General features: G+C 73.4%; 112 protein-coding genes and 1 tRNA gene (2 of these 113 cut by a window edge). 54 read left to right on the top strand and 59 right to left on the bottom strand.

All coding sequences use genetic code 11. From position 1 onward, the window contains the following. The 3 genes from ABT014_RS19070 to ABT014_RS19060 all read left to right on the top strand — a co-directional run. Positions 1 to 1319, top strand: partial view of a threonine/serine exporter family protein gene (locus ABT014_RS19070; protein ID WP_502895021.1) — the 3' portion only. 463 nt of this gene lie to the left of the window's left edge; only the last 1319 of its 1782 coding nucleotides appear in the window; its start codon lies beyond the left edge, outside the window; it ends in the stop codon at positions 1317 to 1319. 54 nt (positions 1320 to 1373) lie between these two features. Continuing rightward, on the top strand, positions 1374 to 2474 hold the full coding sequence (locus ABT014_RS19065; protein ID WP_350640132.1) for a hypothetical protein: 1101 nt from the start codon (positions 1374 to 1376) through the stop codon (positions 2472 to 2474). 179 nt (positions 2475 to 2653) lie between these two features. Then, positions 2654 to 3898: a C40 family peptidase gene (locus ABT014_RS19060; RefSeq protein WP_350640131.1), complete on the top strand. Its 1245-nt coding sequence runs from the start codon at positions 2654 to 2656 to the stop codon at positions 3896 to 3898. 36 nt (positions 3899 to 3934) lie between these two features. On the opposite strand, the gene ABT014_RS19055 is transcribed toward ABT014_RS19060, so the two are convergent. Continuing rightward, on the bottom strand, positions 3935 to 4660 hold the full coding sequence (locus tag ABT014_RS19055; protein ID WP_350640130.1) for a DUF6193 family natural product biosynthesis protein: 726 nt from the start codon (positions 4658 to 4660) through the stop codon (positions 3935 to 3937). 72 nt (positions 4661 to 4732) lie between these two features. Between ABT014_RS19055 and ABT014_RS19050 the strand changes: the two genes are divergently transcribed. Further along, positions 4733 to 6013: a GNAT family N-acetyltransferase gene (locus tag ABT014_RS19050; protein WP_350640129.1), complete on the top strand. Its 1281-nt coding sequence runs from the start codon at positions 4733 to 4735 to the stop codon at positions 6011 to 6013. 37 nt (positions 6014 to 6050) lie between these two features. Here the strand turns inward: ABT014_RS19050 and ABT014_RS19045 are convergent, their stop codons facing one another. The 3 genes from ABT014_RS19045 to ABT014_RS19035 are packed head-to-tail and all read right to left on the bottom strand — an operon-like array spanning position 6051 to position 7780. Beyond that, positions 6051 to 6866: a TetR/AcrR family transcriptional regulator gene (locus ABT014_RS19045; protein ID WP_350640128.1), complete on the bottom strand. Its 816-nt coding sequence runs from the start codon at positions 6864 to 6866 to the stop codon at positions 6051 to 6053. Positions 6867 to 6886: 20 nt separating this feature from the next. Beyond that, on the bottom strand, positions 6887 to 7363 hold the full coding sequence (locus ABT014_RS19040; RefSeq protein WP_350640127.1) for a thiol-disulfide oxidoreductase DCC family protein: 477 nt from the start codon (positions 7361 to 7363) through the stop codon (positions 6887 to 6889). A gap of 12 nt (positions 7364 to 7375) precedes the next feature. Beyond that, positions 7376 to 7780 (bottom strand): hypothetical protein, encoded by a 405-nt coding sequence (locus tag ABT014_RS19035; RefSeq protein WP_350640126.1) that lies wholly within the window; start codon positions 7778 to 7780, stop codon positions 7376 to 7378. Between the two features lie 99 nt (positions 7781 to 7879). On the opposite strand from ABT014_RS19035, the gene ABT014_RS19030 reads away from it, so the two are divergent. Beyond that, complete coding sequence (locus ABT014_RS19030) at positions 7880 to 8413, top strand: GNAT family N-acetyltransferase (RefSeq protein WP_350640125.1); 534 nt, start codon at positions 7880 to 7882, stop codon at positions 8411 to 8413. On the opposite strand, the gene ABT014_RS19025 is transcribed toward ABT014_RS19030, so the two are convergent. Together ABT014_RS19025 and ABT014_RS19020 are read right to left on the bottom strand one after the other, a co-directional pair. Then, entirely contained in the window at positions 8394 to 8873 is a 480-nt protein-coding gene (locus ABT014_RS19025) for a macro domain-containing protein (RefSeq protein WP_350640124.1), read from the bottom strand. The genes ABT014_RS19030 and ABT014_RS19025 overlap by 20 nt on opposite strands. A 10-nt stretch (positions 8874 to 8883) precedes the next feature. After that, positions 8884 to 10146: an MFS transporter gene (locus tag ABT014_RS19020; RefSeq protein WP_350640123.1), complete on the bottom strand. Its 1263-nt coding sequence runs from the start codon at positions 10144 to 10146 to the stop codon at positions 8884 to 8886. Between the two features lie 107 nt (positions 10147 to 10253). Here ABT014_RS19020 and ABT014_RS19015 point away from each other — a divergent pair, with 107 nt between their 5' ends. Next, entirely contained in the window at positions 10254 to 11219 is a 966-nt protein-coding gene (locus ABT014_RS19015; RefSeq protein WP_350640122.1) for a LysR family transcriptional regulator, read from the top strand. 39 nt (positions 11220 to 11258) lie between these two features. On the opposite strand, the gene dmpI is transcribed toward ABT014_RS19015, so the two are convergent. The 4 genes from dmpI to ABT014_RS18995 all read right to left on the bottom strand — a co-directional run bounded on the left by dmpI (position 11259) and on the right by ABT014_RS18995 (position 13956). After that, complete coding sequence (gene dmpI / locus ABT014_RS19010) at positions 11259 to 11441, bottom strand: 4-oxalocrotonate tautomerase DmpI (RefSeq protein WP_350640121.1); 183 nt, start codon at positions 11439 to 11441, stop codon at positions 11259 to 11261. Between the two features lie 89 nt (positions 11442 to 11530). Then, positions 11531 to 12436, bottom strand: coding sequence for a LysR family transcriptional regulator (locus ABT014_RS19005; protein WP_350640120.1), 906 nt, complete (start codon positions 12434 to 12436; stop codon positions 11531 to 11533). A 179-nt stretch (positions 12437 to 12615) separates the two neighbouring features. Next, positions 12616 to 13221: a YceI family protein gene (locus ABT014_RS19000; RefSeq protein ID WP_350640119.1), complete on the bottom strand. Its 606-nt coding sequence runs from the start codon at positions 13219 to 13221 to the stop codon at positions 12616 to 12618. Between the two features lie 198 nt (positions 13222 to 13419). Continuing rightward, positions 13420 to 13956, bottom strand: a complete 537-nt coding sequence (locus tag ABT014_RS18995; RefSeq protein ID WP_350640118.1) for a DinB family protein — start codon at positions 13954 to 13956, stop codon at positions 13420 to 13422. 387 nt (positions 13957 to 14343) lie between these two features. Here ABT014_RS18995 and ABT014_RS18990 point away from each other — a divergent pair, with 387 nt between their 5' ends. Both ABT014_RS18990 and ABT014_RS18985 read left to right on the top strand, forming a co-directional pair. Then, the gene (locus ABT014_RS18990) at positions 14344 to 17472 is read left to right on the top strand and encodes a DEAD/DEAH box helicase (protein ID WP_350640117.1); all 3129 of its coding nucleotides are present in this window, start codon (positions 14344 to 14346) and stop codon (positions 17470 to 17472) included. Between the two features lie 4 nt (positions 17473 to 17476). After that, complete coding sequence (locus ABT014_RS18985; RefSeq protein ID WP_350640116.1) at positions 17477 to 17773, top strand: hypothetical protein; 297 nt, start codon at positions 17477 to 17479, stop codon at positions 17771 to 17773. On the opposite strand, the gene ABT014_RS18980 is transcribed toward ABT014_RS18985, so the two are convergent. Beyond that, a complete protein-coding gene (locus ABT014_RS18980) occupies positions 17760 to 18209 on the bottom strand; it encodes a hypothetical protein (protein ID WP_350640115.1) in 450 nt (149 codons plus the stop codon). The genes ABT014_RS18985 and ABT014_RS18980 overlap by 14 nt on opposite strands. Next, complete coding sequence (locus ABT014_RS18975; protein WP_350640114.1) at positions 18206 to 18685, bottom strand: hypothetical protein; 480 nt, start codon at positions 18683 to 18685, stop codon at positions 18206 to 18208. Before ABT014_RS18975 ends, ABT014_RS18980 begins: the two co-directional genes overlap by 4 nt. Positions 18686 to 18724: 39 nt before the next feature. Between ABT014_RS18975 and ABT014_RS18970 the strand changes: the two genes are divergently transcribed. After that, positions 18725 to 19735 (top strand): helix-turn-helix transcriptional regulator, encoded by a 1011-nt coding sequence (locus ABT014_RS18970; protein ID WP_350640113.1) that lies wholly within the window; start codon positions 18725 to 18727, stop codon positions 19733 to 19735. A 53-nt stretch (positions 19736 to 19788) separates the two neighbouring features. On the opposite strand, the gene ABT014_RS18965 is transcribed toward ABT014_RS18970, so the two are convergent. Then, the gene (locus ABT014_RS18965; RefSeq protein WP_350640112.1) at positions 19789 to 20418 is read right to left on the bottom strand and encodes a winged helix-turn-helix transcriptional regulator; all 630 of its coding nucleotides are present in this window, start codon (positions 20416 to 20418) and stop codon (positions 19789 to 19791) included. 80 nt (positions 20419 to 20498) lie between these two features. Here ABT014_RS18965 and ABT014_RS18960 point away from each other — a divergent pair, with 80 nt between their 5' ends. The 3 genes from ABT014_RS18960 to ABT014_RS18950 are packed head-to-tail and all read left to right on the top strand — an operon-like array spanning position 20499 to position 23158. Then, positions 20499 to 21251, top strand: a complete 753-nt coding sequence (locus tag ABT014_RS18960; protein WP_350640111.1) for an MBL fold metallo-hydrolase — start codon at positions 20499 to 20501, stop codon at positions 21249 to 21251. A 23-nt stretch (positions 21252 to 21274) separates the two neighbouring features. Further along, on the top strand, positions 21275 to 21919 hold the full coding sequence (locus tag ABT014_RS18955) for an NAD(P)-dependent oxidoreductase (RefSeq protein WP_350640110.1): 645 nt from the start codon (positions 21275 to 21277) through the stop codon (positions 21917 to 21919). A gap of 3 nt (positions 21920 to 21922) precedes the next feature. Next, positions 21923 to 23158 (top strand): multidrug effflux MFS transporter, encoded by a 1236-nt coding sequence (locus ABT014_RS18950; RefSeq protein ID WP_350640109.1) that lies wholly within the window; start codon positions 21923 to 21925, stop codon positions 23156 to 23158. A gap of 238 nt (positions 23159 to 23396) precedes the next feature. Here ABT014_RS18950 and ABT014_RS18945 read toward each other — a convergent pair whose 3' ends face one another. Together ABT014_RS18945 and ABT014_RS18940 are read right to left on the bottom strand one after the other, a co-directional pair. After that, positions 23397 to 24122: a hypothetical protein gene (locus tag ABT014_RS18945; RefSeq protein ID WP_350640108.1), complete on the bottom strand. Its 726-nt coding sequence runs from the start codon at positions 24120 to 24122 to the stop codon at positions 23397 to 23399. Positions 24123 to 24130: 8 nt separating this feature from the next. Continuing rightward, entirely contained in the window at positions 24131 to 24556 is a 426-nt protein-coding gene (locus ABT014_RS18940) for a hypothetical protein (RefSeq protein WP_350640107.1), read from the bottom strand. Positions 24557 to 24672: 116 nt separating this feature from the next. On the opposite strand from ABT014_RS18940, the gene ABT014_RS18935 reads away from it, so the two are divergent. The 4 genes from ABT014_RS18935 (at position 24673) to ABT014_RS18920 (ending at position 27034) form a co-directional block, all read left to right on the top strand. Continuing rightward, the gene (locus tag ABT014_RS18935) at positions 24673 to 25170 is read left to right on the top strand and encodes a DUF4265 domain-containing protein (RefSeq protein WP_350640106.1); all 498 of its coding nucleotides are present in this window, start codon (positions 24673 to 24675) and stop codon (positions 25168 to 25170) included. Positions 25171 to 25479: 309 nt separating this feature from the next. Beyond that, a complete protein-coding gene (locus tag ABT014_RS18930) occupies positions 25480 to 25866 on the top strand; it encodes a helix-turn-helix domain-containing protein (protein ID WP_350640105.1) in 387 nt (128 codons plus the stop codon). 86 nt (positions 25867 to 25952) lie between these two features. After that, the gene (locus ABT014_RS18925) at positions 25953 to 26492 is read left to right on the top strand and encodes a hypothetical protein (protein ID WP_350640104.1); all 540 of its coding nucleotides are present in this window, start codon (positions 25953 to 25955) and stop codon (positions 26490 to 26492) included. A 212-nt stretch (positions 26493 to 26704) separates the two neighbouring features. Beyond that, positions 26705 to 27034, top strand: a complete 330-nt coding sequence (locus ABT014_RS18920; protein ID WP_502895028.1) for a DUF2516 family protein — start codon at positions 26705 to 26707, stop codon at positions 27032 to 27034. Between the two features lie 95 nt (positions 27035 to 27129). On the opposite strand, the gene ABT014_RS18915 is transcribed toward ABT014_RS18920, so the two are convergent. Beyond that, positions 27130 to 28449, bottom strand: coding sequence for a SpoIIE family protein phosphatase (locus tag ABT014_RS18915; RefSeq protein ID WP_502895020.1), 1320 nt, complete (start codon positions 28447 to 28449; stop codon positions 27130 to 27132). Positions 28450 to 28964: 515 nt separating this feature from the next. On the opposite strand from ABT014_RS18915, the gene ABT014_RS18910 reads away from it, so the two are divergent. Beyond that, positions 28965 to 29540 (top strand): O-acetyl-ADP-ribose deacetylase, encoded by a 576-nt coding sequence (locus ABT014_RS18910; protein WP_350640102.1) that lies wholly within the window; start codon positions 28965 to 28967, stop codon positions 29538 to 29540. A gap of 254 nt (positions 29541 to 29794) precedes the next feature. On the opposite strand, the gene ABT014_RS18905 is transcribed toward ABT014_RS18910, so the two are convergent. Continuing rightward, entirely contained in the window at positions 29795 to 30622 is an 828-nt protein-coding gene (locus ABT014_RS18905) for a class I SAM-dependent methyltransferase (RefSeq protein ID WP_350640101.1), read from the bottom strand. A 496-nt stretch (positions 30623 to 31118) separates the two neighbouring features. Between ABT014_RS18905 and mshA the strand changes: the two genes are divergently transcribed. Continuing rightward, positions 31119 to 32456, top strand: coding sequence for a D-inositol-3-phosphate glycosyltransferase (mshA, locus tag ABT014_RS18900; protein ID WP_350640146.1), 1338 nt, complete (start codon positions 31119 to 31121; stop codon positions 32454 to 32456). Between the two features lie 102 nt (positions 32457 to 32558). After that, complete coding sequence (locus ABT014_RS18895) at positions 32559 to 33104, top strand: type III secretion system chaperone family protein (protein WP_350640100.1); 546 nt, start codon at positions 32559 to 32561, stop codon at positions 33102 to 33104. 10 nt (positions 33105 to 33114) lie between these two features. Here the strand turns inward: ABT014_RS18895 and ABT014_RS18890 are convergent, their stop codons facing one another. Beyond that, entirely contained in the window at positions 33115 to 34401 is a 1287-nt protein-coding gene (locus ABT014_RS18890; RefSeq protein ID WP_350640099.1) for an MDR family MFS transporter, read from the bottom strand. Between the two features lie 146 nt (positions 34402 to 34547). Here ABT014_RS18890 and ABT014_RS18885 point away from each other — a divergent pair, with 146 nt between their 5' ends. Further along, complete coding sequence (locus tag ABT014_RS18885; protein WP_350640098.1) at positions 34548 to 35306, top strand: phosphoglyceromutase; 759 nt, start codon at positions 34548 to 34550, stop codon at positions 35304 to 35306. Positions 35307 to 35418: 112 nt separating this feature from the next. Here ABT014_RS18885 and ABT014_RS18880 read toward each other — a convergent pair whose 3' ends face one another. Together ABT014_RS18880 and phoU are read right to left on the bottom strand one after the other, a co-directional pair. Then, a complete protein-coding gene (locus tag ABT014_RS18880) occupies positions 35419 to 35598 on the bottom strand; it encodes a hypothetical protein (protein WP_350640097.1) in 180 nt (59 codons plus the stop codon). Positions 35599 to 35802: 204 nt separating this feature from the next. Beyond that, positions 35803 to 36486: a phosphate signaling complex protein PhoU gene (gene phoU, locus ABT014_RS18875; RefSeq protein WP_350640096.1), complete on the bottom strand. Its 684-nt coding sequence runs from the start codon at positions 36484 to 36486 to the stop codon at positions 35803 to 35805. Positions 36487 to 36800: 314 nt separating this feature from the next. Here phoU and ABT014_RS18870 point away from each other — a divergent pair, with 314 nt between their 5' ends. Together ABT014_RS18870 and phoP are read left to right on the top strand one after the other, a co-directional pair. Next, a complete protein-coding gene (locus ABT014_RS18870) occupies positions 36801 to 38087 on the top strand; it encodes a sensor histidine kinase (protein ID WP_350640095.1) in 1287 nt (428 codons plus the stop codon). Continuing rightward, positions 38084 to 38779 carry a two-component system response regulator PhoP gene (gene phoP, locus ABT014_RS18865; protein WP_350640094.1) on the top strand — a complete coding sequence of 232 codons (696 nt, stop codon included), beginning with the start codon at positions 38084 to 38086 and terminating at the stop codon, positions 38777 to 38779. Before ABT014_RS18870 ends, phoP begins: the two co-directional genes overlap by 4 nt. Before the next feature lie 70 nt (positions 38780 to 38849). Here phoP and ABT014_RS18860 read toward each other — a convergent pair whose 3' ends face one another. After that, positions 38850 to 39542, bottom strand: a complete 693-nt coding sequence (locus ABT014_RS18860) for a DUF461 domain-containing protein (protein WP_350640093.1) — start codon at positions 39540 to 39542, stop codon at positions 38850 to 38852. Between the two features lie 447 nt (positions 39543 to 39989). On the opposite strand from ABT014_RS18860, the gene ABT014_RS18855 reads away from it, so the two are divergent. The 7 genes from ABT014_RS18855 to ABT014_RS18825 all read left to right on the top strand — a co-directional run bounded on the left by ABT014_RS18855 (position 39990) and on the right by ABT014_RS18825 (position 46943). Beyond that, complete coding sequence (locus ABT014_RS18855) at positions 39990 to 40472, top strand: CarD family transcriptional regulator (protein WP_014136563.1); 483 nt, start codon at positions 39990 to 39992, stop codon at positions 40470 to 40472. Between the two features lie 247 nt (positions 40473 to 40719). Further along, entirely contained in the window at positions 40720 to 41442 is a 723-nt protein-coding gene (gene ispD / locus ABT014_RS18850) for a 2-C-methyl-D-erythritol 4-phosphate cytidylyltransferase (protein ID WP_502895019.1), read from the top strand. Then, positions 41432 to 41968, top strand: a complete 537-nt coding sequence (gene ispF, locus ABT014_RS18845; RefSeq protein WP_350640092.1) for a 2-C-methyl-D-erythritol 2,4-cyclodiphosphate synthase — start codon at positions 41432 to 41434, stop codon at positions 41966 to 41968. Before ispD ends, ispF begins: the two co-directional genes overlap by 11 nt. 97 nt (positions 41969 to 42065) lie before the next feature. Then, a complete protein-coding gene (locus ABT014_RS18840) occupies positions 42066 to 42458 on the top strand; it encodes a PPOX class F420-dependent oxidoreductase (RefSeq protein WP_350640091.1) in 393 nt (130 codons plus the stop codon). A gap of 216 nt (positions 42459 to 42674) precedes the next feature. After that, a complete protein-coding gene (gene cysS, locus ABT014_RS18835) occupies positions 42675 to 44069 on the top strand; it encodes a cysteine--tRNA ligase (RefSeq protein ID WP_350640090.1) in 1395 nt (464 codons plus the stop codon). Between the two features lie 85 nt (positions 44070 to 44154). Next, positions 44155 to 45165: a 23S rRNA (guanosine(2251)-2'-O)-methyltransferase RlmB gene (rlmB, locus tag ABT014_RS18830; RefSeq protein WP_350640089.1), complete on the top strand. Its 1011-nt coding sequence runs from the start codon at positions 44155 to 44157 to the stop codon at positions 45163 to 45165. Between the two features lie 218 nt (positions 45166 to 45383). After that, positions 45384 to 46943 (top strand): DoxX family membrane protein, encoded by a 1560-nt coding sequence (locus ABT014_RS18825; RefSeq protein WP_350640088.1) that lies wholly within the window; start codon positions 45384 to 45386, stop codon positions 46941 to 46943. 167 nt (positions 46944 to 47110) lie between these two features. Here the strand turns inward: ABT014_RS18825 and ABT014_RS18820 are convergent, their stop codons facing one another. The 3 genes from ABT014_RS18820 to ABT014_RS18810 form a co-directional block, all read right to left on the bottom strand. Continuing rightward, entirely contained in the window at positions 47111 to 47947 is an 837-nt protein-coding gene (locus tag ABT014_RS18820; protein ID WP_350640087.1) for a nucleotidyltransferase family protein, read from the bottom strand. 65 nt (positions 47948 to 48012) lie between these two features. Next, positions 48013 to 48450 carry a hypothetical protein gene (locus tag ABT014_RS18815; protein WP_350640086.1) on the bottom strand — a complete coding sequence of 146 codons (438 nt, stop codon included), beginning with the start codon at positions 48448 to 48450 and terminating at the stop codon, positions 48013 to 48015. 268 nt (positions 48451 to 48718) lie between these two features. Beyond that, a complete protein-coding gene (locus ABT014_RS18810; RefSeq protein WP_350640085.1) occupies positions 48719 to 49810 on the bottom strand; it encodes an ABC transporter ATP-binding protein in 1092 nt (363 codons plus the stop codon). Positions 49811 to 50113: 303 nt separating this feature from the next. On the opposite strand from ABT014_RS18810, the gene ABT014_RS18805 reads away from it, so the two are divergent. Continuing rightward, a tRNA-Thr gene (locus tag ABT014_RS18805) sits at positions 50114 to 50187 on the top strand. A gap of 49 nt (positions 50188 to 50236) precedes the next feature. Here ABT014_RS18805 and ABT014_RS18800 read toward each other — a convergent pair. Then, complete coding sequence (locus ABT014_RS18800; RefSeq protein ID WP_502895018.1) at positions 50237 to 50842, bottom strand: tyrosine-type recombinase/integrase; 606 nt, start codon at positions 50840 to 50842, stop codon at positions 50237 to 50239. Between ABT014_RS18800 and ABT014_RS18795 the strand changes: the two genes are divergently transcribed. After that, a complete protein-coding gene (locus ABT014_RS18795; protein ID WP_350640083.1) occupies positions 50747 to 50980 on the top strand; it encodes a hypothetical protein in 234 nt (77 codons plus the stop codon). The genes ABT014_RS18800 and ABT014_RS18795 overlap by 96 nt on opposite strands. A gap of 509 nt (positions 50981 to 51489) precedes the next feature. Here ABT014_RS18795 and ABT014_RS18790 read toward each other — a convergent pair. The 5 genes from ABT014_RS18790 to ABT014_RS18770 form a co-directional block, all read right to left on the bottom strand. Continuing rightward, positions 51490 to 52101: a class IV adenylate cyclase gene (locus ABT014_RS18790; protein WP_350640082.1), complete on the bottom strand. Its 612-nt coding sequence runs from the start codon at positions 52099 to 52101 to the stop codon at positions 51490 to 51492. A gap of 14 nt (positions 52102 to 52115) precedes the next feature. Next, complete coding sequence (locus ABT014_RS18785) at positions 52116 to 52775, bottom strand: class I SAM-dependent methyltransferase (protein WP_350640081.1); 660 nt, start codon at positions 52773 to 52775, stop codon at positions 52116 to 52118. After that, entirely contained in the window at positions 52693 to 53334 is a 642-nt protein-coding gene (locus ABT014_RS18780; RefSeq protein ID WP_350640080.1) for a P-loop nucleotide/nucleoside kinase family protein, read from the bottom strand. The genes ABT014_RS18785 and ABT014_RS18780 overlap by 83 nt, the downstream gene beginning before the upstream one ends. Then, a complete protein-coding gene (locus ABT014_RS18775) occupies positions 53327 to 54229 on the bottom strand; it encodes a radical SAM protein (protein WP_350640079.1) in 903 nt (300 codons plus the stop codon). The genes ABT014_RS18780 and ABT014_RS18775 overlap by 8 nt, the downstream gene beginning before the upstream one ends. A gap of 108 nt (positions 54230 to 54337) precedes the next feature. After that, a complete protein-coding gene (locus tag ABT014_RS18770; protein ID WP_350640078.1) occupies positions 54338 to 55030 on the bottom strand; it encodes an HAD family hydrolase in 693 nt (230 codons plus the stop codon). Positions 55031 to 55126: 96 nt separating this feature from the next. Between ABT014_RS18770 and ABT014_RS18765 the strand changes: the two genes are divergently transcribed. Together ABT014_RS18765 and ABT014_RS18760 are read left to right on the top strand one after the other, a co-directional pair. Next, on the top strand, positions 55127 to 55897 hold the full coding sequence (locus tag ABT014_RS18765) for a DUF5919 domain-containing protein (RefSeq protein WP_350640077.1): 771 nt from the start codon (positions 55127 to 55129) through the stop codon (positions 55895 to 55897). After that, complete coding sequence (locus tag ABT014_RS18760) at positions 55884 to 56351, top strand: NUDIX hydrolase (RefSeq protein WP_350640076.1); 468 nt, start codon at positions 55884 to 55886, stop codon at positions 56349 to 56351. The genes ABT014_RS18765 and ABT014_RS18760 overlap by 14 nt, the downstream gene beginning before the upstream one ends. Here the strand turns inward: ABT014_RS18760 and ABT014_RS18755 are convergent. After that, positions 56339 to 56902, bottom strand: coding sequence for an HD domain-containing protein (locus ABT014_RS18755; RefSeq protein ID WP_350640075.1), 564 nt, complete (start codon positions 56900 to 56902; stop codon positions 56339 to 56341). The genes ABT014_RS18760 and ABT014_RS18755 overlap by 13 nt on opposite strands. Positions 56903 to 57246: 344 nt before the next feature. Here ABT014_RS18755 and ABT014_RS18750 point away from each other — a divergent pair, with 344 nt between their 5' ends. Both ABT014_RS18750 and ABT014_RS18745 read left to right on the top strand, forming a co-directional pair. Then, on the top strand, positions 57247 to 57444 hold the full coding sequence (locus ABT014_RS18750; protein WP_350640074.1) for a hypothetical protein: 198 nt from the start codon (positions 57247 to 57249) through the stop codon (positions 57442 to 57444). A 23-nt stretch (positions 57445 to 57467) separates the two neighbouring features. Next, entirely contained in the window at positions 57468 to 58412 is a 945-nt protein-coding gene (locus ABT014_RS18745; protein WP_350640073.1) for an NADAR family protein, read from the top strand. Between the two features lie 22 nt (positions 58413 to 58434). Here the strand turns inward: ABT014_RS18745 and ABT014_RS18740 are convergent, their stop codons facing one another. Beyond that, entirely contained in the window at positions 58435 to 60156 is a 1722-nt protein-coding gene (locus ABT014_RS18740; protein WP_350640072.1) for a PLP-dependent aminotransferase family protein, read from the bottom strand. 187 nt (positions 60157 to 60343) lie between these two features. Here ABT014_RS18740 and ABT014_RS18735 point away from each other — a divergent pair, with 187 nt between their 5' ends. Further along, the gene (locus ABT014_RS18735; RefSeq protein ID WP_350640071.1) at positions 60344 to 60835 is read left to right on the top strand and encodes an Lrp/AsnC family transcriptional regulator; all 492 of its coding nucleotides are present in this window, start codon (positions 60344 to 60346) and stop codon (positions 60833 to 60835) included. 69 nt (positions 60836 to 60904) lie between these two features. On the opposite strand, the gene ABT014_RS18730 is transcribed toward ABT014_RS18735, so the two are convergent. The 3 genes from ABT014_RS18730 to ABT014_RS18720 form a co-directional block, all read right to left on the bottom strand. Next, a complete protein-coding gene (locus tag ABT014_RS18730; protein WP_350640070.1) occupies positions 60905 to 61558 on the bottom strand; it encodes a hypothetical protein in 654 nt (217 codons plus the stop codon). Position 61559: 1 nt separating this feature from the next. Then, the gene (locus ABT014_RS18725; protein WP_350640069.1) at positions 61560 to 62006 is read right to left on the bottom strand and encodes a hypothetical protein; all 447 of its coding nucleotides are present in this window, start codon (positions 62004 to 62006) and stop codon (positions 61560 to 61562) included. Between the two features lie 126 nt (positions 62007 to 62132). Further along, positions 62133 to 62927 carry a LysR substrate-binding domain-containing protein gene (locus tag ABT014_RS18720; RefSeq protein ID WP_350640068.1) on the bottom strand — a complete coding sequence of 265 codons (795 nt, stop codon included), beginning with the start codon at positions 62925 to 62927 and terminating at the stop codon, positions 62133 to 62135. A 58-nt stretch (positions 62928 to 62985) separates the two neighbouring features. Here ABT014_RS18720 and ABT014_RS18715 point away from each other — a divergent pair, with 58 nt between their 5' ends. From ABT014_RS18715 to ABT014_RS18705, 3 genes are all read left to right on the top strand, one after another. Continuing rightward, entirely contained in the window at positions 62986 to 63390 is a 405-nt protein-coding gene (locus tag ABT014_RS18715) for a DUF5997 family protein (protein ID WP_350640067.1), read from the top strand. A gap of 176 nt (positions 63391 to 63566) precedes the next feature. After that, the gene (locus tag ABT014_RS18710) at positions 63567 to 63800 is read left to right on the top strand and encodes a hypothetical protein (RefSeq protein WP_350640066.1); all 234 of its coding nucleotides are present in this window, start codon (positions 63567 to 63569) and stop codon (positions 63798 to 63800) included. Positions 63801 to 63914: 114 nt separating this feature from the next. After that, positions 63915 to 64469 carry a methylated-DNA--[protein]-cysteine S-methyltransferase gene (locus tag ABT014_RS18705; RefSeq protein ID WP_350640065.1) on the top strand — a complete coding sequence of 185 codons (555 nt, stop codon included), beginning with the start codon at positions 63915 to 63917 and terminating at the stop codon, positions 64467 to 64469. A 71-nt stretch (positions 64470 to 64540) separates the two neighbouring features. On the opposite strand, the gene ABT014_RS18700 is transcribed toward ABT014_RS18705, so the two are convergent. Beyond that, positions 64541 to 65638, bottom strand: coding sequence for an ATP-grasp domain-containing protein (locus tag ABT014_RS18700; protein WP_350640064.1), 1098 nt, complete (start codon positions 65636 to 65638; stop codon positions 64541 to 64543). 1012 nt (positions 65639 to 66650) lie between these two features. Here ABT014_RS18700 and ABT014_RS18695 point away from each other — a divergent pair. Beyond that, positions 66651 to 67703: a family 2 encapsulin nanocompartment cargo protein polyprenyl transferase gene (locus tag ABT014_RS18695; RefSeq protein ID WP_350640063.1), complete on the top strand. Its 1053-nt coding sequence runs from the start codon at positions 66651 to 66653 to the stop codon at positions 67701 to 67703. A 59-nt stretch (positions 67704 to 67762) separates the two neighbouring features. Here the strand turns inward: ABT014_RS18695 and ABT014_RS18690 are convergent, their stop codons facing one another. Further along, on the bottom strand, positions 67763 to 68770 hold the full coding sequence (locus tag ABT014_RS18690) for an NAD-dependent epimerase/dehydratase family protein (protein ID WP_350640062.1): 1008 nt from the start codon (positions 68768 to 68770) through the stop codon (positions 67763 to 67765). 299 nt (positions 68771 to 69069) lie between these two features. Here ABT014_RS18690 and ABT014_RS18685 point away from each other — a divergent pair, with 299 nt between their 5' ends. From ABT014_RS18685 to ABT014_RS18670, 4 genes are all read left to right on the top strand, one after another. Further along, positions 69070 to 70404 (top strand): DUF1254 domain-containing protein, encoded by a 1335-nt coding sequence (locus ABT014_RS18685; protein ID WP_350640061.1) that lies wholly within the window; start codon positions 69070 to 69072, stop codon positions 70402 to 70404. 90 nt (positions 70405 to 70494) lie between these two features. Further along, positions 70495 to 71166, top strand: a complete 672-nt coding sequence (locus ABT014_RS18680) for a GAP family protein (protein WP_350640060.1) — start codon at positions 70495 to 70497, stop codon at positions 71164 to 71166. Between the two features lie 162 nt (positions 71167 to 71328). Continuing rightward, entirely contained in the window at positions 71329 to 71871 is a 543-nt protein-coding gene (locus tag ABT014_RS18675) for a SigE family RNA polymerase sigma factor (protein WP_350640059.1), read from the top strand. Positions 71872 to 72001: 130 nt separating this feature from the next. Next, entirely contained in the window at positions 72002 to 73348 is a 1347-nt protein-coding gene (locus ABT014_RS18670; protein ID WP_350640058.1) for a hypothetical protein, read from the top strand. Positions 73349 to 73536: 188 nt separating this feature from the next. Here ABT014_RS18670 and ABT014_RS18665 read toward each other — a convergent pair whose 3' ends face one another. Then, positions 73537 to 75357 (bottom strand): BACON domain-containing protein, encoded by a 1821-nt coding sequence (locus ABT014_RS18665; protein WP_350640057.1) that lies wholly within the window; start codon positions 75355 to 75357, stop codon positions 73537 to 73539. A 205-nt stretch (positions 75358 to 75562) separates the two neighbouring features. Between ABT014_RS18665 and radA the strand changes: the two genes are divergently transcribed. Both radA and disA read left to right on the top strand, forming a co-directional pair. Then, positions 75563 to 77134, top strand: coding sequence for a DNA repair protein RadA (gene radA / locus ABT014_RS18660; protein WP_350640056.1), 1572 nt, complete (start codon positions 75563 to 75565; stop codon positions 77132 to 77134). A gap of 183 nt (positions 77135 to 77317) precedes the next feature. Next, positions 77318 to 78427, top strand: coding sequence for a DNA integrity scanning diadenylate cyclase DisA (gene disA / locus ABT014_RS18655; protein WP_350640055.1), 1110 nt, complete (start codon positions 77318 to 77320; stop codon positions 78425 to 78427). Positions 78428 to 78531: 104 nt separating this feature from the next. On the opposite strand, the gene ABT014_RS18650 is transcribed toward disA, so the two are convergent. Then, positions 78532 to 79149, bottom strand: coding sequence for a helix-turn-helix domain-containing protein (locus ABT014_RS18650; protein WP_350640054.1), 618 nt, complete (start codon positions 79147 to 79149; stop codon positions 78532 to 78534). A gap of 118 nt (positions 79150 to 79267) precedes the next feature. Between ABT014_RS18650 and ABT014_RS18645 the strand changes: the two genes are divergently transcribed. Beyond that, positions 79268 to 80575: an MFS transporter gene (locus tag ABT014_RS18645; protein ID WP_350640053.1), complete on the top strand. Its 1308-nt coding sequence runs from the start codon at positions 79268 to 79270 to the stop codon at positions 80573 to 80575. Positions 80576 to 80661: 86 nt separating this feature from the next. Here the strand turns inward: ABT014_RS18645 and ABT014_RS18640 are convergent, their stop codons facing one another. Beyond that, complete coding sequence (locus tag ABT014_RS18640; RefSeq protein ID WP_502895027.1) at positions 80662 to 81618, bottom strand: helix-turn-helix transcriptional regulator; 957 nt, start codon at positions 81616 to 81618, stop codon at positions 80662 to 80664. A 198-nt stretch (positions 81619 to 81816) separates the two neighbouring features. Between ABT014_RS18640 and ABT014_RS18635 the strand changes: the two genes are divergently transcribed. Further along, positions 81817 to 82725 (top strand): NADP-dependent oxidoreductase, encoded by a 909-nt coding sequence (locus tag ABT014_RS18635; protein WP_350640051.1) that lies wholly within the window; start codon positions 81817 to 81819, stop codon positions 82723 to 82725. Between the two features lie 90 nt (positions 82726 to 82815). On the opposite strand, the gene ABT014_RS18630 is transcribed toward ABT014_RS18635, so the two are convergent. Further along, positions 82816 to 83703 carry a hypothetical protein gene (locus ABT014_RS18630; protein ID WP_350640050.1) on the bottom strand — a complete coding sequence of 296 codons (888 nt, stop codon included), beginning with the start codon at positions 83701 to 83703 and terminating at the stop codon, positions 82816 to 82818. Between the two features lie 225 nt (positions 83704 to 83928). On the opposite strand from ABT014_RS18630, the gene ABT014_RS18625 reads away from it, so the two are divergent. Together ABT014_RS18625 and ABT014_RS18620 are read left to right on the top strand one after the other, a co-directional pair. Further along, entirely contained in the window at positions 83929 to 84678 is a 750-nt protein-coding gene (locus tag ABT014_RS18625) for a rhomboid family intramembrane serine protease (RefSeq protein ID WP_350640049.1), read from the top strand. Between the two features lie 85 nt (positions 84679 to 84763). Next, the gene (locus ABT014_RS18620) at positions 84764 to 85660 is read left to right on the top strand and encodes an HhH-GPD family protein (protein ID WP_350640048.1); all 897 of its coding nucleotides are present in this window, start codon (positions 84764 to 84766) and stop codon (positions 85658 to 85660) included. 190 nt (positions 85661 to 85850) lie between these two features. Here ABT014_RS18620 and ABT014_RS18615 read toward each other — a convergent pair whose 3' ends face one another. Next, positions 85851 to 87428: an MDR family MFS transporter gene (locus ABT014_RS18615; RefSeq protein WP_350640047.1), complete on the bottom strand. Its 1578-nt coding sequence runs from the start codon at positions 87426 to 87428 to the stop codon at positions 85851 to 85853. Between the two features lie 218 nt (positions 87429 to 87646). Here ABT014_RS18615 and ABT014_RS18610 point away from each other — a divergent pair, with 218 nt between their 5' ends. Continuing rightward, complete coding sequence (locus ABT014_RS18610; protein WP_350640046.1) at positions 87647 to 88267, top strand: TetR/AcrR family transcriptional regulator; 621 nt, start codon at positions 87647 to 87649, stop codon at positions 88265 to 88267. Between the two features lie 137 nt (positions 88268 to 88404). On the opposite strand, the gene ABT014_RS18605 is transcribed toward ABT014_RS18610, so the two are convergent. Next, on the bottom strand, positions 88405 to 89355 hold the full coding sequence (locus ABT014_RS18605; protein WP_350640045.1) for a M23 family metallopeptidase: 951 nt from the start codon (positions 89353 to 89355) through the stop codon (positions 88405 to 88407). Positions 89356 to 89795: 440 nt separating this feature from the next. Here ABT014_RS18605 and ABT014_RS18600 point away from each other — a divergent pair, with 440 nt between their 5' ends. After that, positions 89796 to 90938, top strand: a complete 1143-nt coding sequence (locus tag ABT014_RS18600) for a threonine aldolase family protein (protein ID WP_350640044.1) — start codon at positions 89796 to 89798, stop codon at positions 90936 to 90938. Positions 90939 to 91016: 78 nt separating this feature from the next. On the opposite strand, the gene ABT014_RS18595 is transcribed toward ABT014_RS18600, so the two are convergent. After that, positions 91017 to 93371 (bottom strand): immune inhibitor A domain-containing protein, encoded by a 2355-nt coding sequence (locus ABT014_RS18595; RefSeq protein ID WP_350640043.1) that lies wholly within the window; start codon positions 93369 to 93371, stop codon positions 91017 to 91019. A gap of 348 nt (positions 93372 to 93719) precedes the next feature. Beyond that, a complete protein-coding gene (locus ABT014_RS18590) occupies positions 93720 to 96233 on the bottom strand; it encodes an ATP-dependent Clp protease ATP-binding subunit (RefSeq protein ID WP_350640042.1) in 2514 nt (837 codons plus the stop codon). A 570-nt stretch (positions 96234 to 96803) separates the two neighbouring features. Here ABT014_RS18590 and ABT014_RS18585 point away from each other — a divergent pair. Beyond that, a complete protein-coding gene (locus ABT014_RS18585) occupies positions 96804 to 97268 on the top strand; it encodes a hypothetical protein (RefSeq protein WP_350640041.1) in 465 nt (154 codons plus the stop codon). Positions 97269 to 97291: 23 nt separating this feature from the next. Here the strand turns inward: ABT014_RS18585 and ABT014_RS18580 are convergent, their stop codons facing one another. The 14 genes from ABT014_RS18580 to ABT014_RS18515 form a co-directional block, all read right to left on the bottom strand. After that, positions 97292 to 97642 carry a histone-like nucleoid-structuring protein Lsr2 gene (locus ABT014_RS18580; RefSeq protein WP_350640040.1) on the bottom strand — a complete coding sequence of 117 codons (351 nt, stop codon included), beginning with the start codon at positions 97640 to 97642 and terminating at the stop codon, positions 97292 to 97294. Positions 97643 to 97775: 133 nt separating this feature from the next. Further along, the gene (locus tag ABT014_RS18575; protein WP_350640039.1) at positions 97776 to 98306 is read right to left on the bottom strand and encodes an amino-acid N-acetyltransferase; all 531 of its coding nucleotides are present in this window, start codon (positions 98304 to 98306) and stop codon (positions 97776 to 97778) included. A gap of 9 nt (positions 98307 to 98315) precedes the next feature. Beyond that, positions 98316 to 98816, bottom strand: coding sequence for a BlaI/MecI/CopY family transcriptional regulator (locus ABT014_RS18570; RefSeq protein WP_350640038.1), 501 nt, complete (start codon positions 98814 to 98816; stop codon positions 98316 to 98318). A 103-nt stretch (positions 98817 to 98919) separates the two neighbouring features. Then, the gene (locus ABT014_RS18565; RefSeq protein ID WP_350640037.1) at positions 98920 to 99075 is read right to left on the bottom strand and encodes a hypothetical protein; all 156 of its coding nucleotides are present in this window, start codon (positions 99073 to 99075) and stop codon (positions 98920 to 98922) included. A gap of 4 nt (positions 99076 to 99079) precedes the next feature. Further along, a complete protein-coding gene (gene lysX / locus ABT014_RS18560; RefSeq protein ID WP_502895016.1) occupies positions 99080 to 100630 on the bottom strand; it encodes a bifunctional lysylphosphatidylglycerol synthetase/lysine--tRNA ligase LysX in 1551 nt (516 codons plus the stop codon). A gap of 123 nt (positions 100631 to 100753) precedes the next feature. Then, positions 100754 to 101485 (bottom strand): hypothetical protein, encoded by a 732-nt coding sequence (locus tag ABT014_RS18555; RefSeq protein ID WP_350640036.1) that lies wholly within the window; start codon positions 101483 to 101485, stop codon positions 100754 to 100756. A 200-nt stretch (positions 101486 to 101685) separates the two neighbouring features. Beyond that, positions 101686 to 102483 (bottom strand): type III pantothenate kinase, encoded by a 798-nt coding sequence (locus tag ABT014_RS18550; protein ID WP_350640035.1) that lies wholly within the window; start codon positions 102481 to 102483, stop codon positions 101686 to 101688. 53 nt (positions 102484 to 102536) lie between these two features. After that, entirely contained in the window at positions 102537 to 103508 is a 972-nt protein-coding gene (gene nadC, locus ABT014_RS18545; RefSeq protein ID WP_350640034.1) for a carboxylating nicotinate-nucleotide diphosphorylase, read from the bottom strand. 101 nt (positions 103509 to 103609) lie between these two features. Continuing rightward, the gene (locus tag ABT014_RS18540; RefSeq protein WP_350640033.1) at positions 103610 to 105268 is read right to left on the bottom strand and encodes an L-aspartate oxidase; all 1659 of its coding nucleotides are present in this window, start codon (positions 105266 to 105268) and stop codon (positions 103610 to 103612) included. Between the two features lie 16 nt (positions 105269 to 105284). Continuing rightward, positions 105285 to 105761 carry an aspartate 1-decarboxylase gene (gene panD, locus ABT014_RS18535; RefSeq protein WP_350640032.1) on the bottom strand — a complete coding sequence of 159 codons (477 nt, stop codon included), beginning with the start codon at positions 105759 to 105761 and terminating at the stop codon, positions 105285 to 105287. 72 nt (positions 105762 to 105833) lie between these two features. Continuing rightward, a complete protein-coding gene (gene panC / locus ABT014_RS18530) occupies positions 105834 to 106736 on the bottom strand; it encodes a pantoate--beta-alanine ligase (protein WP_350640031.1) in 903 nt (300 codons plus the stop codon). Beyond that, positions 106736 to 107668 (bottom strand): Rossmann-like and DUF2520 domain-containing protein, encoded by a 933-nt coding sequence (locus ABT014_RS18525; RefSeq protein ID WP_350640030.1) that lies wholly within the window; start codon positions 107666 to 107668, stop codon positions 106736 to 106738. Before ABT014_RS18525 ends, panC begins: the two co-directional genes overlap by 1 nt. A 166-nt stretch (positions 107669 to 107834) precedes the next feature. Then, positions 107835 to 108524 (bottom strand): response regulator transcription factor, encoded by a 690-nt coding sequence (locus ABT014_RS18520; RefSeq protein ID WP_350640029.1) that lies wholly within the window; start codon positions 108522 to 108524, stop codon positions 107835 to 107837. Positions 108525 to 108539: 15 nt separating this feature from the next. Then, a complete protein-coding gene (locus tag ABT014_RS18515) occupies positions 108540 to 109745 on the bottom strand; it encodes a sensor histidine kinase (RefSeq protein ID WP_350640028.1) in 1206 nt (401 codons plus the stop codon). Between the two features lie 104 nt (positions 109746 to 109849). On the opposite strand from ABT014_RS18515, the gene ABT014_RS18510 reads away from it, so the two are divergent. Beyond that, a protein-coding gene (locus ABT014_RS18510) for an SAM-dependent methyltransferase (protein WP_350640027.1) crosses the window boundary here: on the top strand, positions 109850 to 110398 show its 5' portion. 456 nt of this gene lie beyond the right edge of the window; the window shows 549 of its 1005 coding nt (coding positions 1–549); it begins with the start codon at positions 109850 to 109852; the stop codon falls past the right edge of the window.

The following is a 110398-nucleotide window of genomic DNA, read 5'->3' as shown; positions in this document are numbered from 1 at the left end:
CCGGCCGCAACGTGCCGCGGATCCTCGACCTCACGCTGCGGATCGGCGAACTGCTGCTCGCCAGCGGCGAGGCCGCCGAGGACGTCGAGGCCGCCATGCTGGGCATCGCCCACGCCTACCGGCTCGACCACTGCGAACCGCAGGTCACCTTCACCCTGATCTCCATCTCGCACCAGCCCTCGCTCACCGACGCCCCGGTCACCGCCGACCGGGTGGTGCGCCGCCGCGCCTCCGACTACACCCGCCTCGCCGCGGTCTACCGGCTGGTCGCGGACATCACCGGCGAGCAGATCAGCATCAACGACGCCTACCGCCGGCTCGCCCGGATCCGCCGCAACCGCCACCCGTACCCGGTCTGGCTGCTGGCCCTGGCCACCGGGCTGCTGGCCGGCGCGGCCACCTTCCTGGTCGGCGGCAAGCTCGACGGCAAGGCCTGGCTGGTCTTCGGCAGCGCCTTCGTGGCCTCGGTGCTCGGCGACCGCCTCGCCGCCCTGGTCGCCCGGCGCGGCCTGCCGGAGTTCTACCAGTTCGTCATAGGCGCGATGCCCGCCGCGGCCTTCGGCATCGCGCTCTCCTTCAACGACTGGCACCTGCGCGGCTCGGTGGTCATCACCGGCGGGCTGTTCGCCCTGCTCCCCGGCCGGGCCATGGTCGCCGCCGTCCAGGACGGCCTCACCGGCTTCTACATCACCTCCGCCGCCCGCCTGCTCGAAGTCGTCTACCTGGTGGCCGGCATCGTGATCGGCGTGATGCTGGTGCTCTACGTCGGCGTCAACTTCAACGCCCGGCTGCGGCCCGACGAGAGCCTGACCGGCTCGGTCGACCCGCCGCTGCAACTGGTGGCCGCGATGGTGCTCACCGCCGCCTTCGCGATGCTGCTGCAGACCGACCGCCGGACCCTGCCGATGGTGGTGCTCAACAGCGGCATCGGCTGGTCCACCTACGGCGTGCTGGCCTACAACGCGGCGCTCTCGCCGATCGTCGCCACCGGCATCGCGGCCGGCCTGGTCGGCCTGTTCGGCCAGCTGATGGCCCGCTACCGGTACGCCTCCGCGCTCCCGTACGTGACCGCCGCGATCGGGCCGCTGATGCCCGGCTCCGCGCTCTACCTCGGCATGCTCGCCCTCGCCCAGGGCCACTCCAGCGCCGGACTGGTCTCCATCACCCGGGCCGCCGCGATCGCCATGGCGCTCGCGATCGGCGTGAACCTGGGGGGCGAGGTCGCGCGTCTGTTCCTGAAAACACCGGGCGCCACCGAGCGCATCGCACCGTACCTGCTGGTGCCGCGCAAGGCCGCCAAGCGCACCCGGGGGTTCTGACCGGCCGTTAGCCGGGAGGATCCGCAGCACCACCTAACGAAGGCAAGCACCACGATGATCGGCACCCTGCTGGACGGCTACCGCGAGCACATCGTCGCGACCCACAAGCAACCGCTCTTCCTGCTGCTCGCCGGGTTCATCACCTCCTTCGTCTGCATCCGGTTCAGCGTCCGGATGATCCGCGCCAAGGTCCGCTGGTGGCCCGGCAACATCACCCCCGGCGGCCTGCACATCCACCACATGGTCTTCGGCCTGGGCTTCCTGCTGCTCGGCGGCATCGGGGTGATCGCCACCAACGGCGGCCACCCCTGGATCAACTGGTTCGGATTCAGCTTCGGCATCGGCTGCGGGCTGGTGCTGGACGAGTTCGCGCTGATCCTGCACCTCGACGACGTCTACTGGAGCGCGCAGGGCCGCAAGTCGGTGGACGCCGTGATCCTCGGCATCCTGGTCACCGCGCTGCTGCTCACCGGGTACGTGCCGCTGGGCGCGGTGCCCGGCCAGAGCGCGCCCAACGGCGGCGGCCGCTGGGGCCTGGTCGCGGTGATCTCCGCCAACGCGCTGCTGTCGGTGGTCGCCCTGCTGAAGGGCAAGATGTGGACCGGGCTGCTCGGCATCATGGTGCCCGGCCTGTCCGCGGTCGGCGCCGTCCGGCTGGCCCGCCCGAGCAGCCCGTGGGCCCGCTGGCGGTACGCCGACCGCCCGCGCCGGCGGCGGCGCGCGGTGCGCCGGGAACGGCTGCTGCACGCCCGGGCCGACCGCGCCCGCACCTGGCTGTTCGACCTGATCGCCGGCGCCCCCGACAAGGTCCCCGCCCACCACACCGCCACCCACCGGGTCGCCGAGCGGATGGCCGCCCGCGCCACCGCCCACCTGGACGCGCACGCCGCCCGCTCGCTGGCCCGCCGCTCGGCCCGGCTGGCCGACCGGCGCTCCGCCCTCCCGCAGCCGCACCCTGCGGGCGGCCCCGCCGGCGGTGGCCCCGACCCGGCCCGCGAGGACGGCGCCCGGCGGCGTCGCCGCACCGTGCACGCCGGACGCTCGCGCACCTACGCCGTCCGGCCCGGCGCCGACGGCCTGGCCTCCGGCGCGAGGCCCGGCACCCGCACGCCGTACCGGCACCCGCGGCTGCCGCACCCGCAGCCGAGGCGCTGAGCGGCCCAGGAACCCGCCGTCCGGGGCCGGGCCGACAATCGGACATCTCACTCGACCGGCCGTATGGCGCTCCCCCTGACCGGTGGCCCGCTCTGGGAAAATCACGGTACGTGACTGAATCGTCACCTGATGGGGCAGGTGGCCGACCATCAGTCGTGTACGAAAGAAAGGTCCTGGCCGTGGCCCGCAGACTGCTTCCGACCCTTCTGCTCACCCTCACCGCCGTGATCGGGCTGCTGCCGGGCGCCGCCGCCGTACCGGTGCCCGCCGCGCTCGCCGCGCCCGCCGACGACCCGTACCCCAGCACCGAGGACATCGACCGCGCCAAGGCCGAGGCCGACGCCAAGGCCGCCGCGGCCGCCGGCATCGAGGAGCAGCTCGCCGCCGCCCGGCGCGAACTGGCCGACGCCGGGCAGGCCGCCGAACAGGCCGTCGAGGCCTACAACGGCGCCCAGGCCCGGCTGGCCCGGGCCCGCGACGCCGTCACCGCCGCCAACCAGCGCTCCGGCGAGGCCGAGAGCGCCCGGGCCGCCGCCGCCGAGCGGGCCGCCCAGCTCGCCGCCGAGACCTACCGGCAGGGCGCCACCGCCGAACTCTCCGCGATCGACGCCCTGCTCGGCGCCCGCGGCCCGCGCGCCGTCACCGAACGGGCCGCCGCCGTCGGCATGGTCGGCAGCCGCACCAAGCAGATCCTCGACGAGACCACCTCCACCGCGGCAGCGGCCACCCGGGCCGCCACCGCCGCCCGCGACGCCGAGCAGGACGCCGCCGGGGCCGCCGACGCGGTCCTCGCCGCCCGGCAGCAGGCCGAGGCCCGGCTCGCCGCCCAGCAGACCCAGGTCACCGCGACCGCCGAGCACCGGGAACAGCTCCTCGCCGAACTCGCCGCCGCCCGCAACACCACCGTCGACCTCGAACGCCGCCGCCAGGACGCACTGGAGGCGATCGCCGCCCAGCGGGCCGAGGAGGAGGCCAAGGCCAAGGCCGACGCCGAGGCCGCAGCCGCAGCGGCCGCGGCAGCCGCGGCCGCCGTCCAGGTCGGCGCCGGCCCCTGGTCCGCCGGCAGCGCCCGGTCCGCCGTCGACTTCGCCCGCTCGCAGATCGGCCTGCCCTACATCTGGGGCGGCGAGGGCCCCACCGGCTACGACTGCTCCGGGCTGACCATGATGGCCTGGCGCACCGCCGGCAAGCGCCTCACCCACTTCGCCGCCGACCAGTACGCCGAGTCCACCCCCGTCTCGTACCCGCAGCTGAAGCCCGGCGACCTGATCTTCTGGACCAAGACCGGCCGCGCGGCCGACATCTACCACGTGGGCATCTACCTCGGCGACGACCAGATGATCGAGGCCCCCCGCCCCGGCGCCCCCATCAAGCAGGCCAGCCTCTGGATCATGGGCACCCCGGACTTCTACGCCCGCCCGTAGCCCACCGGAGCCCGCCCCGGCGGCTGCCGGGACGGCTCAGGACGTGACCGGGCCGAGGTCGGCGGGGAGGTGGGCCAGGACCACGGCGACGGCTTCGGCCGCGGAGGCGGACTCGTGGAGGACCGCCCCGCCGGTCGCGGCGTGGACGCGGTAGCACCCGTCGTGGCAGGGCTCGACGAACGGCGCCTCGCGGGGGAACGGGTACGTGGTGCGGCCCGCGAAACGCAGGATGTGGTGGCTGGTGTGCGGGTACAGCCCGCGCAGCCGGGGCTGCGCGTACGCCGCCTCCACCAGCAGCCGGAAGCCCGGGAACCGGTGCAGGTGGCGGGCCCGCTCGTGCAGCCACCGCCAGGCGAACTCGACGGTGTGGGCGGGGCCGTGCTCGCGGGCCTCCGCCCTGGTGCGGAAGGTCACCGACGGGCGGACCAGGGGCCGCACCTCGTGGAGGCTGCCGCCGCCGTGCCAGACCGCGGCCACCTCGGCGAGCTCCCGCAGCTCCGCACCGGTGGCCCGGAGCAGTTCGATGCCGCCGCTGCGGCAGGAGAGGGTGAACCGGGGCTCCCCGGCACGGGCTTCGATCACGCAGGGCCCGCGGTCGGGGGCCGCGCCGGCCAGCTCCGCCCGGTACGGGTCCGCCTCCTGGTGGGTCACCGGGCCGAGGTCGAGCCCGAGTTCGGCGCTGAGCCGTTCCAGCGCGGCGGCCAGCGTGCCCGCTGCCGCCAGGTCGGGGTACCGGGTGGGGTCGACGGTGTCGGAGGTCATGGCACCAGTGTGCGGTGGGGCCCGGCGGAAAAGCAGGTGCCGGGGTGGGAGGTGCCGCCGTACCGTGGCCGGATGGGCAACGTCGCACCGGGCCGGCTCGGCCACGAGATCGAGATCCGCTCCGTCACCGAGGAGGAGCTGCCGGACTGGGACCGCGCGATCGCCCGCGGCTTCCTGCGGCCGCACCTGGACTCCGGCCTGGAGTGGCGCCGGCTGAACTTCGAGCCCGGCCGCACCCTGGGCGCCTTCGACACCTCGGCCGAGGGCCGCTGCGTGGCCACCTTCCGCAGCTTCGACACCGAGCTGACCGTCCCGGGCGGCGCCGGGCTGCCGGTCGACGCGATCACCTCCGTGACCGTCACCGCCACCCACCGCCGCCGCGGGCTGCTCACCGCCATGATGGACCGCGACCTCGCCGCCGCCCGCGAGCGCGGCAGCGCCGCCGCCATCCTGATCGCGGCCGAGTACAACATCTACGGCCGCTACGGCTTCGGCCCGGTCACCGAGGCCCAGGGCCTGCGCGTCTCGCTGCCGCAGTCCGGCGGCCTGCGCGCCGACCTCCCGCTGCCCGACGGCGGCCGGATCGACTTCGTCGACATGGCGGAACTGCGCAAGCTCGGCAGCGAGTTGCACGAGCGCTGGCGCCGCCTGCAGCCCGGCGCGATCGGCCGCAACGAGCCCTGGTGGCGGGTCCACACCGGCGACGCCACACTGCCCGGCTTCGACTGGAAGGAGCCGTTCGCCGCGCTCCACCGGGACGCCGACGGCCAGGTCACCGGCCTCATCACCTACACCGTGAACGACGACTGGGACGGCAACCGCCCCGACTGCACCCTCACCGTGCGCGACCACCTCGCCCTCGACCGGCCGACCGCCAACGCGCTGTGGCAGCTGGTCTTCTCGGTGGACTGGGTGCGCACCGTCCTCGTCGAGAACCTCGCCCCCGACGACCCGCTGCCGCTGCTGCTGCGCGACCCGCGCGGCGTCCGGCCCGCGGACGAGGTCGGCGACTTCACCTGGCTGCGGCTGCTGGACGTCCCGGCGGCCTTCGCGGCCCGCAGCTACCCGGCCGCCGGCCGCCTGGTGCTGGAGGTCGCGGACCGGGCCGGCTACGCCGCCGGCCGCTGGGCGCTGGAGACCACCCCCGACGGCACCGGCCGCTGCGTCCCCACCACGGACGAGCCGGACCTCGCCCTGACCGCCGCCCGGCTCGCCGAGCTCTACCTCGGCACCGGCAGCGCCACCAGGCTGGCCGCCGCCGACCTGCTCACCGAACTGCGCCCGGGCGCCGCCGCCACCGCCGACCTGCTGCTGCGCACCCCGCAGCAGTCCTGGAACCCGGACAGCTTCTGACACCCCGTCCGGCCCCCGTCCCGTCCCCGGGCCAGGGCTACTTCACCGCGGTCTTTCCTATGGTGGGCAGGATGAAGTCCTGGATCAGACCCTTGGCGTCGCGGACGATCGGTCGGAACACCCGGTAGCGGGACAGGTTGATCAGCCTGGCGGCCGTCGGCGTCGAGCGGCGGACGAACTCCCGGGTCCGCTCGGTGTCCGGGGTCCGGTCGAACACCCAGTAGAGCACCACGACCATGAGGTGCAGCCACAGCACGTCGGGCAGCAGCTCGACCAGCTCGGCGTCCAGCTTGGGTGCCAGTTCGGAGCCCTGCAGCACCTCGCGGAACAGCTCGACCGCGGTGGCCCGGGCCGGGTGCGACTCGTTGGAGAACGGGCTCAGCGAGCTGGTCGGGTCGGCCGCCGTCCGGAAGAACTGCGCGGCGAACTCGTGGTACGGGGCGGCCGTGTCGAGCCAGGAGTTCAGCGCGATCTCCAGGCGCTCGGCGAAGTCCCGGTTGCCGGCCATCCGCTTGCGGGCGTCCGCGGCGTGCTCGTACGTCATCCGGTCGTAGAACCCCTGGATCAGGAATTCCTTCGCCGAGAAGTAGTAGTAGGCGTTGCCGACCGAGACCCCCGCCTCCTTGGCGATCGCCCGCATCGTGGTCCGGTCGTACCCGTTCTCCTGGAACAGCCGCATGGCCGTCTCCAGGATCAGCGCCCTGGTCTGCTCGCTCTTGTCGGTCTTGGGCAGCGCCCGGCCGCCGGGCACCTCACCGGCCGGGACGGGCGGTGCGCCCGTTCCGGCCGCGAGGCGCTCGGCCGCCTGTCCGGTGGTGCCCGGTCGGCTGCTGTCACCCTGCGTCGATGCCACGTCGTCCACGGTCCCTGAGCCTAGCCGGGTACGAGGCAGGTCCCCGCGTCGCAGCCGGGACCTGGCTCCCCGCCGCCCCCGCCCGTACCGGATGACCCCTGTGCATCCGGTACGGGCCGGCCGGCCCCGGTGGCAGCGCGGTACTTGCTCGCGGCGTAGGCCGCCGCCCTGGCCAGCGGCAGGCCGGCCGGGGTGCTGAGCCGCTGGGCGAGCGACCGGTGCTCGGCCAGCGCCCAGAGGCAGGCGACGAAGGCGGGTGCCCCGCGCCAGACCTCGCCGGTGTCGGCGACCACGGTGATCTCGCCGAGCGCGGCGTCGTGGTCGAGCCCGGGGAAGCGGGCCCGGGCGTCGGCGGTGGCGACCCGGACGAACTCCAGCGGCACCAGCTGGTGCTGGGTGCGCAGCCACCGGGTGAGGTGGCGGCAGAGTCCGCAGTTCGGGTCGTGCAGCACGGTGAGCCCCCGGACCGGCGGTGCCTCGGTGTGGTGGCCGTTCATGGCCGGGCGCCCTCAGACCTGGCCGGGCTGCAGCCGGGCCTGCGGGGCGACCGGCGGCCGGTGCTGCCGGTCCAGGCTGCCGCGCCGGCGGATCCGGTTGAGCACGTAGACGTTGCCGAGGTGCATCACCCCGAGCAGCAGCAGCACGGTGCCGAGCTTGAAGGAGAGCGCGTCGAAGACGCCCTGCAGGTCGGTGATCGAGGTGCCGTTGCGCATCCAGAGCGCGACGAAGCCGAGGTTGATCAGGTAGAAGCCGACCACCAGCAACTGGTTCACGGCATCGGCCAGCCGGTCGTCCCCGGCGAACACGTCGGCCAGGAAGATCCGGCCGTTCCTGCTGAGGGTCCGGGCCACCCAGACCGTGACGCCGGTGGCGACCGGGAGGTAGGTGGCATAGCTGACAACTGCGTAGTCCATCGGGACCACACTCCGTTTCGAACGTGTTCAAAACCTTCTGGCAGGACTCTAGGGCCTCTTTTGAACATGTTCAAGTACGCCGTGTGCGAGGGTGGGCGGATGGCATCGGAGATCACCATCAGGACCGGCGGCGCGGCGGACGCGGCGCGGGTGGCCGCCCTGCACGCGCAGAGCTGGCGGACCGCGTACGCCGACCTGCTGCCCGCCCGGGTGCTGGGCGACGGGATGGCCGCCGAGCGGCGCGAACTGTGGCAGATCCGGCTGGAGGCGGACTACGGGGAGCCGGCCGACACCCCGACCCTGCTGCTGGCCGAGGACCAGGACGGGAGCCTGCTCGGCTTCTGCTACCTGGTGCCGGAGCCGGACGGCCGGGTGCTGCTGGACAACCTGCACGTGCGGCCGGGCGACACCGGCCGGGGCATCGGCGGCCGGCTGCTGCGGGCCGCGCTGGCCGGGTGCCCGGCGCCGGTCCGGCTGGAGGTCCTGCGGGCCAACACCCGGGCCGTCGCCTTCTACGAGCGCGAGGGCGGGGTCCGCACGGCGGAGGGCACGGCGGAGTTCGCGGGGGGCGTGCGGCTCCCCGAGTACGAGTACAGCTGGCCGGCGGGCGGCGTCAGTGGTCGTACACCGTGACCGCGACCCCGCGGTCCGCCAGTCTGGTCCGGAGCAGCGGCTCGACCAGCTCCCAGCGCCCGCCGGCCAGCCCGCAGCCGATCCGGGGCAGGTGCACGGAGGCGCCCAGCCGCAGCGCCTCGGGGGCGAGTCGGGCCAGCGCGGCGTCGATCGCCTCGTAGCGGACCGGCGGGCCGCTGGAGCGGCCGGTCCTGATCCCGCGCTGGCCGATCATGTTCGCCACCCACAGGCCGGGCTGGACCTGGACCAGTTGCAGCGCGCCGAGGCCGAAGTCGTTCCGCGCCCGCTCCCGGTGCCAGCGGCGGTAGGCGGCCTCGGGCTCCGGCCACCGGCGGGAGAGCGCCAGCACGAAGCCCTTGCCCCAGCCGCCCAGGTCGTTGCAGACGTGGGCGATCACCTTGGCGCCCTTGGCCTGCGGCGCGGTGGCGTCGCCGCGCAGATAGGTGATCGCGGTGTCCATGGCCCGCAGGCTAGCGGGCGCTGCCGACAGCGGCACGGGAGTTTCCGGCCGCCCCCTCCGGAGGCGCGGGAGCTGCCGCTCGCGCCGGGCGTACGAGCCGGTGGCGGCCCGCCGTGGCGGTGAGCAGGGCGACCAGGGCGGCCGCCGCCGGGAGCAGGTAGCCGGTGCCCGGGGCGGTGCGCTCGGCGACCGCGCCGCCGAGCGCCGCGCCGGCGGAGATCCCCGCCAGGATGCCCGAGACGGCGATCGCCATCGCCTCGTTCAGCTGGTGGCGCGGCAGCAGCTCCTGGATCAGCGTCATCCCGCTGACCATGGTCGGCGCCGTCCCGCAGCCGGCCGCCAGCAGTGCCACCGCCAGGCCCGGCAGCCCGGTCCCGGCGTGCACGGCCGCCGGCGGCAGGAGCAGCAGCACGGCCATCGCGGCCACCCCGGCCAGGAAGCGGGCGGCCGGGGAGCGGCGGGCGGGGCGCAGCCCGTACAGCAGGCCGGAGAGGCAGGAGCCGGCGGCGACCAGTGCCAGGAGTGCCCCGGCGACCGGCCGGTGGCCGAGGGCGTCGGTGTAGGCGACGGTGGTGACCTCCAGGGAGCCGAACAGCACGCCGGTCGCCAGGAAGGTGAGCACCAGGACCCGCAGGGCGGCCGAGCGCAGCGGGGTCGGGGCTCCGGTGGCGGGCGGTCCCACCGGCGGTTCGGTGGCGCGTCGGGCGGCGAACAGCAGGGCGCCGGCGGTGCCCAGGGCGTTGGCGGCGAGCAGGGCGGCCTCGGGGGAGAAGGCGGTGCTCAGCAGCATCGCCAGCACCGGTCCGGCCATGAAGCAGAGTTCGTCCAGGGCCTGTTCGAGCGCGTTGGCGCGGTGCCGGGCGGTCGGGTCGAACCGGTGCAGGTGGGCCCAGCGGGCGCGGGCCATGCCGCCGAGGTTCGGGGTGGTGGCGGCCGCGGCCCAGCAGGCGAACAGCGTCCAGGCGGGCGCCGGACCGCCGGCGCAGGCGGCCAGCGCGAGCACCGGCACGATCCGGACCAGCACGGTGGGCACGGTGACCCGGGCCTGGCCGTACCGGTCGACCAGCCGGCCGAGCAGCGGCATGCCCGCGGCCGCGGCGACCACGCCGGCGGCGCAGACCGCGCCGGCCAGGGCGTAGGAGCCGCGCCGGTCGGCGACCAGGACCAGCACGGCGACGCCGTTCATGGTGAAGGCGAGCCGGGCGAGCAGCCCGGAGAGGGTGAAGGCGAGCGCGCCGGGGGCGGCGAGGACATGGCGGTACGGGGCGAACACGAGGCTCCTGGGGAAGGGTTGGGGTGCTCCCAGCCTCCCGGCCCGGCCCCGGGCGGTCCAACACCTGTTCGGCGCGATCCACACGGTTCTGTTGTTAATCTCGGGCCATGCCCCGTGACCTGCACCCCCGCCTGCTGCGCGGCTTCGTCGCGACCGCCGAGTCGCTGCACTTCGGCCGGGCGGCCGAGCGGCTGCACATCGCCCAGCAGGCACTCAGTCGGGACGTGCGGAGCCTCGAACTCGCCCTCGGCGGCGCGCTGTTCCACCGCTCCACGCGCAGCGTGGAACTGACCGAGGCCGGTCGCGCGCTGCTGCCCAAGGCTCGGCGACTGCTGGCGCTGCACGACGAGATCGTGGCCGCCGCGGACGGTCGGGCGCTGCTGATCGACCTCAACAGCGAGCCGGGCGGCACCGACCTGGCCGAGGCCCGGCTGCTGGAGGCGGCCCGCCGGGCGCTGCCCGAGCACGAACTGCTGGCCCGGTTCCACGGCGGACTGGCGGCCGCCGCCCGGGAGTTGCTGGACCACCGGCTGGACGTCTCGTTCGGCCGCTTCGCCGGCCTGCCGACTGCACTGCGGTCCCAACTCGCCCACGTGCCGGTCCGGTTGGAGCGGCTCGCGGTGCACCTGCCGGAGCAGCACCCGCTGGCCGCGCTGGCGCGGGTGCCGCTGCGCGCGCTGGCCGGCCACCCGGTGGACATCTGCCTGGGCAATCCGGCCACCACCGAGTGGACCGACCTCGGGCGGCGGCTGCTGGACGAGCACGGCCTGGCGGCGGCGCCCGGCCGCACCCCCGCCGTCGGCGCCGTTGAGTTCGGCCGCTACCTGACCCGGCACGGCGATCCGGTGCTCACCACCACCGGCGGCCCGTCGATCCCCGGCGGGGTCGTCCGGCCGCTGGTCGACCCGGTCCCGCTCAGCCTGCTGGGGCTGGTGCACCGGCCGGAGCTGCGGCACCCGGGGCTGGCCGCGATGCGCACGGCTGCGGCCGAACTCGGCGCGCGGGAGGGGTGGTTGCGACGCCCGGCGGGCAGCTGGCTGCCGCCCGAGGACGCCGCCCTGCTGCGGGCCTGAGGCCGGGCCCGGCGTTGGGCCCCGGCCTCCGGCCCCGCGCTACCGGTCGGCGGTCAGCGTGCCGGCCGCGCCCCAGCTGTCGGCCGGGACCTCGTGGATCCAGACCTGCACCGTCTCGGCGGGCAGCTGGTAGGCGTCCACGAACGCGTCGGTGATCCGCCGCACCAGGTCGCGCTTGAGCTCGACGCTGCGGGGGCCCTGCTGGACGGTGACGATCGGCATGTCCTGCTCCTCAACTCGGTTGTGCTGTCGGGGAACAGTCCATCGCGTCGAGGGGCCCGCGACCCAGACCGGATCCGCTCCGGCAGCGATCACGAATCGTGATCGTCGACCCCGGGCGCGGGGAGGCCGGCCCGGCAGACGGACAGCAGCGGTCCGGGCGGTGGCCCACCGCGCCGGACCGCCAGCGCGGTGGGCAGGCTGAGCCCGGGGGAGCGCACCGGCCGGAACGCCACCCGGGGCAGCCGCATCATCTCGGCGTTGGCCGCGTACACCACCGTCCACATCGGGGTGCCGGTGCCGATCGCGGCCAGGGCGTCCTGGAGCGTGCCGAGCGCGGGGCCGGGGACGGGCGTGAAGCCGGCGTCCCGGCAGGCGGCCAGCACCAGGTCGACCAGGGCGGGGTGGTGGCGCCGGGTGGTGAGCCGCAGCGGCAGTGCGGCCAGGTCGGCGAGGTCGAGTTCGGCGCGTTCGGCCAGCGGGTGCCGGGCCGGCAGGGCGATCAGCAGCGTCTCCGGGCGGACCGGCAGGAAGCGCAGGCCGGGGCTGTGGTCGGGGATCGCACCGCGGACGAACGCGGCGTCCAGCCGGCCATCGGCCAGCGCGGCCAGCCGTTCGGCGACCGGGAGGGCGTGCAGCTCGACCCGGATCGCGGGGGCGTCCTGCTGGTAGGCGTCCAGGATGCGGTCCAGCAGCTCGCCGAGTCCGGTGATGGTGCCGAGCCGGACCTCTTCGGGGGCCGACCGGCCGGCGACGGCGGCGCGGGCGGCCTGCTCGGCGTCCAGCACCCGGCGGGCGGCGGGCAGCAGCAGCTCCCCGGCCCGGGTCAGCCGGACGTGCCGCGGCGAGCGGTCGAACAGCTCGGCCTTCAACTCCCGCTCCAGCCTGCGGATCTGCTGGCTGACGGCGGGCTGGCCGAGCAGCAGTCGCTCGGCGGCCCGGCCGAAGTGCAGCTCCTCGGCGACGGCGACGAAGCAGCGCAGCTGCCGCAGTTCCATCCGGCTCCCCCTGATCGGCCCGGTCGGCTCCGGCGGGCCCCCGGTGGGCCCGCACCCGGGCGCGGCTCCATTGTGCGGGGGCGCCGGTCCGGCCCGGCTAGGTGGCCCGGGGCATGCGGGCGCCCCCGCCGTTGGACGCGGCGGGGGCGGTGCCAGGGCAAGCGCTCGGGGGCGGCCGGTCAGGCAGCCTTCACCGCGGAGATGTCCAGGGTCAGCTTGACCTTCTCGCCGATCAGCACGCCGCCGGTCTCCAGCGCGGCGTTGTAGGTCAGGCCCCAGGAGGTGCGGTCGACGGTGGTGCCGCCCTCGAAGCCGACCCGGTTGGCGCCGTACACATCGGTGGCCGAGCCGGTGAAGTCCAGGTCCAGCACGACCGGGCGGGTGGTGTCCTTGATGGTCAGGTCGCCGTGCATGCGGTAGGTGTCGGCGTCGACCATCTCGGCGGTGGTGGAGCGGAAGGTGATCTCCGGGTACGTCTCGGCGGCGAAGAAGTCGCCGGTGCGCAGGTGCTCGTCGCGCTGGGCCTGGCTGGTGCTGACCGAGGCGACCTTGATCACCAGCTCGGCGGTGGAGGCGGCCGGGTCGGTGCCGTCCAGGTGCAGCTTGCCCTCGTACTCGGTGAACTCGCCGCGGACGTTGGTCACCATCGCGTGGCGGACGGCGAAGCCGATCCGGCTGTGGGTGGGGTCGATGGTGTAGTCACCGGTCAGGTGGGCCAGGTCCGGGCCGGCGGGGGCCTCGGCGACGGCGACGGCGGTCTCGTTCTTGCGGTTGAAGATGCCCATGGTTGCTCCTCGGGTCGGAAGCCTTTAGTTGAGGCTTCAACTTGATGGCTTCAGCATAGGGCTACTTCGTTCAAAGTTCAACCACTAGTTTCGGCCGATCCGCGGAGACCGCCCGGCAGCTGCCCCGCCGCTGCCCGGCAGCCCGCTTCGCCGCCCGCCCCGCGGCCCCCTCCGGAAGGGGCCGCGGAGCGGTCCGGGTCAGGCCGCGGCGGTCTCGCCGACCAGTTCGAAGGCGGTCCTCCCGTCGATCGTCTCGCGGATGATGTCCGCGTGGCCGGCGTGCCGGCCGGCCTCCTGGATCAGGTGCAGCAGCACCCAGCGGGCGGTCCGGCGGCTGTTCGGCGGGAACCAGGGCGCGACCGGCAGCGGGAAGTCCACCTCCAGGTCCGGCAGCCCCCGGACGGCCTTCTCGGTCTCCGCCGCGACCTGCTCGTACGTGGCCAGCCGGTCCGCCATCGTGTCGCCCTCGGCGAGCCGGAACTCCTCCGCCCAGTCGCTCTCGCTCGGGCCGCCGTCCGCCCCCTTCCCGAGCAGGTTGTCGACGATCCAGAACCGCTCGCAGCGCGCCGCGTGCTTGATCAGGACGGTCAGCGAGAGCGCGCTGACGGTCGGCGTGCTCGCCGCCTGTTCCTCGGTCAGCCCGTGCACCGCGCGGCGCAGCCCGCCGCGCTGGGCGGCCAGGAAGGCGAGCAGGGCCTCGCGCTCGTCGGTCTCCGCGTTCACCAGGGTGGGCATGGTCGGTCCCCTCTTGTCGTCCGCAACGTGCCCTCGGCGGGGCCGGCCACCGGGCCGCTCCCGCTCTCGGTGACACCGACGCTATCGACGGTCGAGGTCAGGATCGGTCCTCGATCCGCCCCCGGCTGCGGGCCGCCGGGGGCGGGGCTAGGGCTTGTCTGACAATTCCCGCCGGGCGCGCGACGCCGGGCATCCGCCCCCAGCCTTCGGCCGGGAGGTGCCCCCACCTGGACGCACCGTCGAAGCGTCCAAGTACGTCCAGTACGAGGACGCTTCGCCGGCACGCCCAGCCGGGCGCCCACCGCCGCGCGCTCATCCGACGCGAATTGTCAGACAAGCCCTAGGGTGAAGCGACCGACCCGCGGCGGCACCCCCGGAGGCAGCCCCATGTACGCCCTGCACGCGCTCTGGCGGAGCGACGGCCGCCTCGCGCTGTGGGTCGAGGACGCGGGCGCCTTCCGGACCGTCCGCGCCGACCCCGGCAGCCACGCCCACCCCTACGCCTGCCCGGCCGGCGAGGTCGCCCGGCTGCTGGCGGGGATCGGCGCAGGCCTCGGCTGGCTGGCCGAGCAGGGCGCCGAACGCTGGACCGGGCTGCGGCTGCCCACCCTGGGCGGCCGGCCCGCCCCCTCGCCCGACCTGCCGGTCGGCGCCACCCCCGGCGGGGTCGCCCTGGCGGCCTGGCGCGTCCCCACCCTGGTCTTCGGTCCCGCCGAGGCCGCCCAGCTGCTCGGCGCGCTCTACGAACCGCGCTGGGCCGGGGCCACCGCCGACCTGCCCGGCACCGGCCCGGTCGAGGTGGCCTACGGAGCCTCGCTGCGCTGGCTGACCGCCGCCCACGACCTGGCCTGGCGCCTGCGCGGTCGCGGCCTGCTGCGTCCGGTGCTCCGGATCGAGGACGGCACGCCGTACGCCCGCTGGCAGGCCGCCCCGGACGGCGCCGCGCGCGCCGAGGCCGCCGCGCTCGCGGCCGGATGCCCGCCGGTCTGCCGGGCCGAGGACCTCCCGGCCGGCGCCACCCCCGGCGGCCACGGGCTGCTGACCTCGGTGCTCGACGCCCTGGTCGACCAGGAGGCCAGGGCCGCCCTGGCCGACCCCGGGGCGGCTCCGGGCCGCGCGCCGCTGCCCGATCCGGGCCCCGGGGCCGGCCCCACCGAACGCTGGCTGGCCGCCCTCGGCACCCCCGACGGTCGGCTCGTCGCCGCCCCGCCCGGACTGGGGGAGCGGCTCGCCGCCTGGTACGACGGGCGGCCCGAGCACCGCCCGCTGCGCCTGTGCCTGCGGCTGTCCGAACCGCTCGGCCCGGCCGACGACGACCCGGACGGTCGGCCCGCCGTGGACGACTGGCGGCTCGACTTCCTGGTCCAGCCGGTCGACCGCCCCTCGCTGCTGGTCGCCGGCGCCGACCTGTGGACGGGCGGGCCGGCCGCCGCCGCGCTCACCCGCGCCCTCGCGGCGGGGCCGGACCCGGGTGAGGGCGCCGTGGCCGACCCCGTGGAGCTGTACCGCGCCGAGCTGGAGCGCGCCGCCCTGTACCGCCCCGAGCTGCGCCCCGCCCTGCGCTCGGCGCGGCCCGCCGGACTGCCGCTGGAGCGCGCCGCCGCCCTCGACTTCCTGCGCGACGCCGCCCCCGCCCTCGCCGCCGCGGGCTTCGGCGTCCTGCTGCCCGCCTGGTGGCAGCGCCGGCCCCGGCTCGGCCTGCTGCTCACCGCCCGCACCCCGACCCCCGGGGTCGTCCAGCACCGCGGCACCATCGACCGGGACCAGGTGCTCGACTTCCGGTGGCAGCTGGCCGTCGGCGAACTCCCCCTCACCGAACAGGAGCTGGCCGAACTGGCCGCCGCCCAGCAGGGCCTGGTCCGGCTCCGGGGCCGCTGGGTGGAGGTCGACGCCGGCCAGATCGCCGCCGCGCTCGACTTCCTCACCCACCGCGGCGAAGGCGTGCTCGACGGCGCCGACCTGCTCCGGCTGGCGCTCGACGGCCGCACCCCCGTCCCCGGCCTGCCGGTCACCGCCGTGCACGCCGACGGGCCGATCGGCGACCTGCTGGCGGGCCGGGCCGCCACCGACGCCCCCGCCCCGGTGCTGCCCGCCGACTTCACCGCCGTCCTGCGCCCGTACCAGGAACGTGGGCTGGCCTGGCTGGACGCGCTCGGCCGGCTCGGCCTCGGCGCGGTGCTCGCGGACGACATGGGCCTCGGCAAGACCGTCCAGACCCTCGCGCTGCTCAGCGTCGAGCAGGCCCGCGGCGCCACCGGCCCGACCCTGCTGGTCTGCCCGACCTCCGTGGTCGGCAACTGGCGGCGCGAGGCCGCCCGGTTCGCCCCCGGACTGCGGGTGCACGTCCACCACGGCGCCGACCGCGAACCGCCGGACACCACCGCCGACCTGGTGGTCACCACCTACGGCCTGGTCCAGCGCGACCTGGCCGAACTGCGCCGCACCCACTGGCGGCGGATCGTCGCCGACGAGGCGCAGCACATCAAGAACATCGGCGCCGGCCAGTCCCGGGCGATCCGGGACCTCCGGTCCGGCCCGCGGATCGCCCTGACCGGCACCCCGGTGGAGAACCGGCTGGCCGAGCTGCACGCCGTCCTGGACTTCGCCAACCCCGGCCTGTTCGGCAGCGCGGAGTCCTTCAAGGAGCGGTTCGCGATCCCGGTCGAGCAGAGCGGGAACCTCGACGCCGCGGCCGAACTCCAGCGCCTCACCGGGCCGTTCGTGCTGCGCCGGCACAAGGGCGACCCGGCGGTCGCGGCCGGGCTGCCCGCCAAGCAGGAGTTCACCGTGCGCTGCGGCCTGACCGCCGAGCAGGCCGGGCTCTACCGGGCCGTGGTGTCCGACCTGCTGGCCCGGCTGCGCGGGATCCGCGGGGTCGAGCGCAAGGGCGCGGTCCTCGCCGCGATCGGCCGGCTGAAGCAGGTCTGCAACCACCCCGCCCAACTGCTGCGCGACGGCTCGGCGTTGGCCGGCCGCTCGGGCAAGCTGGAGCGCCTGGAGGAACTGCTCGCCGAGATGCTGGCCGAGGGCGACCGGGCGCTGGTCTTCACCCAGTACGCGGAGTTCGGCACCCGGCTGCGCCCGTACCTGAGCGGACGGCTCGGCCGGGAGGTGCTCCACCTGCACGGCGGGACGCCCCGGCGCGCGCGGGACGAACTGGTGACCCGGTTCCAGGCGCCGGACGGGCCGCCGGTGTTCCTGCTCTCGCTCAGGGCGGGCGGCACCGGGCTCAACCTGACCGCGGCCAACCAGGTGATCCACCTCGACCGCTGGTGGAACCCGGCGGTCGAGGACCAGGCCACCGACCGGGCGTTCCGGATCGGGCAGCGCCGCGACGTGCAGGTCAGGCGGCTGGTGTGCACCGGCACCGTGGAGGAGCGGATCGCCGAACTGATCGAGAACAAGCGGGCACTGGCCCGAACCGTGGTCGGCGAGGGCGAGCAGTGGCTCACCGAACTGCCCACCGAGCAGCTGCGCGAGCTGCTCGCCCTGTCGGCCGACGCGATCGGAGCGTGAACCCGTGACCGAGCGACCCCCGGACGTACCGGCCCCGGCCCCCGGACCTGCCGCGGACCCCGGTGTTCCTGGTGACCTCGGTGCACCCGGGGACCGCGGCGAGCGGCCGCTCGCGGACTGCCTGGCGGACTTCTGGCAGGGCGACTTCACCCTCGGCGACACCGCCGGGTCGGCGGCGGTCGGGTCGTCCGGGTCGTCCGGCACGGCGCTGCGCGACCTGGGACCGTCCGGCATCACGGTCGGCGGCCGCGACCTCGCCGACCTGCTGGCGCCCGCCTACCGGCGCTTCACCGACGACTGAACTCCATCGTCCAGTTGGTCACCCAGCTGTCCCCGCCGTCCGCCGAGAACGCCTGCTCCCAGCGGGCCGAGCGCTCGGTGATCCCCGACCAGAGGAACCGCGCCAGGATCGGCCGGCCCGCGTAGGTGTCCTCGCCGTGGAACTCGCCGCGCCCGTCGGTGAACCGCCCGACCACCGGCTGGAACAGGGTGCCGGTGCGCCGGCTCGACCAGTACAGCGACCACTCCTCGCGGGCCGGGTCGTACAGCCGCAGGGTCAGCCCCGCGAAGCCCTTGGTGGGGAACTCGATCTCGTCGAAGCTGGCCGCGCCGTCGAAGTGCCGCGTGCCGCGGCTGACCGCGGGGAACTCCTCCCACGCCGAGGACGGGTCGAGGAAGTCCGTCCGCCACCGGTTGGCCACGTCCCAGGAGCCGGCCAGGAAGTCGAAGTCGTTCACGCGCGGCCCCCGGTGGTGCCGGCGGGGAGCGAGTCGGCCAGGTAGCCGGCCAGGTCGGGGCGGTCCGGCACCAGCATGTGCCGCACCCAGGCGTCCCGCTCGTGCAGGATCGGCGGCAGCTCCCAGACGCAGCCGATCAGCGAACGGTCCAGCCGGACGAAGTGGGCGGGATCGCGGTCCGGGCAGCCCAGCACCGGTTGACCGGCCGCCGCGCCGCCGAAGTGCAGCACGTTGTCCCAGGTCCAGCCGTAGACGTTGAGGTACGCGCCGTCGTCCCCGCCCCGGTGCAGGACGGCGAAGGCCGCCGGCGGGGTGCCGTCCGGCTCCGGCAGCAGGGTGGGCAGCAGCGCGTACGCCGCCCGCTCGACCTCCGGCTCGATCCCGGCCGGGTCGGCGGTGACGTGGTAGCGCTTGACGTGCCGGCCGGCCACCTCGACCGGGGGCAGCGACTGGAGCAGTTTCTCGGTGAAAGCCATAGCTGGACGGTACGGCGGCTTCACTGACACCTTGTGTCAGTGAAGTCCAGCCGCCTGCTCTCGATCGTCCTGCTGCTCCAGACCCGGGAGCGGATGACCGCCGCCCAGCTGGCGGAGGAGCTCGAGGTGTCGGTCCGGACGGTCTACCGCGACATCGAGTCGCTGCACGCGGCGGGAGTCCCGCTGTACGGGGACGCCGGCCACGCGGGCGGCTACCGGCTGCTGGCGGGCTACCGGACCCGGCTGACCGGGCTGAGCGCGGGCGAGGCGGAGGCGATCTTCCTCTCGGGTCTGCCGGGACCGGCCGGCGAACTCGGCCTCGGCCCGGCCCTCGCCGCCGCCCAGCTCAAGCTGCGGGCGGCGCTCCCGCCCGAACTGCGCGAGCAGGCCGACCGGTTGCGGGCGCGCTTCCACCTGGACGCACCCGGCTGGTACGCCGAGGACGACGAGGTGCCGCACCTGCCGCAGGTCGCGGAGGCGGTGTGGGGCGGCCGGGTGATCGACGTCCGCTACCGCCGCTGGAAGGAGCCGACCGACGTGGACCGGCGCCTGGAGCCGTACGGCCTGGTGCTCAAGGCGGGCCGCTGGTACCTGGTCGCCGGACCGCAGCCCGGCGCCCGCACCTACCGGGTCGACCAGATCCTCGAACTCACCCTCCGCGAGGAGCGGTTCGAGGCGCCGGCCGGGTTCGACCTGGCCGGGTACTGGCGGCGCTCCCAGGCCGACTTCCACGCCCGGCTGCACCAGGACGAGGCGGTGGTCCGGCTCAGCCCGCGGGGCGCGGCCCGCCTCACCGGCGCGGCCGCTCGGGCCCTGGCCGCCACCGGCACCCCCGAACCGGGCGGCTGGACCAGGGCGGTGCTCCCCGTCGAGTCACTCGACCACGCCCACGCCGCCTTCCTCGCCCTCGGCACCGACATCGAGGTCCTCGCCCCACCCGCCCTCCGCACCCGCCTCGCCACCACCGCACACGCCCTGGCGGCCCGCTACGCCGACCCCGCCGCCGTCGCAGGCAACGGTGAGCCGGACCCGGGGCCGGCGGGCGGCTGAGCGTGCCGCCGTCCCGGCTCAGCCGAGCGCGGCAGCAGGACGACCCGACCTGATCAGCGGGGCAGGATGCGCATCACTGCCTCGCGTTCGCCGCTGAGCTGCAGGCCTTGCTGTACGGCGGCGCTCAGATCGAGGTCGCCGAGCAGCGTCGCAGCCAGCAGGTGCGGCGGTCCGGTCAGGGACGCGGTGGGGTGGTCGACCCGGCCGGCGTGTGTGTGCACCGCGCCGTCCTTGACCTCGATGACCAGGTCCTCGTTGCCGTCGGCGTGCAGCTGCAGGGCGATCGCCGGCTGGTCGGGGCGGTGGTCGGTCAGTGCCCGGGCGGGCACGTCCAGCCAGTGGGTGCGGAAGGTGTCGTTGCCGCCCGGCTCACGCAACAGCGGTACGCCCCACCGGCTCAGCTCCTGCAGCACCGGCTCCAGCGTGCGGCCACGCTCGGTGAGGGAGAACAGGGTGGTGGCCACCGGCGGCGGGGCGGCCTCGCGGCGGATCAGGCCGGCTTCCTCGAGTTCGCGGAGCCGGTCGACCAGCAGGTTGCTGGCGATCCCGGGCAGCCCGTTGCGCAGGTCGGTGTGCCGGCAAGGACCCAGGGCGAGCAGTTCACGGACGATCAGCAGGGTCCATCGGTCGCCGATGGTGTCCAGTGCTTTCGCGATGCCGCAGTACTGCCCGTAGGTCCGCATGCCACCACCCTACCCGAGGCGTTGAGATTCAAAACTCGCTTGTTGACTTTCTCAACAAGGTCGGTCTAGCGTCGCTGCCCATGACTCCCACCCTTTCCGTGCGTCGGCTGGCCTGGGCCGGCGTCGAGATCCGTCTCGGCGACACCCGCCTGCTGATCGACCCGCTCGAGAACGTCGCTCCGCTGGCGCCGGTGATGGGGCCGCCGCACCGGCCGGTCGACCCCGTCGACACCCCGCCCGGCACCCACGCCCTCATCACCCACCTGCACCCCGACCACTACGACCGCGACCTGATCGCCCGGATCGCGGCCACCGGCACGATCGGCTGCCACACCCCCAGCGCGGCCGGGCTGCGCGAGGCGGGCATCACCCCCGTCGCCCAGCACCTGGGCCGGTCACGCCGCATCGGAGAGCTGACCGTCACCCCGGTGACCTCGCTGGACTGGCGCGGCAACGACTGCGACCAGGTCGCCTGGGTCGTCGAAGGCGCCGGCCGGCGGGTCATCCACTGCGGTGACACCCAGTGGCACGGCAGCTGGTGGCAGATCGCCCGCGACCACGGCCCGTTCGACGTCGCGTTCGTCCCGGTCAACGGCGTCATCGCCCACTTCGAGGGCTACGCGGCCAACGTCCCGGCGACCATGACCCCCGAGCAGGGCGTCGAGGCCGCCGTCGCACTCGGCGCCGGCACCGTCTGCGCCATGCACTACGGCCTGTTCCACAACCCGCCGTTCTACACCGAACAACCCGACATCGAGCAGCGCTTCCAGCGCGCCGCCGACGAGCGCGGCATCACCGCGGCCATCGTCGCCGACGGCCAGCCCGTCCTGTGACCATCAGAAACACGGAGCAACACATGAAGATCGTCCTGTTCGGTGCCAGCGGCAACATCGGCCGGCCCACCACCGAGGAACTCCTGCGTCGCGGCCACACCGTCACCGCGGTCACCCGAGCCGGCCACATCGACGGACTCGAGCACAAGGCCCTGACCGTGACCACCGGTGACGTCACCGACCCCGCCGCGGTCGCCGGCCTCGCCGCCTCCCATGACGCCGTGCTCTCGGCCGTCGGCCCCCGGATCGGCCAGGAGAACGACCGCGCCACGATCGTCGGTGCCGCCCGTGCGCTGATCGACGGACTCCGCCGAGCCGGTGTCACCCGCCTGGTCACCATCGGCGGTGCCGGTAGCCTGCGCACGCCGACCGGCGCCCGGGTCATGGACGACCCGGAGTTCCCCGCGCTGTGGAAGGCCAACGCCGAGGCCCAGTCCGAGGCGCTCGACCTCTACCGCGGCGTGCACGACCTCGACTGGACGTACGTGTCGCCCGCCGCAGTCATCGGAGCGGGCGAGCGGACCGGGGCCTACCGCAGCGCCGGGGACACCCTGCTCACCGACGCCGACGGCAACAGCCGCATCTCGTACGCCGACTACGCGATCGCCCTGGCCGACACGATCGAGAGCGGCACCGCGATCCGCCGCCGCATCACCGTGGCGTACTGAGCCATGAGCAACGACGCCGCCGGCCGGCAGACCCGATTCATCGTCCTGCTCGCAGCGCTCGTGGCCCTGGGACCACTGTCCATCGACGGCTACCTGCCCGGACTGCCGGAGCTCGCCGGCGACCTGCGCGCCGGCGCCGCGGCCACCCAGCTCACCATCACCGCCTGCCTGGCCGGGCTGGCCGTCGGGCAGCTGATCGCCGGGCCGCTGAGCGACACCTACGGCCGGCGGCGTCCGTTGCTGGCGGGCCTCGCCCTCTACACGATCGCCAGCGCGCTCTGCGCGGTGGCACCCGACGTCCGGACCTTCGTCGCCCTACGCCTGGTCCAGGGCATCGGCGGGGCTTTCGGCATCGTCATCGCCAACGCCATGGTCCGCGACCGCACCTCCGGAACCCGCACCGCACGTCTCTTCTCCGCACTGACCTTGATCACCGGCCTGGCACCGGTGTTCGCGCCGCTCCTCGGCGGCCAACTGCTGCGCGTCACGGCCTGGCCGGGGATCTTCGTGGGCCTGGCCGTACTCGGCGCCGCGATGCTGGCGGCCTCCGCCGCCGGACTGCCGGAGACCCGGTCCTCCGCGGCACACCAGCCGCTGCCGGCTGTCGTCGGGCAGCTGCTCGGCGACCGGGTCTTCACCGGGTACGTCCTGGCCAACGGCCTGGTCTTCGCGGCGATGTTCGCCTACATCTCCGGCTCACCGTTCGTCCTGCAGGACATCCACGGCCTGTCACCGCAGCAGTACAGCGCCGTGTTCGCCGTCAACGCCGCCGGACTCGTCGCGGCCGCCCGGATCAGCGGCCGGCTGGTGGCCCGGGCGGGCACCCGCGTGCTGGTGCTCGCCGGTCTGCTGGGCGCGACAGCCGGTGGCACCACGGTCCTTGCCGCGGTGCTGACACGGGCACCCCTGCCCGCGCTCCTGATCGGCCTGTTCGTCCTGGTCTCCAGCGTGGGCCTCGTCATGCCGAACGCCGCGGCCCAGGCCCTGGCCGGCCACGGCGGATACGCCGGGTCGGCCGCCGCTCTGCTCGGCTTCAGCCAGTTCATGATCGGCGGGGCACTCGCTCCGCTGGCCGGCGCGGGGGGCGCCACCGACGCCCTGCCGATGGGAATCATCGTCGCCGTGCTGCCCGCGCTCGCCCTGCTCACACTCGGCGTCCTCACCCGGCCGATGCCCGGTGAGCGCACTCGCAGGGCCGGGCGCCTGCGCGAGCATGCGGAGCGCCCGGTAAGCCCGTGAGGCTCCCGCTGGGGGACGGGCTCATCGGCCCCGGCCCGATGGGCCCGAGCAGCGCATTGACAGCATCCGGTAGTCGATCGGCCGGTGTCCGGTGTGCCAGCCGCTCGGCACGGTTGACCCGTCTCGCTGAAAGTGAACCATCGTGAGGATCCCACCTGGGGTGGTTCAGATTGAGCGGGACGGGGCCTCCCGTTCGTCTCGGTCAATCTGCGCCAACTGGCCCTCGACGCAGTCCTCGTCAATCTATCTGGGGATCGGCGAGGCCCAAGGTTGTCGCGGTCCAACCGAGGCCAGGAGCCGTGTGCCAACGCGGGCGGGCTAGCTGCTTGGCAAGATCGCGTCCCTCGTCGAATGCGGCCTGATGGTCGGGGCCCTGAGCCCGTACTCGGCTGACCAGTTCCCTGGCAGCGTCGATATGGCCGTGGACTGCGAGGTACTCAACCATGTCCGCGGCGAAGCCCCAAGGGCGCAGAAGGCTTACCGGGACGTCTCGGGGCAGCACTCCGGGGTCGGCAGTAGTGGCGAACCAAGGCAGTGCATGCTCGCGCAGGTGAGCCAGCACCATTTCCAGGCGGGCCACCCGCTTCTCGGGGCCGGCCAAGTTCACACTGTTGCCGGTGCCGAAATCGTGGAGGCTGGCCGCGCAGACGATGCCCTCCACCCCAGTGGATCTCACCAGGGTTCGATGGGGGTTTTCACGTCTCCAGGCGCGCAGCGTGGTGTCGGTGACCTCGATTGCGGCAGCACTGAACGTGATGGATTGCCGAGCGCGGTCGTGGTGACTGCTCTCGAACGTGAGCGTCTCCCGGCGGCTGCCATGTCTGGCTTCGAGGGCTCTGCGAGTCTTGATCCAGGTGAACCCCTCCAGCGTCGGCCGTGCTGCAAGCCAGCGGCCTGCGGCGTCGATCACGTCGCCGGAGCCCGTTGCCCGGATGAGCTTGGAGGTGAGCAACGTCTGCGACATGGCTTCCTTCATCTGTTGGCGTCGCCGGGTGAGTAGGCGGCATCAGCGGCGTGGTCGCGATACTGCTGGAATGCGTGCCAGTTCGCTGTGTCGTCAGGTGTCAGCAGATCCCCGCCAGAGCAATCAACGATCCGGCAGTTGACCGCCGCTGCTATGCGGAAGATCTCCGGGAGCGCCTCGTCACCGGCGCCGCGGACGTGGAGCATGATCGACTCGACTGGATCGGCTCGGCCGATGTTCAGCTCGATCGACCAGAACTCGCCCGCAATCTGACCCCAGGTCGGGTCTGTCAGGTCAACTGCTGGGATGCGCGAGCGGAGAGCGGACAGGACCTCAGCCTGTCGCCCCAACGGCTCGGGGCGGTGGTCGTCTGGCAGTTCACTCACTGACCCGACATCTGCAGGAAGCTGCAGCAGCAGAAGGTCCCAGCTCACGTTCCCCTCCAGCATCCGGGGTGTTGCAGTTGACGCTATCTGCTGACGCTGACAACGCCAGCGCTGAGGTGATGGGCCGACCCGAGGCTGGTGCGAGAGGGGCCATGATGTCGGTCATGGACGATGCGCGTGGCGACGGAGTGGTCGAGCTGGAACGGATCAAGGTCTGGTTCCGATTCGTGCCCCGGGAGGGCTGGCTTCCCCAGGACACCGAGGGTCTGTGGGCGACGAGACTGAGTGCCGATACTGCGCGCATCCGGAACGTTGCTTTCCTCCAGAACGGAATCGCGGAGGGTGACGTCGTGCGATTCCAAACGGACCGAGACGGGGTCCATTGGACCGTCGGGAGGGTCAGTGCCTCCGGGAACTGCACGATTCGAGTCGTTCCCATTCCCTCCGGCCCCTTGGGTCGCAGTCCTCATGCAGTGCATCAGCGCCTGTCGGCATTCGGGATCGGCGGCGAGATCTTCAGTGAGGAGTTCCCGCTGGTGGCCTTCAATGTGCCCACTGACGCCGACATCGCAGGGATCAAGGAACTCCTGGAGCAGGGCGAGGGCGACGGCTGGTGGCACTACGAAGTCGGCTGTGGCAACGACGCCTGGCGGAACGCCTGACCGCTTCCACGCCCGAGCGCCAGACCTGGGAATCCACCGCGTCCACCAGCCACCCCACCACTCGGTGCCGACCCAGTACGACGACCGTAGACAGCCGGGCGATGCCGTGGCCCATGAAGAGCGAGACAGATCGGCAGGTGGCCGAGGTTGACTGAGACGCGCCCACAGACGGTTCAGATGGAACGAGACTGGCCCGCTTTCGGCGAGACGGGTCAAGGGTCGATGTCCTCGGCGTCGGCGGAGCGACACGCGGTTGCTGTTGCTAGCGGTCTGCTTGCAATTGCAAGCAGGTGGGGGCAGACTGCCGGTATGGCCTCATTGAACGTCGGCTCGCTCGGCGAGTACATCCGCGAGCAGCGGCGCAATGCGCAGTACTCGCTGCGGCAGCTGGCGGAGGCCGCCGGGGTGTCCAATCCGTACCTCAGCCAGATCGAGCGCGGGCTGCGCAAGCCGAGTGCGGAGATCCTGCAGCAGATCGCGAAGGCGCTGCGGATCTCGGCCGAGACGCTGTACGTGCAGGCCGGGATCCTGGAGGAGCGGCACGGGGAGGCGCCCGGTCTGCGGGTCGCGATCCTGGCGGACCCGCTGATCAACGAGCGTCAGAAGCAGGCGCTGCTGGCGGTGTACGAGGCCTTCCTCAAGGAGAACCGCGAGACCTCCGGGCCGACCGCGGACGCGGCCGGGGCCGGCGGCTGACCGCGCCGCACCCGCCGCACCCGGACGCCGCACCCAGACCTTCCGACAGCCCCGCCGGGCCGTCCACGCACACAGGAGGACCGGACATGCCGATCACCGACGACATCAAGAAGACCCTCTCCGACCCGACCCCGCTGTACGCCCTGGCGGGCGCGGGCGACCTGGCGTACGAGAAGCTGCGCGAGGTCCCCGGCAAGGTCGAGGAGCTGACCGCCGACCGCAAGGCCGCGCAGGAGAAGGCCGCCGCCCGCTTCCAGGAGGCGCAGGCCGCGCTCGCCGGGGCGCAGGCGAAGGTGACCGAGACCGTCAGCACCCTGCCGACCGACCTCAAGGGTCTGCAGGAGAAGGCGCAGACCTTCGCGCTCCAGCAGGTCGGCCGCGCCGCCGAGCTCGCCGTGAAGGCGATGGAGGCCTACGAGGAGCTGGCCGTGCGCGGCAAGGCCGTGGTCGAGAAGGGCCGCGGCCCGGCCGAGGACGGCGCCGCTCAGCCCACCGCTGTGACCGAGGTCGTGGTGGACGCCGAGGCCGTCTTCGCCGCCGAGGAGCCCGTCGACGGCGAGCTGGTGGACGAGACTCCGGCCGCGAAGAAGAACGGGCGCGCCCGCAAGACCGGCTCCGAGAAGTAGGACGCCCACGGCCGGGCGCGCCTCCGGGGCACGTCCGGACCTCCCGGGCCGTTCTCACCGGTGGGCCGGGGAGGTCGTGTCACGATGGGTGAGGGGCCGCTGGTGCGCACCGCCCGGGCGGCCCCGCCGGACCGGGCCGCGGACGCCCGACCGTGCCCGAGCCGCAGAGGCTGTGAGCCCGAAGAGGCAGTGAGGAGACCGTAGTGCAGCAGATCCTGCTCTTCGACGTCCTGAACCCGTTCTGGTACCTGGCCGTCGCGGTCATCGGGTTCAAGCTGTACGCGTTCGTGGACGCGCTGACCAGACGCGAGGACGCCTACCGGGCGGCGGGCAAGAAGACCAAGCCGTTCTGGCTGGCCGTGCTCGGCCTCTCGCTCGGCCTGGACCTGCTGTTCGGTGCCAATGTGGTGACCGGTTTCCTGACCCTGATCGGCCTGGTCGCCTCGATCGTGTACATGGTCGACGTCCGGCCCGCGATCAAGGAGCTGACGGACGGACGCGGTGGCGGGCGCCGCAACACCGGCCCGTACGGGCCCTGGTAGATCGCGGGCGCGCTCCGCGCCGGGCGCTCGGCGCGTGTGGATGGTGAAGGGTGGCAGCCCGGCGGGCTGCCACCCTTTGCCGTGTGCGGGCTCGCTCAGCCCATGATCAACGGGATCGGGTTGCGCTCCAGCAGGAGCACCGCGACGTCGTCGGTCAGCGCGCCGCCGTTCAGCTCCTCGACCTCGGCGATGGCGCTGTCGACCAGGCGTCCCCTGGTCAGCCCCGCCGCCTGGTGGTCGGCGATCAGGTCGATCAGACCGTCCTGGCCGAGCCGGCGGGACCCGGCGCCGACCCGGCCCTCGACCAGGCCGTCGGTGTACAGGAGCAGCCGCCAGCCGGGCTCCAGCTCCAGCTCCCGGCCCGGCCAGACCGAGTCGCCGTCGTCGCAGGGCAGCAGCCCGAGCGCCGGTCCGGCGTGGTCCGCCGGGAGCAGCACGGGTCGCTGGCCGGCGTCGAGCAGCAGCGGGGCGGGGTGCCCGGCCAGGAAGAGCCGGGCCCGGTCGCCGGACCGCGGCAGGCCGGCCCGGTCGGGGTCGGCCGCCGGCGGGGCGGCGGGGGAGAGCACCAGCATGCAGAGGGTCGCGAAGATCTCGTCGCTGCGCCGCTCGTGTTCGAGGACGTGCTGGAGGGTGGTCAGCAGGGCCTGGCCGGAGAGCCCGGCGAAGACCAGCGTCCGCCACGCTATCCGCAGCGCGACGCCGAGCGCGGCCTCGTCCGGGCCGTGGCCGCAGACGTCGCCGATCACCACGTGGACGGTGCCGTCGTCGGTCCGCACCGCGTCGTAGAAGTCCCCGCCGAGCAGGGCGCGGCGGCGGCCGGGGCGGTAGCGGCGGGTGAAGGCCAGCCCGGCGCCGTCCAGCAGCGGGGTGGGCAGCAGGTGGCGCTGGAGCCGGGCGTTCTCCTGGCCACGCAGCTCGGCCTCGACCAGGCGGCGCTGGGACTCGTCGGCCCGCTTGCGCTCCACCGCGTACCGCAGGGCCCGGGCCAGCAGCGGGCCGTCCGTCTCGTGCTTGATCAGGAAGTCCTGGGCGCCGGCGGCGACCGCGGCGGCCCCGAGCTCGGCGCCGGCGGCATCGGTGAGCACCACCACGGCGGTGTGCGGGGCGCGCCGGAGCAGCTCGCGGAGCCCGTCCAGCCCGTCCTGGTCGTCGGAGTCGGCGCCCGAAGAGCCGCTGCCGGCGGCGGTGGCGGCCGGGCAGCCGGGGGCCGCCAGGTCGAGCAGGACGCAGGCGAAGCCGCCGACCGGCGGGCGCTCGCCCTGGCGGTGGGTGCCGCGGCGCGCGGCGAGCGGAGCGGCGGCGAGCAGGGCGACGGCCTGCTCGACCCCGCGGGCCCAGTGCAGCTCCACGTTGGCGCCGCTGTCGGCCACCAGCGTCTTGATCAACTCGATGTCGGAGGGGCCGTCCTCGATCACCAGCAGGTGCGCCGGGGCTTCGCCGGCCTGCTGGCGTTGGCGGGTCGCCGCCAGGGCGCTGCCGGGGCCGGCGGGCGGGCGTGAGGAGTCGGAACGGGCCCGCGGATGCGGTATCGGCGTGCCGGAGCCAGGCTCGGGAGTGTGATCGCGGTGTGCGTGCGCCTGCCCGGACCGCTTGGCGGTGCGGTCGATGGTGGGTGCGCTGCCGGCTGCGGCACCCGGCCGGTGCGCGGCGGTGGCGGCATCGTCGGCAGGACCGGCGGTAGCGCCGACTCCGGATGCCCGCCCGTCTCCCGTTGCGGGCATTGGTCGGTCCTCCCTTTCCCCGACTGGCCAACGGCTGACGTCCGTGTGCAGTGCCCGCCTGGCACCGCGGGTCGGGGAGCTTCTCGCGACCATAACGTGATCTCCGGGGATTTCTGTGGCCGAGCGCGGGCTCTGTGGTAATTGCCACGCTCTGGAGTGGTGACAAGGGGTACGGTGTGCGCCCCCCGTAGGGGCTGACGGAAGGTTCGATGGTCGTGACGCGGATCACGCTGGTGCAGGGTGACATCACGGAACAGCAGGTGGACGTCATCGTGAACGCCGCCAACTCCTCCCTGCTGGGAGGCGGTGGGGTGGACGGGGCGATCCACCGCAAGGGCGGACCGGAGATCCTCGCCGACTGCCGCCGGCTCCGCGCCTCCCACTACGGCGGCGGGCTGGATGCCGGCCGGGCCGTCGCGACCACGGCGGGCCGGCTCCCGGCGCGTTCGGTGGTGCACACGGTGGGGCCGGTCCACCAAGCGGCCGACTACGAGCAGCGGGCCGAGCTGCTGGCCTCCTGTTATCGGGAGTCGCTGCGGCTGGCAGCGGAACTGGGCGCGCGGACGGTGGCGTTCCCGGCGATCTCGACCGGGGTGTACCGGTGGCCGATGGAGGACGCTGCGCGGATCGCCCTCACGGCGGTGACGGAGACGGTGGCGGTACCGGACCCGCCGGCGGCGTGGCCGGACGAGGTGCGGTTCGTGCTCTTCGGGGCGGAGGCGTACGAGGTGTTCGAGCGGGCGTTGCGGGAGCTCCGGCGACCTGCGGAGGGTGCGGAGCGGTAGTCCGGGGCCGGCTGCCCGGGGCGGCGGAGGGTCGGGGTCGTAGCGGAACTGACGATGCCTCATGGGACGGGTGCGGCAGCTCGTGCGACTGCCCCCATGGTGACGTGACGGGCCGTCAACGCGCCAGAGGAATTCGATAACTCGTTCGAGTGAATCGCCTGCTCACCCCGGGCCTGGCCCCGCTCACCTGTTGCCCGGCCCCGCCGCCCGCCCGGCTCGCCCGGCCCGCCGCCCGGCCACGCCGAACCACCCCGCTACGGTGCCAGCGCCGCCCACTCCACGGTGGCCTCGCCCTCCCGCCACCGCCCCCGCGCGTCGACCAGCGGCCAGCTGCCCGCCAGCGACCCGCACGCGGCGATCCACCGCTGCCGGGCGCCGAACGCCCCGTACGGCGCTGCCGCCGCCCAGGCCCGGTCGAAGTCGGTCAGGAACCGGTGCACCGCCCGCCCGGGCACGTTGTGGTGGATCAGCGCCTTGGGCAGCCGTTCGGCCAGGTCGGAGGGGTGTTCCAGGTTCGCCAGCCGGGCCGCGAAGGTCACCGTGCGCGGCCCCTGCGGGCCGAGCGCGACCCAGACGTGCCGCCGGCCGATCTCGTCGCAGGTGCCCTCCACCAGCAGGCCGTCCGGCGCCAGCCGCCCGCACAGCCGCTCCCAGACCGCCGCCACCTCGCGCTCGTCGTACTGCCGCAGCACGTTGGCGGCCCGGATCAGCTGCGCCCGGCTCCCGTCCAGCGGCACCTCGAACCCGCCGCGCCGGAAGCCGAGCAGCGGCGGATCGGCGTACGGCAGCGCGGCCGCGACCCGCTCGGGTTCGATCTCGATGCCGACCACCCGGGTGTCCGCGCGCACCGCCCGCAGCCTGGCCGACAGTTCGACGGCCGTCCAGGGCGCCGCCCCGTACCCGAGGTCGACGGCCACCGGCGGGTGCTCCGCGGCGCGCAGGGCCGGGCCGAGGGTGTGGGCGATCCAGCGGTCCATCCGGCGGAGCCGGTTGGTGTTGGTGGTGCCGCGGGTGACCGTCCCGACCGGGCGGGCGGCGCGCGAACCGCGGGCGGCGGACGGGTCGGACGAGGCGGGCGGCATGCCCGCAGCCTACGCGGCACCGACCCCGCCCCCGGAGCCCGCGCCCGGCCGCCGCCCGGCCCGCCGAGCAGCCACGCCGGCCGCCGCCCGGCCGCCGAGCAGCCGCCCCGGCGGGCGAAGCACACCGGCGGATCCACGGCCCGGCGGCCCCCGGGCCTCCGGAAGTCCGGCCGCCCGCCCGCCGTGCCCTGCGAAACACCTGAGCGATCTCTCCGGCCGCCCCGGGAATACCTCGCACCGGTGCCGCGGTTGTCTTCGTGGACGTGTGCCAGCCCGGAGCCACCGGCCCCGGGCCTTCGCATGCGGCCCGTCCGCGCAACGGAGCGCGGGCGCGGCGGCGCGCGGGGCGGACGTCCGCGCCCGAGGGCGCGTGGTGGCGCACCGCGGCAACGCGGGCACCGCCGGCCGAGCAAGTACCGACCGGGGAGCACGAGGAGGCATCAGCCAGGTGACCCAGCACCCCGCACGGGCCACGGCCCGACGAGACAGGCTCACTCTGCCGTCGTCCACTAGAGGCCGGCTGCAGTCCCTGGTGAGCGGCGGTCGCGCGCGACGCCCGCGGCGGATCGCGATGCTCAGCGTCCACACCTCCCCGCTGCACCAGCCGGGCACCGGCGACGCCGGCGGCATGAACGTCTACATCGTGGAGCTCGCCAAGCGGCTCGCCGAGCTGAACATCGAGGTCGAGGTCTTCACCCGGGCGGTCAGCAGCGACGACGCCCCCACCGTCGAGCTCGCCCCCGGGGTCCTGGTCCGGCACGTCACGGCGGGCCCGTACGAGGGCCTGAACAAGGAGGACCTACCGGCGCAGCTGTGCGCGTTCACGCACGGCGTGCTGCGCACCGAGGCGGGCCACCGGGCGGGCCACTACGACCTGGTGCACTCGCACTACTGGCTGTCCGGGCAGGTCGGCTGGCTGGCCGCCGAGCGCTGGGGCGTGCCGCTGGTGCACACCATGCACACCATGGCCAAGGTCAAGAACGCCGCGCTGGCCGAGGGCGACCTCCCGGAGCCGGCCGCCCGCGTGATCGGCGAGACCCAGGTGGTGGAGGCCGCCGACCGGCTGATCGCCAACACCGCCGAGGAGGCCGCCGAGCTCTCGCACCACTACGGCGCCCGCCCCGGCCAGCTCGCGGTGGTCCACCCGGGCGTCAACCTGGAGGTGTTCCGGCCCGGCGGCCCCACCGCCCGGCAGGACGCCCGGGCCCGGCTCGGCCTGCCGCAGGACGCCGCGGTGCTGCTGTTCGCCGGGCGGATACAGCCGCTCAAGGCGCCCGACGTGCTGCTGCGCGCCGTCGGCGTGCTGCTGGAGCGCGAGCCGCAGCTGCGCGAGCACCTGGTGGTACCGGTCGTCGGCGGCCCCTCGGGCACCGGACTGGCCCGGCCGGAGAGCCTGCACAAGCTGGCGGCCCAGCTCGGCATCTCGGACGTGGTCCGGTTCTGCCCGCCGGTCGGCCAGGACCGGCTCGCCGACTGGTACCGGGCGGCCACTGCGCTGGTGATGCCCTCGTACAGCGAGTCCTTCGGCCTGGTCGCGCTGGAGGCCCAGGCCTGCGGCACGCCGGTGGTCGCGGCCTCGGTCGGCGGCCTCCCGGTCGCCGTCCGGGACGGGGTCACCGGCACCCTCGTGCCGGGCCACGACCCCGAGGACTGGGCGCGCGCCCTGCGGCCGTACGTCACCGAGCCCCGGCTGACGGACCGGCAGGGCGAGGCGGCCGCCCGGCACGCGGCGGGGTTCGGCTGGGGCGCCGCCGCGGCCACCACCGCGGAGGTGTACGCGGGCGCGCTGGCCCGCCCCGAGCTGCGCACCGGCTCCCGACTGCGGCTCGCCTGACCGCCGGAGGCCCGCCCGGCCGGGGCACCACCGCCCGGCCGGGGCGCCCCGGGTGCACGGGCTTGCTGCGCGCCACCACTACCGCCGAGTAACGTCAGTCCCATGGCAATCCGTACCAAGGACGAGTCGCTCACCCTGCTGCGCAGCGCGCTGGACGAGGCCGGGGTGGCCTGGGAGCAGGCCGTCACCGATCCGTACACGCTGGTGGCGACGCTGCCGGGCACCCGGAAGCTCTCCACCACCTGTGCGCTGCGGGTCGGCGACCACACGCTGTCGGTGAACGCCTTCGTGGTCCGCCGGCCGGACGAGAACCACGAGGCGGTCTACCGCTGGCTGCTGGAGCGCAACACCCGGCTGTACGGCCTCGCGTACGCGATCGACTCGCTCGGCGACGTCTACCTGGCCGGCCGGCTGCCGCTGGAGGCGCTGACCGCCGACGCGGTGGACCGGCTGCTCGGGACGGTGCTCCAGAACGCCGACGAACCCTTCAACACCCTGCTGGAGCTCGGCTTCGCGACGGCGATCCGGCGCGAGTGGGAGTGGCGGACCAAGCGGGGCGAGTCGACCCGCAACCTGGAGGCGTTCGCCCACCTCGCCGGCCCGTCCGCGGACCGCGGCGAGGCCCAGCAGGCGCCGGACGCCGAATAGAGGCGAGCGGTCAGGGCGCCACGGCCGGCGCCGGCTGCCCGGCGGGTTCGCCCGCCGGCTGCCCCGCCGTGGCGGCCTCGGCCACCTGATCGGCCGCGGCCGCCGGCCGTCCGATCAGCAGGAAGCCCGCGGCGGCCGCCGTCCCGCACACCCCGCAGGAGACCCAGACCGCCGCGCTGCCCGCGTGCTCCAGAAGGTAGCCGCCGGCGGCCGGGCCGAGGAAGGCCGCCAGCGACCAGGAGAGCGAGTACACGCCCTGGTAGCGCCCGCGCGCCTCGGCCGGGGCGAACTCGGCGACCAGGCCCATCATGATCGGCGCGGCCATGATCTCGCCGATCGTCCAGACCGCCACCGTGAAGGCGAAGAAGCCGGCGGACGAGCCCGCCAGCGCCGTCAGCCCGAAGCCCCACCCGGTCAGCAGCGCGCTCACCACCAGCAGCGCGGTCCGGTCCCGGCCCTCCATCAGCCGGCCCATCGGCAGCTGGAGCAGCACGATCAGCAGCCCGTTCAGGCCGATCACCAGCCCGTACCCGGTGGTGGAGATGCCGGCCGCGCCCATGTCGACGGCCAGCGTGGTGCTGCCCTGCTGGACCACCACGGCCAACAGCAGGTTGACCGCGACCAGGGCCATGAACCGGCCGTCCCGGAACACCCGGCCCAGGCCCGGCTGCGGCTCCGCCCGGGCCGCGGCCGACCGCTCGGGCCGGGTCTCGGGGATCCGGACGAACACCACCAGTGCGCAGACCAGGGTGGAGAACGCGTCCAGCAGGAACAGCAGCAGGTAGCCGTGCGCGGCGATCAGACCGGCGGCCGCCGCCGAGACGCCGAAGCCGATGTTGATCGCCCAGTAGTTCAGCGCGTAGGCGCGGACCCGGTCCTCGGCCGGCACCAAGTCGGCGATCATCGCCGAGATCGCCGGGCGGGAGGCGTTGCCGGCAAGGCCCACCAGGAAGGCCACCACCGCGATCGCCACCGGGCCGTCCACGAAGCCGAGCACCGCCGTCGAGGCGGCGGTGGCCAGCTGGGCTGCGACCAGGGTCGGACGCCGCCCGAGTCTGTCCGCGAGCACCCCGCCGCCGAGCGCGGCGATCGCCGAACCCAGCCCGAACAGGCCCGCCACCAGGCCCGCGTACGAGGGCGGGTAGCCCCGGTCGACGGTCAGGTACAGCGCGAGGAAGGTGACCACGAAGCCGCCGAGGCGGTTCACCAGGGTGGAGGTCCACAGCCACCAGAACTGCCGGGGCAGGCCGCCCAGGGTCTCCGAGAGGGTGGCGCGCAGGCGGGTGGGTGCGGGCAAGTCGAGCTCCCGGGCGGCAGGCTGCCGGCCTGGCGGGAGAGGGTGGACCGCTCAGCGGGCAGTAAGTGGCTCTGATGGCAAGCACACATTACCCACCGGGCCGTCGGCCCGACCAGCGGTTTTCGGCCTCCACTAAGCTGTGGGCCATGGCTGACACGACCTACCGACTGATCCTGCTCCGCCACGGCGAGAGCCAGTGGAACCAGAAGAACCTCTTCACCGGCTGGGTCGACGTCGACCTCAACGAGAAGGGTGAGAAGGAGGCCGCGCGCGGCGGCGAGCTCCTCACCGCCGAGGGGTACTTCCCCGACGTGGTGCACACCTCCCTGCTCCGCCGGGCCATCCGCACCTCGCAGATCGCCCTGGACAAGGCCGACCGGCACTGGATCCCGGTCCGCCGCAGCTGGCGGCTGAACGAGCGCCACTACGGCGCCCTGCAGGGCAAGAACAAGGCCCAGACGCTGGCCGAGTTCGGCGAGGAGCAGTTCCAGCTCTGGCGCCGCTCGTACGACACCCCGCCGCCGGTGCTGGCCGACGACAACGAGTACTCGCAGGCCGGCGACGCCCGCTACGCCGACATCCCGAGCGAGCTGCGCCCGCGCACCGAGTGCCTCAAGGACGTCGTCGAGCGGATGCTGCCGTACTGGTACGACGCGATCGTCCCGGACCTGGCCGCCGGCAAGACCGTGCTGGTCACGGCGCACGGCAACAGCCTGCGCGCCCTGGTGAAGCACCTGGACGGGATCTCCGACGAGGCGATCGCCGGCCTGAACATCCCGACCGGGATCCCGCTCGCCTACGAGCTCGACGCCGACTTCAAGCCCGTCACCCCCGGTGGCCGCTACCTCGACCCGGAGGCCGCCGCGGCCGCCATCGAGGCGGTCAAGAACCAGGGCAAGAAGTAGAGAAGCAACCGCAGAAACGATCAGGCCCCCGGTCCGAGGCGCTCCGCGCCGGACCGGGGGCCTGCTGCCGTGCCGGGCGCGCCGGTGCCGCGGGCGCGCGGACCTGGCCGGCTCAGTGGCCGCCGCAGCAGCCGCCGGTGGCCCCGCCGCACTGGCAGGGCGCGCCGGACTGGCAGCCGCAGCCGCAGCCGGGACCGCAGCCGCAGCCTGCGGCGAGGACGGGGAGCAACTCGGCGACGGGCGGCTCGGTGACGCTCTTCGGCGCGGTGGTCGGGGTGGCGGATGCCTTCATGGTGCTGGAGCCCTCCTCGTCCGGGCACGCGGGACGTGCCTGCCCTCCGAGTGAACCCGGGCGCCGACAGGGCGTCAACGGGCGCACGGAAGTGGGGGCGCACCCGCCGCGTGCGCCCCCACCTGGTCCGTCACCGCCCGACGCCCGCTGCCGCGGTCCGTCCGCAGCCGCGGGGCGGGGCGGGGCGGGATCAACCCGCCGTGGTCACTCGGTCGGGCCGCCGGCCTCGTTCGACGCGATGAACTCGTCCACGTGCTCACCGGTCACCAGGAACACCACGCGCTTGGCCACCGAGACCGCGTGGTCGGCGAACCGCTCGTAGTAGCGGCCGACCAGGGTGACGTCCACGGCGGTCTCGATGCCGTGCTGCCAGCGGTCGTCCAGCAGGTGCGAGAACAGCTCGCGGTGCAGCGCGTCGATCGCGTCGTCGTCCCGCTCCAGCTCCAGCGCCTTGTCGACGTCCTTGGTCGCGATGACCTGGCCGGCCTTGGCGACCAGGCGCTGGGCCAGCTGACCCATCTCCAGCACGGTCGGGTGCAGGTCGGCCGGGACCGCGGTGTCCGGGTAGCGAAGCCGTGCCACCTTGGCGACGTGCCGGGCCAGGTCGCCGCAGCGCTCCAGGTCCGAGCTCATCCGCAGCGAGGTGACCACGATCCGCAGGTCGGTGGCGACCGGCTGCTGGCGGGCCAGCAGGTCGATCGCCCGGTTCTCCAGCTCGTGGTGCAGGGTGTTGACCTTGTCGTCGGCGGCGATCACGCTCTCCGCCAGCGCCAGGTCCGCGTCCAGCAGCGCGGTGGTGGCCCGGCCCATGGCCGAACCGACCAGCCGTGCCATCTCGACCAGACCGTCGCTGATCGCGTCGAGTTCCTCGTGGTAAGCGTCGCGCATGCTGTCTCCTCCTGGCCGCCGACACCGGGTGCCGGGTCGTTCGGTCCATCAGTAGCTGTGTCGGTGGCGGTGCCGACCGGACGTCCCGGAGCGCAGGTCCCCTCTGCGCCGGGATGGCCGCTGCTGGTGGCGCGAATGGTAGCCGCGTCACCGCCCACACGGGCTTGCATCAGCCAGACTGGTCCGTTCGGGCGACCACCCACGGCCGGACTGGTGAATCGGCGGCAGCGTGAAGGTGAATTCTCGGCAACGTGAGGCCGATGCCTTGATCGCACCCGTACGGGAGCCGCCGCCCATGCGCTTACGCTGGCCGTATGGACGTGAATGTGGCCGCCGCCGCAGCCTGCGCCATAGCCGGGCTCGGCGTCGGCCTCACGGCCGCCATCGCCTTCCGTTGGAGTGAGCGCGAGCAGGCGAAGGGCAGCAGGAGCGGCAGGGCCGGCAACAGGACAGCTACGGGCGGACCGCTCGTTCAGGAACCCGGCCTGCCGCCGGGCGTGGACACCGTGCTCTCGGTGCTCCGCTCCTGCGCGATCGTGCTCGGCGAGGGCGACGAGGTGGTCAAGGCCAGCTCCGCCGCCTACGCCATGGGCCTGGTCAGAGGCGGCGCGATGGCCGTCGACCAGATGCTGGCGCTGGCCCGCGCGACCCGCCGGGACGGCGAGATCCGCCAGGTCGAGCTGGAGGTGCCCCGCCCCGGCGCGGCGCGCGCCGCCGAACCGCTGGCGGTCTCGGTCCGGGTCGCCCCGCTCGGCTCCCGGCTGGTCCTGGTGCTGGTCGAGGACCTGACCGACCGCCGGAGGATCGAGGCGATCCGCCGCGACTTCGTGGCCAACGTCTCGCACGAGCTGAAGACCCCGGTGGGCGCGCTCTCGCTGCTCTCCGAGGCCGTCGCCGACGCCTCGGACGACCCCGAGGCGGTCCAGCGGTTCGCCGGCCGGATGCAGGTCGAGGCGACCCGGCTGGCCAGCCTGGTCCAGGAGATCATCGACCTCTCCCGGGTCCAGGACGACCGCCTGCTGCCCGACCCCGAACCCGTGCCGGTGGACGAGCTGATCGCCGAGGCGATCGACCGCTGCCGCCAGCCGGCCGCCGCCAAGCAGATCCTGATCGCCGCCGGCGGCACCGGCGACCTCTACCTCGACGGCAACCGCGGCCAGCTGGCCGCGGCCCTCGGCAACCTGGTCGAGAACGCCGTCAACTACAGCCCGCCGCGCACCCGCGTCGCCATCGCCACCCGCCGCATCTCCAGTGCGGCCGCCCTCGGCGAGGCGGACGGCGAGCTGATCGAGATCTCGGTGACCGACCAGGGCATCGGGATCTCGGAGAAGGACCGCGAGCGGATCTTCGAACGCTTCTACCGGGTCGATCCCGCCCGCTCCCGGGCCACCGGGGGTACCGGTCTGGGCCTCTCGATCGTCAAGCACGTCGCCGCCTCGCACCGCGGCACCGTGTCGGTCTGGAGCGTCGAGGGCCAGGGCTCGACCTTCACCCTGCGGCTCCCGGCCGGCCAGGCCCCGGACCGCACCACCACTGCTTCCCCAACCCGTTCCGACGCGACCGCGTCGAACACCCTTCCTGCCCCGGAGGCCCGATCGTGACCCGAGTACTGGTGGTCGAGGACGAGGAGTCGTTCAGCGACGCCCTCTCGTACATGCTCCGCAAGGAGGGCTTCGAGGTGGCCGTGGCCGCCACCGGCCCCGACGCGCTGGAGCAGTTCGAGCGCAACGGCGCCGACCTGGTGCTGCTCGACCTGATGCTCCCCGGCCTGCCCGGCACCGAGGTCTGCCGCCAGCTGCGGGTCCGCTCCAACGTCCCGGTGATCATGGTCACCGCCAAGGACAGCGAGATCGACAAGGTCGTCGGCCTGGAGATAGGGGCCGACGACTACGTGACCAAGCCCTACTCCACCCGCGAGCTGGTCGCCCGGATCCGCGCGGTGCTGCGCCGCCGCGGTGAGGACGGCGACGGCGGGGGCGGCGGCGCCACCCCCGGCGCGCTCGAGGCCGGCCCGGTCCGGATGGACGTGGACCGCCACGTGGTGACCGTGGACGGCGCCAAGGTCGACCTCCCGCTCAAGGAGTTCGACCTGCTGGAGATGCTGCTGCGCAACGCCGGCCGGGTGCTCACCCGGATGCAGCTGATCGACCGGGTCTGGGGCGCCGACTACGTCGGTGACACCAAGACGCTGGACGTGCACGTCAAGCGGCTGCGGGCGAAGATCGAGCCCGACCCGGGCGCGCCCCGCTACCTGGTCACCGTCCGTGGCCTGGGCTACAAGTTCGAGCCGTAAACCGCTGCCGGTCCGGCACACACGAGAGGGCCCCTGCCGAGCAGGGGCCCTCTCGGGCGTTCGGGGTGCCTCAGTGGCCGGCGATCGGGCTGCCGGAGACCGAGCCGGAGGGGCTCGCCGCGCCGGAGACCGGGGCGGAGGGCGAGACCGGGGCGGACGGCGAGCCGGTGGCCGAGGGGGAGCCGGTCACGGGCGCGGACGGCGAGACCGGGGCGGACGGCGAGGCGGCGGTCGAGGGCGCGCTCTCCGCCTTCGGGCCGAAGGCCGCGTACTGGCCGCGGGCCGGCAGCACGGCGGCCGGCGAGGCGACCTGGCCGGCCGAGCCGAACACGAACGAGGTCGCGGCGAACCCGCCGACGTTCACCTTGGCCGAGGCCACGTGGGCGACCGGTTGCTCCGGGCCGCCGAGCAGCACCGCGGCGCCGGCCGGGATGACGATCTCCTTGATCGGGGCGCCCTTGGCGTCGGTGAAGGTCGCGGTCGAGCCCTCGCCGACGGTGATCGACTTCAGCGTCTCGGGCGTGCTGCCGCTGTTGCTGATGTTGACCGTGACGTTCGCCGGACCGGCGGCCTCGCCGGAGGCGCTGTCCTCGGTCACCACCACGATGTTGTTCAGCCGGAGGTTGTCGCCCAGCGAGGTGGACGCGTTGTCCGGCTTGACCTCCAGGGTGTCCGGGGAGTTCCCGGCGGCGCAGGCCGACAGCGGGACGATCGCGGCGAGGACGAGGGCGGCGATGGCGCCGCGTCGAAGGCTCCGGCTCACGGCGGCGACTTCTCCTTGGGTGAGATCACGGTGGATGTGGATCACGGTTGGTGGTCAGCGCTCAGACTACCCACCGCAGTTATCCGGTTCTCACGGGGTGGCCCCGTGTCGCGCACCGGTCCTGTGCCGGCCCCGACGGCCGGGTTCCGGGCGTGTCCGGACGGACCGGGGCCGCCACCGGCCGTGACGTGGCGCAGGTCACTGCCGGGGCGTGTGGCGAACGGAGGCAAAAACTCAAGATCAAACCATGGTTTCGGGAGTGTTGCCAGGGGTTTCGCCGACCTCTCGGACCGCCTCCGACCTGCGGGAAGCCTTCCTCGAACATCGGTCGCAGCATGTGATGGGGGTGATTGTCAAGCCCCGAGACCCGCCCTGACCTGCGAAAACGCCCTTCGGGTCGGCAGAAAAGCGTGTTATTCTGGAAAGCCACGGAAGGGGTCCTGTCACATGACGTTCAAGGTTGGCGACACGGTGGTCTACCCCCATCACGGGGCTGCGCTGATCGAGGCCATCGAAACTCGCCAGATCAAAGGTGTGGACAAGACCTACCTGGTGCTGAAGGTGCAGCAGGGAGACCTGACGCTGCGCGTGCCCGCCGAGAACGCTGAGTTCGTCGGTGTGCGTGACGTGGTGGGTCAGGAAGGTCTCGACCGGGTCTTCGAGGTGCTTCGTGCACCGTACACCGAGGAGCCCACGAACTGGTCCCGCCGCTACAAGGCGAACCTCGAGAAGCTGGCCTCGGGCGATGTCATCAAGGTCGCCGAGGTCGTCCGCGACCTGTGGCGCCGCGAGCGCGAGCGCGGCCTGTCGGCCGGCGAGAAGCGAATGCTCGCCAAGGCCCGGCAGATTCTGGTCAGCGAGCTGGCGCTGGCCGAGAACACCAACGAGGACAAGGCGGAGACGCTGCTCGACGAGGTGCTCGCCTCGTAAGGCGGTCCAGCTCCGTACGCCACGGCGCCCGATGCGGGTGTGCCACCAGGGACGCGCAGTCGTCCAGGGTGGTGCAGCAGCACCTCGGGCGCTTCGGCGTGTCCGCGGACGGCCACCACTGCGGGCGGTGGTCCACTAACGTGCAGCCGGAAGGGGGTCGTGCCGAGCGCCCGATGCGCACGGCAGGGCCATACCCACTGCGACGGAGGAGCGAAACCTGAACGCCACAGCACAACTCGCGGCGGCGGTGGTCCCGGCCGCGGGACGGGGCGAGCGGCTGGGCCCCGGAGCCCCCAAGGCCCTGCGGGAACTCGGCGGCGTACCGCTGCTGGTGCACGCGGTGCGGGCGCTGGCCCGCAGCCGTGCGGTCGGCCTGGTGGTGGTCGCGGCCCCGGCCGACGGCGTCCCCGAGGTCGTCGCGCTGCTGGACAGCCACGGCCTGGACGGCAAGGACGTCCGGGTGGTCGCCGGCGGCGCCACCCGGCAGGAGTCGGTCCGGCTCGGCCTCGCGGCCATCCCGGCCGACACCGCGGTGGTGCTGGTGCACGACGCCGCCCGCCCGCTGGTGCCGGTCGAGGTGGTGGACGCGGTGGCCGCCGCCGTTCGGGCCGGCGCCGAGGCCGTGGTGCCCGCCGTCCCGCTGGCCGACACCGTCAAGCGGGTCGAGCCGCAGCCGGCCGGTGGCCCCGAGCCGGTGCTGGACACCCCGGACCGCGCGAGTCTGCGCGCCGTGCAGACCCCGCAGGGCTTCCTGCGGGCGACCCTGCACGAGGTGCACGAGAAGGCGCTGGCCGAGGAGGCCGGGGGCGGCCTGCCGCCGGTCACCGACGACGCCGGGCTGGTGGAACGGTTCGGCGGCCGGGTGGTCGTGGTCCCGGGCCACGAGGAGGCCTTCAAGGTCACCCGCCCGCTGGACCTGGTGCTCGCCGAGGCCGTACTCGCCCGCAGGAGGGCCTCCGATGGCTTCTGAGCCGACCGAACCCACGATCGAACCCACCACCGCCCCGGCGGCCGCGCCGGTGATCCCGCTGGTCGGCATCGGCACCGACGTGCACGCCTTCGAGGCCGGCCGCCCGCTGCGGGTGGCCGGGCTGGACTGGCCGGACGCCGGGGACGGCCTGGCCGGCCACTCGGACGCCGACGTCGCCGCGCACGCGGCCTGCGACGCGCTGTTCTCCGCCGCGGGCCTGGGTGACCTGGGCGCGCACTTCGGCACCGACCGGCCGCAGTGGGCCGGCGCCGCGGGGGTGACCCTGCTGGCCGAGGCGGCCCGGATCGTGCGCGCCGCCGGCTTCGAGATCGGCAACGTGGCGATCCAGGTGATCGGGGTCCGGCCGAAGATCGGCAAGCGCCGGGCGGAGGCGCAGGCCGTGCTCTCGGCCGCCGTCGGCGCGCCGGTCTCGGTCTCCGGCACGACCACCGACGGCCTCGGCCTGACCGGCCGGGCCGAGGGGCTGGCCGCACTGGCCACCGCCCTGGTGTACCGGGCGGGTTGAGCCGATCCGGCGGTTGGCGAGTGTCCGGCCGCCCGGGCCGTGGGCGGGTGGGTAGCTTGGCCGTACCAGTCCGCTCGTCCACTGAGAAGAGGTCCAGATGGGTGCCGCACTCCCCGACCGGCTGAAGGAACTGCTCGACGACAAGACGTTCGCGGTGGTCTCGACCCTCCAGCCCGACGGCAGTCCGCAGTCCTCGGTGGTCTGGGTCAAGCGGGACGGCGACGAGATCGTGTTCTCGACCGTCCAGGGCCGCCGCAAGCACCTCAACATGGTCCGCGACGCCCGGATCAGCCTGGTGGTCAACCCGCCGGCGCACCCCTACACGTACGCGGAGGTGCGCGGGGAGGTCGTGATGACCACCGAGGGCGGCCGGGAGCTGATCGACGAGCTGTCCCGCAAGTACCGGGGCGAGGACTACGGGTTCGACGGGCCGGACGACGTCCGGGTGGTGGTGCGGCTGGCCCCGCGCAAGGTGGTCGGCAACATCTGAGCCGCCCGGGCGTGACCGGAAGGGGTGTCGCCGGCGGGGACTCCGGCCGGCGGCGCCCCTTCCGGCGTCCGCGGGGCCCGGGACCGGGCGGCGCCGGCCCGCGCAGCCGTACCGGACGCCGGGGGGACGCCGTTGACCTGGCGGTTTGACCGCCCGGCCGGCAGCGCGCCGGGAAAGGTGGCGAGGCACCCCCCACCGCCCACTACGCTTGACGCTGTGAGCCTTCGCCTGTACGACACCAACACCCGCCAGGTACGCGACTTCGTCCCGCTTGTACCGGGCTGTGTCTCCATGTACCTGTGCGGCGCGACCGTCCAGGCTGCCCCGCACATCGGACACATCCGGTCCAACCTCAACTTCGACGTGATGCGCCGTTGGTTCGGCTACCGCGGCTACCAGGTCACGTTCGTGCGCAACGTCACCGACATCGACGACAAGGTGATCGCCAAGGAGCGCGAGCTCGGCACCCCGTGGTGGGAGATCGCCTACACCAACGAGCGTGCCTTCAACGACGGTTACGAGGCGCTCGGCTGCCTGCCGCCGTCGGTGGAGCCGCGGGCGACCGGGCACGTCCCCGAGATGATCGAGATGATGCGGACGCTCATCGAGAAGGGGCACGCGTACGAGTCCGAGGGCAACGTCTACTTCGCCGTCACCACCTACCCGGACTACCTGGAGCTCTCCAACCAGGAGCTGGAGAACCTGCTGCAGCCGGCGGGCGCGGGGGAGACCGGCAAGCGCGACCCGCGCGACTTCGCGATGTGGAAGCGGGCCAAGGAGGGTGAGCCCAGCTGGGAGACCCCCTGGGGCCGCGGGCGCCCGGGCTGGCACCTGGAGTGCTCGGCGATGGCGCACAAGTACCTGGGCCGGGCCTTCGACATCCACGGCGGCGGGATCGACCTGATCTTCCCGCACCACGAGAACGAGATCGCCCAGTCCAAGGCGTTCGGCGACGACTTCGCCAACTTCTGGGTGCACAACGCCTGGGTGACCATGGCCGGCGAGAAGATGAGCAAGTCGCTCGGCAACTCGGTGCTGATCTCCGAGATGGTGCAGCGCTGGCGGCCGATCGTGCTCCGCTACTACCTGGCCGGCCCGCACTACCGCTCGATGATCGAGTACAGCGAGGAGTCGATCCGCGAGGCCGAGACCGCCTTCGCCCGGATCGAGGGCTTCGTCCAGCGGGTGGTCGAGGGCAGCGGCCCGGTGGACGCCGCCCCCGAGGTGCCGTTGGCCTTCGCCGAGGCGATGGACGACGACCTGGGCGTCCCGCAGGCGCTGGCCGTGGTGCACACCGCCGTGCGGCAGGGCAACAGCGCGCTCGCGGCGGGCGACAAGGAGAGCGCGGTGGCGCGGCTCGCCGAGGTCCGTGCGATGCTCGGTGTACTGGGTCTGGACCCGCTCGACGAGCACTGGGCCGGCACGGACCGGGGTGACGACCTGCACGGCGTGGTCGACTCGCTGGTCCAGCTGGTGCTGGAGCAGCGCCAGGCGGCCCGCGCCCGCAAGGACTTCGCCACCTCGGACGCCATCCGGGACCAGCTCACCCGGGCCGGTCTGGCGATCGAGGACACCCCGTCCGGCTCGCGCTGGACCATCAACAACCAGTAACCCCGTACCCGTCGGGGTGAGGGCCGGCCGCACCGTTCGCCGGTGCGGCCTCCCGTATGACGCAGAAGAGACAGGAAGTACAGCCATGGCCGGCAACAGCCAGCGCAGGAACCGCCGCAATCCCACTTCCAAGAAGGGCGCGAGTGTCGGTACCGGCGGCCACAGCCGGAAGGCGCTCCAGGGCAAGGGCCCGACCCCGCCCGGCGAGGCCCGCAAGGGTCACCCGAAGCAGCGCGCCGCCAACGCGGCCCTCAAGCGCGAGCGCGACGCCAAGTCCCGGGCCGGCATGCGCCGGGCCGGTGCGGGCGCCCGCGGCGGCCGCGGCGGCGCCGGCGCGGCCGAGCTGGTGGTCGGCCGCAACTCGGTGGTCGAGGCCCTGAAGGGCGGGGTGCCCGCCACCGCGCTCTACGTCATGCAGTTCATCGAGACCGACGACCGGGTCCGCGAGGCCTTCCAGGCCGCCAACGACCGCGGCGTGCCGCTGATGGAGGCCCCGCGCCCGCAGCTGGACCAGATGACCGGCGGGCTCAACCACCAGGGCCTGGTGCTCCAGGTCCCGCCGTACGAGTACGCGCACCCGGACGACCTGCTCGTGGACGCCACCGACAACGGCGAGCCGGCGCTGATCATGGCGCTGGACGGGGTCACCGACTCCCGCAACCTGGGCGCCGTGGTCCGTTCCGCGGCCGCCTTCGGCGCGCACGGCGTGGTCATCCCCGAGCGCCGCGCGGCCGGTATGACCGCCGGTGCCTGGAAGACCTCCTCCGGTGCGGCCGCCCGGCTGCCCGTGGCCCGGGCCACCAACCTCACCCGGGCGCTGGAGGCCTACCAGAAGGCCGGCCTGATGGTGGTCGGCCTGGCGGCCGACGGCGAGGCCGAGATCGGCGACCTGGAGCTGCTCAGCGGCCCCGTGGTGGTCGTGGCCGGCTCCGAGGGCAAGGGCCTGTCCCGGCTGGTCGCCGAGACCTGCGACATCCGGGTCCGGATCCCGATGCCGGGCGCCACCGAGTCGCTGAACGCCGGTGTCGCCGCGGGCATCGTGCTCTACGAGGCCGCGCGGCTGCGGGCCAAGGGCGGCTCGACCGCGTCCGCCTGACCGTCTGCGACAGCAGTTGTGAGCTGAACCGACCGGGTCCTTTCGGGCCCGGTCGGTTTTCTCATGATCATTTCAAAGCGGGGCCCGGAATCCACCCGGGAGAGTGTCCTAAGCGCCCGTCACCCGGTTAGAGGGGTGTGGACACCAGAACACCTCGGCGCCCCGGGCAGGGCGGCCCGGCGGGAATAGACTCCGGGCCCGCCCTCAACACGGTCAAGGTGCCGTCCGACCCGGCGAAGCTCAGCAGCACCCAGGCCAGCTTCCGGGTCAGGCTGGTCACCCCGGTGGATCCGCTGATCGACGCCCCCGCGGGCGCCGCCTTCGGCGACCCGTACGGCATGCGCAGCGGCGGCAACCCGTACGGGAACTCCTACCGCGCGGCGGGCCTCGGCACCCGCCCGACGGTCACCCCGCAGGTGGTCCTGCCGAGCACCGAGGTGCCGGCGATGGCCGGCATCGGCGGCGGCGCCCCGCGGCGCAAGGGCCGGGTCACGGCCGTCACCTGGAGCGGCCAGGCCGCCCCCGGCGACCTCGCCGCCACCCAGCTGCTGGAGGCCGTCCGGCTCAACACCGTCCCCGCCCCGGCCGGTGCGCCGGCCGGCGACGACACCCAGCGGCTCCCGCAGATCCAGCAGTACGGCCAGGCGGTCCCCCGGCAGCCCGGCTCGCCCGGGTCGAGCGGCGGGGGCCGCGCCGCCGCGCCGCCGTCCGAGCAGCCCGGCTGGGCCCCGTACGGGGAGCTGCCGGAGGTCTCGGCCGCCACCGCCGCCGAGGCCAAGCACCTGCGCGACCCGGGCCGCCGGGTCGACCTCGGCCTGGTCCTGCTGCCGCTGCGCGCGGTGCTCGGCTCGCTGTCGGTCTACGCCGGCTTCAGCAAGCTCTGCGACCCGGTGTACTTCGACGGCGGCGACCGCGGCTCGATGATGCGCTGGCTCTCCGCGCTGCACCCGTGGAAGGTCGCCACCCCGCTGCTCGACTTCGCGATGGCGCACCCGGTGGGCTCCGGCCTGGCGGTCGCCTTCACGGAGATCGTGGTCGGCGTGCTGACCATCCTGGGCCTGTGGCAGCGGCTGGCCGCCGGCGCGGCCATGCTGCTCTCCGCGGCGCTGCTGTTCACCGTGAGCTGGCGGGCCGTCCCGGTCTACGACGCTCCCGACCTGATCTTCCTGGCGGCCTGGAGCCCGCTGCTGTTCGCCGGCGCGCCGTTCGGCTCGCTGGACGGCCGGATCGCGCTCAACGCCTGGCGCCGGTACGGCTCCGGGGCGCCCGAGGCGCTGCGGCGCCGGGTGCTGCGGCGCGGCGCGGTGGTCACCGCGGTGGTGGTCGGGCTGACCCTGCTGACCGGGTCGATGCTGGGCGCCGCCGTGCGCACCGGCCGCACCGAGCAGGCGCCGGTCAAGCCGCCGACCGACTTCGGTTCGCCGATGTGGCCCGGGAACAGCCCCTCCGCGCCGCCCTCGCCCAGCCACAGCCCCTCGCCCACCCCGTCCCGGCCGGCGAGTTCGCCGCCGCCCTCCTCGCCCGCTCCGGGCAAGAGCAGCGGCAAGGCCAAGCCGTCCTCCGGGGCCAGCAGCACGCGCCCGGCGACCGGGGGCGGCAGCTCCGGACAGGGCGGTGGCGGCGGCGGATCGGCCCCCGGGAGCAGCAGCCCCCGGAGCACCACGCCGACCTCCCCCGGGCTGATCGGCGGGGTGCTCGGCAGCGGGCCGGTCGAGCTGCCCAAGCTCGGGCTGGAGCGGCAGGCGCAGGAGCCGCGGACGGGGGAGCAGCTGGTCTGACGGCGACCGGTGGCGGTGGACCCGCCGCCACCGGCGCCCGGTGAGCAACGGACGTACCCCCTGCCGGATTTGACGGGCAGGGGGTACGTCGTCGTGCGGGCGCGTGTCTGCTCGGCGGTGCCGTGCGGGCGCGTGTGCGGCGTCGGCGGGGGCGGGCCCGTCTCGGATCAGCCGTCGCCGCGGGCCGCGGCCAGCTCCTTGGCGGCCTCGGTGAGGTCCTTCGCGGTGTCGATGGCCCGCCAGTAGACGCCCTGCGGCAGCTGGTAGCCGGCCAGCCGCTTGGCGCGGGCGAGTTGGGGGAAGGTGGTGCGCTCGTGGTCGCCGACCTCGGGGAGCAGCTCGCGGAAGCCGGGGGCGAAGACGTACAGGCCGGCGTTGATCAGGAACGGCGAGGGCGGGGCCTCGATGAAGTCCAGCACGTTGCCGAACTGGTCGGTCTCCACCGCGCCCCAGGGGATCCGCGGCCGGGCCAGCGCGAGGGTGGCCAGGGCGTCCCGCTCGTGGTGGAAGGCGGCCATGTCGCGCAGGCTGAACCTGGTCCAGATGTCGCCGTTGGTGGCGTACCAGGCCTCGTCCGGGCGGGGGAGCGCGCGGGAGGCGTACTTCAGGCCGCCGCCGCGGCCGAGCGGCTCGTTCTCCACCACGGTCCGGACGTTCAGCGGCAGGTCGGCCTTGGCCAGCCAGTCCTCCAGCACCTCGGCGAGGTGACCGCAGGAGATCACCGCGTCCGTCACGCCCTCCGAGGCCAGCCAGGCCAGCTGGTGCCCGACGATCGGGATGCCCGTCCCGGGGATCTCGACCAGCGGCTTCGGACGGTCGTCGGTGTACGGGCGGAGCCGGGAACCCTGGCCGCCGGCGAGGATCACGGCCTGTGTGACGGTCTGCGTCGCGGGGTGCGGGGCTGCGGGTGCGGCCGGGTGCGCGGCAGGGTGTGCGGGCGTGGGTGAGACGGGCTGGGCGACGGCGGCTGCGAGTGGGTCGGGGCGCGTCGGTTCTGCTGTCATGCGGACACAATAGGGTCCGCGCGGAGGCGGACCCTACGGTGGACGGCGGTCGGGACGGGCGGGCCTCAGCCCACCACGCCGGCCGCGAACGAGCCGTCGCAGACCGGGCGGGCGAAGGAACGCGCGCGCTGGACGTCGCCCTGGTACTTGCGGACGGCGGCGCGGCCGAGGTCGGCCGAGAGGCTGCTGCAGTACGGCGTCAGCGAGGGCTTCTCCCGCATGGTGCGCTCCAGCAGGTCGAGCGCGGTGCCCGGGTTGTGGTTGCGCAGCTCCTCCAGCAGGTCGACGCGGAGCGCGTCCTGCGGGGCCAGGCCCTGGGAGCTGGGGGCGGTGGCGGTGCGCCCGATGGTGCCGTCACCGCTGGAGGCCGCGACCACCTGCTGGTCGAGCCCGGTCGGTGGCGCCCAGGGGACCCGGGTCACGGCGAGCGTGCCGGTGGTCACCAGGACGACCGGCAGGGTGAGGGCGACGGTCTGGCCGATGCGGCGAACGAGCTGTTTCACGCACAGGAGCGTAGCGGTGGGTGGCCGGGTCGGCGCGCTCCGTTACACCAATGAGTGAAGCGTGTCCCGTTTCGTTCCGTCATCGTGTTGACGCGGGCGGCCCGGACGGGTGTTCCCGGGGGTACGGGCGCCGGGGTACGACCGAGCCCCGGCCGCCCGCGAACGGGTCGGGCCGGGGCTCGGGTGGCGCTGGTGCTCGGCCGCTTCGGCCGCTTCGGCGGCTTCGGCGGCTTGGGCCGCGTCGGCCGGTTCAGCTGCTTCAGTTGCTTCAGTTGCTGAGGCGGGCGCCCGTGCTGGTGGAGAAGACGTGCGGCTCGCCGCCGTTCGGGACCACGTTGATGGTCTCGCCCTTGGCCGGGATCTGGCGGCCGTGCACGCGCACGACGATGTCCTTGTCCTCGCCGGCCACCTTGGTGGTGCCGTAGACGAAGCCGTCGGCGCCGAGCTCCTCGACCACGTTCACGGTGACCGCGACGCCCTCGATGCCGCCCGCGGGGACGATCTCGAAGTGCTCGGGGCGGATGCCGACGGTGACGTTCTTGTCGGTGCCGGCGCCGGCCAGGTCCTCGCGGGAGATGTTGATGACCGAGCCGCCGAACTTCACGCCGCCGTCGACCAGCGGGACCTCGACCAGGTTCATCGCGGGCGAGCCGATGAAGCCGGCCACGAAGAGGTTGGCCGGGCGGTCGTACATGTTGCGCGGGGTGTCGACCTGCTGCAGCAGACCGTCCTTCAGGACCGCGACGCGGTCGCCCATGGTCATGGCCTCGGTCTGGTCGTGGGTGACGTAGACCGTGGTGATGCCCAGGCGGCGCTGCAGGCCGGCGATCTGGGTGCGGGTGGAGACGCGGAGCTTGGCGTCCAGGTTGGACAGCGGCTCGTCCATCAGGAATACCTGCGGCTGGCGGACGATCGCCCGGCCCATCGCGACACGCTGGCGCTGGCCGCCGGAGAGCGCCTTCGGCTTGCGGTCCAGGTAGTCGGTGAGGTCGAGGATCTTCGCCGCCTCCTCGACCTTGGTGCGGATCTCGGCCTTGTTGACGCCGGCGATCTTGAGCGCGAAGCCCATGTTGTCCGCGACGGTCATGTGCGGGTAGAGCGCGTAGTTCTGGAACACCATCGCGATGTCCCGGTCCTTCGGCGGCAGGTGCGTCACGTCGCGCTCGCCGATCCGGATGGCGCCGCCGTTGACGTCCTCCAGGCCGGCCAGCATGCGGAGGCTGGTGGACTTGCCGCAGCCGGAGGGGCCGACGAGGACGAGGAACTCGCCGTCCTCGACGTGCAGTTCCAGGGCGTCGACGGCGGGCTTGGTGCCGCCCGGGTAGAGGCGGGTCGCCTTGTCGAACGTGACAGAAGCCATGGCTGTGCTCTCCTTCACCGGCAGGAACGTGCCGGACGATCCGAGTAAAGGGCTGGATTGTCGTGCGCCCGCCCTCACCGTCGTAGTGGTCTGGACCACGGATGAGAGCCGACTCCTGGCGACCGTACCCGCCCGTTCATCCGCTTGTCAGCCCCCGGAGGCGGGCGATTTCGGCATCGGTCCGATCACAACCGGGACACATCCCCCAAACCGCCGCCCACCCCCGGTATCCCCCGGCGACTGTCGCCCCCTCCCGGTACACTGCCCCTGGTGCCGCCGTGGTCCGCCGCGGACGGTCACCGTGCCTCCTTAGCTCAGCTGGCCAGAGCACCGCTCTTGTAAAGCGTAGGTCGTCGGTTCGAATCCGACAGGAGGCTCTTCTTTTCACCCTGGATGAGCTGCAGCTTTGGCCTTCTGGGGGCTTGATCACCGGCCTCGGACTCCTGGTCCGAGGCCGTTTGCGTGAGCGGATGGCGTGATCGCCTTGGTGTCGGTGGCGGACTGGGCATCCTTGCGTGGTTTCACGGCCCGCGGAACGAGGCGGGCTGACGCCTCTGCGATGGCCCGGTCGACCTGGGGGAGCAGGGTCGTGTAGGTGTCCGAGGTGATGCCGATCGAGGAGCGGCCGAGCATCTCCTTGATCGTGTGGAGGTCCGCTCCGGCTGCGTGAGCGAGGCTCGCCGCGCCGTGCCGGAGGTCGTGCAGGCGGAGCGGCGGGAGACCGGCCTCCTCGTACAGCTCGCGAAACCGGTCGGTCACGGACATGGGGTGTAGCCACTCGCCGTTCTCCTTGGTGAAGACCCGGCCGTTCTCGACCCAGGCGGCACCCCACTTCTCGCGGTCGGCGTGCTGCTGGAGGCGGTGCTCCTTCAGGACGGCCACGGTGGCGGAGTCCAGCGCGATGGTGCGGGCGCCCGCGTCGGTCTCATCGCGATAATGGACCTCTCCAACGACCTCCGCGAGGCCCTTCCTCAGCCGCAGCAGCGCCTGCTCCGCTGGTGTGACACCGGCACCACGAGACCTCTCGGCCATCGGCCGTTGCTGCAGGTCGAGTCAGGTGGCCTGGAGGTGTCCCGGGGTGAGGTGGTCAACGTCTTGTTGTGGATCACCGACCAGGACCTGAAGGCAGGCAGGTTCGACGGCGTTCGCCACGGTTTCGAGGTCGCCTGACCGAGGCGGGTTTGCCAGGAGACTCCTGCCCGATTGACGCATGGCCGCCCGCACATGGGTTGGGTGGGCGGCCATGCGTCAATCGGGCAGGGGGGTGCGGCATCGAGCTACGCCTGCAAGATCAGCTGCGGCGTAGGAGCTTGCCCCGGCCCCGATGGCGCCCGGCTTGTCGCCCGGCAGGCAGATCGACGGCAGCGGGGTCAGCAGGCTGCTGAGGCAGGGCTGGCTCGTCGTTGAGGAGTATCGATCGCCAGACGCGCTCCTGCAGCTCCTTGATACAGGGCCCGCACGCGTACATCGGTGCTTGGGCACCAGCCACGTGTGCCGGTCCGATCCACAGGACGCGTGTCCACTGCTGGCCGCAGTAGAGCCAGCAGAAGCCGTCGACCCACTGATTGCCGTCGTTCGTGGCTGCCGGGGCGGGCCGGCCCCCACGGGCGAACTCGGCGATTCCGGGAAGCACCACAGGGGGCAGTGCCAGTTCCGTAAGCACAGCTCAGCTCCCAGGCTCAGTGGTCCTGGGCGGCCACGTCGGTCGAGCGGCCACCGATGGTCGTGCCGATGCCGTCCTTCTCGGCGTCGGCGAACAGGAGGGTGGGCTCGGCGAGGATGTCGCGGCCGGCCTCGCTCTTGTAGATCTCGTCGACGCTGCCGAACCGGGCTTCGGAGTAGTCGAGTTCGAGCAGTGCGGCGGCTTGGCGGACGGAGGCCTCATCGGGCCCCTCGATCTCCACGAAGGTGGAGAGGTCGGGCCAGGTGTCGAAGTCGAAGGCGACCTCGCCCAGGCGCCACTCCTCGCGGTAGTTCTCCTGGTAGCGGACCTCGCGCAGGCCGAGACTGCGGAGGATCTCGGCCATGGCGTGCAGGTCGGTGACCTCGGTCTCGATCTCGGTGGTCCCGTTGATGCTGCTGGCGTCGGTGACCTGCTTGAGTGTCAGGGTTGAGCGGATGCCCTCGTCGCGGAGGCGGACCCACTGGCTGGTGTCCAAGGCGTCATTCTCGAAGATCTTGCGGGTGAGCAGGGTTCGGGGGAATGCCTGGACGGCGCCGAGCTCCACCAGCTTCGCCTGGAGACCGGCGACATCGACGGACAGGAACTTCGCCTCGTACTCGTGCTTCATGTGGGCTTCCTCTTTCAGGTGTTGGAGGGGCTGGGCGTGAGCGCTGCGACCATCAGGCCCATACGGTGGGTGTGGTCCTGGAGCTGGCCGACATGGGCTCGCTCGGTGAACTCGCCGGTCCGGAGGGTCAGCAGGACCTGCCAGACCGTGGGGAAGAGGCGGATGAGCTTCTCGGGAGACGTGTAGTGCTCGACGAGCTGGTGGCGAGCCTCGACGGGCATCATGAACTCCGCGCCGAACAGGCCGCCTGGGCGGACGAGGAGCCGCATGCGGGCGATGAATTCGGCCAGCGGACGGTGGTGGTTGGCACTGTAGTGCCACGAACAGCTCGTCCAGACGGCGTCGCAGACGGCGCTGAGGGGATCGGAGTTGAGGAAGTCCTCCTCGATGACCTGCACCCGGTCGTAGAGCTCTTCGAGCTTGAGGCGGTCGGCCAGGCCCAGAGCATGGGCGTTGACGTCACCCGGAAGGTGGACCTGGCCACCGTGCAGCGCGAACGGGTCACGTTCGATGGCGATGACGCGGTAGCCGGCAGCAGCGAGCGGCAGGACGAACTTCCCGTCGCTCGCACCGACGACCGCGATCGTCGCGTCAGGGGAGACGTGCTCCTTGAGCGCGGCGAGGTACTGGGGGAAGAAGGTGAGGGTGTGCTCCCACAGGCTCTCTGTCTGCACGGCGGTGAGCTCCTTCCGTGTCGGTGGCGAGGATGGCCTGAACGACCTGGTGCGGCGCGAGGCCGGTGGTGTCGACCGGCTGCATGGGGAACTCGGCGTAGGCATCGGTGATGAGCGCGGAGCTCTTCTCGCCGAGGGCGTCCCAGCGGGAGAGCGGCTTGTCACGCGCGGCGAGCCGCCGTCGGCGCTCGTCCTCCGCACACACCAGTTGGTAGGTCACGGGCTGCGGCAGGTCGGCCGGGAGTGCGACGCCCAGCCTGGAGCCCAAAGCCTGGTGGTTGGCCAGGCATCGGGCGAAGTAGCTCTCCACGACGACTGGGATGCCGGCGTCGAGGCAGCGCTGTATCTGGTCGGCGGCGGTGAACAGCGCGGAGAGGTAGAAACACATCCGGGCCTCGACGTTCTCCCGCTTGTCGACCTCGCGCCGCAGAGGCTGGTAGAAGTCCGGCACGGTGGGGACGAGTACGGCCTCGCGGGCGGCGGCGAGCATCGGTGCGACGGTCGACTTGCCGGTCCCGCGCAGCCCTTCGAGGCTCTCGAACAGTGGGCGGTCAGACACGGGCGTACACCACGTCGGGCACCGCGAGGGTGAGCTCGTCGGTGGCGCTGGGCCGGTGGACGATGTGGCCGGTGGCCTTGTCGTACCAGAAGGCGTGGGAGTCCTTGCCGACGGCCTTGCAGGACATGGTGAGCGCGCCCCGAGGGTCGGACTCGATCCGCTCGATCTCGCGCGGACCGCCGACGGGAGCGCAGATCTCCGGGGCGCCGTCGGCGGAGAGGTCCTCGTCCACGATCACCTCGATGGCGAGGTCCGCGGCCTGGAGGGATTCGCGCAAGCGGGCGTAGGCGCCGGGGTCCGTGACGATCAGCTCGGGATGGTCAGCGGCGTGGCCGACCGGACGCAGGCAGTGCAGCTTCAACTGCTGGGCGCCGAAGTCCTGGAGGGTGCGGGCGAGCGGCAGCACATCGTCGATGTTGCGGGCGTTGACCGTCATGGTCGCGCCCGTGGCGACCCCGAGTTCCCGTGCGAGATCGAGAGCGCTGAGCGCGCCCTGGTAACTGCCGAGCTTGCGGAGGCGGTCGTTGGTCGCGCCGACGCCCTCCAGAGAGACGCGCAGGACGTCCAGGTAGGGAGCGATCTCGGTGAGGCGACGCTCGATGCGGTAGCCATTGGTGCAGATCTCGACCTGAAGGCCCAGCTCCTGCTTGGCGTGGCGGACGACCTGCGGTAGGTCCTTGTAGACAAAGGGTTCGCCACCGAGAAGGGTGACGGCGTCGGTGCCGTACTTCTCCCGCATCAGGGTCATCAGGCTGATCGCCTCGTCGGCGGTGAAGGCGTCGGCGTGCTTGAGCCGCTCGCCGTGGAAGCAGAACAGGCACTCGAAGTTGCAGCGGTAGAGCAGCTGCAGATACAGCATCCGGATCCGCTGGATCCCGGTCACGTCCTCGATCACGTCGGCCTCCCCTGGCCTCAAGGCTGATTGGAGACCTTGATGCTGGCCCCGAGGACCAGGACACCGTCACCGCTTACCGGGACAGTTCGAGGACGTCCTGGGACGTTTTCAGTGCGAAACGAACGCCTCCAGCCGGGCCAGAAGACCAGGTGTGTCCGAGAGGTCGGGCAGCACCTCTACCGCGCCGGCGGCAGACAGCTCGGCCGAGGTGTGGACGCCTGTGGAGACCGCAATGACCTCAGAGCCGGAGACGAGGGCTGCTTCGACGTCCCTAGGGGTGTCACCGACCAGGACAACAGGGGTACCACCGGGAAGGCAACGCTGAGCCCTGACCCGCTCGCGGGCGACGGCCACCAGATCAGGTCGCTCCACGGCGTCCGCGCCGTAGGCCCCGACGGACAGGTCCACGAGTGTGTCGAGACCGAACGCCCCCAGCTTCACTCGGGCGTTAGCAGCGATGTTGCCGGTCAGAACCGAGGACACCCAACCGACCCGTTCCGAGGCGGCCTTGAGCGCCTCGCGTACGCCCGGCAGCACCGCTCCCCGCCGCGCCAACTCCTCGAACCGTGCGGCGCCCGCCGCCTGCAGAGCACCCTCGACGCTGTCCCAGCCTGGCATAGGAAGACTGTTGCGGAGGAACATGTCCTGCATGATCAGCCGATCCGTCCGGCCCTCCGTTGCCGCCGCTACTGTCGGTGCCCGGCCCGCGAGAGCTTTGAACGCGGCGGCGTAGATCTCCTTGCTCACCCCGGCGTTGTCGATGAGAGTGTGGTCGATGTCCCACAGGATGATGAGCGGCATATCGCCAGCGTAAGCATCCTGTCGCACCGTCAGCACCAGCGAAACGTCCCGCAACGTCCTTGCGGGCCACCGCCCGCCTCGGCTTGTATAGCCTCCGTGAACGAGCGACTTCGCTCCGTACTCGCCCAGCGCGGCCTCTCACCCGAGTCGCTCGCCGCCGCGTGCGAGGTGGACCCCAAAACCGTAGGCCGCTGGCTCGGCGGCCGCGTGCCCCATCCACGGCACCGCTTCACGGCCGCCCAGCACCTACGAGTGGAAGAGACCTTCCTCTGGCCGGCCCTGCAGCCCAGGACCAACCGGACGGCCGCCACAGGTGCCGAACTCATCGGCACCTACCCCAACCGGGCCAGCGTCCCCAGAGAGACGTGGCTGACCCTTCTGCAGGAGGCCGAGGCCCGCATCGAGGTGCTCGTCTTCTCCGGGACGTTCTTCGCGCAGTCGAATCCGCACGTCGCGCGCATGCTCGCCGAGCGCGCCGCCGATGGCGTCCGCGTTCGGCTGTGCTTCGGCAACCCGAACGGCCAGGCAGTCTCGCTCCGGGGCCGCGAGGAAGGCATCGGCGATGCCCTCGCCGCCAAGATCCGCGCCTCCCTTACCTACTACCGCAGCCTGCTCACCGTGGCTGGCTGCGAGGTACGCCTTCACGACACGACGCTGTACAACTCGCTCTTCCGCTACGACGACAACCTTCTGATCAACCCGCACGTCTGGGGTCAGCCGGCCAGCGCCAACCCTCTGCTCCACCTCCAGAGAGTCGACACCACCGGCTGGTTCGACAACTACGCTCAGAGCTTCGACGCCGTCTGGGGCACTGCATGCCCATGGACGTCCGACTTGGAGGGGACCATCACGCATGGGCAGGACTGAGTTCTACAACGACCCCGCCGCTCCCAAGGCCAACACCCTCATCCCCGCCAGCAACCTGCTTGTCGTCGACGAGAGCGGCGCCATCCTGCTCCAGCGCCGCCGCGACACAGGCCAGTGGGCCCTGCCCGGCGGCGCACAGGACATCGGCGAGACCGCCGCCGAGTGCGCCGTCCGTGAATGCCTGGAGGAGACCGGCATCACCGCCGAGATCACTGGCTTCCTCGGCGTCTACACCAACCCGCGCCACATTGTCGCGTACACCGACGGCGAGGTCCGCCAGCAGTACGAGAACACCTACATCGGCCGCCCCACCGGCGGTGAGCCGACCGTCAACGACGAAGCCGACGGCGTCTGCTGGATCCAGCCCGCCGACCTCGACCAGTACGACATCCACGCCAGCATGCGCCAGCAGATCGGCGACTACCTCGCCGGCACCTACCCCTACCTCGGCTGAGCCGCCAGCGTCGCCTCCACCCGCGCCACCGCCGCGAAGATCTCCGGCGACGCCCGACGGATGAACCGCCCCACCACGCTGTCCGCCCCGTAGCGGCCCACGATCTCCGCAACCCGCTCGTCGGCCGTCGTTCGGGCCCCGTCGGGCGTCGTCGTCATGTCGCAGTACACCAGTGCATCCACCAGCCGCTGATCTTCCAGCAGTGGGAACTCCGCCTCCAGCACGTCGCGCAGCCCGCGCTCCTCAGCCTCCAGCAACGCGAACGAGTGATTCGCCACCAGCCGCACCAGCCGATCATCCGCTCCATGGACGTCACGAAGGAACCGGGCGCCATCGAGCGGATGGAATGATGTCACTGCCAGCCTTGGTGCGTACCCGACATCGTGCAGCACAGCGGCCGAGCGGAGAAGCACCGCATCCTCACCCAGCACGTGCACAAGGTCGGCCGCGTGCTCCACCACACCCTGCGAGTGCGCCCACCGCCGCGGGAGCGCCATGGCCAGCTCTGCTTCGGCAACACGCCACGCCCACTGGCCCAATCCTTCTCTCATGCTCCGGTGTATGCCCGGCGGAATCTGGCGCAATCCACCGGGACGTTGCGCCGGCGTCGTTGGTGCGTTCGTCATTCCCGTGGACTCGCACGACTGCACGGACGAGTGTCAGGGATGCCGTGATCGATGCACCCTGGCGCGATCTGGTCGAGGGAGCGAGCAGGTCTGCACGCGGGCTTCCCCCAAGGAGGCAGTCAGGATGCTCTGCCCGGCGTCGCGAATCGAGTCGTGTCCACTCCGCCATGGGGGTTTGCCGTTCACGCTCTTGCTGGAGATCAAGAAGCGCCTACCTTTCTGAGTAATCGTCAACATATGTACGATGCAGGTTCATTGGGGGAGCTCGGATGCCCGAGCATGTCGACTCGACGGACGAGGAAGATCGGCGTGAGATGTTCGGAGAGGCCCGGGACCGGGGCCTGGACACAGTCGTGGATGCACTGCCAGACATCGAGGGTCGCGGGAAGGTGACGCTGGCGCAGGAAGACCGCTCACTCGTGAAGCCCGTGCGCGTGGGCTATCGATCCTCGACCGCCAGTGGGTGATCCCGGACAACCGCCTCATGGTGGTGCCACGACCAGACCTCTGGCGCGTCAGGGGCGCTCAGCAGGCGTCCTGCTTTCACGTCGGGAGGTGGACCTTCGCCGACGCGCAGTCGTGGCTGACGCCGGAGTTGCTGCTCGGCGAGGTGCGGGACGAGATCGACCGGCTCAACGGCCGGCCGGACTCGACGGGTCGGTGCCCGGCCGTGGCGGAGACGTACCTCGTCGGGCCGAGCGAGGAGGGGCGTGCCGCGCTGCGCGACGCCTACCTGGCGATCCCCGAGCACTTCCGTCACTACGCGCTCGGGGACATGGACCGCAAGGACTGGCCGCTGAAGGTGCTGGTGGCCGGCCTCGGCGGGACGATGCACGGTTCCGAGCGGGTGGTCACCGAGTCGATGCACCGGGAGGCGCTCGACTACTTCGAGGAGCGCAGTAAGGCGATCGGGCGCCGGAAGAGCCGGGTCCCCGCCGATGGTCCGGACGAGCCGCGCGGCACCGCGATCGAGCTGCCGCACGTCCACCACCCGAAGGGCACGCCCGCCGAGGCCGGCCTGCTGGTGCTGCGCAACGACTACCCGGCGCCCGTGCTGCTGGACGGCGTGCCGTACCCGACCGTCGGCCACGCCTACTGGGCGCTGTCCACCGCCGACGAGGACCACCGGGCCGCGATCCGGGCCGCCGGGACGGGCTACGCCGCCCGCCGGGCCGCCGAGCAGGCACCCCGTCGGCCCGGCTGGGAGCAGGCCCGCACCGCCGTCATGGCCCGCCTGCTGCGCGCCAAGTTCGCCCAGCACCCCGAGCTGGCCGAGGTGCTGCTGGGCACCGGTGACGCCGCGCTCCGCTACTCGGACGGCGACTCCCCGCGGTTCTGGGGCCAGCACGGCAAGGAGGGCCGCAACTGGATGGGCCGCCTGCTGGAGCTGGTCCGGGCGGAGCTGTCCGCGGAGCGCTACGGCCTGCTCGGCTGAGCCGTCCGGTCCGCGCGGGGGGTCAGTGCCGGCCGAGGATGACGGGGTCGTGGGCGAGGTCCTCCAGCAGGGCGTCCAGCTTGAGCCGGTCGACCGAGGACATCAGGAAGACGTGCACGTACCCGCGCCGGGTGGACTCGTCGCCCGGGTCGGGCAGCACGTCCTGCGAGGACAGCGACCACTTCGCCACCAGCTCGGGGCTGGGCTTGCGGAACCGCACCGTGATGGCGCCCGGCGTGCGGGCCGGCCACAGCTCCACGCCGTGCTCCCGCTCCAGCCGCCGCAGCCCGTCCTCCAGGTAGGCGCCGAGGTCCTGGGCGCGGCGGATCCGGTCCACCTGGTCCTGGTAGGAGTGCCGGGACAGGTGGTCCCAGAGCACCAGCGGCGAGAACCCGTTGCGCGAGCCGGCGAAGGTGGTGTCGGGCGCCCCGATGTACTCGGGCTGGGACGGCGGCGCGATCTGGTACTTCACCTTGGTCATGTAGATGCCGCACGGCCACGGCGCACCGGGCCACTTGTGGCCGCTCATCGCGATCGAGGACACCATGTCGACGTCGCCGTGGGCGGCGGTCGGCAGGTTGATGCCGAAGTCGAACTCCGGCATGCGGGCGGCCGGTTCCCAGCCGTAGGCCGCCGGGTCCGCGGTGGCCATCCGCATGAAGGGTGCGTACCCGGCGCCGAGCGCGCCGTCCACGTGGATCCAGAACCCCCGGCGCCGGTCGGTCAGCGGCTCGCCGGTGACCGGGTCCTTGCCGTAGGCCACCTCCCGCTGCACCAGCCCGTACCGCTCGAACACCGGCAGCAGGCGCTCGCAGACCTCCCGGACGTCGTCGTGGGCGCCCTTGAAGGTGCTGCCCAGGTTGAGGCTGATGAAGATCGGGTGACCCTTGGCGGCGAAGAACTCCACCAGGACCGCGAGCGCGTCGACGTCGATCTCGCCGGTGCCGTCCCAGGAGAGCCCCGAGGGCCCGGGGCGGGACGGGACCTCCACGGGCCACTCGCCGGACCTGGCCGGGCCGCCGAGCGGGCACTCGCCCGGGTAGCGCTCGGAGCCCACCGCGTGGAAGGTCTCAACGCCCAGCACCCGGACCGCCTTGGCGAACGAGTAGTGGGTGTCCTCGGAGTAGAACGCCACCGGGCGGTGCGCGTTGGGGTTGCTCGGGGCGTCCGGTGCCCGCAGGTACCGCCCGGCCCCGGACGGGTCCGTGGACGAGCCGATCAGCGCCTTGCCGCTCAGGTAGTCCCGGGCGTTCCAGAGCGCGTACATGTTGCCCTCGGTCGAGCCCATGGACAGCACGTAGCCCCAGTACGACTCCGGGTCGTCCACGTCGTACGGCCGCTCGGCGTTCCACAGCGCGGCGTAGTAGTCGAGCACCGCGCGCTCGACCACCTTGGTGTTCGGCTTGTACCCGCCGCTCTGGAACGGGTCGCCGAGGTTGTTGATGTTGTGCTGCATGAAGCGGCCGAGGTCGATCGAGCAGCCGCCCATCTCCTGGGTCGCCTGGTAGCCGAGCAGGTGCCGGCGCTTGCGGGTGAGGTAGCCGTCCAGCCGGTCGAGGGCGCGCAGCCGCTGCTCGTTGCCCAGCCCGCCGGTGGGCAGCGCGAAGTCGGCGGCGTCCGGCTCCTCGGCCGGGTCGGCCGAGCGGTGCGGTGCGGCGGGCGCCGACTGCGCGGGGAGCTGGACGCGCAGCCGTACGGCCTCGTCGTGGCCGGCGGGCACGGTCAGGGTGTCGGTGGGGCTCACGGCGCAGCACTCCCGGGTCGCTGGGTCGGACGACCCAGCCGGCGGGGCCGGTGGGGTGGCGGGAGCCGATCCGATCGACCGCCAGGATGGAACCTGTGACGCCCGGGAGGAAGGTGATCCGAAGAAGATTTCGAATCACGTCGGAAAATCTTGCGAATCGTCGGTACGAGGGGTGACCCTGGGACCCGTGCCGAACTTTTCTCCGCCCGCGCGGATGCCCCTGGACGAGGTCGACCGGGCGATCCTGCGGATCCTCGCCGACAACGCCCGTACGCCCAACAACGCGCTCGCCGAGGCGGTCGGCATCGCCCCCTCGACCTGCCTGGCCCGGGTCAGGTCACTGCGCGAGCGCGGCGTGATCCGGGCCTTCCGGGCGGAGATCGCGCCGGGCGCGATCGGGCTGCCGCTGCAGGCGATGATCTCGGTCCGGCTCCGCGCGCACACCCGGGAGCAGAACGAGAGCTTCCGGGCCACCGCGCCGGACATGCCGGGCGTCCTGGCGGTGTTCCACATGGCCGGCTCGGACGACTACCTGCTGCACGTGGCCGTGGAACACCCGGTCGCGCTGCGCGACTTCGTGGTGGAGCACCTCACCACCCACCCGGCGGTGGCGCAGACCCGGACCAACCTGATCTTCGAGCAGATCGCCGGGCGCCAGCACCTGCTGCCGGACGCCTGAGGTCGGCGGCGCGCCGGGCCGACCGAGGGCCGGCGCGCCACCCGACAGGCCACCCGACAGGCCGCCCGTTCAGGCCGCCCGGTGCCCGTACGCCGACCGCGCGGCCGAGTCGAGCAGGTGGGTCAGCGAGCGGTTCACCCGGTCCGCGGCGACGGCCGCGCCCTGCCCGACCGCGCTGCGGCCGGCCGCCTGGGCCGCCTGGAAGGGACCGCTGCTCGGCCGGCGCCCCTGCCGGGCGAGCTCGTCGGCCAGGTCGGTGACCTGGTCCACGGCCTTGCGCTGGGCCCGGGCCAGCCGGGAGATGAGGTGGCGGGAGCGCAGGTCGAGCGGGCCGAGCGTCTCGCGCACCGCCTGCAGGGTGTCCGGCCACTGCGCGTGGAAGAACTCCAGGAACTCCCGCAGGGCGTGCTCCGCCTCCGCGCGCCGCAGGTCGCGCTGGCCGGCGCCGGCCGACTCCAGGGCCGCCATCGACTCCCGGATGGCGACGACCTTCCCGACCGAGGTGCGCAGGAACTCGACCAGCTCGGCCTTGGCCTGCCGGCCCGCCGCGGCGTGGTCGGCGAGCTCCTGCGCCGAGGCCGGACAGTATCCGGGGCCGCTGTGGGTGAGGGAGTCGAGGAAGCGGCCGGCCAGCGACTCGCGCGGCATCGACCACCCCTCTTCGGGTCCGGCCCCGCCGTCGGGGCCGCCCCTGCTCAGGACATCGGAGAACTTGGTAGTCATCTCACCCACCGCCTTCGGACGCTGTAGAGGCCGACACGCCTTCGAGGGCCGCCGGCTCGGCCGCCGGCCCGGTCTCCCGGACCGCCCGGGGGGACGCCGGGGACGCCTGCCGGGGAGCACGGGGAGCACGGGGAGCGCGGGGAGCCCGCGGGGACCGGGCGGGTGCCTGCGGGCCGGTGCGCTGCCAGGTGTCGAGGATCGCCGGCGCACCGGCCCCCGCCATCAGGGCGCCCAGGGCACCGAGCGGACCGGCCTCGGCCAGACCCCAGGCGACCACGCCGCCGATGACGATGCGGACCAGCTCGCCCGTCACGTACATGGCGGGCGTCGGGCCGTTCTTCACCGCCCACGGCCACTGGTTCTTGCTCCGCAGGACCCGGTAGAACGCCAGGAGGGAGATCAGCCCACCGCCTACGGCTCCACACGCGAAGCTCTGCCAATGAGGCACCGCACCCTCCGTCCAACCCCTCGCCTGCTCCGGCGGGATCGTGCCCGCGCCAGCTGACTGTCATTCAGGCGTCAAGAGTAGCCCGGAGTGGTGACCTTCCGGGCGGAGTCGGGCGCAGGAGTGCGATTACGAACGGCGTCGGGGCTTGCCGCGCTTGGCGGGCTTGGCGGTCCCGGCACCGGAGCGCGGGTTGCGGCCGCCGGGCTTGCCGGCGGTGGGCTTGCGCGCCGTGCCGCCTGCGTCGGTCCGCTTGGCCTGCGCCTTCGCCTTGGCCTTGGCGGTCGGCTGGACCTTGGCCGCGGGGTCCGGGGCGGTGGTCCGGGAACTGTTCACGGTCCGGCCGCGCACGATGCCGATGAAGTGCTCCACCAGATCGGTGGTCAGCTCCTGCGGCCAGGCCAGCGCGACCCGGGACCCGGGGGCGCCGGTGAGCGGCCGGTAGGTGAGGTCCTTGCGGTGGTGCAGCCGGGCGAGCGACTGCGGGACGACCAGCACGCCGATGCCGGCCGCCACCAGCTCGACGGCGTCGCCGGTGGTCGCCGGGCGCTCCTTGGCGGGCTGCCCGGGCGGGCGCTCCCAGCCGAGGGTGTCGTCCAGCGGGTGCAGCACCAGCTCGTCGGCGAGATCCTCGACGGACACCTCGTCCACCGCCGCCACCACGTGGTCCTTGGGGACCACCACCACCGTCGTCTCGGTGTACAGCGGGATGGCGCTGAGGTCCGCGCCGTCGACCGGGAGCCGGACGAAGCCGGCGTCGGCCCCGCCGTCGCGCAGCAGGCCGAAGGCCTCGCCGGCGGTCACCGCGACGAGGGTCAGCGGGACGTCGGGCAGCCGCTCGTTCCAGATCCGCACCCACTTGGTGGGAGTCACCCCGGGGACGTAGGCGAGCCGGAACGAAGGGGTTGCATCCGAGCCAGTCACCCCGCCAGGTTACCCGCCGTGGTCGGGGGCGGCGCACGCGCTCGTTACCCTTGACCCCATGACGTCGCACAAGACCCCCCAGACGATGAAGCCCGCGACCGCGGCGAAGAAGCTGGGCGTGTACCTCGAGGCCACCCCCGCAGAGTTCCAGGAGGGTGTCGTCTCGCGTGCGGAGCTGAGCGCGTTGCAGACCGACCCGCCGGAGTGGCTGGAGGAGCTGCGCCGCAACGGCCCGCACCCGCGCCCCGTCGTCGCCAACAAGCTGGGCGTCTCGATCGCCGGCCTCGCGCGCGGCGGAGTCACCGAGGCCCTCACCACGGCGCAGATCGACGCGCTGAAGGAGGAGGACCCGGAGTGGCTCCGGCGCGAGCGCGCCACCCAGAGCGAGGTCCGCAAGGAGACCGTGCGGATCAAGGAGAAGAAGGCGGAGCGGGCCGAGCAGCCCCGCCGCCCGCGGTCCTGACCGCACCCGCCGCGCCACCACGGAGGCCGGCCCCGGGATTCGCTCCCGGGGCCGGCCTCTGGCCGTTCCCGGTCCCTTCCGGGCTCCTCCGGTCCCGCCCGCAGGGGTGGTCGCCGGGGCGCGCCCCGGCGGGGGCGGTCGTACCGTGGGACGGGGGTTCGTCGGAGGAGGTCGCGATGCCTGGTTCTGTCACGATCGGTCACGCCGAGGCGCTGGTGGCGCTGAGCCACCAGGACGCCGAGCGGCTCTCGACGGTGCTGCGCGGGATGTCGTCGATGATGGCGGCGTCCGGTGCGGACCGGCTCACCGATGCGCAGGTGACGGCGCTCTGCGGGGGCGGGCCGCAGGACCGCGCCGAGTTCACCCGGTGGTGCGCCGAGCTCTCGGAGCACCTGCGGACGCATCTCTGAGCATCCGCGGCGCCCGGAGGGGTGTCGCAGCGCGTGCTGGTCGCGGCCGCCGCCCGGAAGGCCCGGAGCCTACCGGCGGCGGCCGTTGACGGCACCGCGGAGTAGCTTGCGGGTATGGAGATCTCCTGGGTGCCCGTCCCGACGCCGCTGCCGACCGGGGCGATGCAGCTGGCGGTGACGCCGCTGGGGGTGGCCGCGACCTCGTACGCGGGGGAGTCGGTGGCCGGGCTGCCGGTCGGGGCGCCGCTGTGCACCGACGAGCGGAAGGTGGCGGCCGTCCGTGGCCGGCTGGCGGAGTACTTCGCGGGCCGGCGCCGCGAGGTGGGGCTGCCGATCGACTGGAGCCTCGTCTCCGGCCCGCACCGGACGGTGCTCCAGCGGCTGGTCACCGACGTGGGCTACGGCCGGACCATCACGTACGGCGAACTCGCCACCCGCAGCGGGGTGTTCGAGGAGATCACGGAACCGGGGCTGGCGGCCAGGACGGTCGGCCAGATGATGGGCGCCAACCCGCTGGCCCTGCTGGTGCCGTGCCACCGGGTGGTGGCGGCGGACGGGATCGGCGGCTTCGGCGGCGGGCCCAAGGGCATGGAGACCAAGCGCTGGCTGCTCATGCTGGAGGGCGTGCTGGCGCCGACGCTGGACTGGGACGGGCCGGCCGGGGACTGATCCCCGGCCGGGTCCGGACGGCTGCGCCCGGTGCTCGCGCGCCGACGCGCACTCGCGGTGCGGTGCCGGCGTCAGACCAGGCCGAGCACCGCGGCGCCGGCCTGCTCCAGCGCGGGCGCCGGGGCCTGCCGGGGCAGCAGGCTCTGCCGCGGTAGGACCGGCTGGACGCCGGAGACCAGGGTGTAGTCCGCGCCGAGCAGGCCCGGTTCGGGCAGCTGGACGGTGGTCGGAGCCTCGCCGAGCGCCAGCTGGACCGCGGCCCAGGGCAGGTTGAGGCCGCACAGCCGCAGCTGGTGCAGGCCGCCGGAGGGCCGGGTGTTGACGTCCAGCAGCACGGGCCGGCCGCGGTGGTGGCGGAACTGCACGTTGGACAGGTACGAGACGCCGAACTCCTCGACCAGCCGGCGGGTCGGCTCCAGGTACGCCGGGTCGGTGGTGAAGTGGCGGCGCCGGCCCTGCTTGGCCCGGCCCACGGCGGTCACCAGCCGGCCGTCGGGCGTGGCCAGGCAGTCCACCGAGACCTCGGGGCCGTCCAGGTAGGGCATCACCAGCAGATCGGCCGACCCGACGGCGGCCAGCGCGGCCACCACCTGGTCGAGCTGCACGGTGGCGTCCGGGAAGCCGGTCAGCCGGCGCAGGCCGAAGGGTTCCCGGGTGAGTATCCGGAAGCCCTCGCCGCCGGCGCCGGTGGCGGGCTTGAGGCAGGGGCGCCCGCCGTCCGCCTCGATGTCCTCGACGGCGGCCAGCAGCTCGTCGGCCGTGCGGACGTGCCGCCAGAGCGGGGTGGGCAGGCCGAGGGTGTCCATCGCCGCGTAGCCGTCGGTCTTGCTCTCGAAGACCGCGATGGCGGCGGCCGACGGGCAGACCAGCGCGGTGCCGATCGCCTCGAACTCGTGCCGGCGGACCGCGAGGGCGAGTTGGCCTAGCCGGGGCACGAAGACGTCGATCCCCCGGCGGGCGCAGAATTCCAGCGCGAATTCCACATAGGCCTCGGGGCTGAGGCGGTCGGGTTCGAGCGAGCCGAAGTCGGCCGCGGCGAGCACCGGGGAGTCCGGGTCCGTATGCGTGGCATGGATCTCGACCGGGCGCGGGGCGGCGCGCAGCTGATCGATGAAGAAGACGTTCTCGGAGTAGGTGCGGTTCAGCCAGACGCGTACGGGGGCGCTCACGAAGGTCTCCCTGGACAAGGGCACAGCAGTGGGGAGGGCGCAGTCGGGCGGCCGGCCGGTCATCGCCTCTGCCGCGCTCTTGAGGTGGCACATTAGCGGTCCCGGGGGCCCCGGTGAACGGGGGGTCGGGGGTTGTTCCGGCCCTCCGGGGGGCGCGCCTCGCGGGCCGCCGGCGGAGAGCGCTGGGGCCGACCGGTGGTGTCGTCAACTTCCTTCGGGGTGGCGGCAGTTGTCGATTTGTTACGGGAGTGTTCCCGGAGTGGTGGAAGGTTGCGCGGGCGTGAATTCCCGGAGCCCGTCGCGGCGGCCGCGCCCGCTCGTCCGGGAGGGGGGTCGGGAGGGGTGTCGGGAGGGGCTGCCGGCGGGGCTCGGGAAGCGGCCGGGTCGGTGTCTCCCGATCCTGACGGGGGCATGTCGAGATCGGTGCGGCCGGGCCCGGTCGCGTGCGGCCGGGGGCGTGCCGGAATCGAGCGGGCGATCGAATGCCAATCGGCCGAATGTGCTTGTCGTCCTCTTTATCCGTACCTATTGATCACTCGTATGAGTGATTGCGGACTTCGCTCGAATGGCCTCAGCATGAGTGGTGCAACGAGACGGCCATTGCGTCAGGTGCTTCAAAGGGTTCACGGGGAGGGCTCCTTCGATGTCGACCGAGACCGATTTCGGTATTCCCCCGCGCGGCGGCCGAGGCAGGCCCCGCCCGGGCCGCTGACCAGGAGCCGGGCGGTGTGCTCCGTCCAGCACACCGCCCCCGCCCGCCCCCGCCTGCCCGCCGCTGCCTCGGCCGCGGAGGAGCGCTGCGGGCGGCACGGACGGTACGTGCGGGGAAGGACGGGCGGGCAGGCGCTGACGCGCGCCCACGGGCCGGGGTGGCAGAGGGGATTGGCCGGCGGGAGGAGGTCCCGTCCGGAGCTGGGCCGTCCCGCACCGGGGCGGTCGTACGGCTGCGCGATGGCTCCCGGCGGTGTGCCGGGAGCCCGGAGCGGCCGACCGAGAGTGGGGGAGGGACCAGATGAGCACCTTCGCGCTGGAGCGTGATCACCGGGAGGGCAACGAGGCCGGGGAGGTGCTGGCCCGCACCAAGGCCGCCGTCGACCCGACGCTGCGGGCCGCCGTCGACACGTTGCCGGCCTCGATGCGCCTGATCGCGGGCTACCACTTCGGCTGGTGGGAACCGGACGGCACGCCGTCCACCGCGACCGGCGCCGGCAAGGCGATCCGCCCGGCCCTGGTGCTGGCCGCCACCCAGGCGGTCGGCGGCCCGCCCGAGCGGGCGATCCGGGCCGCAGCCGCGGTGGAGCTGGTGCACAACTTCACCCTGCTGCACGACGACGTGATCGACCGCGACCAGACCCGGCGTCACCGGCCGACCGCCTGGCGGGTCTTCGGCACCACCGAGGCGATCCTGGCCGGCGACGCCATGCACTCCCTCGCGCTGCGGATCCTCGCCGAGGACGGCCACCCGGCCGCGCCGGGCGCGGTCCGCCGGCTCGCCGACTGCGTGGTGGAGCTCTGCGCCGGCCAGCAGGCCGACTGCGCGTTCGAGCAGCGCAGCGACGTCTCGCTCGCCGAGTGCCTGACCATGGCGGAGGCCAAGACCGGCGCCCTGCTGGGCTGCGCCTGCGCGCTGGGTGCGCTGTACGCGGGCGCCGAGCAGCCCGCCGTCGACGCGATGGACGCCTTCGGCCGGGAGATCGGGCTGGCCTTCCAGCTGATCGACGACCTGATCGGCATCTGGGGCGATCCGGCGGTCACCGGCAAGCCGGTCGGCGCGGACCTGGCGGCCCGGAAGAAATCGATGCCGGTGGTGTTCGCGCTGGGTTCCGGCACGGCGGCCGGCGCCGAGCTGGCCGACCTCTACGCACTGGAGCGGCCGCTGAGCGCGCGGGAGCTGGAGCGGGCCGCGCAGGCGGTCGAGGGGGCCGGCGGGCGCAGCTGGGCACAGGGCGAGTCCTGCGAGCGGATGGCCGCCGCGATCGGCCACCTGGCGACGGCGGTGTCGGCGCCGTCCGACGCCGACGAGTTGCTCGCCCTCGCGGAGCTGGTCACCCGCCGTTCGCACTGAGCGCGTGGGGCCGCAGGGGCAGGCCGGTTCCGCCCCACCTCTGCGGCCCCCGGCGCCGGTCAGGCCGACCCGTCGAGCACCCGCCGCTCCTTCTCCGCGGCCAGCCCGAGGGGCAGGTCGCCCTGGAGCCACGGGTCCTCGGCCGGCCCGCGCTCCTGCAGCCAGGCCCAGGTGTCCCGGACGGTCTCGGCGAGCGGACGGCTGCGCAGCCCGGCGGCGACGGCGCGCGAGCTGTCGGCCCGCCAGGTGCCCTGCCAGTCGGGCAGGTCGGGGGTCCACAGCGGGAGCTCCACCCACGGCCCCACCTCGGCGGCGAGCAGGGTGGTGTCGTCCGTCCAGACCAGCTCGGCATCGGAGCCGGTGGCCGCGATGCAGTGCTCCAGGAACTCGCCGTAGCCGGCCTGCCCGACCGGCCCGGTGGTGATGTAGCGGCCGGCCGCCCGCTGCTCCAGCAGGTCGAGCCCGAAGGCGGCGAAGTCCCGGGCGTCGATCAGTTGCACCCGGCGGTCCGGGTCGCCGGGGGCCAGCACCCGGCCGCCGCGCGCGATCCGCTCCAGCCACCAGGGGAGCCGGCCGATCGGCTCGTGCGGGCCGATCAGCAGGCCGCAGTTGAGGATCAGCGACCGGTCGGCGCCGAACTGCTCCAGCACCGCCCGCTCGCAGCCGGCCTTGAGCGGGTTGCCGGGCGGCTGGTCGGCGGGGGTGTCGGCCGGGCAGGGATGGGTGGGCGAGTCCTCGTCGACCGGCGCGGCGGGCCAGCCGGCGAAGGCGTGGACGGAGGAGACGAAGGTGTAGTGGTCGGCGCGGGTGCTCAGCAGCCGGGCCGAGACGGCCACGTCGTGCGGCTGCTGGCCCGAGGTGTCGACGACCGCGTCCCAGCGGCGATCGGAGACCAGGCGTTCCAGGTCCGCCGCGCTGCCCCGGTCCCCGTGCACGGCTTCCACCCCGGGCTGGTCGGTGCGGCTGACCCCGCGGTTGAAGGTGGTGACCTCGTGACCGCGGGCGAGCGCCTCCAGGACGTAGGCCCGACCGAGGAACTTCGAGCCACCGAGAATGAGGATCTTCATACCGGTGACCTTTCCGTGCCCCGGCCCGGCGCATGCGCGCGTTCACTCCTGGCGGAGCCCTGGCGGAGCGGCCGGGCGGGCGCCGTGCCGCGCGCGGGCCGGGGCCGCCGCGCGGCCACCGGGTCGCGGTGCCCCGACACGCCGTACGGAGGGCGGCCGCACCGGCACCGCACTGTGCTGGTATGTCTTGATTTGTCCGCCCGGCGGACGCACCGCGAACCCGACCCTCGACCGCCCGCCCCGTCGGGGCGCGTCCACGGGGCGCGCGCCCCGCCCCGTACCGATGGAGAGGTAGCAGCATGTCCCAGCCGGCCCTGGAGAACCTGGCAGCCGATGCGTACATCTACGGCTACCCGATGGTCCACGACCTCGGCAAGGTCGACGCCATCCGGACCCGGGGGATGGGCCCGATGGCGGCGGCCGAGTTCAACACCTTCGGTCACGCCCGCCAACTCGCGGATCCACGGACCGACTTCGTCTCGGTCAACAACGACACCCTGTACTCGGTCGCGCAGCTCGACCTGTCCGGTGGGCCGCTCCTGCTGCACGTCCCGGACACCGGCGGCGCCTACTACGTGCTGCAGTTCGTCGACGCGTGGAGCAACAACTTCGCCTACCTGGGCCGCCGCGCCACCGGCACCGCCGAGCAGACCTGGCTGATCGCGCCGCCCGGCTGGCACGGCTCCCCGCCCGAGGGCGTGCGGGTGGTGGTGGCCCCGACCGCGGTCGCCTCGATCGTCGGCCGCTTCGCCTGCGACGGTGCCGAGGACCTGCCCCGGGTGCTGGAGCTCCAGCGCGCGCTGACCCTCACCCCGCTGGAGCCCGGCGGGGTGTACGCGGGCCTGCCGCAGCCGGATCCGGGCGTCCCCGAGGAGCTGCGCTTCTTCGAGCAGTTGCGCCGCTGGGCGGCCGCCTTCCCGCCCGCCGGGCCCGACGCCGAGTACCAGCGGCGGTTCGCCCCGCTCGGCCTGCTGGACGAGGGCCGCTCGCCGTACCTGGACGGGGCGCCCGAGTGGACGGCCACCCTGGTCAAGGGGATCGAGGCGGGCAAGGCCCGGATCGAGGCGGCCAGCCGCCCGCCCGAGGGCACGGCCACCGGCGAGTGGACCGCCAACCTGCACCTCTTCGACTACAACCTGGACTTCTTCGGCCCCGGCACCCTGGACGACCCGCAGTGGCGGATCCCCGACCGGCGGGCGGCCTACCTGACCCGCGCGGTGGCGGCCCGGGTCGGTCTGTGGGGCAACCACGCCTACGAGGCCGCGTACGCCGGCGTCTACCACGACGCCGACGGGGTGACGCTGAGCGGCGCCCACTCCTACACCCTGCGGTTCGCGACGACGCCGCCGGTGGCGGCTTTCTGGTCCGTCACCATGTACGACGTCCCGGACTACTACCTGGTGGCCAACCCGATCGACCGCTACTCGATCGGGGACCGCACCCCCGGGCTGGTCCGGGGCGCGGACGGTTCGCTCACCCTGGTGCTCCAGCACGAGCGGCCCACCGACCCGGACGAGGCGGCGAACTGGCTGCCCACCCCGGAGGGCGAGTTCCGTCCGATGATCCGGATGTACCAGCCGGGGGAGGCGGTGCTGGACGGTACGTACCGGCTGCCGCCGATCGAACCCAGGTAGCGGCTGACCCCGGCCGGGCCGCCACCGACGGGCCGCCCCCGGAGGGCTGCCCCGGCCACCCCGGCCCACCGACGCAGGGAGGAGGACCCCGTGGGCGACGCGATCGGCCAGATGCTGGCCTCGGCGGTCGGCATCGCGATCAGTCCGGTGCCGCTGATCGCCGTGATCCTGATGCTCGCCACACCGCGCGGGCGGACCAACGGCGTGGCCTTCACGGCCGGCTGGGTGGCGGGTCTGGGGCTGCTGACCACCGTGGTGGTGCTGGTCGGTTCGGGGCTGGACGGCAGCGGACCGAAGCCGACCTGGTCGTGGTGGGTGAAGCTGGCCGTGGGCCTGCTGTTCCTGCTGATCGGCGCCCGGCAGTGGCGCAGCCGTCCGCGCCAGGGGCACGTCACGGCGCCGCCCCGCTGGATGGAGGCGCTCGACCGGTTCACCCCGGCGAAGTCGGCGGGGCTGGCCGTGGCCCTGGTGGTGGCCAACCCGAAGAACCTGGTGCTGGCGATCGGCGGCGGCGTCTCGATCGCGACCAGCAGCGCCGCGACCGGTGGCAAGGTGGTGGCCACGGTGTTGATGGTGCTGGTGGGGTCGCTGTGCACGGCGGTCCCGCTGGGGGTCTACCTGTTCGGCGGCACCCGCTCCGCCACGGTGCTCGGCGGGTGGAAGGCCTGGATGTCCACCCACAACAGCGCGATCATGACCGTCCTGCTGGTGGTGCTGGGCGCCAAGTACGTCGGCGACGCGATCTCCGGGCTGACCACCTGACCACCTGACCAGCGAGCCACCCGCCCCGCACTTGCGCTGGTCCGATCGGTAGGGACCCACTCCGCGGGAACCGGGACGGCCGCCCGAAAGTCCCCTGTAACGCCTGCCTCTCCTGTCCCGTCTCTGAGGGAGGACCGGCGGAGCGACGGGGGAACCAGGGCGATGGGTGCGACCGGCACGGCGGGCGACGGCAAGGACGCCGAGTACCGCGAATTCGCCCTCGCCCGCAGCGGACACCTGTTCCGCTCCGCGTGCTTGCTGACCGGCGGCGACACCCACCTCGCCGAGGACCTGGTCCAGGAGACGCTGGGCCGGATGTACGCGGTGTGGCGGCGCTCCGGCTGGCTGTTCGGCGGCCGGCGGATCGACAATCCGGGCGCCTACGCGCAGCGGGTCCTGCACCGGGCCTTCATCGACCACCACCGGCGCCGCAGCAGCACCGAGCGGCCGAGCGGCGAGCTTCCCGAGCGGGCCGTCCCGGCCGAGGACAGCAGCCTGCGGATAGCGCTGCTGGACGCCCTGTCCGGGATGGCGCCGCAGGACCGGGCCGTACTGGTGCTGCGCTACTGGGAGGACGTCAGCGTCGAGGAGACCGCGGACATCCTGCGGATCAGCGCCGGTGCCGTACGGACCAGGAGTTCGCGTGCGCTCGGGCGGCTCCGCGCCCAACTCGGCGACTCGCTGGCCGATCTCGCGGCACACTGAGCCGACCGCGACCGACCCGCCCGACCCCCTGGCACCAGCTCCAGCCCCGGCTCCGACCCAGCTCCGACCCCCGAGTCCCCGTCGACCAGCCCTTCGACCAGACCCCGACCGCAGAGACGGTGATCCGCACATGTCCGACCAGCCAGAGGACGACCGCTTCGAGGAGGAACTCGTCCGGATCCTCCGCCGGGTGGGCGACGACTTCCACACCGGCCCGGCCGAGCACGAGCGCCTGGCCGGCGGCGGCGCGGTGTACGGGCGCAGGCTGGGCCGGCGGCGGGCGGTCGCGGTGGCCGGGGCGGCGGCGGCCCTGGCGCTGACCGTGACCGGGACCTTCGCGCTGGGGCTGCTGCCCGGACTCCTGGGGGCCAGGCCGGCGGAGCTGCCGCCCGCGGCGGCGCCGAGCGGACCGCTGACCGTCGCTCCCGCCGCCCCGACCGCCGTCCCGACCGCGGCGCCGTCCGTCTCGGCCACCCCCCAGGTGACCGAGAAGGAGATGGTCGCGCTGCTCACCTCGCTGCTGCCGCCCGACGGGAGGGTGGTCGCCTCGAACATCTACGGCACCGGCCCGGCCGACCCGGAGGCGCCGGACGCACCGAGCGCCACCGTGACGGTCGAGGACGCGGACGGGCTGGGCACGGTGGTGGTCGTGGTGGACCGGCTGGCCGTGCCGGTCGACCTCGACCCGGACTGGCTGAGGTGTCAGGACAAGAAGGACCAGCCGTTCACCCTGTGCAGCCGGCAGGCGGTTGCCGGCGGGGGGTTCGTGACGATCGAGCAGCACCTTCCGCTGCCCGGCGGGAGCGCCGACCGCCGGGTCTGGACGGCCACGCTGATCACCCCGGCGGGCACCCAGGTCACGGTGATGGAGTGGAACTTCGTGGGTCGCAACACCGATCAGGTGACCCGCAAGGCGCCCCCGCTGAGCACCGAGGAGCTCAAGGCGATCGCCACCTCGCGCGTCTGGGACCGGCCGGCGTCCATGATCAGGACGCCCCGTCAGCCCGGCCCGACGCCGGCGGCGGCGGCCGTCGTGCGGCTCCCGGCCCCCCGGATGATGGCCATCGCCGCCCCTCAGCTGCCGGCCGGGGCCATCGTGACCGAACCCGGCGGCGTCGCCGGGCGGACGCACCTCCTGGTCGACACCGGCCGCGGGCCGGGCCTGGTCGAGATCATCGTCCAGGACGGGAAGCTGCCGCTGACCGGCCAGGCCGGTGCCGACGGCTTCGAGGACGCCAAACCGATGCCCGACGGCACCCGGGTCCGCTACCGCCAGGAGAAGGTGTCGAGCGGCGCCAAGGGCGTCGTCCGCGAGGCGGTGGACGTGCTGCGCCCGGACCGGTTGCTGGTCACCGTCCAGGCGTACAACAGCCCCTCGCCGGCTCAGCCGGCCAGCCTCAACCAGCCGGTGCTGACACCGGAGCAGCTGACCGCGGTCGCCATGGCGCCGGGCTGGCGGGTCGCGCGCAAGGCCTGACGGCGGGACTCGGCAAGCTCGCCCTCGGGCGTGTTGGCAAAGTCCCGCCGGGTCCGCGACGCCGGGCATCCCGGCTGGACGCACGCCCGAATCACCCAAGTACGACCCGGTACGAGGGCGATCCGGGCGCACGCCCAGCCGGGCGCCCAACGCCGCGGCCTGGTCCGACGCGACTTTGCCAACACGTCCTAGCGGCTGCCGGTGCCGTCGCCCGACGGGGTGGAGGCGGCCGTCGACCCGGGGTCGGGCGCGGGTGTGGAGGGTTCGGTGGGTCGGGTGGACCCGCCGTCGCCGTCCGGAACCGTCGACGACGGGGTCGGGGTCGGGGTCGGCGTGGGATTCGGGGTCGGCCCGGAGGTCGGGCCCGGGTCCGGGGCGGGACCGTCGGTCGGGGTGGGCGCGGGCGGATCCACCGGGGTGGGGTCGCCGGGCTGCTCGCCGCCGCGGTTGCGGGGGCCGCCCTCCAGCGTGATCACCGCCTGGGACGGAGGCAGCGCGATCCGGGCCGTCCAGTGCCCCTGCGGGACCCGGTCCTCGTCGACGGTGACGGTGACGGTGATCCGCTGGCCGGGGGTCAGGGTGCCGGAGTCCCGGCTGAGCCGGAGCCAGCCGGCGTCCAGGACGGCGTGCCAGGCGATCGTGGTGCTGCCCGAGTTGGTCAGGGTGATCACGGTACGGCTGCCGAACTCCTGGGCCTCGACGGTCAGCCGGCCCGCCGGCGCGGGGTCGGCCGGGCCGGGCAGTGCGGCGCCGGGCGCCGGCGGCCGCGGCGGGATCGGGACCGCCACCCCCCGAACGGCCGGGAGGGACGTTTCTGCAGTGACCACCCCCGCGAGCTGGAGCTCACCCGACCCGACCGGCGACACCGGGACGATCGGCTGCACCGGCGCCGAGCCGGGCAGCGCCCTGCCACCGGACGGGGAGGAGTCCACCCGCACCGAGGAGACCCCGGCCTCGGCCGCCGAGCCGCCGCCGCCCTGGTGCGCGCTCCAGAGCGCCACCACCGGGGCGGTGAGGACCGCGGCCAGGACGCCGGTGGTCACCACGCGCTGACGCACCACCAGTGACCGGCCCGCGGTGGGCGCCCGGTGCCGGGGGAAGCCGCGCTGGTCGAACCGGGGCTCCGCCCGCTCCTCGCCCGCGGGTCCGGGCGGGGCCGTCACCCGCCGTCCGGCCGCCGCCCCGGCCAGGAACGCCGCTCCGGCGGCGCCGTCCGGCAGCTGCGCGGCCGTGCCGCCCAGCCGGACCGGCACCGGAGCCGGGAGCAGCGGCAGGCCCGGCAGTCCGGCCAGCCCGCTGCCGAGCTCCCCGGCCACCCGTTCGGCGGTGCCCCGGCAGGTCGGGCAGTCGACCACGTGCTGCACCAGCTCGCGGCGCAGCGCCGGTCCGAGCACCCAGCCGCGCCAGCTCTCCGCCCCCACCCCGCCCAGCTGCGCCAGCACCGGGCAGCTGCCGACGCCGAGCACCAGCAGGGCCGTCCTGGTCCGGCCGACCTCGGCGCCGGCCGCCGCGAGCAGCTCCGCCACGGCCTGGTCGGACCAGCCGAGCACCGCCGCCACCTCGCCGGGGGAGAGCCGGTGGCGCACCGCGAGCTCCAGCGCCTCGCGCTGCTCCGGGTCGGTGCCGGCCGCCTCGGGCCAGGCCAGCGAGGCGAGCTGCCGGCGCCGGCGGGCGGCCTGCTCCGCACCGGGGGCGGCGCCGGCCGTCGCACCGGGCGGTCCGGCGGCGGGTGCGGCGGGCGGCCCGGCGGGCGTACCGGGGCCGCGCTCCAGCCGGGCCAGGCAGCAGTGCCGGGCCAGCGCGTACAGCCAGGCCCGGCCGAGGGCCGGGTCGCCGAGCCGGCCGCCGTGCCGCAGCGCGAGGTCGCGGACCTCGGCGACGGCGGCCGCGGCGGCGTCGTGCTCGCACAGGACGGACAGGCAGTAGGTGAACAGCCCGTCGACGCAACGGTCGTAGGCCCGCAGCGTGGGGGAGCCGGCGGGGATCGGGGAGGCAAGCCTGGTGGTCACCCTCCGACGGTAGAGAGGGCGGTCGGCGCGGCCCGCTCGTTCCTCGGGCTTGTACTTCTTTCGGGTAACAGGACCGTGGTGTGCCGGACAACGGCCCCGGCGTTCCGGACGGCTGTCGTGCACACGCCCCGGCCGTCGGCCCGGTCGTCCCTCCGACGGTCCTGGCGGGCCGGGACTGTCGGAGGGACCCGCTACGGTGGGCCGCATGGCTGCCCGTACCAAGACCACCGCCAAGCCCCGCCCGGCGTACCGCTGCACCGAGTGCGGCAACCAGCTGCCGAAGTGGGTCGGCCGCTGCCCCGAGTGCAACGCCTGGGGCACCGTGGAGGAGTACGGCGCGGTGCCGATCCGGACCACGGCGGCCGGCCCGGTGAGCTCCCCGGCCAAGCCGATCGGGCAGGTGGACGGCCAGGTGGCCACCGCCCGCACCACCGGCGTGCCGGAGCTCGACCGGGTGCTCGGCGGCGGCATCGTGCCGGGCGCGGTGGTGCTGCTGGCGGGCGAGCCCGGGGTCGGTAAGTCGACCCTGCTGCTGGACGTGGCGGCCAAGGCGGCCAGCGCCCAGCACCGCACGCTGTACGTCACCGGCGAGGAGTCGGCCGGGCAGGTCCGGCTCCGGGCGGACCGGATCAACGCGCTGTCCGACCACCTCTACCTGGCCGCCGAGTCCGACCTGGGCGCGGTGCTGGGGCACATCGACGCGGTCAACCCCGGCCTGCTGATCCTCGACTCGGTGCAGACCATCGCCTCCGCCGAGCTGGACGGCGCGCCCGGCGGGCCGGCCCAGGTCCGCGAGGTGGCGGGCGCGCTGATCCGCGCCTCCAAGGAGCGCGGCATGGCCACCCTGCTGGTCGGCCACGTCACCAAGGACGGGCAGATCGCCGGCCCGCGGCTGCTGGAGCACCTGGTCGACGTGGTGCTCAGCTTCGAGGGCGACCGGCACGCCCGGCTGCGGATCATCCGCGGCGTCAAGAACCGCTACGGCGCGACCGACGAGGTCGGCTGCTTCGAACTGCACGACGAGGGCATCGCGGGGCTGGCCGACCCGTCCGGGCTCTTCCTCACCCGGCGCGACAAGCCGGTCCCCGGCACCTGCCTGACGGTCACCCTGGAGGGCCGCCGGCCGCTGGTCGCCGAGGTGCAGGCGCTCATGGTGGACTCGCAGATCCCCTCGCCGCGGCGCACCACCTCCGGGCTGGAGTCGCCGCGGATCGCGATGATCCTCGCGGTGGTCGAGCGCCACGGCGGGGTCAAGCTCGGCAAGCAGGACATCTACACGGCGACGGTCGGCGGGGTGAAGCTCACCGAGCCGTCCGCCGACCTGGCCATCGCGCTCGCGGTCGCCAGCTCCTCCTCCGACACCCCGCTGCCGAGCAACCTGGTCGCGATCGGCGAGGTCGGGCTGGCGGGCGAGGTGCGGCGGGTCACCGGCGTGCAGCGGCGGCTGGCGGAGGCGCACCGGCTCGGCTTCACGCACGCGCTCGTCCCGCCGGACCCGGGGAAGGTGCCGGCGGGCATGACGGTGGTCGAGGTCGCGGACATCGGCGAGGCGCTCCGGTCGATCCCCGGACGCCGGCGCGGGCCCGCCAAACCGCGCGGCGAGGCGGACGGCGGCGCGGCCGCGGGGGCCCGGGCCGGGCGCTCGGAGGGTGTGCCGGCGGGGCGTTCGACGGGTGCCCGAGGCGGGTCCGCGGCGGGCACCGCGGGGGTCGTCCCGGCCTACCCGGAGGAGCTGATGGAGGGCTGGGAGCCGGTCGACTCCGACGAACTGCGCTGACTCATGCCCCGTTAATGCCGCACGCAGTTAGACTTTGCCCTGTCTAATTGGCAATAAGTGCAGTACTGCGCCTATTTCCAGAATCGACCAGCAGCACAGACAGACCAGCGAAGACCGAACGAAGACCAAGCGACAGACCGTCGGGCGCCGTGCCACACGGTCCGGGGCGACCGGAGGAGTCACGTGGCAGGCAGCGACCGGGGGGCGGACAAGTCCTCCCGCGAGGAGGCCCTGCTGCGGGCCTCCCTCAGCGCGATCGCGCCGGGCACGGCGCTGCGGGACGGCCTCGAGCGGGTGCTGCGGGCCAACACCGGCGGCCTGGTCGTGCTCGGCTTCGACAAGAGCGTCGAGTCCTTGAGCACCGGCGGGTTCGTGCTGGACGTCGAGTTCACCGCCACCCGGCTGCGCGAGCTCTGCAAGCTCGACGGCGCGGTGATCCTCGACAAGGACAGCACCAAGATCGTCAGAGCCGGCGTGCACCTGATGCCGGACGCGACCATCCCCACCGACGAGACCGGCACCCGCCACCGCACCGCCGAGCGGGTCAACCGGCAGACCGGCTACCCGGTGGTCGCCGTCTCGCACTCGATGCGGCTGATCGCGATGTACGTCAACGGCAGCCGGCGGGTGCTGGAGGACTCCACCACCGTGCTGTCCCGCGCCAACCAGGCGCTCGCCACCCTGGAGCGCTACAAGCTCCGGCTGGACGAGGTGGCGGGCACCCTCTCCGCGCTGGAGATCGAGGACCTGGTCACCGTCCGGGACGTGTCGGCCGTGGTCCAGCGCCTGGAGATGGTCCGGCTGATCGCGGCCGAGATCGCCGGGTACGTGCTGGAGCTCGGCACCGACGGCCGGCTGCTCTCGCTCCAGCTGGACGAGCTGATCGCCGGCGTCGAGCCGGAGCGCGAACTGGTCGCCCGGGACTACTTCCCGGAACGGGCCGCCAAGAAGGGCCGCACCGTCATCGAGGTGCTGTCGGACCTGGAGGCGCTGACCCACGCGGAGCTGCTGGACCTGCAGACGGTGGCCAAGGCGCTCGGGTACACCGGCACGCCGGAGTCGCTGGACTCGGCGGTCTCGCCGCGCGGGTACCGGCTGCTGGCCAAGGTGCCCCGGCTGCCCAACACCGTCATCGAGCGGCTGGTCGAGCACTTCGGCGGGCTGCAGAAGCTGCTCGCGGCGAGCATCGACGACCTGCAGACCGTGGAGGGCGTCGGCGAGACCCGGGCGCGCTCGGTGCGCGAGGGGCTGTCGCGGCTCGCAGAATCGTCCATCCTGGAGCGGTACGTCTGACGGGTGGTCCGCGCGGCGCGCGGCGCGCGGCTGGGGGCCGGTGCCGGGGGCTGGTGGCTCCGGCTTGCGGACGGCCGGCCCGGATCAGCCGGGCCGACGGGTGCTCACGGCCGGTCGCCGGTGGGTCCGGTCGCGTAGAGCAGGGTGAACAGGGTGACGTCGACGGCGTCCTCGTCGGTGCAGTCGCTCTCCTCCGCCAGCTCGTCCAGGAGCGTGCCGAGCTGGTTGCGCAGGCGGACCAGCCGCTCCGGGCGCAGCCGCAGGGAGAAGTGGCTGAACTGGGCGGGTGAGCGTGGCACGCCGTCCGGGCCGACCACGGGTGCTTCCAGCCGGCCGCTGAGGTGCTTGCTCTCGAAGTCGGAGCGGACCAGGTCCATCGCGGCCAGCAGGGCGGCGAGCACCTCCGGGTGGTCCGAGGTGGAGCCGGTGAAGAAGGCCGGGGACAGGCGCAGTGACCGCTGCGCGTTGCGGTAGCGGCTCTCCACGATCCCGGACACCAGGCGGGTCTCGGTGACCTTGATCAGGCCGACCTGCTCCAGCTGCTTGACATGCCGGTAGAGCTTGGTGGGCGTGTCGTCGAGCTCGACCGCGATCTCCTTGACCGAGAGCGGCTCCGGCTCGTGCTTGAAGAGCGCGTTGAGGATCGCCAGTCGGACCGGGTCCGCGAGCGCCTTGAGGGTCGGGATGTCGTTGACCTCGCGCTCTTTCACCTGATCAGCCACGTTCACACTTTCGCAGAACGTTAACGCTTGTGCAATCGTTCACGCATCTGCAACCATTCACGCGAACGTGAATGGTTGCAGATGCGTGAACGTCAACGTTTGGGTGAAAGGCGGGGGCATGACCAGCACCACCGGAGGAACCGACACGAGCACCACGACCAGCACAAGCACCACAAGCACCACGGCCACTACGACCCACGCCGCCGCCGAGCCCGCCCCGCCCCCGCTCGTACCGCTGCGCCGCAACTGGCGCTTCCAGCTGCTCTGGGGCGGCGCCGCCTCCGCGATGCTCGGCACCTGCATCGCCGACACCGCCTACCCGCTGCTCCTGCTGGCGATGACCGGCTCCCCCTCGCTCGCCGGAGCGTTCGGAGCGGTCCAGTTCACCGTCTCGCTGCTGCTCGGCATCCACGGCGGCTCGGTGGCCGACCGGCACGACCGCCGCCGGATCCTGCTGCTCGCCGACTCCGCCCGCCTGCTCGCGGCGCTCAGCGTTCCGGTGGCCCTCCATCTGCACCACCTGACGGTCACCCACACCCTGCTGGTCGGTGCGGTGCTGGGCGCCACCATGGCGTACTCCGGTCCGGTCCGGATGCTGGCGCTCCGCTCGGTGGTCCCGCCCGCGCAGCTGCGCCAGGCGCTGGCCCAGGACGAGCTGAGGGTCAGCGGCGCCTCGCTGATCGGCCCACCGCTGGCCGGGTTCCTGCTGGGGCTCGGCCGGGCGGTCCCGTTCCTGGGCACCGTGCTGGCCTCGCTGCTGGCGGTCGGCGCGGCCTGGGCGGTCCGCTTCGACAGCCGCCGGAACGCGACGGCCGGCGGCGAACGCTCCGGTGGCGCGCTGGCGGGCCTGCGGCACCTGATGGCCGACGCTGGGCTGCGGGTCACGCTGCTGGTGCCGTTCCTGCTGAACCTGGCCGGTTCCGCGATGCTGCTGCCGGTCATGGTGCTGCTGCGGGAGGGCGGCACCTCCAGCGCGGGCATCGGACTGGCGCTCGCGGGCGAGGCGGTCGGCGGCCTGCTCGGCGCGCTGCTGGTGAGCCGCCTGCACCGGTGGACGGGGCCGGGGCGGTTGCTGATCGCGGTGGCCTGGGTGAGCGTTCCGCTGTTCCTGGTGCCGACCTTCGTCGGCGGACCGGTGGTGGTGTTCGGCACCCTGGCGCTGATGATGCTGGGGGTGCCCGCGCTGCGGGTGATGGTGGACGTCCTGATCTTCCAGCAGGTCCCCGAGGAGCTCCGCGGCCGGGTGATCGCCGCCACCATGACGGTCTTCATGCTCGGCGTGCCGGCGGGCACCTTCGGCGCCGGCCTGCTGCTGGAGCACCTGGCGGCCGGCACCGCCCTGCGGCTGTTCGCCGCACTGCTGGCCGTCGCCCTGATCCCGCCGACCTTCAGCCGGGCCCTGCGCCACGCCACCTGGCCGGCCTGACCCCTGCCCGGACCTGCGGCCCGTCCTCCGCCACGAGACAGCTCCCGGACCGCCGCCGGACCGCCCCCTGGCCGCCGCCGCGCCGCTCAGGCCTTCGAGCCGTCCCCGAGCACCCGCCCGCCAGGACCACGCCCGCCCGTCCGGCCCACCCCCGGCGTGTCCGCCGCCCAACTCCCCAGCAGCCGCAGCGCGGTGTCGGCCGGCGTGCCCGGGTCGGCGGCGAACACGACCAGTGCCTGGCCCTCGTCGCCGGGCAGGCCGACCGTCTCGTAGTGCAGCTCGAACTCGCCGACCACCCGGTGCCGCAGCCGCTTGGTCCCGTAGGTCTTCTCGCGGATCTCCCGGGCCGCCCACCGGCCACGGAACTCGGCGCTGGCGGCGGAGAGTTCGTCGATCAGGGCGGCGAACCGCGGCAGCCCGCCGTACCGGCCGGCCGAGAAGCGCAGGAAGGCCACGGTCTGCCGGGCGATCTCCTCCCACTGCGGGTAGAGATCCCGCGCCGCGGGGTCGAGGAAGACGTGCCGGGCCAGGTTGAGGCCCGCGGGCAGGCTGTGCGGCGGCGCCGGGAACGGCTCCCCCTCGCCGTCCTGCTCGGCCCCCCGCGCCGGCGCCGGGCCGGGTCCGGCGATCAGCACGGTGGCCAGCCGGTTGGCCGCCAGCACCTCCATGTCGGGCCCCATCACGTACGCGGGCACGGCCCCGACCGCCTCCAGCATCCGCCGCACCCCCGGCCGTACGCGCTGCGCGGCCGCGGGGGCGGCGGCCCGCCGGGGCCGCGCGAGGTCGCGCAGGTGGGCGTGCTCGACCGGGTCCAGCCGCAGCACCCGGGCCAGTGCGTTCAGCACGGCCTCGGACGGGTTGGCCGCCCGGCCCTGTTCCAGCCGGGTGTAGTAGATCCCGCTGACCCCGGCGAGCGCGGCCACCTCCTCCCGCCGCAGGCCCGGTACCCGGCGCGGCCCGTACTCGGGCAGCCCGACGGCCTCGGGCGTCAGCCGGGCCCGCCGCGACCGCAGGAACCGGCCGAGCTCGTGCGTGGCGTCCATCGCCGGGGAGGTGTCCATGGCCGACCAGTATGCGCGGCGGGCGCCGGCCCCGCCTGTCCCTGCCGGTACCACCCGGGACCGCGCCGGGTGGTACCGGCAGGGTGATGGCCCGCCGTCCGCCGGGCGGCGAGGGTGGGCCGGGTGAGCAGCCCGGCCGTCCGGCCGGGCACGGCGAGGACGAGAGTCAGGAGTACGGACATGCGCGCGGTGGTCTTCTCCCGGTACGGCGACGAGAGCGTGCTGGAGGCGGTCGAGCTCCCGGTGCCCGTGCCGGCGGCCGGCGAGGTGCTGGTGCGGGTGCGGGCGGCCGCGGTCAACCCGGTGGACTGGAAGCTGCGCGAGGGGTGGGTCCCGATGGACCGGCCGTTCCCGCGCGGGCTCGGCTTCGACGTGGCCGGTGTGGTGGTGGGGTCGGCGGCGCCCGACGGCCCACCGGTCGGGGCCGAGGTGTACGGCATGCTGCCGCTCCCGCACGGCGCCGCGTACCAGGAGTACACCGCCGTACCGGCCGCCGCGCTGGCGCCGGTGCCCGCCGGGCTGGACCTCGAGCAGGCGGCCGCCGTGCCGATGGCCGCGCTGACGGCCTGGCAGGCCCTGGACGCCGCCGGGGTGAAGGGCGGCGAACGGGTGCTGGTGCAGGGCGGCGCAGGCGGCGTCGGTCACCTCGCGGTCCAGCTGGCCAAGGCCCGCGGCGCCCACGTGCTGGCCACGGCGTCCGCGCGCAACCTCGACTTCCTGCGCGAGCTGGGGGTGGACGAGCCGCTCGACCACGGCGCCGACGACCTGCGCACCCTCGCCCCGGTCGACGTGGTGATCGACGCCGTCGGCGGGCAGGTCCAGCGCGACTCCTGGGCGCTGCTGCGGCCGGGCGGAACGCTGATCACCCTGCCCGAGCCGCTCGACGAGGCGCACCGGCTCCCGGGCATCGACGCCCACCGGGTGGTGGTCGTGCCGGACGGCCCGACCCTGACCCTGGTCGGCGAACTGATCGCGGAGGGCCGGCTGCGGATCGAGGTCCAGCAGGTGCTGCCGCTGGACCGGGCGGCGCAGGCCCACCGGATCAGCGCCGCCGGCCGGGTCCGCGGCAAGCTGGTGCTCAGCCTCTGACCGCACCCCCGGCAGCAGCCCCGCGCGGAGCCGGACGGAGGCCCGGCCCTGCCGTCGGCGTCGAGCCGGATCGAGGCCCGGGCCCTGCCGTCAGGCGTCGAGCCGGATCGAGGTCCGGGCCACCAGCGGCCCGCCGGTCGGCCCGGTCAGGTCGGCCTGCACCCGGTAGGTGTCCGGTCCGGCGGCGGCGCCGTCGGCCGAGGCGCACTGCGGCTTGCTGCGGCTGCGGTCCCAGCTGAAGGTCTCGGTCAGTCCGCTGCCCGCCGACACCTGCACCCAGGTGGCCTGACGGTCGGTCGGGCAGTCCCCGGAGGACCAGACCCGGTCGCCGTTGCTCGCCGTCACGGTGATGCTGGAGGCCGCCCGGCCCAGGTCCACCCGGCAGTTCGGGCCGGAGGTGTTGCGGACGGTCAGGGTTACCCGGGGCTTGTCCTTCGGCTGGTACGCCGGCTGGGCGCTGGCCAGCTCCAGGGTGATCTGCGAGGCGGCGCAGACCGGCAGGGCGAGCACCTCGGCGGTGTTCACCTGCGGGCCGCCGGTGGTGCCGCCACCGGTTCCGCTGCCGGCGCCACCGCCGGTGCTCCCGCTGCCCGAGGCGCCGCCCGAGCCGCCGGTACCGCCGGTGGCCGAGCCTCCGGCACCCCCGGTGGCGCCCGCGCCGCCCGTACCGCCGCCGGTCAGGCTGACGTCGCCGCCGCTGCCGCCCGAGACGCTGCCCGAACCCGAGCCGCCGTTGCCCGTACCGCCGGTGCCGCCGGGGCGGGTGGTGATCGCGGAGCCGCTGGGGGAGGCGCCCGGGGTGATCGACTGGGCGGGCGCGGGCTGAGCGCCGTGCGGGGGTTTCGCCCCGCCGCCGGAGCCGGAGGTCAGCCAGATGATCAGTGCGGCGACGCCGATCAGTGCGGCGAACACGACGAGCCGCCGCCGCCAGTAGATCGAGGCCGGCAGCGGTCCCACGGGTTGACGCAGAGAGGGCACGGGCAAACTCTACGAGACTGTGTGCACCTGTTGACGCATCAACACTGCAGCGGGGTCACTTCCTTCACATGATCCGCCATTTGCTCCGGTCGGGCTAACGGCTCCCGTACGCCGGCGGGAGCCCGAACGGTCGCCGACGGCCGCCGGACCGGCCACCGGACCGGCCGCGGGACAGGCAGCCGGCTGGGCCGGACGGGGGAGGGCCGCGCGGCCTATAGTCGGCCCATGGCCACGGATCCCCGCCCCGCGCTCGACCCCGCCCGGATGGTCGCCGAGGCGCGCCGCGCGTTCTTCGTGATGTTCGCCTTCCTGGCCGTCGTCTGGGCGCTCCAGGCGGCCAACTGGGCCGGCGACGACGGACTCTCCCGCGACTTCTCGATCATCCCGAGGGACGCCGACCGGCTGCCCGACATCTTCACCGCGCCGTTCCTGCACGTGAATTGGCAGCACATCGAGGCCAACTCGGGGCCGCTGTTCATCTTCGGGTTCCTGGCGGCCTACCGGGGGGTCAAGAAGTTCCTCGGCCTGACCCTGCTGATCGTGCTCACCAGCGGTGCGGCGGTCTGGTTCTTCGAGCACGGTGACACCTACACGGTCGGTGCCAGCGGGCTGGTGTACGGCTACTTCGGGTACGTGGTGCTGCGCGGCATCTTCGACCGGCACCTGATCGACTGCCTGGTCGGCGTGGTGATGGGCGGCTCCTTCGCCTACCTGCTCACCAGCGCGGTGCCGGGCACTCCGGGGGTCAGCTGGCTCGGCCACCTCGGCGGACTGGCCGGTGGACTCGCCGGGGCGTGGATCTTCCGCGACCGCGGCTCCTACCGCACCGCCGTCCCCGCCCCCGACCGCACCCTCGCCGGCGCACCTGACCGCGCCACCGGCGCACCCGACCGCCCCACCGGCGCCCTCCCGCCCCAGGGCGCCCCCAGCCCCCGGGCCGACCTGCTCAAGGAACTCGACGACCTCGGTCTCTGAACGCCGCCGAGCCCGGCCGCCCCCGGGCGCCCGGCCCTCGCCGAAGTCCCCGCCCGCACCCCCGCCGTGGGAGGATCGGGGAGCCATGGCTGCCATCACCACCGTCATCCCCGCCCCGCTGCTCCACAGCACCGTCATCGACTGGTACGGGGCCAACGCCCGCGACCTCCCCTGGCGGACCCCGGACGCCTCCCCGTGGGCGGTCATGGTCAGCGAGTTCATGCTCCAGCAGACCCCGGTCAAGCGGGTGCTGCCCGCGTACGCGGCCTGGCTGGAGCGCTGGCCCACGCCGGCCGCGCTGGCCGCCGACGCGCCGGGCGAGGCGGTCCGGATGTGGGGACGGCTCGGCTACCCGCGCCGCGCGCTGCGCCTGCACGCCGCCGCGGTGGCGATCACCGAGCAGCACGGTGGCCGGGTGCCCGAGGACCACGCCGCGCTGCTCGCGCTCCCCGGCGTCGGCGAGTACACCGCCGCCGCGGTCGCCTCGTTCGCGTTCCGCCAGCGCCACCCGGTGCTGGACACCAACGTCCGCCGGGTGTTCGCCCGCGCCGTGACCGGTGTCGAGTACCCGGCCCAGGCGACCACCGCCGCCGAGCGCCGGACCGCCGCCGAGCTGCTGCCCGCGACCGCCGAGACCGCCGCCACCTGGGGGGTGGCCGTGATGGAGCTGGGCGCGCTGGTGTGCACCGCGCGCAGCCCCGGGTGCGCGAGCTGCCCGCTGCTGCGGCACTGCGCCTGGCAGCGGGCCGGCCGCCCGCCGTACCAGGGCCCGGCCCGCCGCGGGCAGACGTACGAGGGCACCGACCGCCAGGTGCGGGGCAAGCTGCTGGCCGTGCTGCGCGAGGCGCACGGCGAGGTGCCGCAGGCGCGGCTGGACGAGGTCTGGCCGGAGCCGGTGCAGCGGGCCCGCGCACTGGACGGGCTGGTCGCGGACGGGCTGGTCGAGCCGGTCGGCCCGGGCGTCTACCGCCTGCCGAGCTAGCGAGCCTGCGCGGCCGGGAAGCCTGCTCCGCCGGGGAGCCCGCTCCGCCGGGGAACCGCCGGTGCTCCTCCCACAACGACCGAGGGGCCCACCCGGAAGATCCGGGTGGGCCCCTCGGTCGTGCTCATACCGTGCTCATGCGGTGCTCACACCGTGACCGGCGGAGCCGGCGGAGCGGGAGCCGGACCGATCAGACGGCCTCGAGCTGCGGCTCCGGCTTCTGCCCGGCCCCGCGCAGCGGGATCTCGCGCAGGAAGACCGCGGCGGCGACCGCGACCAGGCTGATCACGGCGCCCCAGAGGAAGACCGTGTGCATGCCGTTGGAGACGGCGTGGTGCGCCAGGTCCTGGACCGCGGCGGGGGCCTTCTTCAGACCGGTCGGGTCGAGCGCCTGCTGGCCGCTGCCCGCGCCGCCACCGGCACCGCCGGCGCCGGCCAGGGTGTCCTTGACCCGGTTGTTGAACAGCGCGCCGAACAGGGCGACACCGAAGGAACCACCGATGGTGCGGAACAGCGTGGCCGAGGAGCTGGCCACGCCCATGTCCTTGAGCTCCACGCTGTTCTGGGCGACCAGCATGGTGATCTGCATCAGGAAGCCCATGCCGGCGCCGAGCACCACCATGTAGCAGGACGAGGTGAAGCGGCCGGTGTCGGTGCCGAGGGTGGAGAGCAGCAGCGAGCCGCCCGCCATCACGGCGGTGCCGATGATCGGGAAGATCCGGTATTTGCCGGTCTTGGAGACCGCCTGGCCGACCACCAGCGAGACCGCCAGCATGCCGAACATCATCGGCATCAGCAGCAGGCCGGAGTTGGTGGCCGAGGCGCCCTGCACGATCTGCTGGTAGAGCGGCAGGTAGGCGACGGCGCCGAACATGGTGAAACCGACGATGAAGCCGATGATCGACACCATCGTGAAGTTCAGCTTCTTGAACAGGCCGAGCGGGATCACCGGCTCCTCGGCGCGCTGCTCGACGTAGCAGAAGCCGATCAGCGAGGCGACGCCGAGCGCGGCCAGGCCGAGGATCTGCTTCGAGCCCCAGGCGTACTCCTGGCCGCCCCAGGTGGTGATCAGGACCATCGAGGTGATGCCGGCGGTCAGCAGCAGCGCACCCAGGTAGTCGATCTTCGCGGTGGAGCGCATCTTCGGCAGGTGCAGGGTGATGATGATGAACGCCAGGGCCACCGCGCCGAGCGGCAGGTTGACGTAGAAGGTCCAGCGCCAGCTCAGGTGGTCGGTGAGGAACCCGCCGATCAGCGGGCCGCCGACGGTCGCCAGCGCCATCACGGCGGCGAACATGCCCTGGTACTTGGCGCGGTCCCGCGGCGGGACCAGCGCGCCCATGATCGACATGACGCCGACCATCAGACCACCGGCGCCCAGGCCCTGGAGCGCGCGGAAGGAGATCAGCTGCACCATCGAGTCGGACAGGCCGCAGAGGGCCGAGCCGACCAGGAAGATCACGATGGAGATCAGGAAGACGCCCTTGCGGCCGTACAGGTCGCCGAGCTTGCCCCAGATCGGGGTGGAGACGGCGGTGGCGAGCGTGTAGGCGGTGACCACCCACGCGAGGTGGTCGGAGCCGCCGAGCTCGCCCACGATGGTGGGCATCGCGGTACCGATGATCAGGTTGTCGAGCATGGCCAGCAGCATGGCGATGACCAGGCCGATCATCACCAGGCGGATCTCGCGCGGCGACTTCGGCTCGGGCTCGGTCGCCCCCGCGGCCGGCGGTTGGTCCGCCGCGGCCTCGACCTGCTGTTGTGACATCGTGTGGCTCCCGGGAACGAGGCTGGGCCGCGCATCCCGCGGCTCACTTACTTGACGACCGGCTAGTTAATCGTCGGCTCGCACGGTAAGTTGTTCCCTAGCCGGTCGTCAAGCCAGTTTCGGCGTGAGCCCCGCGGGCAGGGAGAATGAACCCGAGGAGTGCGTCGAACACGGCAGCACGCCGCCCCCCATCGCCGTCACGAGGCAGGCCGCCAGTCATGAGCACGACCCAGAGCCCCCGCAGCGACACCCGCGCGCGGATCCTCGACGTGGCACTGGAGCTCTTCGCGGCGCAGGGGTACGAGAAGACGTCGCTGCGCGAGATCGCGGACCGCCTCGGTGTCACCAAGGCCGCGCTCTACTACCACTTCAAGACCAAGGACGACATCGTCCGCGGCATCGTCCGGAGCATGGCCGCCCCGATCGACGAGGCGATCGCCTTCGGCGAGGGCAAGCCCTGGTCGCCGGAGCTGCGGGACGAGCTGGTCCGCCGGTTCGCGGCCGGGATGGTCGAGCGGGCGCCGCTGCTGCGCTTCTTCCACGAGAACCAGCCCGCCCTCCGCGAGTCGGAGGCCGGGCTGGAGTTCAAGGACCGGATGGTGGCGATGATCCGGCTGGTGCACGGCCCGGACGCCACCTTCCACGACCGGCTGCGCGCGACCATGGCGCTGTTCTCGATCAACTCCACGCTGTTCCTGCTCAAGCAGGACGCCGGCGAGGCCTGCTCGCCGGCCGGCGCGGAGCCCCGGGCCAGGACGCTGGAGGAGGCCATGGCGGCCGCCCTCGAGGTGGCGCTGGAGATCGCCGCCCGGATCGAGCCGGCCACCGTCCAGGCCTGAGCGCCCACCGTCCAGGCTTGAGGGCCCACCGTCCGGGCGTGAGGCCCACCGTCCGGGCGTGAGGCCCACCGGGCCCGAGCACGCACAACGGCGCAGGGCCGGCCCGAAGGCCGGCCCTGCGTCACGAGGCGGGTGGATCAGGCGCCGGTGGCCCCGTGGCCACGCAGGTAGCTGACCGGGTCGATCACGGCGCCGTACTTGTTCGCGGTGCGGATCTCGAAGTGCAGGTGCGGGCCGGTGGAGTTGCCGGTGTTGCCGGACAGGCCGATCTGCTGGCCCGCGGACACCTTCTGGCCGGCGTGCACGCCGAGCTTGGACATGTGCGCGTACTGGGCGAACTTGCCGTCCGCGAGCTTCAGCACGACCTCGTTGCCGTACGCGCCGTCGGGCTTGGCCGAGACGACGGTGGCGTTGCCGACCGCCAGCAGCGGGGTGCCGACCTTGACGGCGTAGTCCTCACCGGTGTGGTAGCCGGCCGCGTACTCGTGGTTGATCTTGCCGAACGGGTTGCTGTGCGCGCCGCTGGCGACCGGGGCGGACCACTCGGGAGCGGGAGCGGGCGCCGGAGCCGGGGCGGGCGCCGGGGCGGCCTCGGGGGCCGGAGCCGGGGCCGGGGCAGCCTCGGCCGGCGCGGGAGCGGGGGCGGCCTGCTCGGCGGGGGCCTGCTCCGCCGGGGCCTGCTCGGCGGGAGCGGCCGGGGCGGGCGCCGGGGAGGCGTCCAGGTTGCTCGCCACCGTGACGGCGTCCTGCGAGGAGACCGACTTCGGCAGCTTGTAGGCGGCCGGGGCGGCGACCTGGACCACGGCGGCCGGGTCCACGTGGGCGGCGGCCGCGGTGAACGCGGAGCTGCCCGGGGTGGTCGGGTGGACGGTCTGCGCGTGGGCGGCCCCCGCCGGGACCAGCATCGCGCCGATGGCCAGCACGGCAGCGCCGCCCCAGGCCACGGTGGCGCGACGGTCCTGCAGCCGGTCCAGCACGGCGCTGCCGTTCGCACCCTGGAGGCGCGAGAGGGCGGGGATGCCGCGCAGGGCCGAGGAGGACCCGACGGCGGTGAGCAGCCTGCGGCCGGTGCGGGGGAGAGAAAGCATCGGTGACAAAACCTCGCGGTCGGGGGTCGGTGCGCCGCTCGGCCGATCCGGCCTGGCGCCCCGGGGGGACCACTCAGGTGTAACCGTCACCCTGGGCAACCCGGAAGCGTGTGACGTACTACGGCGGCTAGTGCCCGAGGGGCCCGGAATGCCCGGACGTTCCGGGGTCGAGCAGCGACTCCGGGCCCGGTGGGCCGGGGCCGGCGGGCCCGCCCGCAGGCGCGGCGGCCGGGCGCGTCACCGGGTGCTCACGGCCCCGTCCAGTCTACTACGCGCCCTCGTACCGGTGTCACGGCCTGTGACCAGTACCACCGGACACCCCCCTGCAAACCACCGGATTTCCCATCAAATCGCCCACGGGTGGGGTTACCCCCGGGCTCGCCGCCCGGATTCCTGCGCCGCCACTGGGCCGACGGCGGGGGATCGGCGATGATCGGTGGATGACCGCTGCCGCAGACCGCCAGGACGACCTGCCCCCGCCCACGGACCCCGGCCGCCGGTTCGCGGCGCTGCACGCCTGCGATCGGATCCTCTCCGGCGCCCGCCCGCGCTCGATCCGGGAGCGGCTGGCCGCGCTCGCCGACAGCGCCGGGGCGCAGTACGACATCGACGGCGCACCCGACCTCTACTGCGACGGGATCGTACGGACCCTGGAGCGGCGGGTGGCCGAGCTGCTCGGCATGCCGGAGGCGGTCTACTTCCCGACCGGCACGATGGCCCAGCAGGCCGCCCTGCAGTACTGGGCGGCCGGGGACGGCCGGACGGTCGCGATGCATCCGCTGTCCCACCCCGAGCTGCACGAGCACCGGGCGCACTCGGTGCTCAGCGGGCTGCGGACGATCTGGCCGACCACCGCGCCGCGCCTGCCCACCCCCGCCGAGCTGAGGACCGTCGGCGAGCCGTTCACCACGCTGATGATCGAGCTGCCGCTGCGGGACGCCGGCTTCGTGCTGCCCACCTGGTCCGAGCTGACCGCGCTGGTCGAGGAGGCCCGGCAGCACGCGGCCTACGTCCACCTGGACGGTGCCCGGCTCTGGGAGTCGGCGCCGCACTTCGGCCGGTCGCTGCCGGAGATCGCCGCGCTGGCGGACTCGGTCTACGTGTCCTGCTACAAGACGCTCGGCGGGATCAGCGGGGCCCTGGTCGCCGGCGACGAGGAGTTCGCCCGCGGCGTCCGGGTCTGGCGCCACCGCTACGGCGGCCAGCTGTTCCAGCAGTGGCCCGCCGTGCTCAGCGCGCTGGCCGGGCTGGACGCCGAGCTGCCGCGGCTGGGCTCGTACGTGGCCAACGCCAAGGTGGTGGCCGCCGCGCTGGCCGAGACCCCGGGCAGCCGGGTCAACCCGGACCCGCCGCACACCCACCAGTTCCAGTTCTGGCTGCCGTACCCGGCGGAGGACCTGAACCGGGCCAACATCCGGCTCGCCGAGCTCCAGGGGGTCGGCCTGTTCGGCGGCTGGAACGAGCCGGGGCCGCTGCCGGGCTTCTCGATGACCGAGATCACCGCCTCCGCCGCGGCCCTGGACTGGACGCCCAAGGAGATCACCGAGGCGGTCGCGCTCTTCCTGGAGATCGCCCAGGTCTGACCCGTCCGGCACGCACCGCGGCCCCGGCGGGAGAACCCGCCGGGGCCGCAGCTGTTCAGAGGTACTGCCGACCTGAGGTCACTTCACCGGGTGGACCCGGACGATGGTCTCCAGGTTGTTCCAGCTCTCCCACAGCACGTCGATGCGGGTGTGGGTGTCCGGAACCTGCACGCTGCTGTACGGGGTCGTGGCGTCCCAGTACTTGGTGGTGTGGTCGTTGAAGGAGTTGACGGCCTTCGACGACGGGATCTTCGTGAGCACGTCGGCCTTGTCGAGCTTCAGGCCGTCGGTGCGCTCGAAGCCGAAGGTGGAGTCGTAGCCCTGCAGGCGCGGACGCATGTAGGTGCCGTCGGCCCACTTCAGCGGGGCCGGGTGGGCGTCGATCGGAAGGATCAGGCCCTGGCCCGGGTGGTTGGTGACGTTGTTGTCGGACTGCGACTCGTCCCACAGCCAGATCAGAACACCGTTCTGGTTGGCGTAGTGCTCGACCCAGTTCGGCTTGGCGGTGGAACCGAAGACGTACGGACCGGTCTTCAGCGTGGTGTCGTAGGACACGTACTGACGGTTCTCCACCAGGTAGTGCTGGGCGTAGTCCTTGGAGAACTTGCCCGTGATGCGGGAGAAGCCGGCGGCGGTCCAGCCGTTGTCGCCGTTCTCGGCACCGTCGGTGAAGACGGCCGCGTTGTCGGCGGTGACCTTGACGTCGTCGACGGCCAGGCCCTTGAGGTGCACGCCACCGTCGGTCACGTTGTGGAAGCGGAACTGGATGCTCTTGCCCGCGTAGGCGTCGAGCGGGAAGACCAGGTCGCCCCAGGTGTTGTTGGTGGTGCCGTTGATCGCCGGGTGGTTCGCACCGTCGACCGGCAGCGCCGCACCGTTGAAGGTGCCGGCGAGCTGGGTCCAGTTCTTGCCACCGTCGGTCGAGACCTCGCCGTAGGCGTAGTCGTAGTCGGTCTCGAGCTCGTACCAGGCCTTGGCCGACAGGCTGGCCGAGGTCTTGCCGGTGAGGTCGATGGTGCGGGTCAGCGAGACGTTCAGGTCGTCCGCGCTACCGCTCCACCACTCGTTGGCACCCGCGAACGGGGTGTTGATCTCGGTGGTGACCGTCTTCTTGGGGAGGTCCACCACGACGGCCTGCGGCCGCTTGGTGTTGTACTCCACCGGGCCGAGCCAGTGCAGCGAGTCCTTGCCGGCCTGGGCCTTGTCGAACTTGAGCCAGCCGAGCTGCAGCTTGCTCCAGACGTCGAGGTCGTTCGGCTTGTCGCCGATCTCCTTCTTGCCGTCGCCCAGCCAGGAGCCGGACGACATCAGCGACCAGAAGCCGACCGAGTTGTCGTTGCCGGAGCCCGAGGTGTCGTAGAGGTCCGGCAGACCGAGGTCGTGGCCGTACTCGTGCGCGAAGACACCGAGGCCGCCGTTCTCGGGCTGCATGGTGTAGTCGCCGACCCAGATGCCGGAGTTGCCGACCGGGGTGCCGCCGAGCTTGTTGGCGTCCGGACCGGCCTGGCCGGAGAGCGCGCCGTAGACGTACGAGCGGTGGGCCCACAGGGCGTTGGTGCCCTGGACGCCGCCGCCGGCCGACTGGTCCTCACCGGCGTGCACGATCTGGAAGTGGTCGATGTAACCGTCGGGCTCATTGAAGTTGCCGTCGTGGTCGTAGTCGTACCGGTCCCACTGGTCGTAGCCGGCGATCGTGGCCTTGATCTGCGCGTCCGTCTGGCCCTTGGCCTTCTGGTCGGCGACCCAGGCGTTGATGCCGTCGCGGATCAGGTCCTGCGCGTTGTTGCAGACGTGCTGGCCGCAGTAGTCCGAGCCGTAACGGGCCTCGTTCCACGGCACCTTGACCCAGTCGGTGACCTGGCCGTCGACCGAGTACCGGCCCGAGGACTGACGCTCGTAGTACGTCTTCAGCGAGTCGCCGGTCTTCGAGAAGTACAGGTCCTGGTAGTGCTGCTGGTTGTAATCAGCACGCCAGGCGGTGGAGTTGTTGGTCTTCGCGTCCGGCGCGGCGATCTGGTTGTGCGTCGGCCCGGGGGTACCGCCGTACTTCACGGTGCCGTCGGGCAGCTTGGTGGTGTTGTCCACCTGGTCGCTGAAGTCGACGAGGATGGTGAAAATCTTGTCCGTGCGCTCGCGGCCGAGCTCCACGAACTTGTCACGGCCCAGCTTGATGCTGGTGCCACCGCCGTGCGACTCGATGGTGGCGGTGCCGTTGACCAGCTGGTCGACCGCGGCCTTCTGCTCGGCCTCGACCTTGCCCGAGAGCGGGCCCGGCAGCGAGTCGTCGAGCTTGGTGGTCAGCGCTGCGTCGGCCGGGTCACGCGGGATCGCGAGCGGGGCGGCGACGGCCGTTCCCGGGAGCATCCCCGCGCCGAGCGCGGCGACGGCCGCAACGGCAGCGGCGGCCGAAGCGGCCTTCCTGGATATCTTCAACGTGGTGACGTCCTCCCCTTACCGGCACAGCTCTTGGCCAGCCGGTGAACCAATGAAAGACAGGTGGACGACATTTGATCCAAGAGCTGGTAAAAAAGAAAGACCTTGACCCTGACATGCTCGCGCCGCTATCCTCCCCGGCTTCCAGGATCGGCTGATAGTCAGTCAAATCGGCTGCAACCCCCCGGGCTTCGGGCCCGTCCGTATGCGCAGGATCGGCCCATCGGGACCAAAAGGTCGAAAAGTCTGAATTTTTCACAGCAATTGGAAGCGTAAACAGTTTTGCAACTGAAAAGGCCGCGGCCCCGACGAGATGTCGGGGCCGCGGCCTTTACGGTACGGCGGGTACTACTTCGTGAGATCCGGTCCGGCGGTGCTCACCGCGGCCGGGGTGTCGGCCACCGCGGACTTCTCCTCGCCGCGGAAGGTGAACTTGGCTTCCTTGCCCTCACCCTCCACGCCGACGACCACGATCTGACCGGCCCGCAGCTCGCCGAAGAGGATCTTCTCGGAGAGGTGGTCCTCGATCTCGCGCTGGATCGTCCGGCGCAGCGGCCGGGCGCCCAGCAGCGGGTCGTAACCGCGCTTGGCCAGCAGCTTCTTGGCCTCGACGCTGAGCTCGAGGCCCATGTCGCGGTCCTTGAGCCGGCCGTCCACCTTGTCGATCATCAGGTCGACGATCTGGATGATGTCTTCCTCGGACAGCTGGTGGAAGACCACGATGTCGTCGACGCGGTTCAGGAACTCGGGGCGGAAGTGCTGCTTGAGCTCCTCGCCGACCTTGGCCTTCATCCGCTCGTACCCGCTGGCGGCGTCACCCGTGGCGGCGAAGCCCAGGTTGAAGCCCTTGGAGATGTCGCGGGTGCCGAGGTTGGTGGTCATGATGATGACCGTGTTCTTGAAGTCGACGACCCGGCCCTGGGAGTCGGTCAGCCGACCGTCCTCCAGGATCTGCAGCAGCGAGTTGAAGATGTCCGGGTGGGCCTTCTCGACCTCGTCGAACAGGACCACCGAGAACGGCTTGCGGCGGACCTTCTCGGTCAGCTGGCCGCCCTCCTCGTAGCCCACGTAGCCGGGCGGGGAGCCGAACAGCCGGGAGACCGTGTGCTTCTCGGAGAACTCGGACATGTCGAGCGCGATCAGCGCGTCCTCGTCGCCGAACAGGAACTCGGCCAGCGTCTTGGACAGCTCGGTCTTACCGACACCGGACGGGCCGGCGAAGATGAACGAACCGCCGGGGCGCTTCGGGTCCTTGAGGCCCGCCCGGGTGCGCCGGATGGCCTGCGAGAGCGCCTTGATGGCGTCCTTCTGGCCGATGACGCGCTTGTGCAGCTCGTCCTCCATGCGCAGCAGCCGGGAGGACTCCTCCTCGGTGAGCTTGAAGACCGGGATGCCGGTGGCCGTCGCCAGCACCTCGGCGATCAGCTCCTCGTCCACCTCGGCGACGACATCCATGTCGCCGGCCTTCCACTCCTTCTCCCGCTTGGCCTTGGCCTGCAGGAGCTGCTTCTCGTTGTCGCGCAGCGAGGCGGCCTTCTCGAAGTCCTGCGCGTCGATCGCGCTCTCCTTCTCGCGGCGCACGTCGGCGATCTTCTCGTCGAACTCGCGGAGGTCCGGCGGCGCGGTCATCCGGCGGATGCGCATCCGGGAGCCGGCCTCGTCGATCAGGTCGATCGCCTTGTCCGGCAGGAAGCGGTCCGAGATGTACCGGTCGGCCAGGGTCGCGGCGGCGACCAGCGCGGCGTCCGTGATGGACACCCGGTGGTGCGCCTCGTAGCGGTCCCGCAGGCCCTTGAGGATCTCGATGGTGTGCGGCAGCGACGGCTCCGCGACCTGGATCGGCTGGAAGCGGCGCTCCAGCGCGGCGTCCTTCTCCAGGTGCTTGCGGTACTCGTCGAGCGTGGTGGCGCCGATGGTCTGGAGCTCACCGCGGGCCAGCATCGGCTTCAGGATCGAGGCCGCGTCGATCGCACCCTCGGCGGCGCCCGCGCCGACCAGGGTGTGCAGCTCGTCGATGAACAGGATGATGTCGCCGCGGGTGCGGATCTCCTTGAGGACCTTCTTCAGGCGCTCCTCGAAGTCACCGCGGTAGCGCGAACCGGCGACCAGGGCGCCCAGGTCCAGCGTGTACAGCTGCTTGTCCTTGAGCGTCTCGGGCACCTCGCCCTTGACGATCGCCTGGGCCAGGCCCTCGACCACGGCGGTCTTGCCGACGCCGGGCTCGCCGATCAGCACCGGGTTGTTCTTGGTGCGGCGGGACAGCACCTGCATGACCCGCTCGATCTCCTTCTCGCGCCCGATCACCGGGTCGAGCTTGGCCTCGCGGGCGGCCTGGGTGAGGTTGCGCCCGAACTGGTCCAGGACCAGCGAGGTGGAGGGGGTGCCCTCGGCGGGGCCGCCGGCCGGGGTCGACTCCTTGCCGGCCTGGTAGCCGGAGAGCAGCTGGATGACCTGCTGGCGCACCCGGTTGAGGTCGGCGCCCAGCTTCACCAGGACCTGGGCGGCGACGCCCTCGCCCTCGCGGATCAGGCCGAGCAGGATGTGCTCGGTGCCGATGTAGTTGTGGCCGAGCTGGAGGGCCTCGCGGAGCGACAGCTCCAGGACCTTCTTCGCCCGGGGAGTGAAGGGAATGTGACCGGACGGGGCCTGCTGGCCCTGACCGATGATCTCCTCGACCTGCTGGCGGACCGCCTCGAGCGAGATCCCGAGGCTCTCCAGCGCCTTGGCGGCGACACCCTCGCCCTCGTGGATCAGGCCCAGGAGAATGTGCTCGGTGCCGATGTAGTTGTGGTTGAGCATCCGGGCTTCTTCCTGAGCCAGGACGACAACCCGCCGCGCGCGGTCGGTGAACCTCTCGAACATCGTTAATCGCTCCTCAGAGCGGTCGGTCAGTTCGGGGTCCGTCCCCGCCCTGTCCTTCCGCATGCTAGTCCCGCTCAGCGGCGCGGCCATGGGCCTCTCCCGCCCGTCGCCGGACGAGAAGAGTCAACCCCACTCGCGTGGGGAATCATGCAGCGCGACCAGCCGACACCAGTCCCAACCTGATGCTGGGAGACGGTGTTCCCACAGGTGGGCCCGATGCACCCGATACCGCTACGCCATCGGCGAACACGCGCTGCCGAGGGCGGGGCGGCCGGTCTCGCGTCCTGCCTCGGTCGGGGCCGTTCGACCCCTCCCGCCTGCATTCATACCCGGTATTCCGACGAGTTTCGCGCAGTTTCCCGGGTGGCGGTGTTCGCCTGGCGAGAAGTCCGGTGCGGGCCCGGTGGGTGCCCGGTGGCCGATCAGCCCGGTCCTGCCGCCCGGTTGACGGGGGCTCGACCGGGCCGCGAGCCGCTCCCGACCCGCCGCGGGGCCGGGGCGCCCGTACGGCGACACCCGATCAGGTGCCCGCCGCGTGACCGCTTCGTCCCCTCCAGCGTTGCACAGCCCATGACCGTCCCGCCGCTCGTGGGTGATCCGGCGGCCCCGGCCGGCGCCGCCCTGCTGGGCTCGGACCGGGTGGAACTCCCGCTGCCGCCGGCCCTGGCCGCCCTCGGCCGCCTGGACCGCCTCGGGCTGCCGTACGGGGCCGTGGCCGGCCTCGGAGGCTCGGCCGCCTTCCTGCTGGCGCCGGGCACCGCGGAACTCGTCCCGGGGCTGCTGTGCTGGCTCGGCTGGGGCGAGGAGCTCCGGCTCGGCCTGCGCGCGGTACGGGCGGCCCGGGTGCCGCAGCCGCGGGGCGCGGAGTCGTTCCCCCCGCACCCCGAGCGGCGGCCGCGCCGCCCGGCGGTCTGGCTGCGCGCCGGCGCGGGCGGCCCGGCCCTGAACCTGGGCTCGCCCGATCTGCTGCGCCTGCTCGACTGCCTGGCGGACGCCTGCGCGCGCGACCTGATGGGCCTGGCGCCGGCGCCCTGAGTGATCCGTGCGGTCGGCCCGGATCAGGAGGCGTGGGCCTTCTCGTAGTCCTCGCGGACGTTGCTGGGCACCCGGCCGCGGTCGTTGACCTGGTAGCCGTTCTCCTTCGCCCAGTTGCGGATCTTGGCGGTGTCCGGCTGGCCGGCCGAGGCGCGGCCCGCCGCGCGGCCGCTGCTGCGGCGCGGGGCGCTGAGCCGGCCGCTCTGCTTGCGGCCCTTCTCCACGTACGGCGCGAGCAGGTCGCGCAGCTTCTCCGCGTTGTCGCTCTTGAGGTCGATCTCGTAGGCAACACCGTCCAGCGCGAACGTGACCGTCTCGTCCGCCGAGCCGCCGTCGAGATCGTCTTCCAGAATGACCTGAACCCTCTGTGCCACGGGCTTCCCTTTCCGTGTTAACGACTCATTGCCTGGGGAAAGGAAACCGCCTTTTCCCGGAAAACACAAACCCCCGGCCGCTCCGGGGGTGTGCGACATGCGTCGGGAAGGGCGCCGCGGTGAGCTCCTCGACTCAGTAGAGTCGCAGCAGCATCCGGGAGTTGCCCAGGGTGTTCGGCTTCACCCGCTCCAGGTCCAGGAACTCCGCGACACCTTCATCGTACGAGCGCAGGAGTTCTTCATAGACTTCCGTGGCGACGGCGGTCGGGTCTGACGTACGATCGTCGGTTTCGCCGATCTCGACGAAACCGTGTTTCGCGAAGAAGTCGACCTCGAACGTCAAGCAGAAAATCCGACGGACCCCCAGCCAGCGGGCCGTCTGCAGCAGCTTCTCCAGCAGCAGGTGGCCGAGCCCGTGGCCCTTGCAGGCCGGGTCCACCGCGAGGGTGCGGACCTCGGCCAGGTCCTCCCACATCACGTGCAGCGCGCCGCAGGCGACCACCGCGCCGGTGTCGTCGCGTTCGGCGACCCAGAACTCCTGCACCGATTCGAACAATGTGACAGTGGGCTTGTCCAGCAGAATCCCGTCGCGGGAGTACGCGTCGATGAGCCCTCGCACGGCCCGCACATCGGTGGTCCGCGCCCGGCGGATGGTGACCTCCATGGCCGGACGTTATCGCGCGGACGGCCCGCCGGTCTCCCCCGCCCCGGCAGCCGGGGTATCGGTACCGCCGGTATCGGCGGGCCGGGTTTCGGCCCCCGGGCTATCCGGCGGATACGGCTCCGCGGGTTCGGACGGTTCGGGCTCGGCCGTGAACGGCCCGGCCACCCGGAGCGCGTCGCGAAGCGCGTCCCGCTGCTCCGGCGACATCAGGCCGAAGAAGTGCACCAGCGCGGCGGCCGGATTGTCACTGGTCGCCCAGGCGTCGTTCATGAGCGCGGCGGTGTATGCCTCGCGGGAGGACACCGGCTCATATCGATAGGCCCGGCCCGCCTGCTCCCGGCGCAGCCAGCCCTTTCGGTACAGCTTGTCGAGCACCGTCATCACCGTGGTGTAGGCGATATCGCGTTCCGACTGCAGATCCTGCAGAACCTCGCGAACCGTGACCGGGCGGTTCCACTGCCACACCCTGGTCATGATGTCGTTCTCTAGTTCTCCGAGTTGCCGCACCATAGTCCGGCCAGGATAGGGCCGATTCCGGACAGAATCGGCCACACCGGAAACGCACCGGCGCGCCGCCACCCGGTGGGGTGACGGCGCGCCGGTCGGGTGCTGCTTATTCGCCCGTGGTGGGGCGGGCCGTCAGTGCCTCGGCGGCCGCGTCCTCCTTGGAGCGCTGGGCCCCGCCCTGGCTGCGGATGATCGCCCGCACCAGGAATCCGAAGCCGATCGCCATGACGAGCGGCGGCACGATCGCGCTGACGTAGTCCATCAGGTCACTCCTCCTCGGCGGCGGTCGCGGCCGCCTGCTTGGCTTCCGGCTTCACGATCGGGAAGAGCACCGTCTCGCGGATGTTCTTCCCGGTGAGCAGCATGATCAGGCGGTCGACGCCCAGGCCGAGACCGCCGGTGGGCGGCATCGCGTACTCCAGGGCCCGCAGGAAGTCCTCGTCCACCTGCATCGCCTCGACGTCGCCGCCGGCCGCCAGCAGGGACTGGGCGGTCAGCCGGGCGCGCTGCTCGACCGGGTCGACCAGCTCGGAGTAGGCGGTGCCGATCTCGGTCCCGAAGATCACCAGGTCCCACTTCTCGGCCACGCCCGGGATCGAGCGGTGCTGCCGGGTCAGCGGCGAGACCTCGGTCGGGTAGTCCCGGATGAAGGTCGGCCTGATCGCGTTGTGCTCCAGCAGCCGCTCGATCATCTCCAGCACGATCTGGCCGTGGCCCCACTCCTTCTCGTAGGGCACGCCGGCCTCGTCGGCGAGCTTGCGGAGCTCCTCGACCGAGGTCTGCGGGGTGATCTCGCTGCCCAGGTGGGCCGAGATGCCGGGGTAGACGCTGACCTCGGCCCAGGGCTCGGCCAGGTCGATCTCGTGCTCCGCGCCGTCCGGACCGATGCCGCGGACCACGGTGGTGCCGAGCGCGTCCCGGGCCGCGTTGACGATGGTCGCGCGGATCAGCTCGGCCTGGGTGTCGTAGTCGCCGTAGGCCTCGTACGACTCCAGCGAGGTGAACTCCGGGTTGTGGGTGGAGTCCGCGCCCTCGTTGCGGAAGTTGCGGTTGATCTCGAAGACCTTCTCCGCGCCGCCGACCACCAGCCGCTTGAGGTAGAGCTCGGGGGCGATCCGCAGGTAGAGGTCGATGTCGTAGGCGTTGATGTGGGTGGTGAACGGGCGGGCGTTGGCGCCGCCGTGCACCGGCTGCAGCATCGGGGTCTCGACCTCGATGTAGCCGCGCTCCTCGTAGGTGCGGCGGATCGAGCGGACCACCTTGCTGCGCAGGTGGAGGATCTCGCGGGCCTCGGGGTTGACGATCAGGTCCACGTAGCGCTGGCGGACCCGGGCCTCCGGGTCGGTCAGGCCCTTGTGCTTGTCCGGGAGCGGGCGCAGGCACTTGGCGGTGAGCTCCCAGCGGTCGACCATCACGGACAGCTCGCCGCGCTTGGAGGTGATCACCTCGCCCTCGACGCCGACCTGGTCGCCGAGGTCGATGTCCGACTTCCAGGCGGCCAGCCGCTCCGGGCCGAGCCGGTCCAGGGAGAACATCACCTGGAGGTCGCCGGAGCCGTCGCGCAGGGTGGCGAAGCAGAGCTTGCCGCCGGTACGGGCCAGGATCACCCGGCCGGTGATGCCGGCCCGCTCGCCGGTCGCGGTGTCCGGCTCCAGGTCGGGGTGCTCGGCGCGCAGGTCGGCGATGGTGGTGGTGCGGGGGAAACCGACCGGGTACGGGTCGACGCCGGCCGCCCGGAGCCGGTCCAGCTTCTCGCGCCGCACGCGCATCTGCTCGGGGAGGTCGTCGGTCGCGGTGACAGTGCTCTGATCGCTCACCCCACAAGGGTAGCCAGCCGTACGGGCCGGGCCGTCACGGGATGGACGGCGGCCCGGCCGGGGCCCGGGCGGACACGCCGCAGGGGAGGCCGGGCGCGGCCTCCCCTGCGGTCCGGGCGGTGGTCAGCCGGTGCCGGTGGCGAGCTCGGTCTCCTCCTCGGCGGGCGGCTGGGGGGCCGGGGCCGAGCGGGTGCGGCGGCCGAAGAGCTCGGCGGGGGTGGGCATCCGGCGGGGCTGGGGGCGGTGGGCCGGGGCGGCGGCGGGCTTGGGCGTGCCGGCGGAGTTGCTGCTCATCGGGATCCGTCCTCCAACTGGGTGGCCCGCGGCGTCGGCCGCCGCGGTGAAGGTGGGCTCGGCGGCCGGGTCGGGCACCGCGGCCAGGTGCCGCGGCGCGGAGTTGAGCGAGAGCCGCTCGCGGACCTCGGCCTCGGCCAGCGCGTGGCAGCGGCCGGCCAGCCGGGAGCGCCGGGAGCGTTCGGTGGGGCCGCAGGGCCGGCGGGTCAGCGAGCGCAGCGCGGCGAGGTCGTCCGGGGTCGGCAGGTAGCCGTCGGTGACCGCTTCCTCCAGGCGTTCCAGGTAGCCCGTGGCGCTGCCGGGCAGCGCGGCCCGGTAGCGGGCCAGGTCGGCGAGGAGGAAGACCCGCAGCCGGCCGCCCTCCGCGACGGCCTCCTCGATGGCCTCGGTGAGGCGCAGGGCCTCCTGGACGTCCTCGGCCCAGAGTTCGGGCTCGGGCCCGGTCGGTAGCAGCCGGTCGGACTCGGCCGGATGGAGGGCTTGGGCGAGGGCGCGGCGCAGCACGCGGACTTCGTCGGCGCTGAACGCCATGCCGCCGCGCGATCCGTGTGGCGTAGGCATGCGTTGACACTACGTGACGAATATCCGATTTGTCGGGAACGTCGCGTCAAGACCCCACGTTTGGCCCGACGCCCGCGCACGGCCTGCTCCGTACGCGGCCCACCTCGCGGTCCACCCCGCGGTCCGGGGCGCGCGGCGGGGCGGGGGCGCGGTCCGGGACCCGCGCTCTGCCGCCCCGCGCTCCACCACCCCGCCGCGGGTCAGGCCGCGGTCGCCGGCCGGTTGCGCTCGAAGATCAGCCGCAGGCCGATCAGGGTGAGCCAGGGCTCGTGCACGTCGATGGTCTCGGCCTCGCCGAGCACCAGCGGGGCCAGCCCGCCGGTGGCGATCACCTGGACGTCGTCCGGGTCCTTGGCCAGCTCCTTGGCCATCCGGTTGACCAGCCCGTCGACCTGGCCGGCGAAGCCGTACAGGATGCCGGACTGCATCCCCTCCACGGTGTTCTTGCCGATCACGTTCCGCGGGCGGGCCAGCTCGATCTTGCGCAGCTGGGCGCCGCGCAGGCCGAGCGCCTCGACCGAGATCTCGATGCCCGGGGCGATCGCCCCGCCCACGTAGTCGCCGCGCTCGTTGACGGCGTCGAAGGTGGTGGCGGTGCCGAAGTCGACCACGATGCACGGGCCGCCGTAGAGGTGGTTGGCGGCCAGCGCGTTCACGATCCGGTCGGCGCCGACCTCCTTGGGGTTGTCCATCAGGACGTGCACCCCGGTCTTCACCCCCGGCTCCACGATCACCGCGGGGACGTCGCCGTAGTAACGGCGGGTCACTTCGCGGAGCTCGTGGAGCACGGCGGGCACCGAGGAGCAGATCGCCAGCCCGGCCACCCGGTCCTCGGCCGAGACCACCGGATGGGAACCCATCAGACCCTGGAGCAGCACCGCCAGTTCGTCCGCCGTGCGGCGCGGATCGGTGGAGATCCGCCAGTGCTCGACGATCTCCTCGCCGTCGAACAGGCCGAGCGTGGTCTGGGTGTTGCCGACGTCGATCGTGAGGAGCATGGGGTGCTTTCTGGCTGAGGTGGGCCCCGCCTGCTCGCCGGCGGGCGGGCGGATCAGTCGCGCAGGTCCAGGCCGATGTCCAGGACCGGCGAGGAGTGGGTCAGGGCACCGACGGCGAGGTAGTCGACACCAGTGTCGGCGACCTCGCGCGCGGTGGCCAGGGTCAGGCCGCCGGAAGCCTCCAGCCGGGCCTTGCCGGCCACCAGGGCGACCGCCTCGCGCAGCTGCGCCACGGTGAAGTTGTCCAGCAGGATCAGGTCCGCGCCGGCGTCCAGCACCGGCTGGATCTGCGCCACGGTGTCGACCTCGACCTCGACCGGCAGCTCCGGGTAGAGCGCCTTGACGGCCTTGAAGGCCTCGGCCACCCCGCCCGCCGCGACCACGTGGTTGTCCTTCACCAGGGCGGCGTCGGACAGCGCCATCCGGTGGTTGGACCCGCCGCCGCAGCGCACCGCGTACTTCTGCAGGGCACGCAGGCCCGGGGTGGTCTTGCGGGTGTCGCGGACCACCGCGCCGGTGCCCTCCAGGGCGTCGGCCCAGGCCCGGGTGGCGGTCGCGATGCCGGACAGGTGGCAGAGCAGGTTGAGCGCCGAGCGCTCGGCGGTCAGCAGGTCGCGGGTGCGGCTGCGCACCGACAGCAGCACCTGGCCGGCCTCGACCCGGGCGCCGTCCTCGACGTGCCGCTCGACCTCGAACTCCTCCTCGCAGACCAGCGAGACCACGGCCTCGGCGATCCGCAGGCCCGCGACCACGCCGGCCTGACGGGCGGTGAAGTCGGCGGTGGCCACCGCGTCGGCCGGGACGGTGGCGACCGAGGTGACGTCCTCGCCGCCGGCCAGGTCCTCGGCCAGCGCCAGCGAGGCGATGTCCTCGACCTCGACCGGGTCGAGGCCGGCCTGCTCCAGCAGCTCGGCCAGCGCCGGGTCCAGGCCGCTCTCGTACGCCTCGCCGTCGCCGCAGGCGCAGCCGTCGCCGCAGCCCTGGTCGGCGAGCGGGAGTTCGTCGTGGTCGTGGTCGTGCGTCATCGGTGCTCCTTCGGGGGCGGTGCGGGGGTGTGCCCCCGTCGGGGGCGCGGGCGGTTACGGGGTGCGGGCGGGCCGCCGGTCGGCCGGGTGGGGCCCGGTGCTCAGCGCGCCACCGGGCCGCCGTCCGCGGCCAGCGTGGTGACCAGGTGGCGCTGCCAGTGCTCGTCGTCGCGCTCCGGGAAGTCTTCGCGCCAGTGGCAGCCCCGGGTCTCCGCGCGCAGCGCGGCGGCCGTCACCAGCGCGGTGGCGACCAGGTGCAGGTTGGTGGCCTCCCAGGTCTCCACCCGGGGGTCGGCGGGCTTGCGCTCGGTGGCGTGCGCGCGGGCGGCCTCGGCCAGCTCCGCGAGCCCGGCGCCGGTGGCGGCCATCGAGGCGGCCGAGCGCAGCACGCCGGCGCCGCGCGACATCAGCCGCTGGACGTCGGCCCGGGCCTCCGGGGCGAGCAGCGGGACGGCGTGCGCGGCGCGGGCGCCGGCCACGTCCACGGTGCGTTCGGGCAGCTCGCCGGCCCGGTGCCGGGCGGCCAGGTCGGCGGCGATCCGCTCGGCGAAGACCAGGCCCTCCAGCAGCGAGTTGGAGGCCAGCCGATTGGCGCCGTGCACGCCGGTGCAGGCCACCTCGCCGCAGGCGTACAGGCCCGGGACGGTGGTGCGGCCGGTGAGGTCGGTGCGCACGCCGCCGGAGGCGTAGTGCGCGGCGGGCGCGACCGGGATCAGCTCGGTGACCGGGTCGATGCCGTGCGAGCGGCAGGAGGCGAGGATGGTCGGGAAGCGCTCGGCCCACATCCCGGCGCCGAAGTGCCGGCCGTCCAGGTACATGTGCTCGGCGCCGTGCAGCTCCATCTGCCGCATGATCGCCTTGGCGACGATGTCCCGCGGCGCCAGCTCGGCGAGCTCGTGCCGGCCGACCATGAAGCGGGTGCCCGCCGCGTCCACCAGGTACGCGCCCTCGCCGCGGACCGCCTCGGAGACCAGCGGCTGCTGTCCCTCGGCGTCCGGGCCGAGCCACAGCACGGTCGGGTGGAACTGGACGAACTCCAGGTCCGTCACCTCGGCCCCGGCGCGCAGCGCCAGCGCCACGCCGTCGCCGGTGGAGACGGCCGGGTTGGTGGTGGCGGAGAAGACCTGGCCCATGCCGCCGGTGGCCAGCACCACGGCCCGGGAGCGGATGGCGCCGACGCCGTCGCGCTGGCCCTCGCCCATCACGTGCAGGGTCAGCCCGGCGGTGTGGCCCTCGGCGTCGGTGAGCAGGTCGAGCACCAGCGCGTGCTCGATCAGCTCGATCCCCGGGTCGGAGCGCACCGCCTCCACCAGCGCCCGCGATATCTCCGCGCCGGTGGCGTCGCCGCCCGCGTGCGCGATCCGGCGCCGGTGGTGGCCGCCCTCGCGGGTCAGCAGGATCTCGCCGTCGGCGTCCTGGTCGAAGGCGGCGCCGGTGGCGATCAGGTGCCGCACCGCGTCCGGGCCCTCGGTGACCAGGGTGCGCACGGCCTCCTCGTCGCACAGCCCGGCGCCGGCGACCAGGGTGTCGGCGAGGTGCTGCTCGGGGGTGTCGCCGGGCCCCAGGGCGGCGGCGATGCCGCCCTGGGCCCAGCGGGTGGAGCCGTCGTCCAGCATCGCCTTGGTGACCACCATGGCCCGCAGGCCGGCCTTGCGGGCATTGAGCGCGACGGTGAGGCCGGCCACCCCGGACCCGACCACGACGACGTCGGTGGTCGTGGTCCAGCCGGGGGCGGGAGCGGTCAGGCGGTACGACGACATGGCTTCAGTTGCTCCTTCAGTGCGCGGCGGTCGGGGCCGCGCCGTCGGCATCACGGTACGCTCCCGCCGCCCGGGGCGCGGGGGCCACCAGGTCGCCGCGGAGCAGGCCGCTGCCCTCGGGGGCGGCGGCCGCGTCCGGGCCGATCGAGGTGATCCGGTTGTCGCCGTCCACGAAGACCACCTTCGGCCGGTAGGCCTTGGCCTCGGCGGTCTCCATCTGCCCGTAGGCGATCAGGATGACCAGGTCGCCCGGGTGGACCAGGCGGGCGGCGGCGCCGTTGATGCCGATCACGCCGGTGCCGCGCGGCCCGGCGATGGTGTAGGTCTCCAGCCGGGCGCCGTTGTCGATGTCGACGATGTGGACCAGCTCGCCGGGCAGCAGGTCGGCCGCGTCGAGCAGGTCCTCGTCCACCGTGACCGAACCGACGTAGTGCAGGTCGGCCTGGGTCACGGTGGCCCGGTGGATCTTGGACTTGAGCATGGTGCGGAGCATCCGGTCACGCCTCCTGAGGTGAGTGCATGCCTAACTTCGGCTTGGGTACGGGTCGTGCGGGTGTGGTCCGGCTCAGCGGACGATGATGCGGACGTTGTCGATCAGGCGGGTGGTGCCCACCTTCGCGGCGACGGCCAGCACCGCCTCGCCCTGGAAGTCGTCCGGCGCCTCGGTGAAGGAGTCCGGGTCGATCAGGGCGAGGTAGTCGGGGGTGACGCCGTCGGCGCCCGCCAGCACCTCGGCGGCGGCCTCGCGGACGGCCTTCGGCCCGTGTGCCCCGGCGTCCCGGCCGGCGAACAGCGCGCGCGACAGCGCCAGCGCCTGCTCGCGCTCCGGCTCGGACAGGAAGCGGTTGCGGGAGGACAGCGCCAGCCCGTCCTCCTCGCGGGCGGTCGGCACGCCGACGATCTCCACGTCGAAGTCCAGGTCGGCCACCATCCGCTGGACGATCGCCAGCTGCTGGGCGTCCTTCTCGCCGAAGTAGGCGAAGTCCGGGTCGGTGATGTGGAGCAGCTTGGCGACCACGGTCAGCATGCCGTCGAAGTGCCCGGGACGGGCGGCGCCCTCGAACTGCTCGCCCATCGGGCCCGCGCTCAGCCGCACCAGCGGCTCGCCGTTCGGGTACATCTCCTCGGTGGTCGGCGCGAACACCACGTCCGCCCCGGCCTCCTCGGCCAGCCGCAGGTCGGCGGCCAGGTTGCGCGGGTAGCGCTCCAGGTCCTCGCCGGCGCCGAACTGGAGCGGGTTCACGAACACCGTGACGGCCACCCGGCCGTCCCGGCCGACCTGCTTGCGGGCGGCCCGGATCAGCGCGGCGTGCCCCTCGTGCAGCGCGCCCATGGTCATCACCACCGCGTTGTCCACCGGCTGCTCGTCCGGCCAGAAGGCCGCCTCGAAGTCGGTCACGGTGTGGGTGAGCTCGGCCTTGTGGGCCTTGGGCGCCGGCTTGGCGCCGCGCTGGTTCTTGCCCGCCATCAGTGCTTCTCCTCGTTCAGTACGTCCAGCAGGGCCGCCGCTGGCCCTGCTCCGAGCGTTCCGCCCCGGACCGCCCGCTGCGCGGTGGCCCGGGCCATCGCGCGGTAGGCCTGCCCGATGTCCGGGGCCACCGTAGCGAGCCGGTCCAGGTGCCTGCGCACCGTCCCCACGTCGCCGCGGGCGACCGGGCCGGTCAGGGCGGCGTCGCCGGCCCGCAGGGTGTTGTCCAGGGCCGCGCCCAGCAGCGGGCCCAGCAGCTGCCCCGGCTCGGCCACACCGGCCGTCCGCAGCAGCTCCATCGCCTGCGCGACCAGGGTGACCAGGTGGTTCGCCCCGTGCGCCAGCGCCGTGTGGTAGAGCACCCGGACGTCCTCGGGCACCCACTCGGGCTCGCCGCCCATCTCGACCACCAGGGCCTCGGCGACCGGCCGCAGCTCCTCGGGCGCCGTCACCCCGAACGGGCAGCCGGCCAGCCGGGCCACGTCGACCGAGGTGCCGGTGAAGGTCATCGCCGGGTGCAGCGCCAGCGGCAGCGCGCCGGCCCGGGTGGCGGGCTCCAGCACCGCGACGCCGTGCGCGCCCGAGGTGTGCGCGACCAGCTGCCCCGGCCGGACCGCCCCGGTCGCGGCCAGCCCGGCCACCAGGTCGGCCAGCGCGTCGTCCGGCACGGTCAGCAGCACCAGGTCGGCGGCGGCCAGCACCTGCGGCGGGGTGACCAGCCGGACGCCCGGCAGCAGCGCGTCGGCCCGGCGCCGGGAGGCCGCCGAGACGCCCGAGGCGGCCACCACCCGGTGGCCGGCCAGCTGCAGGGCGGCGCCGAGCGCGGGGCCGACCCGGCCCGTCCCGACCACCCCGACGGCCAGCCTGGCCGGCCGGTTGCCCGGGTCCGAGGGATCGCCGAAGTCGAAGTCTGCGCGGTCGGACGTGCTCACGGCTCGGCCTTCGTCCCGTCTTCCGTTCCGGTCCTCCGCAGGTACCGGACGTACCGCGCCATTCTACGGCCGGCCCGGTGCCCGGCCGGGCACCGGCCGACCCCGGCGGGCGGCCCGCAGGCACCCGCGGTCGGGGCGTCAGTCGCCCGCGCCCGCCCGGCTGTGCTCAATCCCCGGCGCCCGCCCGGATGAGACCGGCCTCGTACGCCAGCACCACGGCCTGCACCCGGTCGCGCAGGCCGAGCTTGGCGAGGATCCGGCCGACGTGCGTCTTGACGGTGGCTTCGGAGAGCACCAGGCGGGCGGCGATCTCGCCGTTCGACAGGCCCTGCGCGACCAGCAGGAAGACCTCGCGCTCGCGCTCGGTGAGCGGGCCGAGGGTGGACGGGCCGGGGGTGGCGGAGGTGGTCGGGAGCACCTCCGCGAACCGGTCGATCATGCGGCGGGTGGTGGTCGGGGCGACCACCGCGTCGCCCGCGTGCACCGAGCGGATGGCCGCCACCAGCTCGGTCGGCGGCACGTCCTTGAGCAGGAAGCCGCTGGCGCCGGCCTTGAGCGCGGCGAAGGCGTACTCGTCCAGGTCGAAGGTGGTCAGGATGAGCACGTGCGGGGCGTCCGGGAGCGGCGCGCCGTCCTCGCCGACGCAGATCCGCCGGGTGGCCTGGACGCCGTCCAGCCGGGGCATCCGGACGTCCATCAGGATCACGTCCACCTCGGTGGTGCGCAGCACGTCCAGGGCCTGCGCCCCGTCGCCCGCCTCGGCGGCGATCTCGATGTCGCCCTGCGACTGCAGGACCATCCGGAAGCCCGTGCGCAGCAGCTCCTGATCGTCGACCAGCATCACCCGGATCGTCACCTGAGACTCCTTCTACTACTTCGCTGACCTGAGGGGGAGCACCGCGCGGATCCGGAAACCACCGCCGGGCCTGGGGCCGATGTCGAGGCTGCCGCTGACCATGCCGACCCGCTCGCGCATGCCGATCAGACCATGCCCGAGGCCGTCGGTACCACCGTCGACCAGCTGCTCCGCGGTGGAACCGCGGCCGTCGTCCTCGACCAGCACCTCCAGGTCCTGGTCCCGGAAGTCCACCGCCACCCGGGCCCGGACGCCGGGGCCGCCGTGCTTGCGGACGTTGGTGAGCGCCTCCTGGACGATCCGGTAGACCGTCAGCTCCAGCCCGCGCGGCAGCTCCCGCGGGTCGCCGGTGGTGGCGAAGTCCACCGGCAGCCCGGCCACCCGGACCTGCTCCAGCAGCTCCGGCAGCTCCTCGACGCCGGGCTGCGGCACGTAGTCCCCGGTGGTGCCGGCGGTGCGCAGCACGCCCAGCAGGCGGCGCATCTCCACCAGGGCCTGGCGGCCGGTGGCGGCGATCGCGCCGAGCGCCTCCTTGGCCTGCTGCGGGGAGTTGTCGAGCACGTAGGCCGCGCCGTCGGCCTGAACGATCATCACCGAGACGTTGTGCGCGACCACGTCGTGCAGCTCGCGGGCGATCCGGGCGCGCTCGGCGGCCACCGCCACCTTGGCCTGGGCGTCGCGCTCGCGCTCCAGCCGGGCGGCCCGGTCCTCCAGCTCGACCAGGTAGGCCCGGCGGACCCTGGTCAGCCGGCCCCAGGCCCAGCACAGGATGAACGGGCTGGTCATCAGCGCGGACAGGAAGGCCAGCTGGAGGAAGCCGAGCGCCGGGTCGTTGTGCTCCGGCCCGGACTGGAACCGCCACACCGTCATCGGACCGGCCAGCACGCCGGCGCCCAGCACCAGCCGGGAGGTCCAGGGCGCGCCGAAGGCGGCGCCGGTGTAGGCGAAGACCAGGTAGCCGATGCTGGAGAGGTTCGGGCTCACGTTGAACGCGATCTGCGCCAGCCCGAGCAGGACGGCGAAGGCCGCCACGGTGTCCGGGGAGCGGCGGCGGAAGACCATCAGGACCGGGATGGCCACGGCGACGGCGAGCCCGCCCACCTGCTGCCAGCTGCTGTCCTGCTCGATCGCGGCCAGGGCGCCGAAGAACAGCAGCAGCAGCGCCCAGGCGGAGTCCACCACCATCGGGTGTCGGCGGAACCAGGCGTTGAGTCGATGCACGACTCCAGCCTAGGGAGTCCGCGAACCGCTCCAGGTCCGCCGGGAGGGCGATCCGTCCTACTCCGCAGGGTGGAGACGCCCCCGAGTTGGATACCGTCGCCGCCATGGAGTGGATGCAGTGGCGGCCCGCCATGGAACAGGCCCTGTACGGGGCGGACGGCGGCTTCTACCGCAGGCCGGAGGGCCCGGCGGGCCACTTCCGCACCTCCGTGCACGCGTCGCCGCACTACGCCCGGGCGGTGCTGCGGCTGCTGTCGGAGGTGGACGAGGCGCTCGGCCGCCCCGAGCGGCTGGCCTTCGTCGACGTGGGCGCCGGCCGGGGCGAGCTGACCGCCGCGGTGCTGGCCGGGGCCGGGCCCGGGCTGGCCGCGCGGCTGCGCCCGTACGCCGTGGAGCTGGCCGGGCGGCCGGCCGGGCTGCCGGAGGCGGTGGTGTGGACGGACCGGGTGCCCGAGGGGGTGCGCGGGCTGCTGTTCGCCAACGAGTGGCTGGACAACGTGCCGCTGGACGTCGCCGAGCGGGACGGGCACGGGGTGCTGCGCTACGTGGAGGTGTCCCCGGCGGGGGAGGAGCGGCTCGGCGACCGGCTGGCGCCGGCGGACGCCCGGTGGGCCGAGCGCTGGTGGCCCAAGGGCGACCGGGTGGAGCTGGGC

Source organism: Kitasatospora sp. NPDC094015, from assembly GCF_040304075.1.
Taxonomy (GTDB): domain Bacteria; phylum Actinomycetota; class Actinomycetes; order Streptomycetales; family Streptomycetaceae; genus Kitasatospora.
Note: the sequence above shows the minus strand (reverse complement) of the source record. Positions and strands in the feature narration are given on the sequence as shown.

Excerpts from the sequence above, each read along its gene's own strand:
- ABT014_RS18870 (WP_350640095.1), top strand. The coding sequence starts at position 36,801 with ATGGACGTGAATGTGGCCGCCGCCGCAGCCTGCGCCATAGCCGGGCTC.
- ABT014_RS18710 (WP_350640066.1), top strand. The coding sequence starts at position 63,567 with ATGCCTGGTTCTGTCACGATCGGTCACGCCGAGGCGCTGGTGGCGCTG.
- ABT014_RS18930 (WP_350640105.1), top strand. The coding sequence starts at position 25,480 with ATGGCCTCATTGAACGTCGGCTCGCTCGGCGAGTACATCCGCGAGCAG.
- ABT014_RS18885 (WP_350640098.1), top strand. The coding sequence starts at position 34,548 with ATGGCTGACACGACCTACCGACTGATCCTGCTCCGCCACGGCGAGAGC.
- dmpI (WP_350640121.1), bottom strand. The coding sequence starts at position 11,441 with ATGCCGATCGTCACCGTCCAGCAGGGCCCCCGCAGCGTCGAGCTCAAG.
- ABT014_RS18555 (WP_350640036.1), bottom strand. The coding sequence starts at position 101,485 with ATGCCTACGCCACACGGATCGCGCGGCGGCATGGCGTTCAGCGCCGAC.
- ABT014_RS18590 (WP_350640042.1), bottom strand. The coding sequence starts at position 96,233 with ATGTTCGAGAGGTTCACCGACCGCGCGCGGCGGGTTGTCGTCCTGGCT.
- ABT014_RS18675 (WP_350640059.1), top strand. The coding sequence starts at position 71,329 with ATGGGTGCGACCGGCACGGCGGGCGACGGCAAGGACGCCGAGTACCGC.
- ABT014_RS18640 (WP_502895027.1), bottom strand. The coding sequence starts at position 81,618 with ATGGACGCCACGCACGAGCTCGGCCGGTTCCTGCGGTCGCGGCGGGCC.
- ABT014_RS18695 (WP_350640063.1), top strand. The coding sequence starts at position 66,651 with ATGAGCACCTTCGCGCTGGAGCGTGATCACCGGGAGGGCAACGAGGCC.
- ABT014_RS18705 (WP_350640065.1), top strand. The coding sequence starts at position 63,915 with ATGGAGATCTCCTGGGTGCCCGTCCCGACGCCGCTGCCGACCGGGGCG.
- ABT014_RS18995 (WP_350640118.1), bottom strand. The coding sequence starts at position 13,956 with ATGCCCACCCTGGTGAACGCGGAGACCGACGAGCGCGAGGCCCTGCTC.
- ABT014_RS18645 (WP_350640053.1), top strand. The coding sequence starts at position 79,268 with ATGACCAGCACCACCGGAGGAACCGACACGAGCACCACGACCAGCACA.
- ABT014_RS18615 (WP_350640047.1), bottom strand. The coding sequence starts at position 87,428 with ATGTCACAACAGCAGGTCGAGGCCGCGGCGGACCAACCGCCGGCCGCG.
- ABT014_RS18605 (WP_350640045.1), bottom strand. The coding sequence starts at position 89,355 with ATGCTTTCTCTCCCCCGCACCGGCCGCAGGCTGCTCACCGCCGTCGGG.
- ABT014_RS18895 (WP_350640100.1), top strand. The coding sequence starts at position 32,559 with ATGGCAATCCGTACCAAGGACGAGTCGCTCACCCTGCTGCGCAGCGCG.
- rlmB (WP_350640089.1), top strand. The coding sequence starts at position 44,155 with ATGGCCGGCAACAGCCAGCGCAGGAACCGCCGCAATCCCACTTCCAAG.
- ABT014_RS18945 (WP_350640108.1), bottom strand. The coding sequence starts at position 24,122 with ATGTCGCAGACGTTGCTCACCTCCAAGCTCATCCGGGCAACGGGCTCC.
- ABT014_RS18750 (WP_350640074.1), top strand. The coding sequence starts at position 57,247 with ATGCCCGAGCATGTCGACTCGACGGACGAGGAAGATCGGCGTGAGATG.
- ABT014_RS18585 (WP_350640041.1), top strand. The coding sequence starts at position 96,804 with ATGACCGTCCCGCCGCTCGTGGGTGATCCGGCGGCCCCGGCCGGCGCC.
- ABT014_RS18770 (WP_350640078.1), bottom strand. The coding sequence starts at position 55,030 with ATGCCGCTCATCATCCTGTGGGACATCGACCACACTCTCATCGACAAC.
- ABT014_RS19030 (WP_350640125.1), top strand. The coding sequence starts at position 7,880 with ATGGCATCGGAGATCACCATCAGGACCGGCGGCGCGGCGGACGCGGCG.
- ABT014_RS18800 (WP_502895018.1), bottom strand. The coding sequence starts at position 50,842 with ATGGCCGAGAGGTCTCGTGGTGCCGGTGTCACACCAGCGGAGCAGGCG.
- ABT014_RS18960 (WP_350640111.1), top strand. The coding sequence starts at position 20,499 with ATGACTCCCACCCTTTCCGTGCGTCGGCTGGCCTGGGCCGGCGTCGAG.
- ABT014_RS18600 (WP_350640044.1), top strand. The coding sequence starts at position 89,796 with ATGACCGCTGCCGCAGACCGCCAGGACGACCTGCCCCCGCCCACGGAC.
- phoU (WP_350640096.1), bottom strand. The coding sequence starts at position 36,486 with ATGCGCGACGCTTACCACGAGGAACTCGACGCGATCAGCGACGGTCTG.
- ABT014_RS18910 (WP_350640102.1), top strand. The coding sequence starts at position 28,965 with ATGGTCGTGACGCGGATCACGCTGGTGCAGGGTGACATCACGGAACAG.
- ABT014_RS18550 (WP_350640035.1), bottom strand. The coding sequence starts at position 102,483 with ATGCTCCTCACGATCGACGTCGGCAACACCCAGACCACGCTCGGCCTG.
- ABT014_RS19000 (WP_350640119.1), bottom strand. The coding sequence starts at position 13,221 with ATGGGCATCTTCAACCGCAAGAACGAGACCGCCGTCGCCGTCGCCGAG.
- ABT014_RS18955 (WP_350640110.1), top strand. The coding sequence starts at position 21,275 with ATGAAGATCGTCCTGTTCGGTGCCAGCGGCAACATCGGCCGGCCCACC.
- ABT014_RS18975 (WP_350640114.1), bottom strand. The coding sequence starts at position 18,685 with ATGGCTTTCACCGAGAAACTGCTCCAGTCGCTGCCCCCGGTCGAGGTG.
- ABT014_RS18880 (WP_350640097.1), bottom strand. The coding sequence starts at position 35,598 with ATGAAGGCATCCGCCACCCCGACCACCGCGCCGAAGAGCGTCACCGAG.
- panC (WP_350640031.1), bottom strand. The coding sequence starts at position 106,736 with ATGGCGGGCAAGAACCAGCGCGGCGCCAAGCCGGCGCCCAAGGCCCAC.
- ABT014_RS18810 (WP_350640085.1), bottom strand. The coding sequence starts at position 49,810 with ATGGCTTCTGTCACGTTCGACAAGGCGACCCGCCTCTACCCGGGCGGC.
- ABT014_RS19005 (WP_350640120.1), bottom strand. The coding sequence starts at position 12,436 with ATGGAACTGCGGCAGCTGCGCTGCTTCGTCGCCGTCGCCGAGGAGCTG.
- ABT014_RS18575 (WP_350640039.1), bottom strand. The coding sequence starts at position 98,306 with ATGGAGGTCACCATCCGCCGGGCGCGGACCACCGATGTGCGGGCCGTG.
- ABT014_RS18925 (WP_350640104.1), top strand. The coding sequence starts at position 25,953 with ATGCCGATCACCGACGACATCAAGAAGACCCTCTCCGACCCGACCCCG.
- ABT014_RS18795 (WP_350640083.1), top strand. The coding sequence starts at position 50,747 with ATGGACCTCTCCAACGACCTCCGCGAGGCCCTTCCTCAGCCGCAGCAG.
- ABT014_RS19015 (WP_350640122.1), top strand. The coding sequence starts at position 10,254 with ATGCCCCGTGACCTGCACCCCCGCCTGCTGCGCGGCTTCGTCGCGACC.
- ABT014_RS18755 (WP_350640075.1), bottom strand. The coding sequence starts at position 56,902 with ATGAGAGAAGGATTGGGCCAGTGGGCGTGGCGTGTTGCCGAAGCAGAG.
- ABT014_RS18950 (WP_350640109.1), top strand. The coding sequence starts at position 21,923 with ATGAGCAACGACGCCGCCGGCCGGCAGACCCGATTCATCGTCCTGCTC.
- ABT014_RS18790 (WP_350640082.1), bottom strand. The coding sequence starts at position 52,101 with ATGAAGCACGAGTACGAGGCGAAGTTCCTGTCCGTCGATGTCGCCGGT.
- ABT014_RS19035 (WP_350640126.1), bottom strand. The coding sequence starts at position 7,780 with ATGGACTACGCAGTTGTCAGCTATGCCACCTACCTCCCGGTCGCCACC.
- ABT014_RS18715 (WP_350640067.1), top strand. The coding sequence starts at position 62,986 with ATGACGTCGCACAAGACCCCCCAGACGATGAAGCCCGCGACCGCGGCG.
- ispF (WP_350640092.1), top strand. The coding sequence starts at position 41,432 with ATGGCTTCTGAGCCGACCGAACCCACGATCGAACCCACCACCGCCCCG.
- ABT014_RS19065 (WP_350640132.1), top strand. The coding sequence starts at position 1,374 with ATGATCGGCACCCTGCTGGACGGCTACCGCGAGCACATCGTCGCGACC.
- ABT014_RS18820 (WP_350640087.1), bottom strand. The coding sequence starts at position 47,947 with ATGACAGCAGAACCGACGCGCCCCGACCCACTCGCAGCCGCCGTCGCC.
- ABT014_RS18840 (WP_350640091.1), top strand. The coding sequence starts at position 42,066 with ATGGGTGCCGCACTCCCCGACCGGCTGAAGGAACTGCTCGACGACAAG.
- ABT014_RS19040 (WP_350640127.1), bottom strand. The coding sequence starts at position 7,363 with ATGAACGGCCACCACACCGAGGCACCGCCGGTCCGGGGGCTCACCGTG.
- ABT014_RS19025 (WP_350640124.1), bottom strand. The coding sequence starts at position 8,873 with ATGGACACCGCGATCACCTATCTGCGCGGCGACGCCACCGCGCCGCAG.
- ABT014_RS19050 (WP_350640129.1), top strand. The coding sequence starts at position 4,733 with ATGGGCAACGTCGCACCGGGCCGGCTCGGCCACGAGATCGAGATCCGC.
- ABT014_RS18990 (WP_350640117.1), top strand. The coding sequence starts at position 14,344 with ATGTACGCCCTGCACGCGCTCTGGCGGAGCGACGGCCGCCTCGCGCTG.
- panD (WP_350640032.1), bottom strand. The coding sequence starts at position 105,761 with ATGCTCCGCACCATGCTCAAGTCCAAGATCCACCGGGCCACCGTGACC.
- ABT014_RS18620 (WP_350640048.1), top strand. The coding sequence starts at position 84,764 with ATGGCTGCCATCACCACCGTCATCCCCGCCCCGCTGCTCCACAGCACC.
- ABT014_RS19055 (WP_350640130.1), bottom strand. The coding sequence starts at position 4,660 with ATGACCTCCGACACCGTCGACCCCACCCGGTACCCCGACCTGGCGGCA.
- ABT014_RS18855 (WP_014136563.1), top strand. The coding sequence starts at position 39,990 with ATGACGTTCAAGGTTGGCGACACGGTGGTCTACCCCCATCACGGGGCT.
- ABT014_RS18905 (WP_350640101.1), bottom strand. The coding sequence starts at position 30,622 with ATGCCGCCCGCCTCGTCCGACCCGTCCGCCGCCCGCGGTTCGCGCGCC.
- ABT014_RS18760 (WP_350640076.1), top strand. The coding sequence starts at position 55,884 with ATGGGCAGGACTGAGTTCTACAACGACCCCGCCGCTCCCAAGGCCAAC.
- ABT014_RS18610 (WP_350640046.1), top strand. The coding sequence starts at position 87,647 with ATGAGCACGACCCAGAGCCCCCGCAGCGACACCCGCGCGCGGATCCTC.
- ABT014_RS18935 (WP_350640106.1), top strand. The coding sequence starts at position 24,673 with ATGGACGATGCGCGTGGCGACGGAGTGGTCGAGCTGGAACGGATCAAG.
- nadC (WP_350640034.1), bottom strand. The coding sequence starts at position 103,508 with ATGACGCACGACCACGACCACGACGAACTCCCGCTCGCCGACCAGGGC.
- ABT014_RS18570 (WP_350640038.1), bottom strand. The coding sequence starts at position 98,816 with ATGGTGCGGCAACTCGGAGAACTAGAGAACGACATCATGACCAGGGTG.
- ABT014_RS18625 (WP_350640049.1), top strand. The coding sequence starts at position 83,929 with ATGGCCACGGATCCCCGCCCCGCGCTCGACCCCGCCCGGATGGTCGCC.
- ABT014_RS18685 (WP_350640061.1), top strand. The coding sequence starts at position 69,070 with ATGTCCCAGCCGGCCCTGGAGAACCTGGCAGCCGATGCGTACATCTAC.
- ABT014_RS18690 (WP_350640062.1), bottom strand. The coding sequence starts at position 68,770 with ATGAAGATCCTCATTCTCGGTGGCTCGAAGTTCCTCGGTCGGGCCTAC.
- ABT014_RS18730 (WP_350640070.1), bottom strand. The coding sequence starts at position 61,558 with ATGACTACCAAGTTCTCCGATGTCCTGAGCAGGGGCGGCCCCGACGGC.
- ABT014_RS18635 (WP_350640051.1), top strand. The coding sequence starts at position 81,817 with ATGCGCGCGGTGGTCTTCTCCCGGTACGGCGACGAGAGCGTGCTGGAG.
- ABT014_RS18565 (WP_350640037.1), bottom strand. The coding sequence starts at position 99,075 with ATGGACTACGTCAGCGCGATCGTGCCGCCGCTCGTCATGGCGATCGGC.
- ABT014_RS18540 (WP_350640033.1), bottom strand. The coding sequence starts at position 105,268 with ATGTCGTCGTACCGCCTGACCGCTCCCGCCCCCGGCTGGACCACGACC.
- ABT014_RS18670 (WP_350640058.1), top strand. The coding sequence starts at position 72,002 with ATGTCCGACCAGCCAGAGGACGACCGCTTCGAGGAGGAACTCGTCCGG.
- radA (WP_350640056.1), top strand. The coding sequence starts at position 75,563 with ATGGCTGCCCGTACCAAGACCACCGCCAAGCCCCGCCCGGCGTACCGC.
- ABT014_RS18965 (WP_350640112.1), bottom strand. The coding sequence starts at position 20,418 with ATGCGGACCTACGGGCAGTACTGCGGCATCGCGAAAGCACTGGACACC.